The sequence below is a fragment of the Pseudomonas sp. EA_105y_Pfl2_R69 genome (assembly GCF_963970915.1).
GTDB lineage: Bacteria > Pseudomonadota > Gammaproteobacteria > Pseudomonadales > Pseudomonadaceae > Aquipseudomonas.
Window position 1 is genome coordinate 56,661 of sequence record NZ_CAXAOO010000007.1, and the last position, 115,343, is coordinate 172,003.

At 63.2% G+C, this 115,343-nt stretch carries 98 protein-coding genes and 3 tRNA genes (2 of these 101 cut by a window edge); 47 read left to right on the top strand and 54 right to left on the bottom strand.

Annotation, left to right across the window (positions count from 1 at the left end; genetic code table 11):
- From AACY13_RS18480 to AACY13_RS18490, 3 genes are all read right to left on the bottom strand, one after another.
- Positions 1-2,540: the 5' portion of a translocation/assembly module TamB domain-containing protein gene (locus AACY13_RS18480; RefSeq protein WP_339463044.1), read on the bottom strand. Its footprint begins 1,141 nt before the window's first position; 2,540 of the gene's 3,681 nt are visible here — the first part of the coding sequence; its start codon is at positions 2,538-2,540; its stop codon lies off the left edge, out of view.
- Positions 2,537-4,264 (bottom strand): autotransporter assembly complex protein TamA, encoded by a 1,728-nt coding sequence (locus tag AACY13_RS18485; RefSeq protein WP_339463045.1) that lies wholly within the window; start codon positions 4,262-4,264, stop codon positions 2,537-2,539. Before AACY13_RS18485 ends, AACY13_RS18480 begins: the two co-directional genes overlap by 4 nt.
- Positions 4,265-4,381: 117 nt before the next feature.
- Positions 4,382-5,023, bottom strand: coding sequence for a GNAT family N-acetyltransferase (locus tag AACY13_RS18490; protein ID WP_339463046.1), 642 nt, complete (start codon positions 5,021-5,023; stop codon positions 4,382-4,384).
- 143 nt (positions 5,024-5,166) lie between these two features.
- On the opposite strand from AACY13_RS18490, the gene xthA reads away from it, so the two are divergent.
- A complete protein-coding gene (xthA, locus tag AACY13_RS18495) occupies positions 5,167-5,979 on the top strand; it encodes an exodeoxyribonuclease III (RefSeq protein ID WP_339463047.1) in 813 nt (270 codons plus the stop codon).
- A 139-nt stretch (positions 5,980-6,118) separates the two neighbouring features.
- Complete coding sequence (locus AACY13_RS18500) at positions 6,119-7,501, top strand: phosphate ABC transporter substrate-binding/OmpA family protein (protein ID WP_339463048.1); 1,383 nt, start codon at positions 6,119-6,121, stop codon at positions 7,499-7,501.
- Positions 7,502-7,580: 79 nt separating this feature from the next.
- Here the strand turns inward: AACY13_RS18500 and AACY13_RS18505 are convergent, their stop codons facing one another.
- Both AACY13_RS18505 and AACY13_RS18510 read right to left on the bottom strand, forming a co-directional pair.
- Entirely contained in the window at positions 7,581-10,823 is a 3,243-nt protein-coding gene (locus tag AACY13_RS18505) for a DUF1631 family protein (RefSeq protein WP_339463049.1), read from the bottom strand.
- A 285-nt stretch (positions 10,824-11,108) separates the two neighbouring features.
- Positions 11,109-12,338, bottom strand: coding sequence for an acyl-CoA dehydrogenase (locus tag AACY13_RS18510; RefSeq protein ID WP_339463050.1), 1,230 nt, complete (start codon positions 12,336-12,338; stop codon positions 11,109-11,111).
- A 211-nt stretch (positions 12,339-12,549) separates the two neighbouring features.
- Here AACY13_RS18510 and AACY13_RS18515 point away from each other — a divergent pair, with 211 nt between their 5' ends.
- Both AACY13_RS18515 and AACY13_RS18520 read left to right on the top strand, forming a co-directional pair.
- Positions 12,550-13,482: a LysR family transcriptional regulator gene (locus AACY13_RS18515; protein WP_339463051.1), complete on the top strand. Its 933-nt coding sequence runs from the start codon at positions 12,550-12,552 to the stop codon at positions 13,480-13,482.
- A 161-nt stretch (positions 13,483-13,643) separates the two neighbouring features.
- Complete coding sequence (locus AACY13_RS18520; protein ID WP_339463052.1) at positions 13,644-14,393, top strand: substrate-binding periplasmic protein; 750 nt, start codon at positions 13,644-13,646, stop codon at positions 14,391-14,393.
- A gap of 54 nt (positions 14,394-14,447) precedes the next feature.
- Here AACY13_RS18520 and AACY13_RS18525 read toward each other — a convergent pair whose 3' ends face one another.
- From AACY13_RS18525 to AACY13_RS18570, 10 genes are all read right to left on the bottom strand, one after another.
- A complete protein-coding gene (locus AACY13_RS18525) occupies positions 14,448-15,467 on the bottom strand; it encodes a LacI family DNA-binding transcriptional regulator (protein WP_339463053.1) in 1,020 nt (339 codons plus the stop codon).
- Between the two features lie 123 nt (positions 15,468-15,590).
- Positions 15,591-16,604, bottom strand: a complete 1,014-nt coding sequence (locus tag AACY13_RS18530; RefSeq protein ID WP_339463054.1) for a TRAP transporter substrate-binding protein — start codon at positions 16,602-16,604, stop codon at positions 15,591-15,593.
- A gap of 76 nt (positions 16,605-16,680) precedes the next feature.
- The gene (locus AACY13_RS18535; protein WP_339463055.1) at positions 16,681-17,958 is read right to left on the bottom strand and encodes a TRAP transporter large permease; all 1,278 of its coding nucleotides are present in this window, start codon (positions 17,956-17,958) and stop codon (positions 16,681-16,683) included.
- Positions 17,959-18,003: 45 nt separating this feature from the next.
- Positions 18,004-19,083, bottom strand: a complete 1,080-nt coding sequence (locus tag AACY13_RS18540) for a gluconokinase, GntK/IdnK-type (RefSeq protein ID WP_445262593.1) — start codon at positions 19,081-19,083, stop codon at positions 18,004-18,006.
- A gap of 372 nt (positions 19,084-19,455) precedes the next feature.
- Positions 19,456-20,583, bottom strand: coding sequence for an acyl-CoA dehydrogenase family protein (locus AACY13_RS18545; RefSeq protein WP_339463057.1), 1,128 nt, complete (start codon positions 20,581-20,583; stop codon positions 19,456-19,458).
- 42 nt (positions 20,584-20,625) lie between these two features.
- On the bottom strand, positions 20,626-21,810 hold the full coding sequence (locus tag AACY13_RS18550) for an acetyl-CoA C-acyltransferase (protein ID WP_445262594.1): 1,185 nt from the start codon (positions 21,808-21,810) through the stop codon (positions 20,626-20,628).
- 106 nt (positions 21,811-21,916) lie between these two features.
- A complete protein-coding gene (locus AACY13_RS18555; RefSeq protein WP_339463059.1) occupies positions 21,917-22,684 on the bottom strand; it encodes a 3-hydroxyacyl-CoA dehydrogenase in 768 nt (255 codons plus the stop codon).
- A 17-nt stretch (positions 22,685-22,701) separates the two neighbouring features.
- Positions 22,702-24,336 carry an acyl-CoA synthetase gene (locus AACY13_RS18560; RefSeq protein ID WP_339463060.1) on the bottom strand — a complete coding sequence of 545 codons (1,635 nt, stop codon included), beginning with the start codon at positions 24,334-24,336 and terminating at the stop codon, positions 22,702-22,704.
- A gap of 355 nt (positions 24,337-24,691) precedes the next feature.
- On the bottom strand, positions 24,692-25,714 hold the full coding sequence (locus tag AACY13_RS18565) for an AraC family transcriptional regulator (protein WP_339463061.1): 1,023 nt from the start codon (positions 25,712-25,714) through the stop codon (positions 24,692-24,694).
- A 55-nt stretch (positions 25,715-25,769) separates the two neighbouring features.
- Entirely contained in the window at positions 25,770-26,720 is a 951-nt protein-coding gene (locus tag AACY13_RS18570; RefSeq protein WP_339463062.1) for a LysR family transcriptional regulator, read from the bottom strand.
- A 273-nt stretch (positions 26,721-26,993) separates the two neighbouring features.
- On the opposite strand from AACY13_RS18570, the gene AACY13_RS18575 reads away from it, so the two are divergent.
- From AACY13_RS18575 to AACY13_RS18605, 7 genes are all read left to right on the top strand, one after another.
- On the top strand, positions 26,994-28,697 hold the full coding sequence (locus tag AACY13_RS18575) for an AMP-binding protein (RefSeq protein WP_339463063.1): 1,704 nt from the start codon (positions 26,994-26,996) through the stop codon (positions 28,695-28,697).
- Between the two features lie 102 nt (positions 28,698-28,799).
- On the top strand, positions 28,800-30,311 hold the full coding sequence (locus tag AACY13_RS18580; RefSeq protein ID WP_339463064.1) for a CoA-acylating methylmalonate-semialdehyde dehydrogenase: 1,512 nt from the start codon (positions 28,800-28,802) through the stop codon (positions 30,309-30,311).
- 50 nt (positions 30,312-30,361) lie between these two features.
- On the top strand, positions 30,362-31,135 hold the full coding sequence (locus AACY13_RS18585; protein ID WP_339463065.1) for an enoyl-CoA hydratase: 774 nt from the start codon (positions 30,362-30,364) through the stop codon (positions 31,133-31,135).
- Positions 31,136-31,163: 28 nt separating this feature from the next.
- Positions 31,164-32,060, top strand: a complete 897-nt coding sequence (gene mmsB, locus AACY13_RS18590; protein WP_339463066.1) for a 3-hydroxyisobutyrate dehydrogenase — start codon at positions 31,164-31,166, stop codon at positions 32,058-32,060.
- Complete coding sequence (locus AACY13_RS18595) at positions 32,057-33,151, top strand: enoyl-CoA hydratase/isomerase family protein (RefSeq protein ID WP_339463067.1); 1,095 nt, start codon at positions 32,057-32,059, stop codon at positions 33,149-33,151. The genes mmsB and AACY13_RS18595 overlap by 4 nt, the downstream gene beginning before the upstream one ends.
- 26 nt (positions 33,152-33,177) lie before the next feature.
- Complete coding sequence (locus tag AACY13_RS18600) at positions 33,178-34,329, top strand: acyl-CoA dehydrogenase (protein ID WP_339463068.1); 1,152 nt, start codon at positions 33,178-33,180, stop codon at positions 34,327-34,329.
- A 106-nt stretch (positions 34,330-34,435) separates the two neighbouring features.
- Positions 34,436-35,083 carry a TetR/AcrR family transcriptional regulator gene (locus AACY13_RS18605; protein ID WP_339463069.1) on the top strand — a complete coding sequence of 216 codons (648 nt, stop codon included), beginning with the start codon at positions 34,436-34,438 and terminating at the stop codon, positions 35,081-35,083.
- Here AACY13_RS18605 and AACY13_RS18610 read toward each other — a convergent pair.
- The 9 genes from AACY13_RS18610 to AACY13_RS18650 all read right to left on the bottom strand — a co-directional run bounded on the left by AACY13_RS18610 (position 35,057) and on the right by AACY13_RS18650 (position 44,816).
- Positions 35,057-35,446, bottom strand: a complete 390-nt coding sequence (locus tag AACY13_RS18610; protein ID WP_339463070.1) for a MerR family transcriptional regulator — start codon at positions 35,444-35,446, stop codon at positions 35,057-35,059. The two genes, AACY13_RS18605 and AACY13_RS18610, sit on opposite strands and share 27 nt — an antisense overlap.
- 251 nt (positions 35,447-35,697) lie before the next feature.
- Entirely contained in the window at positions 35,698-36,936 is a 1,239-nt protein-coding gene (locus tag AACY13_RS18615) for an OprD family porin (RefSeq protein WP_339463189.1), read from the bottom strand.
- A gap of 237 nt (positions 36,937-37,173) precedes the next feature.
- Complete coding sequence (locus tag AACY13_RS18620) at positions 37,174-38,178, bottom strand: branched-chain amino acid ABC transporter permease (RefSeq protein ID WP_339463071.1); 1,005 nt, start codon at positions 38,176-38,178, stop codon at positions 37,174-37,176.
- A 3-nt stretch (positions 38,179-38,181) separates the two neighbouring features.
- Positions 38,182-39,069: a branched-chain amino acid ABC transporter permease gene (locus AACY13_RS18625; RefSeq protein ID WP_339463072.1), complete on the bottom strand. Its 888-nt coding sequence runs from the start codon at positions 39,067-39,069 to the stop codon at positions 38,182-38,184.
- A 73-nt stretch (positions 39,070-39,142) separates the two neighbouring features.
- Positions 39,143-40,357, bottom strand: a complete 1,215-nt coding sequence (locus AACY13_RS18630) for an ABC transporter substrate-binding protein (RefSeq protein WP_339463073.1) — start codon at positions 40,355-40,357, stop codon at positions 39,143-39,145.
- Between the two features lie 102 nt (positions 40,358-40,459).
- Positions 40,460-41,182 (bottom strand): ABC transporter ATP-binding protein, encoded by a 723-nt coding sequence (locus tag AACY13_RS18635; protein ID WP_339463074.1) that lies wholly within the window; start codon positions 41,180-41,182, stop codon positions 40,460-40,462.
- A complete protein-coding gene (locus tag AACY13_RS18640) occupies positions 41,179-41,955 on the bottom strand; it encodes an ABC transporter ATP-binding protein (RefSeq protein WP_339463075.1) in 777 nt (258 codons plus the stop codon). The genes AACY13_RS18635 and AACY13_RS18640 overlap by 4 nt, the downstream gene beginning before the upstream one ends.
- A gap of 422 nt (positions 41,956-42,377) precedes the next feature.
- Positions 42,378-42,968 (bottom strand): peroxidase-related enzyme, encoded by a 591-nt coding sequence (locus AACY13_RS18645; RefSeq protein WP_339463076.1) that lies wholly within the window; start codon positions 42,966-42,968, stop codon positions 42,378-42,380.
- 165 nt (positions 42,969-43,133) lie between these two features.
- A complete protein-coding gene (locus AACY13_RS18650; protein WP_339463077.1) occupies positions 43,134-44,816 on the bottom strand; it encodes an AMP-binding protein in 1,683 nt (560 codons plus the stop codon).
- A gap of 161 nt (positions 44,817-44,977) precedes the next feature.
- Between AACY13_RS18650 and AACY13_RS18655 the strand changes: the two genes are divergently transcribed.
- The 5 genes from AACY13_RS18655 (at position 44,978) to AACY13_RS18675 (ending at position 51,776) form a co-directional block, all read left to right on the top strand.
- A complete protein-coding gene (locus AACY13_RS18655; RefSeq protein WP_339463078.1) occupies positions 44,978-46,141 on the top strand; it encodes an isovaleryl-CoA dehydrogenase in 1,164 nt (387 codons plus the stop codon).
- 70 nt (positions 46,142-46,211) lie between these two features.
- Positions 46,212-47,819: a carboxyl transferase domain-containing protein gene (locus AACY13_RS18660; protein WP_339463079.1), complete on the top strand. Its 1,608-nt coding sequence runs from the start codon at positions 46,212-46,214 to the stop codon at positions 47,817-47,819.
- 110 nt (positions 47,820-47,929) lie between these two features.
- Positions 47,930-48,724: a gamma-carboxygeranoyl-CoA hydratase gene (locus AACY13_RS18665; protein ID WP_339463080.1), complete on the top strand. Its 795-nt coding sequence runs from the start codon at positions 47,930-47,932 to the stop codon at positions 48,722-48,724.
- Positions 48,725-48,803: 79 nt separating this feature from the next.
- On the top strand, positions 48,804-50,759 hold the full coding sequence (locus tag AACY13_RS18670) for an acetyl/propionyl/methylcrotonyl-CoA carboxylase subunit alpha (RefSeq protein ID WP_339463081.1): 1,956 nt from the start codon (positions 48,804-48,806) through the stop codon (positions 50,757-50,759).
- 108 nt (positions 50,760-50,867) lie between these two features.
- Positions 50,868-51,776: a hydroxymethylglutaryl-CoA lyase gene (locus AACY13_RS18675; RefSeq protein WP_339463082.1), complete on the top strand. Its 909-nt coding sequence runs from the start codon at positions 50,868-50,870 to the stop codon at positions 51,774-51,776.
- Positions 51,777-52,076: 300 nt separating this feature from the next.
- On the opposite strand, the gene AACY13_RS18680 is transcribed toward AACY13_RS18675, so the two are convergent.
- The 3 genes from AACY13_RS18680 to AACY13_RS18690 all read right to left on the bottom strand — a co-directional run bounded on the left by AACY13_RS18680 (position 52,077) and on the right by AACY13_RS18690 (position 54,793).
- Positions 52,077-53,255 (bottom strand): acetyl-CoA C-acetyltransferase, encoded by a 1,179-nt coding sequence (locus AACY13_RS18680; protein WP_339463083.1) that lies wholly within the window; start codon positions 53,253-53,255, stop codon positions 52,077-52,079.
- A 156-nt stretch (positions 53,256-53,411) separates the two neighbouring features.
- Complete coding sequence (locus AACY13_RS18685; RefSeq protein WP_339463084.1) at positions 53,412-54,068, bottom strand: CoA transferase subunit B; 657 nt, start codon at positions 54,066-54,068, stop codon at positions 53,412-53,414.
- A gap of 26 nt (positions 54,069-54,094) precedes the next feature.
- A complete protein-coding gene (locus tag AACY13_RS18690) occupies positions 54,095-54,793 on the bottom strand; it encodes a CoA transferase subunit A (RefSeq protein ID WP_339463085.1) in 699 nt (232 codons plus the stop codon).
- A gap of 122 nt (positions 54,794-54,915) precedes the next feature.
- Between AACY13_RS18690 and AACY13_RS18695 the strand changes: the two genes are divergently transcribed.
- The 3 genes from AACY13_RS18695 to AACY13_RS18705 all read left to right on the top strand — a co-directional run bounded on the left by AACY13_RS18695 (position 54,916) and on the right by AACY13_RS18705 (position 58,859).
- Positions 54,916-55,818, top strand: coding sequence for a LysR family transcriptional regulator (locus AACY13_RS18695; RefSeq protein ID WP_339463086.1), 903 nt, complete (start codon positions 54,916-54,918; stop codon positions 55,816-55,818).
- 61 nt (positions 55,819-55,879) lie between these two features.
- The gene (locus AACY13_RS18700; protein ID WP_339463087.1) at positions 55,880-57,835 is read left to right on the top strand and encodes an acetoacetate--CoA ligase; all 1,956 of its coding nucleotides are present in this window, start codon (positions 55,880-55,882) and stop codon (positions 57,833-57,835) included.
- A gap of 163 nt (positions 57,836-57,998) precedes the next feature.
- Complete coding sequence (locus AACY13_RS18705; RefSeq protein ID WP_445262592.1) at positions 57,999-58,859, top strand: GNAT family N-acetyltransferase; 861 nt, start codon at positions 57,999-58,001, stop codon at positions 58,857-58,859.
- A gap of 71 nt (positions 58,860-58,930) precedes the next feature.
- Here the strand turns inward: AACY13_RS18705 and AACY13_RS18710 are convergent, their stop codons facing one another.
- A complete protein-coding gene (locus AACY13_RS18710; RefSeq protein WP_339463089.1) occupies positions 58,931-60,136 on the bottom strand; it encodes a PilT/PilU family type 4a pilus ATPase in 1,206 nt (401 codons plus the stop codon).
- A 147-nt stretch (positions 60,137-60,283) separates the two neighbouring features.
- Between AACY13_RS18710 and AACY13_RS18715 the strand changes: the two genes are divergently transcribed.
- The 3 genes from AACY13_RS18715 (at position 60,284) to AACY13_RS18725 (ending at position 62,618) form a co-directional block, all read left to right on the top strand.
- Positions 60,284-60,562, top strand: a complete 279-nt coding sequence (locus tag AACY13_RS18715) for a peptidylprolyl isomerase (protein WP_339463090.1) — start codon at positions 60,284-60,286, stop codon at positions 60,560-60,562.
- 8 nt (positions 60,563-60,570) lie between these two features.
- Complete coding sequence (locus AACY13_RS18720) at positions 60,571-60,918, top strand: MmcQ/YjbR family DNA-binding protein (RefSeq protein ID WP_339463091.1); 348 nt, start codon at positions 60,571-60,573, stop codon at positions 60,916-60,918.
- A 113-nt stretch (positions 60,919-61,031) separates the two neighbouring features.
- Positions 61,032-62,618: an ABC-F family ATPase gene (locus AACY13_RS18725; RefSeq protein ID WP_339463092.1), complete on the top strand. Its 1,587-nt coding sequence runs from the start codon at positions 61,032-61,034 to the stop codon at positions 62,616-62,618.
- 70 nt (positions 62,619-62,688) lie between these two features.
- Here the strand turns inward: AACY13_RS18725 and AACY13_RS18730 are convergent, their stop codons facing one another.
- A complete protein-coding gene (locus tag AACY13_RS18730) occupies positions 62,689-63,297 on the bottom strand; it encodes an FMN-dependent NADH-azoreductase (protein ID WP_339463093.1) in 609 nt (202 codons plus the stop codon).
- Between the two features lie 124 nt (positions 63,298-63,421).
- On the opposite strand from AACY13_RS18730, the gene AACY13_RS18735 reads away from it, so the two are divergent.
- Positions 63,422-64,321: a LysR substrate-binding domain-containing protein gene (locus AACY13_RS18735; RefSeq protein ID WP_339463094.1), complete on the top strand. Its 900-nt coding sequence runs from the start codon at positions 63,422-63,424 to the stop codon at positions 64,319-64,321.
- A 4-nt stretch (positions 64,322-64,325) separates the two neighbouring features.
- On the opposite strand, the gene AACY13_RS18740 is transcribed toward AACY13_RS18735, so the two are convergent.
- The 3 genes from AACY13_RS18740 to AACY13_RS18750 all read right to left on the bottom strand — a co-directional run bounded on the left by AACY13_RS18740 (position 64,326) and on the right by AACY13_RS18750 (position 66,967).
- On the bottom strand, positions 64,326-65,042 hold the full coding sequence (locus AACY13_RS18740) for a DUF1294 domain-containing protein (RefSeq protein WP_339463095.1): 717 nt from the start codon (positions 65,040-65,042) through the stop codon (positions 64,326-64,328).
- A gap of 40 nt (positions 65,043-65,082) precedes the next feature.
- Positions 65,083-66,051: an alpha/beta fold hydrolase gene (locus AACY13_RS18745; RefSeq protein WP_339463096.1), complete on the bottom strand. Its 969-nt coding sequence runs from the start codon at positions 66,049-66,051 to the stop codon at positions 65,083-65,085.
- Positions 66,052-66,136: 85 nt separating this feature from the next.
- Complete coding sequence (locus AACY13_RS18750) at positions 66,137-66,967, bottom strand: undecaprenyl-diphosphate phosphatase (protein WP_339463097.1); 831 nt, start codon at positions 66,965-66,967, stop codon at positions 66,137-66,139.
- A gap of 322 nt (positions 66,968-67,289) precedes the next feature.
- Here AACY13_RS18750 and AACY13_RS18755 point away from each other — a divergent pair, with 322 nt between their 5' ends.
- From AACY13_RS18755 to AACY13_RS18770, 4 genes are all read left to right on the top strand, one after another.
- On the top strand, positions 67,290-68,924 hold the full coding sequence (locus tag AACY13_RS18755; RefSeq protein ID WP_339463098.1) for a methyl-accepting chemotaxis protein: 1,635 nt from the start codon (positions 67,290-67,292) through the stop codon (positions 68,922-68,924).
- A 7-nt stretch (positions 68,925-68,931) separates the two neighbouring features.
- Entirely contained in the window at positions 68,932-69,555 is a 624-nt protein-coding gene (locus AACY13_RS18760) for a hypothetical protein (protein WP_339463099.1), read from the top strand.
- Between the two features lie 617 nt (positions 69,556-70,172).
- Entirely contained in the window at positions 70,173-71,831 is a 1,659-nt protein-coding gene (locus tag AACY13_RS18765; protein ID WP_339463100.1) for a nitrite/sulfite reductase, read from the top strand.
- Positions 71,815-72,312, top strand: a complete 498-nt coding sequence (locus tag AACY13_RS18770; RefSeq protein ID WP_339463101.1) for a DUF934 domain-containing protein — start codon at positions 71,815-71,817, stop codon at positions 72,310-72,312. The genes AACY13_RS18765 and AACY13_RS18770 overlap by 17 nt, the downstream gene beginning before the upstream one ends.
- A 57-nt stretch (positions 72,313-72,369) precedes the next feature.
- Here the strand turns inward: AACY13_RS18770 and AACY13_RS18775 are convergent, their stop codons facing one another.
- Genes AACY13_RS18775 through sohB form a run of 3 tightly spaced genes read right to left on the bottom strand, consistent with a single transcriptional unit; the run spans position 72,370 to position 75,023 of the window.
- Positions 72,370-72,951: a TetR/AcrR family transcriptional regulator gene (locus AACY13_RS18775; protein ID WP_339463102.1), complete on the bottom strand. Its 582-nt coding sequence runs from the start codon at positions 72,949-72,951 to the stop codon at positions 72,370-72,372.
- Between the two features lie 42 nt (positions 72,952-72,993).
- On the bottom strand, positions 72,994-73,983 hold the full coding sequence (locus tag AACY13_RS18780) for a YhdH/YhfP family quinone oxidoreductase (protein WP_339463103.1): 990 nt from the start codon (positions 73,981-73,983) through the stop codon (positions 72,994-72,996).
- Between the two features lie 23 nt (positions 73,984-74,006).
- The gene (sohB, locus tag AACY13_RS18785) at positions 74,007-75,023 is read right to left on the bottom strand and encodes a protease SohB (RefSeq protein ID WP_339463104.1); all 1,017 of its coding nucleotides are present in this window, start codon (positions 75,021-75,023) and stop codon (positions 74,007-74,009) included.
- Between the two features lie 211 nt (positions 75,024-75,234).
- On the opposite strand from sohB, the gene AACY13_RS18790 reads away from it, so the two are divergent.
- The 4 genes from AACY13_RS18790 to AACY13_RS18805 all read left to right on the top strand — a co-directional run bounded on the left by AACY13_RS18790 (position 75,235) and on the right by AACY13_RS18805 (position 78,525).
- Positions 75,235-75,945 (top strand): histidine phosphatase family protein, encoded by a 711-nt coding sequence (locus AACY13_RS18790; protein WP_339463105.1) that lies wholly within the window; start codon positions 75,235-75,237, stop codon positions 75,943-75,945.
- 57 nt (positions 75,946-76,002) lie between these two features.
- The gene (locus AACY13_RS18795) at positions 76,003-76,314 is read left to right on the top strand and encodes an SCP2 sterol-binding domain-containing protein (protein WP_274086652.1); all 312 of its coding nucleotides are present in this window, start codon (positions 76,003-76,005) and stop codon (positions 76,312-76,314) included.
- A gap of 337 nt (positions 76,315-76,651) precedes the next feature.
- On the top strand, positions 76,652-77,719 hold the full coding sequence (locus tag AACY13_RS18800) for a phosphotransferase family protein (RefSeq protein WP_339463106.1): 1,068 nt from the start codon (positions 76,652-76,654) through the stop codon (positions 77,717-77,719).
- Between the two features lie 38 nt (positions 77,720-77,757).
- The gene (locus AACY13_RS18805; RefSeq protein ID WP_339463107.1) at positions 77,758-78,525 is read left to right on the top strand and encodes an SDR family oxidoreductase; all 768 of its coding nucleotides are present in this window, start codon (positions 77,758-77,760) and stop codon (positions 78,523-78,525) included.
- 125 nt (positions 78,526-78,650) lie between these two features.
- Here the strand turns inward: AACY13_RS18805 and AACY13_RS18810 are convergent, their stop codons facing one another.
- Positions 78,651-79,298: a hypothetical protein gene (locus AACY13_RS18810; protein WP_339463108.1), complete on the bottom strand. Its 648-nt coding sequence runs from the start codon at positions 79,296-79,298 to the stop codon at positions 78,651-78,653.
- Between the two features lie 101 nt (positions 79,299-79,399).
- On the opposite strand from AACY13_RS18810, the gene AACY13_RS18815 reads away from it, so the two are divergent.
- Positions 79,400-80,185, top strand: coding sequence for a TSUP family transporter (locus AACY13_RS18815; protein WP_339463109.1), 786 nt, complete (start codon positions 79,400-79,402; stop codon positions 80,183-80,185).
- 9 nt (positions 80,186-80,194) lie between these two features.
- On the opposite strand, the gene nudC is transcribed toward AACY13_RS18815, so the two are convergent.
- The 7 genes from nudC to AACY13_RS18850 form a co-directional block, all read right to left on the bottom strand.
- Positions 80,195-81,025: an NAD(+) diphosphatase gene (gene nudC, locus AACY13_RS18820; protein WP_339463110.1), complete on the bottom strand. Its 831-nt coding sequence runs from the start codon at positions 81,023-81,025 to the stop codon at positions 80,195-80,197.
- Entirely contained in the window at positions 81,026-82,705 is a 1,680-nt protein-coding gene (locus AACY13_RS18825; RefSeq protein ID WP_339463111.1) for a ferrous iron transporter B, read from the bottom strand.
- A gap of 50 nt (positions 82,706-82,755) precedes the next feature.
- Positions 82,756-83,568 (bottom strand): crotonase/enoyl-CoA hydratase family protein, encoded by an 813-nt coding sequence (locus AACY13_RS18830; protein WP_339463112.1) that lies wholly within the window; start codon positions 83,566-83,568, stop codon positions 82,756-82,758.
- Positions 83,569-83,794: 226 nt separating this feature from the next.
- Positions 83,795-86,050, bottom strand: coding sequence for an Orn/Lys/Arg decarboxylase N-terminal domain-containing protein (locus AACY13_RS18835; RefSeq protein ID WP_339463113.1), 2,256 nt, complete (start codon positions 86,048-86,050; stop codon positions 83,795-83,797).
- A 130-nt stretch (positions 86,051-86,180) separates the two neighbouring features.
- On the bottom strand, positions 86,181-86,924 hold the full coding sequence (gene dnaQ / locus AACY13_RS18840) for a DNA polymerase III subunit epsilon (protein ID WP_339463114.1): 744 nt from the start codon (positions 86,922-86,924) through the stop codon (positions 86,181-86,183).
- Complete coding sequence (gene rnhA, locus AACY13_RS18845; protein ID WP_339463115.1) at positions 86,917-87,369, bottom strand: ribonuclease HI; 453 nt, start codon at positions 87,367-87,369, stop codon at positions 86,917-86,919. Before rnhA ends, dnaQ begins: the two co-directional genes overlap by 8 nt.
- A gap of 37 nt (positions 87,370-87,406) precedes the next feature.
- Positions 87,407-88,171, bottom strand: a complete 765-nt coding sequence (locus AACY13_RS18850; RefSeq protein ID WP_339463116.1) for a class I SAM-dependent methyltransferase — start codon at positions 88,169-88,171, stop codon at positions 87,407-87,409.
- A gap of 75 nt (positions 88,172-88,246) precedes the next feature.
- Here AACY13_RS18850 and gloB point away from each other — a divergent pair, with 75 nt between their 5' ends.
- Both gloB and AACY13_RS18860 read left to right on the top strand, forming a co-directional pair.
- Positions 88,247-89,020 carry a hydroxyacylglutathione hydrolase gene (gene gloB, locus AACY13_RS18855; protein WP_339463117.1) on the top strand — a complete coding sequence of 258 codons (774 nt, stop codon included), beginning with the start codon at positions 88,247-88,249 and terminating at the stop codon, positions 89,018-89,020.
- Between the two features lie 99 nt (positions 89,021-89,119).
- A complete protein-coding gene (locus AACY13_RS18860) occupies positions 89,120-90,685 on the top strand; it encodes a lytic transglycosylase domain-containing protein (protein WP_339463118.1) in 1,566 nt (521 codons plus the stop codon).
- Positions 90,686-90,727: 42 nt separating this feature from the next.
- Here the strand turns inward: AACY13_RS18860 and AACY13_RS18865 are convergent, their stop codons facing one another.
- Positions 90,728-92,152, bottom strand: coding sequence for an HDOD domain-containing protein (locus AACY13_RS18865; protein WP_339463119.1), 1,425 nt, complete (start codon positions 92,150-92,152; stop codon positions 90,728-90,730).
- A 161-nt stretch (positions 92,153-92,313) separates the two neighbouring features.
- Between AACY13_RS18865 and AACY13_RS18870 the strand changes: the two genes are divergently transcribed.
- The 6 genes from AACY13_RS18870 to fabI are packed head-to-tail and all read left to right on the top strand — an operon-like array spanning position 92,314 to position 100,514.
- A complete protein-coding gene (locus tag AACY13_RS18870) occupies positions 92,314-94,143 on the top strand; it encodes an extracellular solute-binding protein (RefSeq protein WP_339463190.1) in 1,830 nt (609 codons plus the stop codon).
- Entirely contained in the window at positions 94,140-95,984 is a 1,845-nt protein-coding gene (locus AACY13_RS18875; protein ID WP_339463120.1) for an extracellular solute-binding protein, read from the top strand. The genes AACY13_RS18870 and AACY13_RS18875 overlap by 4 nt, the downstream gene beginning before the upstream one ends.
- Position 95,985: 1 nt before the next feature.
- Positions 95,986-97,059: a microcin C ABC transporter permease YejB gene (locus AACY13_RS18880; protein WP_339463121.1), complete on the top strand. Its 1,074-nt coding sequence runs from the start codon at positions 95,986-95,988 to the stop codon at positions 97,057-97,059.
- A gap of 1 nt (position 97,060) precedes the next feature.
- On the top strand, positions 97,061-98,080 hold the full coding sequence (locus AACY13_RS18885; RefSeq protein WP_339463122.1) for an ABC transporter permease: 1,020 nt from the start codon (positions 97,061-97,063) through the stop codon (positions 98,078-98,080).
- A 1-nt stretch (position 98,081) separates the two neighbouring features.
- Positions 98,082-99,689: an ABC transporter ATP-binding protein gene (locus tag AACY13_RS18890; protein WP_339463123.1), complete on the top strand. Its 1,608-nt coding sequence runs from the start codon at positions 98,082-98,084 to the stop codon at positions 99,687-99,689.
- 30 nt (positions 99,690-99,719) lie between these two features.
- The gene (gene fabI, locus AACY13_RS18895; protein WP_339463124.1) at positions 99,720-100,514 is read left to right on the top strand and encodes an enoyl-ACP reductase FabI; all 795 of its coding nucleotides are present in this window, start codon (positions 99,720-99,722) and stop codon (positions 100,512-100,514) included.
- Between the two features lie 226 nt (positions 100,515-100,740).
- Here fabI and AACY13_RS18900 read toward each other — a convergent pair whose 3' ends face one another.
- The 9 genes from AACY13_RS18900 to AACY13_RS18940 form a co-directional block, all read right to left on the bottom strand.
- On the bottom strand, positions 100,741-102,618 hold the full coding sequence (locus AACY13_RS18900) for a SurA N-terminal domain-containing protein (protein ID WP_339463125.1): 1,878 nt from the start codon (positions 102,616-102,618) through the stop codon (positions 100,741-100,743).
- A gap of 217 nt (positions 102,619-102,835) precedes the next feature.
- Positions 102,836-103,108: a nucleoid-associated protein HU-beta gene (gene hupB / locus AACY13_RS18905; RefSeq protein WP_010490206.1), complete on the bottom strand. Its 273-nt coding sequence runs from the start codon at positions 103,106-103,108 to the stop codon at positions 102,836-102,838.
- 137 nt (positions 103,109-103,245) lie between these two features.
- Complete coding sequence (gene lon, locus AACY13_RS18910) at positions 103,246-105,642, bottom strand: endopeptidase La (protein ID WP_339463126.1); 2,397 nt, start codon at positions 105,640-105,642, stop codon at positions 103,246-103,248.
- 149 nt (positions 105,643-105,791) lie between these two features.
- Entirely contained in the window at positions 105,792-107,072 is a 1,281-nt protein-coding gene (gene clpX / locus AACY13_RS18915) for an ATP-dependent Clp protease ATP-binding subunit ClpX (protein WP_339463127.1), read from the bottom strand.
- A 111-nt stretch (positions 107,073-107,183) separates the two neighbouring features.
- Complete coding sequence (gene clpP / locus AACY13_RS18920) at positions 107,184-107,819, bottom strand: ATP-dependent Clp endopeptidase proteolytic subunit ClpP (protein ID WP_339463128.1); 636 nt, start codon at positions 107,817-107,819, stop codon at positions 107,184-107,186.
- 91 nt (positions 107,820-107,910) lie between these two features.
- Positions 107,911-109,221: a trigger factor gene (gene tig, locus AACY13_RS18925; protein ID WP_339463129.1), complete on the bottom strand. Its 1,311-nt coding sequence runs from the start codon at positions 109,219-109,221 to the stop codon at positions 107,911-107,913.
- Between the two features lie 130 nt (positions 109,222-109,351).
- Positions 109,352-109,436: transfer RNA gene (locus tag AACY13_RS18930), tRNA-Leu, on the bottom strand.
- A 55-nt stretch (positions 109,437-109,491) separates the two neighbouring features.
- Positions 109,492-109,567 (bottom strand) — tRNA-His (locus tag AACY13_RS18935).
- A 34-nt stretch (positions 109,568-109,601) separates the two neighbouring features.
- Positions 109,602-109,678 (bottom strand) — tRNA-Arg (locus AACY13_RS18940).
- 270 nt (positions 109,679-109,948) lie between these two features.
- On the opposite strand from AACY13_RS18940, the gene folD reads away from it, so the two are divergent.
- The 7 genes from folD (at position 109,949) to AACY13_RS18975 (ending at position 114,428) form a co-directional block, all read left to right on the top strand.
- A complete protein-coding gene (gene folD, locus AACY13_RS18945) occupies positions 109,949-110,803 on the top strand; it encodes a bifunctional methylenetetrahydrofolate dehydrogenase/methenyltetrahydrofolate cyclohydrolase FolD (RefSeq protein ID WP_339463130.1) in 855 nt (284 codons plus the stop codon).
- Positions 110,804-110,976: 173 nt separating this feature from the next.
- The gene (tusD, locus tag AACY13_RS18950) at positions 110,977-111,369 is read left to right on the top strand and encodes a sulfurtransferase complex subunit TusD (protein WP_339463131.1); all 393 of its coding nucleotides are present in this window, start codon (positions 110,977-110,979) and stop codon (positions 111,367-111,369) included.
- A 1-nt stretch (position 111,370) separates the two neighbouring features.
- Entirely contained in the window at positions 111,371-111,730 is a 360-nt protein-coding gene (gene tusC, locus AACY13_RS18955) for a sulfurtransferase complex subunit TusC (protein WP_339463132.1), read from the top strand.
- Entirely contained in the window at positions 111,730-112,029 is a 300-nt protein-coding gene (gene tusB / locus AACY13_RS18960; RefSeq protein ID WP_339463133.1) for a sulfurtransferase complex subunit TusB, read from the top strand. Before tusC ends, tusB begins: the two co-directional genes overlap by 1 nt.
- Entirely contained in the window at positions 112,026-112,361 is a 336-nt protein-coding gene (locus AACY13_RS18965; protein WP_339463134.1) for a TusE/DsrC/DsvC family sulfur relay protein, read from the top strand. The genes tusB and AACY13_RS18965 overlap by 4 nt, the downstream gene beginning before the upstream one ends.
- Positions 112,358-113,341, top strand: coding sequence for a glycosyl transferase family protein (locus tag AACY13_RS18970; protein ID WP_339463135.1), 984 nt, complete (start codon positions 112,358-112,360; stop codon positions 113,339-113,341). The genes AACY13_RS18965 and AACY13_RS18970 overlap by 4 nt, the downstream gene beginning before the upstream one ends.
- An 88-nt stretch (positions 113,342-113,429) precedes the next feature.
- A complete protein-coding gene (locus AACY13_RS18975; RefSeq protein ID WP_339463136.1) occupies positions 113,430-114,428 on the top strand; it encodes a glutathione S-transferase family protein in 999 nt (332 codons plus the stop codon).
- Positions 114,429-114,448: 20 nt separating this feature from the next.
- On the opposite strand, the gene cysG is transcribed toward AACY13_RS18975, so the two are convergent.
- Positions 114,449-115,343: the 3' portion of a siroheme synthase CysG gene (cysG, locus tag AACY13_RS18980; RefSeq protein ID WP_339463137.1), read on the bottom strand. 494 nt of this gene lie beyond the right edge of the window; only the last 895 of its 1,389 coding nucleotides appear in the window; the start codon falls outside the window, past its right edge; it ends in the stop codon at positions 114,449-114,451.

Consider the following 115,343-nt stretch of genomic DNA (forward strand, 5'->3'; position numbering starts at 1 on the left):
GTCCCGTTGAGCTGACCGGCGATGCGCTCGACCATGGGTACGAAGGGCCGCGCCAGTGCCAGATCCAGGCCGCTCAGGCGGAAACTGCCGGAAATGGGTTTATCCGCCGGGCGCGGGTCGATTCGCGCCTGCAGCACCAGCTCGCCGATTTTCGGGCCGCGCAACTCCAGCTGGCTATCGATGCGCTGCGGCCCCAGCTGGGTGTTCAGGCTCAGGCTGTCGTAGGCAAAGTCCAGCCACTGCTGCTGTTCGCGCACGCGCCAGACGCCGCTGCCGGCATCCAGTTGCAAACGCCCGCTCGGGCCACTGGCCAGCAGGTCCAGCTGCAGCTGGCCGTCGAGCTGGCCCTGCCAGGCGAAGTCCTCGGGTAGCCAGGGTCCCAGGCTGTCCATGGGGAAATCGTTCAGACGCATGCGCAGCCTGGCTTCGGGTAACAGGCGCTGGGACTCGCCGCACAGGCTGGCGGGTCCCGAGCGCCAGCAGTGCGCGCCCAGATCCAGCTGGCCGCTGGCCAGGTAGTCGAGGGTCGCCGGTTGCTGCAAACGCCAGTCCTGGCCGCCACTCTGCAACTGGCCACGTTGCAGCTGGCCGCGCCAGTTGCCCTGATCCAGACGCCCGGCAAATGCCAGCTGTGTCTGCAGCTGCGGACCCTCGAGCTGTAGCTCAAGGCTCTGCCGTTGACGGTCACCCTCGGCGCTGGCCCTCAGCTGACCCAGGTTGGTTTCGCCCAACTGGATGCCGCTGGCGTCGAGACTCAGGCGGCCACGCTGGGCGCTGTCCAGGCTGGCGCTGAGGCTGAGCTGCTGCAGACGCCGATCGGTAAAGGCCAGCTGCCGGCCGTCGAGTTGCAACTGGCCTTGCGGTGCCTGCAGGCTGCCGGCCAGATCGAGCTGGCCCTGCAACTGCCCCTGCAGCTGCGGCCAGAGCTGCCCCAGGCTGGGCATGGCCAGGGTCAGTTGCCCCTGCAGTTGCTGTTGCAGCGAGGCTTGGCCGTAGATGCGGTTATCCCCCAGGCGCACTTCCAGGCGGCTCAGTTCGCCGTTATCCAGGCCGCCGGCGAAGCGAGCCTGGACAACGGCCGGCTGGCCACGCAGGCGGCCGCTGAGGTCGATATCGGCCGTCAGTTCGAGGCGTTGATCTTTCAGGCTGCCGCTGCTGCTCAGAGGACCTTGCAGGGTGCCGGGCAACTCCGCCAGCCAGAAGGCGGGGTCCAGTTCGCTGAGTTGCAGCTGCGCATCCCAGCTCAGCTGTTCGGCAAAACCCAGGCGCACCTGACCTTCGGCACGGCCCTGGCCGGCTTGCAGGCGCAGCTCCGGCAGAAACACCTGCTGCAGGTCGCCGCTAACCGGGCTGCGCAGGCTGAAGGCTCCGGCGGGGCCCTCCAGTTCGGCGGCAAAGTGGCCGAGGTAATGGCCATTGTCATAGGCCAGCTCGCCCTGCAGCGCATGCAGCACCACGGGCAGTTCCTGCTCCAGCGGATAGAGGCGCTGCCAGGGGAAGTCCTGCCAGTCAAACCGGCTGTCGAGGCTGAAACCCTCCTGCCAGTTCAGACGGCCGCTCAGTTGCACCTGCTGCTGCGGGTCGGCGATCAGGCGCAACGCCTCGATATCGGCACCGGCGGCTGTTACCAGGGCCTCCAGCACCAGCGCGACGGGTTCTTGTTGCCCCGCCAGGCTGGCACTGCCGCTGAGCCGGTAACCGCTGTGCAGGTCGCCGTCGGCGCTCAACGCCAGCTGGTCGAGGCGCAGGCTGTCCGGCAGCTCGGCGCTGGCCTTGAAACCCTCGGCCTGCAGCTGCAGACGGGCAGGAAAATGCTCGGCCAGCGGCTGCAGTTCGCCGTTCAGGCGGCCCTGCAGGTAGCCACTGCTATCGGCCTGCAACTGCAGGCGCTGACGCAGCTCTCCCGCGACCTGCAGAGCCAGCTGCCAGGGCTGTTGCTGCGGCGCGGGCAGGTGCAACTGCCCTTCGAGCTGCAGCGGCCAGTTGCCGGTGGTCTGCAGCAGGCCCATCAGCTCGAGCTGCAGCTCGCCGCTGCGCAGGTTCAGGCTGTCGATCTGCAGCCCCCGGGTGGTCCACCGCGCTGCCAGCTGCAGGCCCTGCAGGGCGTCATCGTCATTGAACAGCAGGCTGTCGATGGCGATCTCGCCCAACTGCAGGTCCAACGGCAGGGACAGTTCCGGCAGGCTGAACGCCTCGCTGTCGGCGGCCTCGCCAGGCGGGAACACCAGGCTGATCTGCGCGGCATGCAAGCGCTCGATACACAGAGTCATGCGCAACAGACAGACCGGCGACCAGGCCAAGCTCGGGCTGTCGACCCGCACGCTGTTGGCATTCTGCTGCCAGTGCAGCTGCTCGGCACGCCAGGCACCGCCCAGCGTGCCGCTGAAGCCGTCGACCCGTAACCCGGGCACCTGCTCCAGCAGCCAGCGGCTCCCCGCCTGGCTGCCCAGCACCAGGCTCAGCCCGGTGATCAGCAGGAGCAGCAAGCCGAGCAGACTCAGCAGTGCATTGCGCAGTCCCTTGCGCGGCGACAGTTTCACAGCTCCGGCCCCATGGAGAAATGCAGGCGCACGCCACCCTGATCATCCAGCGGGTGCGCCAGGTCGAAGCGCAATGGCCCCAGCGGCGAAACCCAGCGCACCCCGATCCCCACCGCGCTTTTCAGTGAAGGAAAATCCAGCGAGTTGAAGCTGTTGCCCTGGTCGACAAAGCTCGCCAGACGCCAGCGTTCGGTAATGCTGTACTGGTATTCGAGGCTGCCGGCGAACAGGTAACGACCACCGACCTTGTCGCCGTCGCGGTTCTCCGGCGACAGGCTCTGGTAGTCATAGCCACGCACGCTCTGGTCGCCGCCGGCGAAAAAGCGCAGGGACGGCGGCACATTGCTGAAGCCGGCGGACTCGGTGCCGCCGAACTGCACCCGGCCGAGGAAACGGTGCCGGCTGGCCAGGGTGGTCAGGCCCTTGAGCTGGACATTGGCATGCAGCAGGTTGGTATCGGACAGCAGGCCTTCGGCCGCCCCCTTGAGATCGAACTGCAGCCGGTAGCCATGGTTGGGATCGATCTGGTTATCGCTCCTCAGCAGCGAGTAGCTGACACCGGGCAGCAACAGGGTGCTGCTGCCGTTTTCATCACCCAGGTCGTACTGCTCATGTTGCCATTTCAGCGAGATCACCCGCTGCCAGCCGCTGTCGAGTTTGCTGTGCCACTCCGGGCCGAAGGTGAGCAGACGGCTGTCGATATCGCTATCGGCCAGGTCGTCAAACTGGTAGCCACCGGCAATCCGCAGCTTGTCGGTCAGCGGCGGGTCGAGGGGGATGTCGTACCAGAGCCCGAGGTTCTGTCGCGGTGCCGACAGCTCGGTTTCCGCGCCATAGCTGTGGCCCTGGGGGTTGGCCCAGTGGCGCGTCCAGTTGGCCCGCACCCGCGGCCCCACATCGGTGGAAAAACCCAGGCCAAGGCCCAGGCTGCGCGGCTGACGGGCCTGCAGCTGAACCACCACCGGGATGCGCAACTGCTCCGCGCCGCTCGGATTGGCATCGACCTGCACCGTCTCGAAATAACCGCTGGAACGCAACGCCTGATACAGCTCGGCGATCAGTTCGGAGTCATAGGGGCTATCGGCGGCAAAGGGCACCATACGCTGCAGCAATTGGGTCTCGAAGGGCGCGTCGCCGGTAAAGCTGATTGCGCCCAACTGATAGCGCGGGCCGCTGTCATAGACCAGTTCGATATCGGCCACCCCCGCCGCCGGGTCGATATCCAGGCGTTGTTGGGTAAAGCGCCCAGCGAAGAAGCCGTAGCGTGAGGCCTGGTTCTGGATACTGCGCTTGGCCGCCTCGTAACGCCCGTGATTGAGCGGCGCGCCACTGCGCAGCTGGGCATCGGACGGCAGGCGAAACGCCGCCAGTTGGCTAGCGGGACCTTCGATACGCAGGGTCACCTCGCGTAAACGCAGCCGCTCGCCGGGGGTGACACGCAGGGTCAGGCGCGGCGGCGTTCCATCGCCGACTTCACTGCTGATCTGCGCATGGTAATAGCCCAGGGCCTGCGCCGCCTTGTGCGCCTGTGCTTCGGCGCTGCGGGCGTAGCGCCGCAAGGCCTCGGCATCGCGCTCGCCGAGGCTGCCGATATGGCCTTGAATATTTTCCTTGAGGGCGCTGTTGGCCGGTTGCACACGCACGAGCAGGCGCGCTTCGGCCAGCACTGAAGAGCCGAGCGATAGCAGAAGAAGCGCAGCCGCAAACCTGAAGAACACACTCATGAACGGATGCTAGCACGAGCAAAGTTCCAGCCTAGAGCGTTGTGGGCGATTTTTGCCGAGCCGTTATTCAGCTGGAAAACGCCGTTTCAAGCAGCCCTGGTCAGTATCCTCGTTACCCTAGGCGCTGGCTTTGATCGCCGGTTGCGGGCTGGGGTGGAAGAACACATGCTCGATAATCGGGCCGACCGCCACCTCGCCAATTTCCTGGTAGCCATGGCGCTTGTAGAAATCCAGGTAATGGCTATTGCCGGTATCCAGGACCACGCCCTGGGAGCCGGCATCTTCGGCGCACCAGTTGTGCAGCGCTTCGAGCAGTTGTTCGCCGAGGTGCTGGCCCTGGTATTCCGGGTGCACGCCCAGCAGTGGCAGCACGTGGTAAGGACCAGGCGGCAGGCAGGCGAGTACCGCATCGTGGTACTCGAGGTAGCGCTTGGTGCAGCGAAAACCGGTGGTCAGCAGCATGCGCATGCGCCAGCTCCAGCTTTCGGTGATATCCATGCGCCGTTGTGGTGGCGCGATCAGAGCCATGCCAATCAGACGGTCGTCGATCAGCAGACCGATGGCCGGCAGGTCCTCGCTGAAATGCTGCTGCACCAGTTCGCGCACGGTGGCGCGTACGCGCTGGTCATAGCCGGGCCGTTCGGCTTCGAACAGGTAGGCGAAGGTCGGGTCGTGGCGATAGGCGTGATACAGCAGCGAGCGGGCTTCGCGGGCATAGCCGCTGTCGAGCATACGAATTTCGGCGGGACTGTTGGGCATGGTATTGACCTCAGTTCTTCTTTATTTGCAGGGCCTGGAGCCACGTTAGCACCGCACTGCGCCAGCCGCCATACGGCTGGCCCGCCTGCGGCGAATGGGCTAGCATCGCCTGCTTTCCAGAGTGCAATCCAGGACTGCCGCCCATGAAGATCGTCTCCTTCAATATCAATGGCCTGCGTGCACGCCCTCACCAATTGGCGGCGCTGATCGACAAGCATCAGCCCGATGTGATCGGCCTGCAGGAAACCAAAGTGGCCGACGAGCAATTTCCCGAGGCGGAAATTCGCCAATTGGGTTACCACGTGCATTACCACGGACAGAAGGGCCATTACGGGGTCGCCCTGCTCTCGCGCCAGGCCCCACTGGAACTGCACAAGGGCTTTCCCGGCGATGCCGAAGACGCCCAGCGGCGTTTTATCTACGGCACCTTTGCCGATGCCCAGGGCAACCCGGTCACCGTGATGAACGGCTATTTCCCCCAGGGCGAAAGCCGCGACCACCCGACCAAGTTCCCGGCCAAGCAGCGCTTCTACGCCGATCTGCAGGCGCTGTTGCTGGAGCGCTTCCAGCCCGCGCAAGCGCTGGTGGTAATGGGCGACATCAATATTTCCCCGGAGGATTGCGACATCGGCATCGGCGAGCCCAATCGCCTGCGCTGGCTGAGAACCGGCAAATGCAGCTTCCTGCCGGAAGAGCGCGAATGGTTGGCGACGCTGAAAGGCTGGGGGCTGGTCGACAGCTTCCGCCAGCTCAATCCGCAGGTAAATGACCGCTTCAGCTGGTTCGACTACCGCAGCCGTGGCTTCGAGGACGAACCCAAGCGCGGCCTGCGCATCGACGTGATCCTCGCCTCCCAGGCCCTGCAGGCCAGGATTCGCGATGCCGGCATCGATTATGAGCTGCGCGGCATGGAGAAACCCTCGGATCACGCTCCGATCTGGCTGGAACTGGGCTGAGCCCAACGCCCTACCGGGGCGACCGGCTCAGCTGGTCAGCCCCATGGCAGAGCCTCCACCCATCACCGCGCCGTCATATTGCGGTCATATTTTTGTCTTATCTTCGCGCCACCTTCATTCACCACAAGGTGTCTGCCGCATGTCGCGCGCCCTCCCCACGTCTGACCGTGAAACCTGGTTCCGCACCCTCAGCTTGCTGCTGCTCGGTTCCATCTGTTATGCCCTGCCCTGGTCGGTCCTGGCCGCCCTGCCCGTTACCGCCGAGCACGCCAGCGTGCTGCGTATCCAGGGCTCCAACACCATAGGCGCACGGCTGGGGCCGGCACTGGTCAAAGGGCTGCTGGAGGAACAGGGCCTGAGCGCGATTCGCATCGAAGCCGGTATGGCGGAAAACGAGCAGAAGATCGTCGCCACCAGCGCCGATGGCCGCAGCCTGAGCATCGAGGTGGCCGCCCACGGTTCGGGCACCGGCTTTAGCGCACTGGCCGGCGGCAACGCCGAGCTGGCGGCCTCCTCGCGCCCGATCAAGGACAGCGAGGCCAGCAGCCTGGCGGCCCTGGGCGACCTGACGAGCCGCGAGGCCGAGCAGATTATCGCCTTGGATGGCCTGGCGATCATCCTCCACCCGAGCAACCCACTGACGGCCCTGAGTACCGAGCAGCTGGCCCAGGTGTTTGCCGGTGAGCTGAGTGATTGGGCCCAGCTCGGTGCGCCGCCCGGCCCCATCAGCCTGTACGCCCGCGATGACAAGTCCGGCACCTTCGACACCTTCAAGGAGCTGGTGTTGAGCGCCAACGCCAGAGTCCTGGCCGCCCATGCCCAGCGCTTCGAGTCCAGCGAGCAGCTCTCCGATGCGGTCAGCCAGGATCGCTACGCCATCGGCTTTATCGGTCTGCCCTATATCCGCCAGGCCAAGGCCCTGGCCATCGCTGCCGGTGACTCGCAACCCATGCTGCCCACCCCGGCCTTGATCGCCACCGAGGACTATCCCTTGTCGCGGCGCCTGTTCCTCTACAACCAACCCGACATGCCCAACCCCTGGGCGCGCGCCCTGGTCCAGTTCGCCCATAGCCCGCGCGGCCAGGCCATCGTGGAAAGCAGCGGCTTTATTGCGCAGAACGTACAGGCCATGCAGGTCGCGGCAACCCCCGAGATGCCTGCCCAATACCAGACCCTGGCCAAGGAGGCGCAGCGCCTGTCGGTGAACTTTCGTTTCCAGCAAGGCAGCGCCAGCCTGGATAACAAGGCCCTGCGCGATCTGCCGCGGCTACTCGATTACCTGCAGCAGCAGAACAAACTCAAGCGCCAGGTGGTGCTGGTCGGCTTCGGCGACGCCAAGGCCGATGTCGCACGCGCCGAGTTGCTGTCTAAACTGCGCGCCATGGCGGTGCGCCGCGAACTGAGCAAAGCCGGGGTCAGCTTCCGCGACATCATCGGTCTCGGCGACGAACTGCCGGTCGCGGCGAACAACGCCGATGACGGGCGGATTCGCAACCGCCGGGTCGAGGTCTGGGTCTATTGAGTCGGCGATACCCCGCCGCTGGCCGGCCACGCCCGCTTCGTCGACACCTGGCGCTGCGCTACCAGGCCTCAAGGGGCTGCTAGCTGAGCCGGGAGAAGAACTCGTCCAGCGACAGCGGCATCTCGACCCCGTAACCCTGCACGAAATCGATGCCCATGGTGGCCAGACACTGGTGGATGCTGACCGTTTCAACGTATTCGGCGATGGTCTTGCGTCCCAGCACATGGGCAATCTCGTTGATCGACTTGACCATGGCATGGTCGCTCGGTGAGCGTTCAACTTCCTTGACGAAGCTGCCATCGATTTTCACGTAATCCACCGGCAGGCGTTTGAGGTACTCGTAGGAGGAAAAACCGGTGCCGAAATCGTCGATGGAAAAGGTGCAGCCGACACGCTGCAGGTAACGCACCAGGTCGGCGGTCTTGGTCAGGTTGGCCACTGCGGCGGTCTCGGTCAGTTCGAAGCAGATGCGCTGCGGCGGTATCGAATAATCCTCGAACAGCGACTCGATAAACCCGAGCAGCCTGTCGTCGTTCAGGCTGCTGCCGGACAGGTTGATCGACAGCCCGCTGCACTGACTCCAGATGGTTGGATGCTGGGCCAGCTCGCTGAACACCCGCTTGAGTACCCAGCGGTCGACCTTGGTCATGCGGTTATAGCGTTCGGCGGCGCTGATAAAGTCCAGCAGCATCAGCTCGTTTTCCATCACCAGCAGCACTTCGTAATGCGGCAAGTGTCCCTCGCCAGGCACGGTGGGGGCGATCTGCTGGACCCGCAGGCTGAGTTCGCCACGCTCGACTATATCGTCCACTCGCCCGGCAATGGCCATCAGCCCGGTGCGGGCACCGTCGATCTCGTCGCTGTAGACATGCACGCGGTTGCGCCCCGCCTCCTTGGCGGTATTGCAGGCCATCTGCAGGTCGCGGAACAGGTTGATGACATCGTGGCAGTCGCTCGTCAGGACGATTCCCAGGCTCATGGTCACGCTGTGCGAGTGGCCCTGCCATTCCAGCGGGTTGGCTTCGATGGCGGCGCGCAGAGCTTCGGCCTGCCGGCTGGCCTGGACGGCATCGGCCTGGGGCAGGACCACGGCAAAATCCACCCCGCCGATACGCGCCAGGGTAGCCCCCGGCGGTAGCTGGGCCGCCAGCAGGCTGGCGGTCTGCTTGAGATAGGTATCCCCGGCCAGGGGGCCGAAACTGGAGTTGAGCACGCTGAACAGATCGATATGGCCATAGATAAAGGCGCAAGGCTCTGGGCTGGCCAGGGCCTGCGCCACGCAGGCTTCGAAGCTGCGCCGATTGAGCAGGCCGGTCAATTCATCGTGGCTGCGCGCATAGGCGATATCGCGGTAGAGCGTGCCGACGATGTTCTCCAGATGGTCCTGGATCACCCCCTGGCCTTCCGGTGCCGAAGTGCCGATCCAGCCGGTGGCGAGCTGGTGCATCAGTTCATGGGAGGTGAAGCTGCCGGCTTCGCGGCCCTGGCTATCGACCAGGACATAGTGGTCGCTGTTCGGGTTGGCCCAGATCAACTGCAGGTGCTGGCCCTTCTGCGTCACCAGCCAGTCGCCTTCGCTGAGCTGCTGAACCCGCTCACGCCAGCGCTGTTGCGCCGGTTCGAGGTCGTGCAGGTCCTGGGCTTGTACTTGCGGCGGCTGCAGCTCGACCAGCTCGACCGCTTGTTCGCCCTGCAACTGCTGGTGCAGCTGCTTGAGCACCGGGGTGTGGCGATACTGCCCGGGCAGGAAGCTCTCCAGGCGTTTGCGCATCAGTTCCAGAACCGCGCCTGACTCGTAGGCACGTTCGACCGGCTCGCTGTCAGGGCCTGCACCGGCGGCCTCCACCTGTAGCCAGTGGTTCAATTGCCGGATCACCGCCAGGTCATCCAGCCACTCGGCGCTCTGTTCGCCGTGGCGGATCAGCTCGTGCACCAGCAGTTCGCGCCAGCCGCTATCCAGTAGATCGAGCAGTATCCGCGGGGCATGGCTGCCGAACAGCGCCAACAGCTCGCGGCCGACCTGCTGGCGGGCCTGCTCCAGGGCATCGCGACCGCGATTGTACTGGCGCACGCGATCGGCATTGTTGCTGTAGGCACGCTGCTGTATGGCCAGCAACTGCTCCAGCTCGTCATTGCAGCGGCTGAACACGCTGTTGTCGCCACGATAGTCCGCCACTATGTCGGCAATCAGCTGCTGTACGCGGTTTTCCAGCGCCAGGTTGGGCGGGTCGGAAAAATCACAGAGGCGGATCAGCTTGTCCAGGGTGGCCCGGACCGGGTGGGTGGTGTCGGCAAAGGCGGCGGGTTCGAGCATGGCAGCCTGGGCCACGGGCAACATCAGATGACGCAGCGCCGGTTTGATGTCCTGGGCGATCACCGACTCCTGCTCGATATGCTGGAACAGCTCGGCCACCACCCCGGCATCGTCGCTCTGCCGCGGCGACAATACGGCCCCGGCGGCATGCAGCTCCTGGACAAAGGCCTGAGCCGTCCAGCCCTGCTGAGGCGGCTCGAGGCGCTGCACCTGGCTCAACGCCTGCTGCAGCACCGCCGGTTCGACGGGCTGCACCGCGGCCGGACTCGAACCCGCGCCGGGGCCGGGGCCGGGGCCGGCATCCACCGCGCGCAACTGCTGGATCGCCTGATAGGACGCATCCGGTTTGCGCGCCGCCCGGGCGCGCTGCCGCTCCAGCGCCGGGTGCACCACCGGATCGATGCGCGGCTCGATCTGAAATTCGGCGAAAACCGTGTCCAGGTGTTTGAAATAGGCCTGCAGCACCACGCCCAGCTCTTTTGCCGCCGCGGCATAGAAGTGCTCGCGCACCACCGGCAGTTGCCCGCGCAGATTGAGCCGCGACTGCAGCACGCGGATCATGAATTCCAGCGACAGCGGGTTTTCGCGGTCTTTCGCGCTGGCACCGGTAACGGCGTTCAGGCGTGCGCAACTGCGCCACTCCATGACCCCCAGGGGTTCGCGCAGCTGGCGCACCAGGCGGCGCGCCTCGAGCATCTCCTCCACTTCCGCGTCATCGACCAACTGCCACTCGCTGCCCGTGGGCGTCACGGCCTCGGGGGTGGTGCCGCTAGGCAGTAGTTCGAGAATGGCCGCCACGGTCTGGGCGATGGTGCGTTCGCGCAGCGCGCTGCACAGGCGCAGGAAATCGTCGCAACCCTGGGCTTCGAAGTTGCTACGCGCCGACAGGCGCAGTTCATTCAGGGCCCGATTCGAGGCGTCGATCAGACCTTCCAGGCAAGGTGGTAAATGTGTACTGACAGCCTGATACAAGGCAGCGATAACGGCAGTACGCTGTTGCATCGACATCCCCCTACTTCCTGTAATGGCCCATTTCCACTCAGCAGCTGTGAAAACGTCGGCCCGTCCCGGGGTCACCTCCAAGCATTTACGTAGTGCAGCAAGCATTTGGAAGTGGCCGCAACAGGCGAGATTTTGCACAGCCTCTCAGCACTATAGACCGCCACAGGCACTTGCACAGGCCTGGAATAGCGCCGCCAAGAGATCCGCCGACGGCTGGCGTTTGCCCCAAACACAAACGCCAAGGCCCGAATCCGCGGGCCTTGGCGTTCTTTGCAGCCGGGGTTTAACCGATCAGCGGCTGGCTTTCATCATGTCGCGGGACATGTACTTACCGATCTCGAACTTGCCGATGGCCGCGCGGTGCACTTCGTCCGGGCCGTCGGCCAGGCGCAGGGTGCGCTGCATGGCGTACCAGTAGGCCAGCGGGAAGTCGTTGGAAACCCCTGCCCCACCGTGGATCTGGATCGCCCGGTCGATCACCTTGAGCGCGACGTTGGGTGCGACCACCTTGATCTGGGCGATTTCGCTGGCGGCGATCTTGTTGCCCACGGTGTCCATCATATAGGCGGCGTTCAACGTCAGCAGACGGGCCATATTGATTTCCATGCGCGAGTCGGCGATGTGGTCGATATTGCCGCCCAGGCGGGCCAGCGGCTTGCCGAACGCGGTGCGCTCGATCGAACGCTGGCACATCAGCTTCAGCGCACGCTCGGCCATGCCGATGGAGCGCATGCAGTGGTGAATGCGGCCCGGGCCGAGGCGGCCCTGGGCGATCTCGAAGCCACGACCCTCGCCCAGCAACACGTTCTCGTAGGGCACGCGCACGTTTTCGAACAGCACTTCGGCGTGGCCATGGGGCGCATCGTCGTAGCCAAATACCGGCAGCGGGCGCAGCACTTTGACGCCCGGCGCGTCCATCGGCACCAGGATCATCGAGTGCTGCTGGTGGCGCGGGCCGTCCGGGTTCGTCAGGCCCATAAAGATCATGATCTTGCAGCGCGGATCGCAGGCGCCGGAGGTCCACCACTTGCGGCCGTTGATCACCCACTCGTCGCCCTGGCGCACGGCGCTGGCCTGCATATTGGTGGCATCCGAAGAAGCCACGCCCGGCTCGGTCATGGCGAACGCGGAACGAATGGTGCCGTCCAGCAACGGTTTGAGCCACTGCTCTTTCTGCGCGTCGTTGGCGTAGCGCACCAGCACTTCCATATTGCCGGTGTCCGGCGCGGCGCAGTTGAACGGCTCCGGGCCGATCAGGGAACTGCCCATGATTTCGGCGAGCGGTGCATATTCGGTGTTGGTCAGGCCAGCACCCAGCTCGGATTCCGGCAGAAACAGATTCCATAGACCTTCGGCCTTGGCCTTGGCTTTCAGCTCTTCCATGATCGCGGTGGGCTGCCAGCGGTCGCCCTCATTGACCTGCTGCTCGAACACGGCCTCGGCTGGATAGACATGGGTCTCCATAAACGCGGTGACGCGCTCACGCAGTTGCTGAACCTTGGGGGAGTAGGCGAAATCCATGGGCGGCTACCTTCTGACGCTGAGTGTGAATGACTGATTCGGTGAGGTGAAAATGATGCTAGATCAGGGCACAGGATTTATCTAACCTATTCTCACCGTGTATAAACATTCATCACCGATATATGATCCATGCGGGTCTGTTGCCGTTTCGTCGCAAACGAACGAAGCGGTGACAGCTCCTAATACCGACAACCCTCGGAGTGAGCGCGTAATGAATCTGAACAAGGTCGACCTGAACCTCTTCGTGGTCTTCGATGCCATCTACACCGAGGCCAATCTGACCCGCGCCGGGCAGATCGTCGGCATTACCCAGCCGGCGGTGTCCAACGCCCTGGCGCGACTGCGCGAGACCTTCAACGACCCGCTGTTCGTGCGCACCGCCCAGGGCATGGTGCCAACGCCCATGGCGCAGAACATCATCGGCCCGGTGCGCAGCGCCCTGCAGCAGCTGCGCATTTCGGTGCAGGAAAGCCGCATCTTCAATCCGGCCCAGGCCAACAAGACTTACCGCATCAGCATGACCGACCTCACCGAGGCGGTGGTGCTGCCTTCGCTGTTCCAGCGCCTGCGGCGCATGGCCCCCAACGTCAGTATCGAAAGCATGCTGGCGCGCCGGCGCGAAACCACCAAGGAACTGGCCGCCGGGCGCCTGGACTTTGCCGTGGACGCGCCGCTCAACACCGACCCCCAGGTGCGCCACGTCAAGTTGATGGAAGACCGCTACGTCTGTGCCATGCGCAAGGGCCACCCGCTGGCCAAGGACAAGATCAGCCTGGACGAGTACATGGGCCTGACCCATATCCATATCTCCAGCCGCCGCAGTGGCCTGGGCCATGTCGACTTGGCCCTGGGCCGTATGGGTATTCAGCGCAAGATCGCCCTGCGCTCCCAGCACTACCTGATGGCCACCACGGTGTTGCAGAACACCGATATGGTCATGACCGTGCCCGAGCGCTTCGCCCGACGCAACGACCTGCACCATGTAGAGCTGCCGCTCAAGGACATGGCCCCGCTGGAGACCCACCTGTACTGGCACGAAAGCACCGACCAGGACCCCGCCAACCGCTGGATGCGCGAGCAGATCATCGAAATCTGCCAGCACGTGACGGCCCAGGAAAAGAAGCTCGACAAACCCGCGCCCTAGTACGCGAAGCCGGGGCAGGCCCCGGCGGATGCTCACGGAATCAGCAGATTTCGCGCTTTATTCCTCATTTCCGCGATGGCCTCCACACGGCCGGCTGGGCAAGTGCTTCGGCCTGGCTTATGGTTCGGCCATAAAAGCCATCCCGGTGTAAGGAATGCTGCATGCGCTGTCTGCTCCTGGCTTGTGTGCTGTTGTGCAACGCTGCCTTGGCCGACGAGATTCTGATTGTCGGCAACAATTACTCGATCCCCAAGATCTACGCCGAAGGCCATCAGCCCCAGGGCATGCTGGTGGATATTCTGCGCTACGTCGATGCGGCCATGCCCGGGCACCGGCTCACCCTGCACCTCTACCCCTGGGCGCGCGCTTACAGGATGGCCGAGCGCGGCCGGGCCGGCATCATCGGCCTGAGCTGGACCACGGAGCGCCAGCAACTCTTCGACTACTCCGAGCCGCTGTTCTACGACGAGGTGGTGGTCGTGGTGCGCCATGGCGACAGCCTGGTCTTCGAGCGCATCGAGGATCTCGAGGGCCGGCGCATCGGCCTGGGTGCCGGCGGCAGCTTCGGCGATGAGTTCGAGCAGGCGCGCAGGCAAGGCGTGTTCCAGGTCGATGAGGACAATGGCCCGGTCTCGCGGCTGAAGAAGCTCCTGGCCAACCGCATCGACGTGGCCCTGATCAATCCTGGCACCGCCGGCTTGCGCCGGGCCATCGCCCTGGACCCGGAACTGTCGCGGCGCGCCGCGGAATTCCAGGTGCTGGCGCAGCCGCTCAAGCGCGACGCCAACTACCTGGGCTTCCACAAGCGCCTGGAAATGGTCGGCTTTCTCGCCGAGTTCAACCAGCACATCCGCCGCGGTTACGCCAATGGCGACATTCCGCGTCTGCTGGCCCGCTACCAGCTGCCGTAGGCTGCGCCGAGCGCATCAGGCGGCCTTGAGGACAGCAGCGTCGAATGCTGGCGTTCAGGCGCTGTCGCGCAGCACCAGTTCGAAGCCCACATCGATGCAGTGCTGCGCCGGTTGCTCACCACGCATCAGGGTCAACAGCATCTCGCCCGCCAACTGGCCGATCTGCCCACGGGTGGTGCGTACCGTGGTCAGCGCCGGGTGTACCCAGGCGGCGGCCGGCAGGTCGTTGAAACCGGCGATGGCCAGGCGTTGCGGCACCGCCAGGTCGAGCTGGCGGGCGCGGAACAGCGCCCCCAGGGCCAGGTCATCGTTGTTGAAGAACACCGCATCGATCTGTGGCTGCTGAGCCAACAGCCGATCCAGCAGGCTCGCGCCCAGGCCGATGGAGGACAGTTCCGGAGTCAGCAGCTCCAGGCTCGGGTCGTAGCGGCCGTGGGCCCGCATGCATTGCCGATAGCCCTCGGCCCGTTGCAGGGTGCGCGGGTCGAGTTGGGCGGCGGCGAAGGCGATATGCCGGTAGCCACGGGCAATCAACGCCTCGGCCATGGCCGCGCCGGCCTCCAGCTGCGAGAAGCCGACGCAGTACTCGTCCTCGGCATCGCTCAGCTCCATCATGGTGACGATGGGGCCGCGGCAACCGCCGAGAATCTCCCGCGCCGTGTCGCTGCGCTCGAAACCGGTGAGCAGCAAGCCGGCGGGCTGGTGCGCCAGGTAGGAGCGCAGCAGGCGTTCGTCTTCCTCGGGACGGTAATGGCTGACCCCGATCATCATCTCGAAACCGGCGGGCATCAGCACCCGCTGGATCGCCTCGACGGTGTCGACGAACACCGAGTTGGACAGTGACGGGATCAGCACCGCCACCAGATTCGACTTCGAGCTGGCCAGGGCCCGCGCCGCCGGATTGGCCACATAGCCCAGCGCCTTGGCCGCCAGCATGACCTGCGCGCGCAAGGCATCGGAAACCCGCTCCGGTTGCGACAGGGCGCGCGAGGCGGACATCAGCGAACAGCCGGCAGCCTTGGCCACATCGGACAGGGTGACGCGTTCGGCGGAGCGACGACGACGTTGGCTCATGGGCAGTTCCCTGGAAAAGGCAGGCGATTCTAACAGCGGCTAGCCGTTGTAGGGTGTGCGGCCCCGCCTAGGCCGCGCGCACCAGGCAGAATGCCCGGCACGCGCAGCCCTGCGGACCGTCGATCAGTTGGCGACCTTGGCCAGCTCGGCCTGCACCTGGTCGAACAGCGGCTGGCCGACGGTATCGATCACCTGCTGGATCGCCGGCTGGGCCCGTTCACGCATGCGCTGCACTTCCTCGGCGCTGATCTGGTTGACCTGCATGCCGTTGGCCTCGAGCTGAGCCAGGGCCTTGGCCGCCTCGGCTCGGGTGTCCTGGCGTTCGAAGTCGCGGGCCTTCTTCGCTGCTTCCAGGATGATGCCCTGCTCGGTCGCCGACAGACCGTCCCACCAGCGCTTGGAGGCGGTGACGATCCACGGGCTGTAGACGTGGTTGGTCACGGTCAGGTACTTCTGCACCTCGTAGAACTTCGAGGAGAGAATGGTGTTGAAGGGGTTTTCCTGGCCATCCACCGCCTTGGTCTCCAGGGCGGTGAACAGCTCGGAGAATGGCAGCGGCACGGCGTTGGCCCCCATCAGCTTGAAGGTTTCGAGGAACACCGGGTTGGGCATCACCCGCAGCTTGATCCCGGAGAAGTCCTCCAGCTTGCTGATCGGCCGGGCATTGTTGGTCATGTTGCGAAAGCCGTTTTCCCAGTAGACCAGGCCGACCAGGCCCTTCTCTTCCAGCTTGTCCATCACCTGACGACCGACCGGACCGTCCAGCACCGCATCGGCCTGCTGCTCGTTGCTGAACAGGAACGGCGTGTCCCACACCGCCATCTCCTTGGTGATACCGACCAGGGTGGCGGTGGAGCCAACCATCATCTCCTGGGCACCGCCCATCAAGGCGCTCTGCATCTGGTCATCCGAGCCCAGGCTGGCGGCGGCGAAGGTGCGCATTTTCAGTTTGCCCTCGGAGGCCTTGGCCACCTCTTCGGCGAACAGCTTGGCGGCGCGCCCCTGGTTGCTGCTTTCGTTGAGGCCATAGCCGAAACGAATCATCCGCGAGCGGACTTCGTCAGCCTGGGCCGTTACGGCGGCAATCGGGCTGAACAGCATGGCCGTAGCCAGGAGGGTAAGCAGTGGACGTTTCATCGGTGAGTACCTTTTATTGTTGTCAGCAGTACGACAAGGATGCCCGGCACGCAGCACCGGGCGGTGAAAGGCCGGGTCAGCGCAGCCAGGCCAGCGGCACCGTGATAATCGCCGGGAAGGCGATCAGCAGCGCGACGATGCCCAGGTAGATCAGGAAGAACGGCATCACCCCGCGCACCAGGATTTCCATGCGCAAGCGGCCGATGCCGCCGACCACATTAAGCACGGTGCCCACCGGCGGAGTAATCAGGCCGATGGAGCCGATCAGCACGAACATCACGCCGAAATACACCGGATCGATGCCGGCCTTGATCGCGATCGGGGCCAGCACCGGGGCGAGGATCAGGATGGTCGGGGTCAGGTCGAGAACCATGCCCACCGCGATCATCAGCAACATGATCGCAATCATCAGCAGATAGGGGTGGTCGAGCAGCGGCCCGAGCATCATGCCGATCTCATCGGGCAGCTGGGCCAGGGTCACCATATAGGCCGACACCGTGGCTGCCGCGCAGAGGAACATCACCGAAGCGGTGGTGCGACTGGCGCGGGTCAGGGTCTCGTTCAGGGCCGCCCAGCTCAGCTCGCGATACAGCAGCGTGGACACCGCCAGGGCATACACGGCCGCCACCACCGCCGCTTCGGTCGGGGTGAAGATGCCGAAGCGCAGGCCACCGACGATAATCACCGGCAGCATCAGGGCGGCCACGCCGTCGACCAGCACCGCGCGGCGCTCGGCCTTGCTCGCCTTCGGCGGCGTCGGCTCGGTAAAGCCGCGGGCGATCAGGGTCCAGGCGAAGATCAGGCCCACGCCCATGATCAGACCGGGAACCAGCCCGGCCATAAACAGCTGGCTGATCGAGGTATTGGTCACCACGCCGTAGATCACGAAGGGCATCGACGGCGGAATGATCGGCGCGATGATGCCGCCGGCCGCCACCAGGCCGGCCGAGGCATGCAGCGGATAACCGCGCTGGCGCATCATCGGCAGCAACAGGGTGGCCAGCGCCGCGGTATCGGCCAGGGCCGAACCGGACATGCTCGCCAGCAGCACCGCCGCGGCGATCGCCACATAACCGAGGCCGCCGCGCAGGTGGCCGAAATAGGCCTGGGCCATGGCGATAATGCGCCGGGAAATGCCCCCGGCGTTCATCAGCTCACCGGCCAGGATAAAGAACGGCACGGCCAGCAGCGGAAAGCTGTCGGCACCGGCGAGCAGGTTCTGCGCCAGCAATTGCACATCCCAGAATTCCAGGTACCACATCAGCACCGCGCCGGTGAGAATCAGGGCGAAGGCGATGGGCATGCCGAACGACATGAAACCCAGCAGTGAAGCAAGGAAGACAGCGACGGTCATCAGCGGGTCCTCGGTGGGCGGTGCCCGATTTTTATTAGAGAAGGCTCAGTCGGCCGTGATATTGGCGTTGGCAACCGGCAGCGGCTCGGGCCGTCGCCAGACGTTGACCAGCTGCAGCAGTGCCAACAGGGCCAGAACTCCCATGCAGGCCAGCACCGGGAACATGCCCAGCACCACGGGATAGCCGACCACCGTGCTGTGGTTGCCCCAGCCGTATTGCACCTGCTGCCAGGCCCCCAGGGCCGCCAGCAGGCTGGCCCCGGCGACCAGCAACCAGCTGGCGGAATCGACCAGGCGACGGGCCGCCTGCGGGAAACGATCGCGGATCATGTTGAAGCGCATCAGCTCGCCACGGCGCATGCTCGAGGCCACGCCGACGAACACCAGCCAGACGAACGCCAGGCGCGACAGCTCTTCGGCCCCGGCCCAGCCGGTGCCGAAGGCATAGCGCAGCACCACGTTGGCGAAGACCGCAGCGACCATAAAGGCCATCAGCGCGGCCATCAGGCCATCGGTCAGGCGGTCGAACAGCCGCGCCAGCCAGCCGCCGTAGATAGGCTCGCCGCTCAGTTCCGGCGCATGGTTAGCGCTATCAAATTCAGTCACAGAAAGTGCCGTCTGCGCGCCGATAGCCGCAGCCGACAGGTCACGGCGCAGCCAGGCGCAGACCTCGGCCACCACCGCTTCACGGCTCTGCACGGCGCTGACAGTGCACACATGGGGTTCGTCGCGGGGGTCTTCGAGGGTGGCGAACTGGCTGTCGACCAGTGAGGTCGGCATAAAGTGGCCCGGCCGGGCCCCCACCCGCAGCAAGGCGGTGGCGTGATCGATCGCCAGATGGGCGAACTGCAAACCCGGCACCGCCTGGCGCAACTGGTCACGATAGCTGCGCTTGAGCGCCGAACAGGCCAGCACGAAGCCCTGCCCTGCGGCCTGCGCGGCCTGCATCTCGACAATCAGCGCATCCAGCCAGTGAACCCGGTCGTCGTCGCTCAGGGCAATGCCGGCGCGCATGCGTTCGACGTTTTCGCGGGGGTGAAACAGGTCGGCCTCGATATGCCGCCAACCGAGTTCGGCGGCGATGGCCTGGCTGATGTCGCTCTTGCCCGAACCACTGACCCCCATCACCACCAGGGTGCGGTCAGCCGGTGCAGGGCCATTGGCAGAAAGGCTTGTACTCATGAAATCTCCGAAGCACCTTCGCGGGGTGCCGTTTTTGTTTTGCCGGATGGTAGCGCTAACAAAAGTGTCCGACAAGCAGGAATTTTCTGCTGAAGATAAGAACTGACGAAGGGTTACTGTGCGGGGATTGCCGCGCGCGCCGGCCATCACATCCGGATAAACACGCTGCCCCCTCAGGCCTGCGACATTGTAGGAGCGGGCCATGCCCGCGATCCACGGCGGCCATAAGTCCTTGCAGCGCCAGGACGAGAATGACGTTTCACCGGGTGTACGCACCGGTCATACCCCGGTGCGCGCGGTGCCCCCTACTTCGCTCTAAAGATTGCGCGCGATCACCATGCGCTGCACATCGCTGGTGCCTTCGTAGATCTGGCACACACGCACATCGCGATAGATGCGTTCCAGCGGAAAGTCCTTGAGGTAGCCGTAGCCGCCCAAGGTCTGCAGCGCCGCCGAACAGACCCGCTCGGCCATCTCCGAGGCGAACAGCTTGGCCATCGAGGCCTCGCTCAGGCAGGCCATGCCGGCCTCGCGCAGGCTGGCGGCGTGATGGACCATCTGCCGTGCCACGGCGATCTGGGTGGCCATGTCGGCCAGGCGGAAGGCCACCGCCTGGTGCTCGATGATCGGCTTACCGAAGGTCACCCGCTCGTGGGCGTAGTCGCGCGCCGCCTCGAACGCGGCGCGGGCCATGCCCACCGCCTGGGCGGCGATGCCGATGCGGCCGCCCTCCAGATTGCCCAGGGCGATGCGGTAGCCCTCACCCTCCTCGCCCAGGCGCAGGCTGGCCGGGATACGCAATTCGTCGAGCTGGATCTGGCAGGTATCGGAGGCGTGCTGGCCGAGCTTGTCCTCGATGCGCACCACCGAATAGCCGGGCGTGTCGGTCGGCACGATAAAGGCACTGATGCCCTTCTTGCCGGCTTGCGGATCGGTGACGGCGAAAACGATCACCATCCCAGCGTGGCTGGCGGAGGTGATGAACTGTTTGCTGCCGTTGAGCACATAGTGCTCGCCATCGCGCCGGGCCCGGGTGCGCAGGTCGCTGGCATCGGAGCCGGCCTGCGGTTCGGTGAGGGCGAAGGCCCCGAGCATCCGCCCTTCGGCCAGGGGTTTGAGGAACTGCTGCTTCTGCGCCTCACTGCCGTACTTGAGAATCGGCATGCAGCCCACCGAGTTGTGCACGCTCATGATGGTCGAACAGGCCCCGTCGCCGGCGGCGATTTCCTCCAGGGCCATGGCATAGGCCAGGTGGCCGGTCTGCGCGCCGCCCCATTGCTCCGGTACCAGCATGCCCATAAAGCCCAGCGCGCCCATCTCGGCGATGGCATCGCTGGGGAAACGGTGCTCGCGGTCCCACTCGGCGGCGTTTGGCTTGAGCCGCTCCTGGGCGAACTGGCGGGCCATGTCGCGGATCTGCACATCTAGTTCTGAAGGGATCATCTTCGCTCTCTCGCACACAGTCTGATGGGGTCTTGCACGGCGTTACAGGCGCTCGATGGCCACGGCGGTGGCCTCGCCGCCGCCAATGCACAAGGACGCCACGCCGCGCTTGAGGTCGTACTGCTGCAAGGCGCTGAGCAGGGTCACCAGCACCCGCGCGCCGGACGCGCCGATCGGGTGGCCCAGAGCACAGGCGCCGCCGTGCACATTGAGCTTGTCGTGGGGAATATCCAGGTCGCGCATGGCCGCCATCGGCACCACGGCAAACGCCTCGTTGACCTCGAACAGCTCGACCTCGCCCAGGGTCCAGCCCGTGCGCTGCATCAGGCCCTGCAGCGCACCCACCGGCGCGGTGGCGAACAGGTTGGGCGCATGGGCGAAACTGGCGTGGCCACGGATCGCCGCCAATGGCGTCAGACCGCGCCGCTCGGCCTCGGACAGACGCATCAACAGCAACGCCGCGGCACCGTCGGAAATCGAGCTGGCATTGGCCGCGGTCACCGTCCCGCCTTCGCGGAAAGCCGGCTTGAGGGTCGGGATCTTCTCGACACGTGCCTTGGGCGGCTGTTCGTCGCTGTCGATGCTGCGCAGCTCGCGGCCAACCATGGCTTGCACCGCGGTGATTTCCGCGGCAAAACGGCCTTCGGCCATGGCGCGCTTGGCGCGGTTCAGGGAGTCGATGGCAAAGGCATCCTGCTGCTCGCGGCTAAAGCCATAGGCCTGAGCGCACTCCTCGGCGAAGCTGCCCATCAGTCGGCCCTTGTCGTAGGCATCCTCCAGGCCATCGAGAAACATATGGTCGAGCACCCGGCCATGGCCCATGCGATAGCCGCTGCGCGCCCGCTCCAGCAGGTAGGGCGCGTTGGACATGCTTTCCATGCCGCCAGCGATCACCACCTCGGCACTGCCGGCCAGCAGCAGGTCATGAGCCAGCATCGTCGCCTTCATGCCCGAACCGCACATCTTGTTGATCGTCGAACACACTGTGGCCTGGGCCAACCCCGCACCCAGGGCCGCCTGGCGTGCCGGTGCCTGGCCCTGGCCGGCCTGCAGCACGCAGCCCATCAGCACTTCATCCACGGCATCGGCAGCCAGGCCGGCGCGCGCAAGGGTCGCGCGGATCGCCGCCGCGCCCAGCTCGGCGGCCGTGGCCGCCTTGAAGTCGCCAAGGAACGCGCCCATCGGCGTACGCGCGGCGCTGACGATTACCACCGGATCTGACTTCATATTCATCTCGCTACTCCTCATAACACTGTCCATGGGCCCGGAGACAATCCGGGGAAATACGCTGCCCTGGTCTGCCGGACCTGATCCGGCTAGACATTGGACCCTTTTATTTCGCCGCCATACGCAACGCGCCATCCAGGCGGATCACCTCGCCGTTGAGCATCGGGTTCTCGACGATATGCCGCATCAGCGCGGCGTATTCCTCGGGGCGGCCCAGACGCGGCGGGAACGGCACGCCTGCCGCCAGCGAATCGCGCACCTCCTGCGGCATGCCGGCCATCATCGGCGTCTCGAAGATGCCCGGGGCGATACACATCACACGGATGCCGGAGCGCGCCAGTTCACGCGCCGCCGGCAGGGTCATGGCGGCCACCCCGCCCTTGGAGGCGGCATAGGCGGCCTGGCCGATCTGCCCGTCAAAGGCCGCCACCGAGGCAGTATTGACGATCACCCCGCGCTCGCGCTCGGCATTCGGGGCATTCAGGGCCATGGCCTCGGCGGCCAGGCGCAGCAGGTTGAAGCTGCCGATCAGATTGATTTCGATAGTGCGGCGGAAGCTGTCCAGGCCGTGCACGCCATTGCGTCCAAGTACCTTCTCGGCCGGAGCGATACCGGCGCAATTGACCAGCCCGTGCAGGCCGCCAAAGACGTCCAGGGCCATGGCCACGGCTGCGCGACCGTCGTCCTCACGGGTGATATCGGCCTGGATAAAACGGGCGTTCGCGCCCAGGGCATCGGCCGCCGCACGGCCGGCCTCGGCATTGATATCCAGCAGTACGACCCTACCGCCCTGACCGACCAGCTCGCGGGCACTGGCCAGGCCCAGGCCGGAGCCGGCACCGGTTACCAGGAAGACGCAATCGGCAATATGCATTTGTGCTTTCTCCTCGATCAGTGGGCCGCGGCCGCCTGGGCCTTGGCGATTTCCTGGTTGCGCAGCAGAAAGCGCTGGATCTTGCCGCTGGGGGTCTTGGGCAACTCGGCGACGAATTCCACTTCGCGCGGGTAGGCATGCGCCGACAGACGCTTGCGCACGTGCTGCTGCAGGGTCTCGGCCAGCTCGGCACTGGCCGCCTGGTTCGCGTGCAGCACGACGAAGGCCTTGACCAGCTCGGTGCGTTCCGGATCGGGCTTGCCGATCACCGCCGCCTCGATCACCGCCGGATGCTCGATCAGTGCGCTCTCCACGTCGAAGGGGCCGACCCGGTAGCCGCTGGTGGTGATCACGTCATCGGCACGACCGACGAAGCTGATGCTGTCGTCGTCGTTCAGCTCGACGGTATCGCCGCTCAGGTAGTAATCGCCGACGAAGGCCTTGGTGTTCATGCCCAGGTAGCCGGGAAACCAGAACAGCGGCGAGCGCCGCCGATCCACCGCCAGCACGCCGGGTTGGCCGGGCGGCAGCTCGCCACCCTGCTCGTCCAGCACCACCACGCGGTGGCCGGGCACGGCATAGCCGGCGGCCCCGAGGCGTACCGGGTGCTGCAAGGCATGGTGGTTGCACAGCACCATGCCCAGCTCGGTCTGGCCGTAGTGGTCGTGAATAGTGCAGTCCAGGTCCTCGGCAAACCAGCGGATCACCTCCGGGGTCAGCGGCTCGCCGGCGCTGCTCACCGCGCGCAGCTGGCCCTTGAGCTGGGCCTGCACCTCGTCCCTGGCGGCCAGCAGCAGGCGATAGGCGGTGGGCGAGCCGGCCAGGTTGCGGATGCCGTACTTGCGGATTACCCGGCAGGTGCTCTCGACGCTGAAAGCCCCTTCGTAGAAGGTGGTGGCATGGCCCATGGCCAGCGGCCCGGTCACCGCGTAGTAGAGGCCGTAGGCCCAGCCCGGGTCGGCCAGATTCCAGAAGGCCTCGTCCTCGCGCAGGTCCACCGCGTCGCGCAGGTAGCCGACGAAGGCGGCGATGGCCTTGAGCGGCACCGGCACCGGTTTGGCCAGGCCGGTGGTACCGGAGGTAAACATCATCAGGAAGGCATCCTCTGCACTGCGCAGCACCGGCTCGAAGCTGTCGGGCTGGGCTTCCAGCTCGGTCCAGAAATCCGCCTCGCCGCCAGTGGCGTTCAGCGTCAGCAGCGGCGGCGCGTCAACCACTTCGTCCAGCTTGGCCCGGTTGGCGGCGTCCACCACCACCAGGCGGGTGCCGGCGCTGGCCACGCGGTGTTCGATGGCCTTGGGGCCGAAGGCGGTGAACAGCGGCTGGTAGACCGCGCCCAGACGCCAGGTGCCGAGAATGGTGATCAGCAACTCGGGGGTGCGCGGCAGCATGCCGGCCACGCAGTCGCCTGGACGTACACCACGGCTGTGCAGGACGTTGGCGAAGCGCGCCGCGGCCTGCTGCAACTGGGCGAAGGTCCAGACCGCGCTGTTACCCTCGCGCCCTTCCCAGTAAAGGGCAATGCGCCCATCGGCGGCGTGGCGGTCGCAGCATTCGATGCAGGCGTTAAGGGCATCGGCTCGCCCGCACAGGGTGCCGGCCAACGCCTGATCGAGGTCGAAGCTCTGGGCAGCGGTGAGGTAATCGCGCATATCGGTCTCCCGGCTTGTTCTTGTGTGGAGTGCCGGGAATAGTCGCGCCGGCTAGCGCAGCCGGCAATGTCGAAAGCCGTCGATCGATCCGAGCGTTTTGGACAGCGCCGCTCAGAACCTGTTAACGATCTCGCGAGCTAGAGCGCTACAAGGCGCTACGTGAGTAACAGCCTCCGGCTGGTCAAAACAGGCGAGGAACGGTCGGAGTCGCGTACGACTTTACGGAGCTGTAAATGAGCAGTACTCGCTTTGCTCGCCCCTCAGGGGCCGCACTAAAGTGCGTTAGCCGCAAGCGGCTTTCCGAGCCTGTTTCTAACGCAGTAGGGCCGACGCGCAGCAGATCGTAAGCAGGTTTTCAGTCCGGGCTATGCAGGGCGCGGTATTGCCCCGGCGTGGTGCCGGTCCACTTCTTGAACGCCTTGTAGAAGGCGCTGGTATCTGCGAAACCGAGGTCGAAGGCCAGTTCGCTGAAGTTGCTCGCACCGCTGTCCAGCCGGGCGATGGCCAGGTCGCTGCGCACCTGGTCCTTGAGCCCCTGATAGGACTGCCCCTCCCCGGCCAGCTTGCGCCGCAGGGTCGAGGGGGCCATATAGAAATGCCCGGACAGGGCGTCGAGATCGGGCCAGCGTTCCGGTTTGAGGCTGCGCAGATAGACCTTGATCCGCGCGCCCAGACTCTGCGGGTCGCGGTAGCGCACCAGGATATTGCCCGGCGCGCCGGCCAGAAAGCGCTTGAGCTCGCGCTCGCTGCGCCGCACCGGCAGGGCCAGGCAGTCGGCGTTGAATAGCAGGCGGTTCTGCGGACGCTCGAAGCGCAGGTTGTCACTGAACATCACCCGGTAGTCGCCGCAATAATCCGGGGCGGCGCAGCGCAACTCGACGCCGAGGATGGCGATGCGCCGCCCGGCCAGCCAGCAGGCCAGGCCGTGCAACATCAGCCACAGGGTGAAGCAGGCGAAGGCCCGGCACGCTGGCCCGCCCTTCTCGTCGAGCACGATCTGCGCCAGGCTGCCCTGGCGCTCCAGGCGCGGCTGCAGGCCGTCGAAGATCAGGCCGAGAAAGCTCAGCATGCTCTCCAGCGCGCGGCCCACGTCCGCCTCCTGCAGCGCGGCATGGGCCATATAGGCGAAGCTGCCGGACTTCATGCGTCGCCCGTCCATGCCGAAGAACTCGTCGTCGGCCGCTGCGGCGATAGCCCGCCACAACCGTGCATAGGCCTGCGCCGACACCCGCGCGTAGGGCCGCTGCAGCTGTGCCGGGGCGATGCCGGCCTGCTCCAGCAACGGTGCATCGGCCAGGCCCTGGCGGCGGCGCTCGAACAGCGCTTCGCCCACCAGCTGCACGGAAATGGTGCCTTTTTCGTTGCTGCCACTGGTCATGGCATGGCCTGCCGAGCGTTTGCCGGTCCGGCTTGCAACGCCAAGCTCGGCTCGATCATGCGCATGGCAGATAGCTCATCTCACGGGACTCGCCCATCAACAATGGCTGGTTAAGGTCGGCGCAGGCGCGCAGGTACTCGGCCGCCAGGGTGACCCGCTTGAGCCTGCGCAAATCCTCGCTGTAGGACATCCAGAACTGGCGAATCACGTCCACCTCGCCCGGCAACACCTCGCACAGGCGCGGGTCCGGACCGGCCAGAAAACTCGGCAGGATGGCCATCGCCCGGCCCTGCAGCGCGGCGTGATACTGGGCGATCACGCTGGTGCTGCGCAGGTGGCTGATAGCCCCCGGCAGCAGGTCGTTGAGGTAGAGCAGTTTGGAGCTGAACGCCAGGTCATCGACGTAGGTAACGAAGGGGTGGCCGGCCAGATCGTCGCGTGTATGGATCGGCGCATGACTGGCCAGGTACTCGGGGGTGGCGTACAGGCGCAGGCGGTAATCGCACAGTTTGAAGCAGACATAGGGGCCGCGCTCCGGGCGCTCCAGGGTGATGGCGATATCCGCCTCGCGTCGCGACAGGCTAACGAAGTGCGGCACCGGCAGGATGTCGAGGGAAATATGCGGGTAGCGTTCGAGGAAGCCGCTCATCTGCGCACTGACGAAGCAGCAGCCGAAGGCTTCGGTACTGGCGATACGCAGATGCCCGGAGAGTCCCAGGCTGGTGCCGGAGACCTGCTCGCAGGCGGCCTGCAGGGTGCTTTCCAGCGTTTCGGCATAACCCAGCAGGCGCTGGCCTTCGACGGTGAGGGCGAAGCCGGCGGCGCGCGATTTCTCGAACAACAGCGCCCCCAGACTTTGCTCCAGGGCACGGATGCGCCGCGACACCGTGGTGTAGTCCACCCCCAGGCGACGCGCGGCGGCGCTGGCCGTGCGGGTACGCGCCACCTCGAGAAAAAAGCGCAGGTCGTCCCAGTTGAGTTTGTCGCCCATCGTGCCTTTTTGCATATCACACCGTGCTTTTGTAGTTATGCCTGAGCAATGTTGCACAGATATACGCCATGACTCGTGCCCTGACCAGCCTCCCGGAGCGGGCTTCGTGCTGACGCTAGCGAGCGCGTTGCTGCGCACCTCGCGCCGCCGGAAGCCTGCGCGCAATAAGGAGTTTTTTGCATATCGATCCGGATTTTTTGCACCTTCTTGTTGCGCAAACGCCTATCTATACTCGAACCACAGCTTGATTGCGCCGTACCCCCACAACAACAAGACAGGGCCGGAACCATGAACAGCAACTGCCTTACCTTCCTCGCCGCCCGCGACTTCCTGCTGGCCCACCGCAACGACTACGCCACCGCGGTGCGCGACTTCCGCTGGCCGCAGTTCGAGGAGTTCAACTGGGCACTGGATTATTTCGACACCATGGCCGCGGGCAACCAGGCCCCGGCGCTGTGGATAGTCGAAGAAGACGGCAGCGAGCAGCGTTACAGCTTCGCCGAGCTGGCCGAGCGCTCCAACCGGGTGGCCAACCACCTGCGCGAACGTGGCGTGCGCCGCGGCGAGCGCATCCTGCTGATGCTGGGCAACCACATCGCCCTGTGGGAAACCATGCTCGCGGCTTTCAAGCTGGGTGCCGTGGTGATCCCGGCCACCGCCCTGCTCACCGCCGACGACCTGCGCGATCGCCTCGAGCGCGGCGGCGTACGCCACCTGGTGGTGGGCAGCGAGCATGCCGGCAAATTCGCCGGCCTGGCCGAGGACTGCACGCGTATCTGCGTCGGTGCGCCGGTCGCGGGCTGGATCGGCCATGACCGCGCCGTCGACTACCCCGCCATATTCCAGGCCGATGGCCCGACCCGCGCCAGCGATCCGCTGCTGCTGTACTTCACCTCCGGCACCACCAGCAAACCGAAGATGGTCCTGCACAGCCACCAGAGCTACCCGGTCGGTCACCTGTCCACCCTGTATTGGATCGGCCTGCAGCCGGGCGACATGCACCTGAACATCTCCTCGCCGGGCTGGGCCAAGCATGCCTGGAGCTGCTTCTTCGCTCCATGGAATGCCGGTGCCTGCGTGTTTATCCATAACACCGCGCGCTTCAGTGCCAAGGCCTTGCTCGGGGTGCTGGAGCAATACGGGATCACCAGCCTGTGCGCGCCGCCCACGGTGTGGCGCATGCTGATTCAGGAAGACCTGGCTGGCTATCGCGAGCGCCTGCGCCTGCGCGAACTGGTGGGTGCCGGCGAGCCGCTCAATCCGGAGATCATCGAGCAGATCCAGGACGCCTGGGGCCTGCCGCTGCGCGACGGCTTCGGTCAGTCGGAAACCACCGCCCTGGTCGGCAACACTCCCGGCCAGCCGCTCAAGCCCGGTTCCATGGGCCGCCCGCTGCCCGGCTATCAGGTGTGCATGCTCGACCCCGACGGCCTGCCGGCCAGCGAGGGCGAGGTGGCCCTGCCCCTGGATCCGCAGCCACTGGGGCTGATGCTCGGCTATGAGGACAGCCCGGAGAAGACCGCCGAGGTGATGCGTGGCGGTTACTACCGTACCGGCGACACCGCGGCCATCGACGCCGACGGCTATATCACCTTCGTTGGCCGCGCCGACGACGTGTTCAAGGCCTCCGACTACCGCATCAGCCCCTTCGAGCTGGAGAGCGCGCTGATCGAGCACACGGCGGTGATGGAAGTGGCCGTGGTACCCAGCCCTGACCCCGTGCGCCTGGCGGTGCCCAAGGCCTTCGTCATCCTCACTCAGGAACAGACCGGCGACGCCGTCCTCGCCGAGCAGATCTTCGCCTTCGCCCGCGAGCACCTGGCCCCTTACAAGCGGGTACGGCGCATCGAGTTCGTCCTGGAGCTGCCCAAGACCATCTCCGGCAAGATCCGCCGCGTCGAGCTGCGCCAGCTCGAAGTGCAGCGCCGTCAGGGCGACGGCCGCGCCGCACTGGAGTTCTTCGAGGAAGACTTCCCCCAGCTCAAGGGCTGACCCGCAGGCGCGGCAGACGCCGCGCCCTCCCCCGACAAATCCCACGCGGCCATGCTGCCGCGGGGCCCCGTTCAACTCACTAAAACCAGGCAGGAACCCCAGATGACCGCTCATTCCTCCATTGCCAACGTGAAACTGCTGATCGATGGCGAACTCGTCGAATCCAAAACCACTCAATGGCGCGACGTGGTCAACCCGGCCACCCAGCAAGTGCTGGCCCGCGTGCCCTTCGCCACCGCCGAGGAAATGAACGCCGCGGTGGCCAGCGCCGCCGAGGCCTTCAAGACCTGGCGCAAGACCCCGATCGGGGCCCGCGCGCGGATCTTCCTCAAGTACCAGCAGCTGATCCGCGAGAACATGAAAGAGCTGGCCGCGCTGCTCACCGCCGAACAGGGCAAGACCCTGCCGGACGCCGAGGGCGACATCTTCCGCGGCCTGGAGGTGGTCGAGCACGCCGCCAATATCGGCAACCTGCAGATGGGCGAGCTGGCCAATAACGTCGCCGGTGGCGTCGACACCTTCACCCTGCATCAGCCGCTGGGCGTGTGCGCCGGTATCACCCCGTTCAACTTCCCGGCGATGATTCCGCTGTGGATGTTCCCGATGGCCATCGCCACCGGCAACACCTTCGTCCTCAAGCCGTCCGAGCAGGACCCGCTGGTGACCATGCGCCTGGCCGAGCTGGCCATGCAGGCCGGCGTGCCCAAGGGTGTGCTCAACGTCATCCACGGCGGTGCCGAGGCGGTCAACCTGCTCTGCGATCACCCGGACATCAAGGCCGTGTCCTTCGTCGGCTCGACCAAGGTCGGCACCCATGTCTACAACCGCGCCACCGCCAACGGCAAACGTGCGCAGTGCATGATGGGGGCGAAGAACCACGCCATCGTGCTGCCCGACGCCAACCGCCAGCAGACCCTCAACAACCTGCTCGGAGCGGCCTTCGGTGCCGCCGGTCAGCGCTGCATGGCGCTCTCGGTGGTGATCCTGGTCGGCGAGGCGCAACAGTGGTTGCCCGAGCTGATCGAGAAGACCAAGACCCTGAAGATCAATGCCGGTGCTGAGCCGGGTACCGATATCGGCCCGGTGGTTTCCTGCGCCGCCCTGGACCGCGTCAGCGGCCTGATCGCCCGCGGCGTCGAAGAAGGTGCCGAACTGCTGCTGGATGGGCGCAACCCGCAGGTGCCGGGCTACCAGGACGGTAACTTCGTCGGCCCGACCATCTTCGCCGGCGTTACCCCCGCCATGAGCATCTACCGCGAAGAGATCTTCGGCCCGGTGCTGTGCGTGATGCAGGCCAAGACCCTGGACGAGGCCATCGCCCTGATCAACGCCAACCCCAACGGCAACGGCACCGCCCTGTTCACCCGCTCCGGTGCCGCCGCCCGCCGCTTCCAGGAAGACATCGACGTCGGCCAGGTGGGCATCAACGTACCGATCCCGGTGCCGGTACCGCTGTTCTCCTTCACCGGTTCGCGCGCCTCCAAGCTCGGCGACCTGGGCCCTTACGGCAAGCAGGTGGTGCAGTTCTACACCCAGACCAAGACCGTCACCCAGCGCTGGTTCGACGAAGACGAAGTCGGTGGCCCGGTCAACACCACCATCACCCTGAAATAAACCGCCAGGGCCGGGGCCTGTGCTCCCGGCCCGCTTCAGGAGAGCGCGACATGCAATTTGAAACCCTGCTGATCGAGGTGCGCGAGCGCGTCGGCCTGATCACCCTCAACCGCCCGCAGGCGCTCAATGCGCTGAACAGCCAGTTGATCGCTGAGCTGAACCAGGCGCTCGACCGCCTGGAGGCCGATGCGGGCATCGGCTGCATTGTCATCACCGGTTCGGCCAAGGCCTTCGCCGCCGGTGCCGACATCAAGGAAATGCTCGAGCTGGGCTACCCGCAGATCTACCTGGACGATTTCTTCGCCGCCGCCGACCGCATCGGCACTCGGCGCAAGCCGCTGATCGCCGCGGTGGCCGGCTACGCCCTGGGCGGCGGCTGCGAGCTGGCGCTGATGTGCGACTTTATCTACGCCGCCGACAACGCCCGCTTCGGCCTGCCGGAACTGGCCCTGGGGGTGACCCCCGGCATCGGCGGCACCCAGCGCCTGACCCATGCCCTGGGCAAGGCCAAGGCCATGGAGCTGTGCCTCACCGGCCGCCAGTTGGACGCGGCAGAAGCCGAGCGCGCCGGCCTGGTGGCCCGCGTGTTCCCCGCCGCCGAGCTGCTGGAGCAGACCCTGCAGGCGGCCCAGGGTATCGCCGCCAAATCCCTGCCGGCCAGCATGCTGGTCAAGGAGTGCGTGGGCCGCGCCTTCGAGCTCGGCCTCAGCGAGGGGGTGCGCTTCGAACGCCGGGTGTTCCACTCGCTGTTCGCCAGTCACGACCAGAAGGAAGGCATGAGCGCCTTCGTGGAAAAACGCCAAGCGCAGTTTCAACATCGCTGAGCCCCCCAAAATCACAGAGGTATTCACCATGCATATAGGTTTTCTAGGACTCGGCAACATGGGCGGCCCGATGGCCCTTAACCTGCTCAAGGCCGGCCACAGTCTGACCGTGTACGACCTGTCGTCGGCCTCCCTGGCGCGCCTGGTCGAGGCTGGTGCCACGGCCGCCGCTTCGCCGGCCGCCATCGCCCAGGGCGACGCCGAACTGATCATCACCATGCTGCCCGCCGCCGCCCATGTGAAGTCCGTGTACCTGGGCGACAACGGCCTGCTGGCCCATGTCCGGCCCGGCGTCCTGCTGATCGACTGCTCGACCATCGACCCGCTCAGCGCCCGCGAAGTGGCCAAGGCCGCCGCCGCACACGGCAACCCCATGCTCGACGCCCCGGTTTCCGGTGGCACCGGCGGCGCGACGGCCGGCACCCTGACCTTTATGGTCGGTGGCTCGCTCGCCGACTTCGACCGTGCCCAGCCGATTCTCGCGGCCATGGGCAAGAACATCGTGCACTGCGGCGACGCCGGCAACGGCCAGGTGGCCAAGGTCGCCAACAACATGCTGCTCGGTATCTCCATGATCGGGGTTTCCGAAGCCATGGCCCTCGGCGTGTCCCTGGGTATGGATGCCAGCGTGCTGGCCGGCATCATCAATACCTCGAGCGGACGCTGCTGGAGCTCGGACACCTACAATCCCTTCCCCGGCGTGCTGGAAAGCGCACCGGCCGCCCGTGGTTACAGCGGCGGTTTCGGTACCGACCTGATGCTCAAGGATCTCGGCCTGGCCAGCGAAGCGGCCAAACAGATCGGTCAACCGGTGATCCTCGGCGCCCTCGCCCAGCAGCTCTATCAGAGCTTCAGTGCCCAGGGCAATGGTGGCCTGGACTTCTCCGCGATCATCAACCTGTACCGCAAGGACGCCTGCGCATGAGCGAAATCGAGGCACCGGTTCTGGCGGCCGTGCGCAACCGCATCGGCCACCTGACGCTGAATCGTCCGGTCGGGCTGAATGCCCTGACCCTGCCCATGGTGCGTTTGCTTCTGCAGCAGTTGCATGCCTGGGAACAGGATCCGCAGATCCTCGCCGTGGTGTTGCGCGCCAGCGGCGAGAAAGCCTTCTGCGCCGGCGGCGATATCCGCATGCTCTACGACAGCCACCAGTCGGGAAGCAACCAGCACGAGATCTTCCTCGAAGAGGAATATGCCCTCGACGAATACATCCACACCTACCCCAAGCCGATCATGGCGCTGATGGACGGCTTCGTCCTCGGCGGCGGCATGGGTCTGGTACAGGGTGCCGCGCTGCGGGTGATCACCGAACGCACACGCATGGGCATGCCGGAAGTGGCCATCGGCTTCTACCCGGATGTTGCCGGCAGCTATTTCCTGCCGCGTCTGCCGGGCGAGCTGGGCATCTACCTCGGCGTCAGCGGCCTGCAGGTACGCGCCGCCGATGCGCTGTATGCGCGCCTGGCCGACTGGTGCCTGCCGAGCGAGCAGATCGCCGAACTGGATCGCGGCCTCGACAGCTTAAGCTGGACCGCTCCCCCGCGGGACGCCTTGCGCAGCCTGCTCGCCACCCTGGCCGTGAGCACGCTGCCATGCTCGGAGCTGAAGGCGCTGCGCCCGGCCATCGATGCCTACTTCGCCCTGCCCGACCTGGCGTCGATACGCGCGGCGCTGCTGGCAGAAAACCGCCCCGAGTTTCAGGACTGGGCCGAGGAAACCCTCAAGGTGCTCGACAGCCGCTCGCCGCTGGCCATGGCCGTGACCCTGGAACTGCTGCGCCGCGGGCGCGATCTGCCGCTGGTCGACTGCTTCGCCCAGGAACTGCACCTGGACTACCAGTGGTTCGCCAAGGGTGACCTGATGGAAGGCGTGCGCGCCCTGCTTATCGACAAGGACAAGAACCCACGCTGGAATCCGGCCACCCTGGCAGAGCTTGATCCTGCACGGGTGCAGGCCTTCTTCGCCGGTTTCAAGCCTGCCGCCGGCCAAGCCCGGCGCACCGTCAGCGCCTGAGCCCCACAGCACAAGAGAGAGACCCGATGCACGACCTCGAACTGAGTGAAGAGCAACGCATGATCCGCGACATGGCCCGTGACTTCGCCCGTCGCGAGATCGCGCCCAAGGCCCAGGCCATGGAGAAGGCCGGCTGGATCGACGACGCCCTGGTGGCGCAGATGGGCGAGCTGGGCCTGCTCGGTATGGTGGTGCCCGAAGAATGGGGCGGCAGCTATATCGATTACGTCGCCTATGCCCTGGCCGTGGAGGAAATCTCCGCCGGCGACGGTGCCGTCGGCGCGCTGATGAGCATTCATAACTCGGTCGGTTGCGGCCCGCTGCTGAAGTTCGGCAGCCAGGCGCAGAAGGATGTCTGGCTCGCGGACCTGGCCAGCGGCCAGGCGATTGGCTGCTTCTGTCTGACCGAGCCGCAGGCCGGCTCAGAAGCCCACAATCTGCGCACCCGCGCCGAGCTGCGCGACGGCCACTGGGTGCTCAACGGGGCCAAGCAGTTCGTCAGCAACGGCAAACGCGCCAAGCTGGCCATCGTCTTCGCCGTCACCGACCCGCAGTTGGGCAAGAAGGGCCTGTCGGCCTTCCTGGTGCCGACCGACACCCCAGGTTTCACCGTCGACCGCAGCGAACACAAGATGGGCATCCGGGCCTCCGATACCTGCGCGGTGACCTTGAACGATTGCCGCATCCCCGCCGAGAACCTGCTCGGCGAGCGTGGCAAGGGACTGGCCATCGCCCTGTCCAACCTGGAAGGCGGGCGCATCGGCATCGCCGCCCAGGCCCTCGGCATCGCCCGCGCCGCCTTCGAGGCGGCCCTGGGGTATGCCCGCGAGCGGATCCAGTTCGGCAAACCGATTGGCGAACACCAGAGCATCGCCAATATGCTCGCCGACATGCACACCCAGCTGAATGCCGCGCGCCTGTTGATCCTGCATGCCGCGCGGCTGAAGAGCGCTGGGCAGCCCTGCCTGTCGCAGGCCTCGCAGGCCAAGCTGTTCGCCTCGGAGATGGCCGAACGGGTGTGTTCCAAGGCGCTGCAGATCCACGGCGGCTACGGCTATCTGGAGGACTACCCGGTGGAGCGTTACTACCGCGACGCGCGCATCACCCAGATCTACGAAGGCTCCAGCGAAATCCAGCGCCTGTTGATCGCCCGCGAGCTGGCCCACTACCCGCTGTAAACGGCCACTGGCCAAATCGCTCAGGCAAACCGAGCGCTGGCGACCTGGGTTTTTATCACCCGGGCCGCCATGCTCGGTGCTCGCCCACCACGTGCCGAACACCGCCATGCCAGTCACCCAGCCCTGCTCCGATCCATCACGCTATCAGTCCACCCGCAACCAGGCTCTGCGCCTGTTCGCCGAACGCGGCTTCAGCCGGGTCAGCATGCGTGAACTGGCGGACTACCTGGGCATCAGGCCCGGATCGATCTACAACCACATAGAGAGCAAGGAAGCGCTGCTGTTCGAATTGATCGAAGAGCTCTACGAGGAGTTGTTGCATGCTGCCAGCCAAGTCTGTCGGCAGGCTGCGACCCCAGCCGAGCGCCTGCACGGGCTGCTCGAGGCGCACCTGCGCTTGCACACGAGCATGGCCGCGCATTTCCGTCTTGCCGAGTACGACAGCCACTGCCTGGACAGCGAGCAGCAGGCGAAGATACGCAGGCTTCGCGCGTGCTACGCGCAGCAGCTGGTGGAAAGCGTGGAGCGGTTTACCGGGCAGCCGGTCGGCAGCAACCGCCGCGCCGCGCTGAACGGTATCGTGACCCTGCTCAACCAGTTGCCCGCCTGGATCGAGGCCCCGCAGATGAACAGGCCGGCACGCCAGGAGCTGCTGCGCGACATGGCGCTGAGCGCACTGCACGGTGCCTTGCGGGCCACCCAGGAGCAAACCGCACAGGTCGATGCTTCAGTCGGTTTCGGCGATGCCCTGTAACGCGGCGCGACAGCGCTCTTCGGCCGTATCCAGCTCCAGTTGCATCTGCTGAATGTCCAGCTGCTGTTGTTCCAGCTGCAGACGCCGCTCGGCGATCTTGCCCAGCATGATATCGAGCTGGTTACGGTTGTCGCCCTGCGGGTCGTACAGCTCGATCAGAGTCTTGCATTCGGCCAGCGAGAAGCCGATGCGTTTGCCGCGCAGGATCAACTTGAGCGCGACCCTGTCCTTGGGCGTGTAGATCCGTTCCTGACCGCGGCGGGTCGGTAATAGCATGCCCTGCTCTTCATAGAAACGAATGGTGCGGGTGGTTACATCCAGCTCGCGCGCCAGCTCGGAAATGCTGTAGGTCTTGGCGGTCATGCTTGATCCTTGGGAATTGTCCATGAGCACTGCCGCGCAGTGACCTCGCGACATGTTCATGACTATGGGTTCTGGAACGCTAACAACTCATTACGTTAACGTCAACGCAGACTCCTCGGCCCTCAGGCAACTAGGATGCTTGGCCTGAACTCGTCCGGTACACCTTATATAGGCGGTGATAAAAAAACCGGGCCACAAGGGCCCGGTAAATTCACACAGGGGAGCAATCGGATCGAGCGAGTAATTCGGTCTTACCAGAGCGGCAGGCTGTAGCTGACAATAAAGCGGTTCTCGTCCAGGTCGCTGCCGAAGTTGCTACGGGTGGTGGCATTGCGCAGACGCAGGCCGAGGTTCTTCAGCGGGCCAGCTTGCACCACATAGGCGATGTCGGTGTTGCGTTCCCAGGTCTTGCCCTCGCTCTGGCCCACGCCGCGATCGACGTTGTCGCCGGACAGGTAGCGGGTCATCAGGCTCAGACCCGGGACCCCCAGGGCGGTGAAGTCATAGTCATAGCGCAGTTGCCAGGAGTGTTCGTCCTGATTGCCGAAGTCGTTGATCTGCACCAGGTTGACCAGCGCGTTGTCGGCACCGGCGACGTAGGCGAAGCCGGTGTCGCCGCTGAGCTGCTGGTAGGCGGCGGTGAAACCGTGCGCACCGAGGCGATAGTTGAACAGCGCGCCGAAGGCATCGTTGTCGACGTTGCTACCACCGTCGTCGCTGGAGCGGGCGTAGCGGATATCTGTTTTGAAGCTCTGCCCTTCGCCCAACGGCAGCTGGTGTACCAGGTTGACCAGATGCTGCTTATAGATACCGTCCAGGCCGCCGTAGTAGTAGCTGGTGGCCAATTCGGGGGTCCACTGATAGCGGCCGCCGGCGAAGAGGAATTCGTCGCTGGTCTTGCTGCTGCCCAGCACGATATTACGCTTGCCGCCGTTGAACACGCTCAGTTCCTGGTTATCCGAGGAATCGCGCTGGTTGACCCGGTCTACTCGGCCGAGGTCCAGGCTCAGGCCTTCCACCTCGCTGCTGTTCAGCCAGGCACCGCGAAAGGTCTGCGGCAACAGACGACTGTCGTTGCGCATCAGCGCCGGCAGTACCGGCTGCAGAGTGCCGAGTTTGAGCGTGCTGTTCGACATGCGCAGCTTGGCGGTCAGGCCCGCCTCGCCGTATTCATCCTGAGCACGCTTGGGGGCCTCGCGGTCGCTCTTGAGGATGCCGGTGCCGACCCGATCGGGGCTGGAATCGAGCTTGATGCCAAGCAGGCCGATGGCGTCGAAACCAACCCCGACAGGCCCCTCGGTGTAACCGGACTCGAAGCGCAACATAAAGCCCTGGGCCCATTCTTCGGCCTTGCTCTGCGCCGCGCCGTCCTGGCGAAAGTCGCGGTTCATATAGAAGTTGCGCATATCCAGCGCAGCCTTGCTGTCATCCAAAAACGCGGCCGAGGCCGGGGCGCTAACACCGATGGCCGCGGCCAAGGCGGACAGCATCAATACCTGGGTAGGTCTAAGTACGTACATAGCTCTCTCTTCTTGTAGGTGGGTAATGCACCAACCCCAAACAGCCCACAGCGGCGCAATACCCGGCTAAAGCCGGCACAACCGGCCAGTTCCCACAGGGTTTCCCCTGGGTGCTAGACACCCCTGCCGAAGGCTCGGCTGGGCGAATTTGGCAAACAGCATCCCGCGCCGCGGACCGAGGTCCGCGCCGTGAGCGACTAAGGGGGGTTAGAAGTTGCGCCGCGCCAGCTTGAGCACCCAGCCGACGATGCCAACCCGGAACAGCAGCACACAGAGGACGAAGATCACGCCGAGAATCACGTGCACCCACTCGCCCAACGGACCGTTGGACAGATAGCTCTGCAGGGTGACCACCACGGCGGCACCAACGAATGGACCGAGCACGGTGCCGACACCGCCGAGCAGGGTCATCAGGATCACCTCGCCGGACATATGCCAATGGGCGTCGGTCAACGAGGCCAGCTGGAACACCACTGTCTTGGTCGAGCCAGCCAGGCCGGTCAGTGCCGCGGAGATGACGAAGGCCAGCAACTTGTGCGCATCGACGTTGTAACCGAGGGAGATGGCCCGCGGCTCGTTCTCGCGAATCGCCTTGAGCACCTGCCCGTAGGGCGAGTGGATGGTGCGCTGGATGATGGCGAAGCCGAGCACGAACACCGCGAGGACGAAGTAGTACAGGGTCAGATTGTCGTTCAGATCGAACAGGCCGATCAGCTGACCACGGGGCACACCGTGCAGCCCATCCTCGCCACCGGTGAACGGTGCCTGCATATAGATGAAGAACACCAGCTGGGCCAACGCCAGGGTAATCATGGCGAAGTAGATGCCCTGACGCCGGATCGCCAGCAGGCCGAAGCCCAGCCCCAGCAGGGTCGAGGCCAGGGTTCCGGCGAGAATCCCCAGTTCGGTGCCCAGGCCGCTGTACTCGCTGAGCAAGAAGCCGGTGATATAGCCGCCGGTGGCGAAAAATGCGGCATGGCCGAACGACAGCAAACCGGCATAACCGAGCAACAGGTTGAAAGCACAGGCGAACAGGGCGAAGCACAGCAGCTTCATCAGAAATACCGGATACACCGCCAGCGGCGCGACCAGCGCTACACCGAACAGGGCCAGGTAGAACCAGCGCTTGCGCCGTACGGCGGCTTGCTCGCGCTGCTGGACCACCTGCGTTTGCAGGACCCGGGCCCCGGCTTTGATTTCCAGACTCGTCATCTTTTATGCCTCCTTACCGAAGAGTCCCGCGGGACGGACCAGCAGTACGATCACCATGACCAGAAACACCACGGTGTTGGCCGCCTCGGGGTAGAACACCTTGGTCAGCCCCTCGATCAGGCCCATGGCCAGACCGGTGACGATGGCCCCCATGATCGAGCCCATGCCGCCGATGACCACCACGGCAAACACCACGATCAGCAGGTTGGCCCCCATGGTCGGGGTGACCGAGTAGATCGGCGCGGCCAGCACCCCGGCGAAAGCCGCCAGAGCCGCGCCGTAGCCATAGGTCAGGGTGATCAGCAGCGGCACGTTGATGCCGAAGGCCTGCATCAGCTTGGGATTTTCGGTGCCGGCACGCAGGTAGGAGCCCAGGCGCGTGCGCTCGATCATGAACCAGGTGGCCAGGCACACCACCAAGGCGGCTACCACCACCCAGGCGCGGTAGGTGGGCAGGAACATAAAGCCGAGGTTGTAGCCGCCCTTGAGCTGCTCCGGCATCGGGTAGGACAAGCCCGAAACACCGAACAGCTTGACGAAGCTGCCCTCGACGATCAGCGCCAGGCCGAAGGTCAGTAGCAGACCGTAGAGGTGATCCTCGCCGGCTATGCGCCGCAGCAGCCCCCGCTCGATCAGCATGCCGAGGGCCCCCACCAGCAACGGAGCCAGCACCAGCGCGGCCCAGTAGTTGACGCCCAGGTAGTTGAGGCCGAGCACCGCGGCGAAGGCCCCGAGCATGTACTGCGCGCCATGGGCGAAGTTGATGATCCGCAGCAGCCCGAAGATGATCGCCAGGCCCAGGCTGAGCAAGGCATAGAACGCCCCGTTGATCAGGCCCAGGAGCATCTGACCGAACAGCACGCTCAGGGGAATGCCGAATAGCATAGTCATGGTTTACCACCCGCTGAAAGTCCGTGACACCCGGCCATGCGCGGCCGGGTGAATAGCTGGGGTTAAATGCCGATCAGTTCTGCGACAGCAGCGAGCACTGGCTCGCGGCCAACGGGCGGAAGGCCTCGCTCCCGGGGATGGTGCGCACGATCTTGTACAGGTCCCACTCCCCCTTCGACTCGGCCGGTGTCTTGACCTGGGCCAGGTACATGTCGTGGACCATTCGCCCGTCGGCGCGGATGCTGCCATTCTTGGCGAACATGTCGTTGATCGGAGTGGCCATCATCTGCGCCCGCACCGTCTGCGCGTCATCGCTGCCGCTGGCCTTGATCGCGTTGAGGTAGTGCAGCGTGGCGGAGTAGATGCCCGCCGGCACCATGCCCGGCATCTTGCCGAAGCGCGCGTGATAGCGCTTGGCCCAGGCACGGGAGTCTTCATCCATGTCCCAGTACCAGCCGGTGGTGAGCATCAGCCCCTGGGTCACGTCCAGGCCCATGGCGTGGATATCGTTGAGGAACACCACCATGCCGGCCAGCTTCTGCCCGGACTGAGCGACGCCGAACTGGCTGGCGGTCATCAGTGAGTTGACCGTATCGGCACCGGCGTTAGCCAGGGCGATCACATCGGCACCGGAACCCTGGGCCTGCAAGATGTAAGAGGAGAAGTCGCTGCTGGGGAACGGATGACGAACCTTGCTGACGACGCTGCCACCATCGGCCTCGACGACCTTGGTGATGTCCGCCTCCATCGCGTGGCCAAAGGCGTAATCGGCGGTGAGGATAAACCAGCTCTTGCCGCCATTGGCCAGCACCGCCTTGGCCGTGCCGTTGGCCAGGGCGTAGGAGTCGTAGGTCCAGTGGATATGATTGGGCGAGCAGTATTCGTTGGTCAGGCTGGAGGCCGCCGCGCCGGAAATCAGCGCCAGCTTGCCGGCCTGCTCCACCACCTTGCTCGCCGCCAGTACCACCGAGGAGGCAACCATGCCGGTAACCATGTCGACGTTGCGCTCATCGACCCACTGACGCACGGTATTGGCCCCGACATCCGGCTTATTCAGGTCGTCGGCGCTGAAGATGACGATCTTCTTGCCATCGACCTGGCCACCGAAGTCCTCGACCGCCATTTTCAGCGCTTCCAGGCCACCCGGCCCGGAAAGGTCGCGGTAGGTGCCGGACATGTCGGCCAGGTAGCCAATACGGATTTCATCGTCGCTGAACTGCGCCTGGGCGGCGCTGGCAATCAGGCTGGTGGCAAAGATGGTGCTTGCAGTCTTCTGGAACAGATTCATCTCGTTACCTTCCACAGTTATTGTTGTTGTACCGGGCAAAGCAACCCCGACACGGCGGGCTGGGCCACGCCGTACTGCATGTTTCGAGGGGTGAAACCGGGTTTAGACGCCTAGACAGCGGTGCAGCAGGTCCTGCTTGGAATCCAGCTCGGCAGCGCCGATTTCCTCGACAATCTGGCCGTGGTCCATCAGGTAGTGCCGATCGGCCAAGGGGGCGGCGAAGCGGAAGTTCTGCTCCACCAACACAATGGTCAGGCCCTTGTTCTTGAGCTTGATCAGCACCTCGGCGAGCTTCTGCACGATCACCGGGGCCAGGCCCTCGGTGATCTCGTCGAGCAGCAACAGGTTGGCACCGGTGCGCAGAATGCGCGCCATGGCCAGCATCTGCTGTTCGCCGCCGGACAACCGGGTGCCCTGGCTGAAACGCCGCTCATAGAGGTTGGGGAACATCTCGTAGATTTCATCAAGGCTCATGCCACCGCTGCGCACCATCGGCGGCAGCAGCAGGTTCTCCTCGACATTGAGGCTGGCGAAGATGCCGCGCTCTTCGGGGCAGAAGCCGACGCCCAGACGCGGAATCAAATGTGCGGCGATACCCAGGGTCTCGTTGCCATTGATCACGATCGAGCCGGTACGCCGGCCGACCATATTCATGATGGCGCGCAGGGTGGTGGAGCGTCCCGAGCCGTTGCGCCCGAGCAGGGTCACCAGTTCGCCGCGCCTAACCAGCAGGTCGATGCCGTGCAGAATGTGCGATTCACCGTAGAAGGCGTGCAGGTCGTTGACCCGCAGCTGTTCGTAATCCGGGGTGTGCAGACTGGTCATGCGTGGCCCTCCTCGAGAACGGCCGCTTCGCTGCCCAGGTAGGCCTCGCGCACCAGGGGGTTGGCTGACACGCTGGCGTAGTCGCCCTCGGCGAGAATCGCGCCACGGGCCAGCACGGTGATGCGATCGCACAGCTGGCTGACCACCCCGAGGTTGTGTTCGACCATCAGCACGGTGCGCCCCACCGCAGCGCGGCGTACCAGGCCGATGACCATCTCCACGTCCTCGCCGCCCATGCCCTGGGTCGGCTCGTCGAGCAGCAAGACGGCTGGATCCAGCGCCAGGGTGGTGGCCAGTTCCAGAGCGCGCTTGCGCCCGTAGGGCAGTTCGATGGTCAGGGTGTCGGCGAAATCGAGTAGCCCCACCTCGTCGAGCATCTGCAGGGCGCGCTCGTTGAGGGCGTCGAGGCTGCGCTCGGACTTCCAGAAGTGAAAGGAGTTGCCCAGCTTGCGCTGCAGGGCCACGCGCACGTTCTCCATCACGCTCATGTGACCGAATACCGCGGAAATCTGGAAGGAACGCACCAGGCCGAGTCGGGCGATCTGGTTCGGCTGCAGGCCGGTGATCACCTGGCCCTGATAGAGAATCTCGCCGCTGCTGGGCGCGAGGAACTTGCTGAGCAGGTTGAATACCGTAGTCTTGCCCGCCCCATTGGGTCCGATCAAGGCATGGATATGGCCCTTCTGCACGCGAAGATCGACCGAATCCACCGCGGTAAAGCCGCGAAATTCCTTGGTCAGGCCGCGTGTTTCCAACACGAACTCTGGTGACATGTGAAGCCCTCTAACCTTGATTGTTGTTATCGGTTATGGCGCTACTGACACTATTACCTTTACGTAAACGAAAACATTATACGAAAGTCTAATACAGACTCATTGGTCTATATCTGACCAAGCGAAGCGGACCACGGATAGCGATTGAAGGCAGAGACTGCGCTGTTCATCCGCCCTGCCCTTGTCTTGCATGCCTGGCCCAGGGCATCAATCGCCCTCGGTAAACCGGGTGAAATCGAGTATACGCAGGCGCAAATGAAATAATACCCTGTAAAAAATCAGGTACGTTGTGCAAAAAAATCATATCTACATGGGCGAAACCAGCACCTGCCAGCCGCCTCCGAGGCTGCCCTCGGCTCGGCCAGCTACTGCCGCGGCGGTGTCGCGGCGAGGCCCAAGCGCAGCGCCTTTATCCAGCGCTGTCAGCGCGCGGCTCTGGGTACCCGCCCCATCAGGTAGAACTCGGGATTTGGCGGCGTGCCTGCCAGCGATACCAGGCGATTGGACAGGCTGAAGAACGCGCTGATGGCACCTATATCCCAGATATCGTCGAGACTGAAGCCGACTGCCTGCAGACGCGCCTGCCAGTCACCATCCAGCCCGCCACGCTCCAGCCCGACGTGGAAGGCGAAGTCGAGCATCAAGCGCTGACGCTCCTCGAGCGGGGCCGTGCGATGGTTGATCGCCACCTGATCTGCCAACAACGGGTCCTTGCTGTAGATACGCAAGACTGCGCCATGGGCAATCACGCAGTACAGACAGCCATGGCGGGCGCTGGTGGCGACCACGATCATCTCTTTTTCCGACGGCGTCAGGCTGTCTGACTCACGCTCCATCAGGGCATCGTGATAGGCGAAGAAGGCGCGGAACTCGTCCGGGCGGTGGGCCAGCATAAGGAACACGTTGGGCACGAAGCCGGCCTTCTCCTGCACCGCGAGTATCCGCTCGCGCAGGTCGTCCGGCAGTTGTTCGAGTGTGTCGGGCAACGGAAAGTGGCTAATGGCGGAGCACATGGCAAAGTCCTTGTTTGAACGTCCGTAGAAAAGTCCCGAATGATTGTCTGGTGCACAGGGGCTGTCGGGAATGTCTGGCCCCAGGGTCGCCGCCTACAGCGGGCGGCAGACTGACCGCTATAGGCTGTGCTTTCGCCCCTAGGCCTGCTCGCCTCGGGGCGCGTGCTATTGCTTCGGAGCGATCCCCAGGCGCGCAATCGTGAGCTCGCGCATGCGAAACTTCTGCACCTTGCCGGTTACCGTCATCGGGAACTCGTCGACGAAGAGGAAGTGACGCGGCACCTTGAAGTGGGCGATGCGCCCGCTGCAGAACGCCGCCAGGCTCGCCGCATCGAGCTCATGTCCCGGATGCAGCTTGACCCAGGCGGCGATTTCCTCGCCGTACTTGTCGTCGGGAATACCCACCACCTGCACATCGGCCACCGCCGAATGGCCGAACAGGAACTCCTCGATCTCCCGCGGATAAACGTTCTCGCCGCCGCGAATGATCATGTCCTTGTTGCGCCCGACGATGCTCAGATAGCCCGCCTCGTCCATCACCGCCAGGTCGCCGGTATGCATCCAGCGTGCGCTGTCCAGCGCCTCTCGGGTCGCTTCGGGGTTGTTCCAGTAGCCCAGCATCACGCTGTAGCCCCGCGTGCACAGCTCGCCGATCTGCCCACGCGGGACGATACGGCCCTGCTCGTCGACCACCTTGCTCTCCAGATGCGGCTGGGTGCGCCCCACGCTGCTGACCCGCTTTTCCAGGTCATCGTCCGCCGCGGTCTGGGTCGACACCGGGCTGGTCTCGGTCATGCCGTAGGCGATCTGCACCTCGGCCATGTGCATTTCCTTGATCACCCGCTTCATCACCTCGATCGGGCAGGTCGCACCGGCCATGATCCCGGTACGCAGGCTGGACAGGTCGAATTCGCCGCGCCGCGGGTGATCCAGCTCGGCGATAAACATGGTCGGCACGCCGTACAGCGCGGTGGCCTTCTCCTCGGCCACGGCCGCCAGGGTCGCCAGCGGGTCAAAAGAGGCATCTGGATAGATCATGGTTGAGCCGTGAGTCAGGCAGCCCAGGTTACCCATGACCATGCCGAAGCAGTGATACAGCGGCACCGGGATCACCAAGCGGTCAAATTCGGTCAACCCCTGGCTCTCACCGACCATATAGCCGTTGTTGAGAATGTTGTAATGACTGAGCGTGGCCCCCTTGGGGAAGCCTGTGGTGCCGGAGGTGTACTGGATATTGATCGGATCGTCGAACTGCAGCTGGGCGCTGCAGGCGCGCAACTGCTCCGCGCCAACTGCCTCGGCGTGCTCGAGCAGCGCGTTCCAGCCGAGCATACCGGTGGCCGGCGTACGGCCCAGGCTGATCACCCCGCGCAGCTCCGGCAGCATGCGGCTGTGCAGGTCGCCTAGGGCACTGCCAGCCAGTTCCGGCAGCAACTCGCCGAGCATCGCATGATAGTCGGACGTCTTGAACGCATCGGCGCAGATCAGCCAGCGGCAGCCGGAATGCTTGAGTGCATATTCCAGTTCGCTGAGGCGGTAGGCCGGGTTGATATTGACCAGAATCACCCCGGCCTTGGCACTGGCGAACTGGGCGATGCACCACTCGGCGCAATTCGGTGCCCAGATGCCCAAGCGCTCGCCCGGCTGCATGCCGATGGCCAGCAGTGCACGGGCGCAACGCTCCACCTGCTCGGCCAACTGCGCCCAGCTATAACGTAGCTGTTGATGGCGCACCACCAGCGCCTCGCGCTCGGCAAAACGCGCAACGGTCTGATCGAACGCAGCGCCAATAGTCATAGCCAACAAGGGCTTGTCCTGTGGGCCGCGGGTATAGCTGAGTGAAGTCATACAGTCCTCGATTTTGTGCTTGTTCTGAGGCGAGCGTTCGAGCTTCAACTTAAATACAGGAGTTGACAGCTTACGCAGTCATCTTTACGTTAACGTAAAGGTCGGCAACCTGACAACCTATACCAAATGCCGAGCCAGATAACGACAATCAAGGTGAGACCATGAGCTACCCGTCCCTCAACTTCGCCCTCGGCGAAACCATCGACATGCTGCGCGAGCAGGTGCAGTCCTTCGTTGCCGCCGAGCTGGCCCCGCGCGCCGCCGCCATCGACAGCGACAATCTGTTCCCCGCCGATATGTGGAAGAAGTTCGGCGATATGGGCCTGCTCGGCATCACCGTCGAGGAAGAGTCCGGCGGCTCCGGCCTGGGCTACCTGGCCCATGTGATCGCCATGGAAGAGATCAGCCGCGGTTCGGCCTCGGTCGCCCTGTCCTACGGCGCGCACTCCAACCTCTGCGTCAACCAGATCAAGCGCAACGGCAGCGCCGCGCAGAAGGCCAAGTACCTGCCCAAGCTGGTCTCCGGCGAGCACGTCGGTGCCCTGGCGATGAGCGAGCCGAACGCCGGCTCCGATGTGGTCAGCATGAAGCTGCGCGCCGACAAGCAAGGCGACCGCTATGTGCTCAACGGCAGCAAGACCTGGATCACCAACGGTCCGGACGCCAACACCTACGTGATCTACGCCAAGACCGACCTGGACAAGGGCGCGCACGGCATCAGCGCCTTTATCGTCGAGCGCGACTGGAAGGGTTTTTCCCGCGGCAGCAAGTTCGACAAGCTCGGCATGCGCGGCTCGAACACCTGCGAGCTGTTCTTCGATGACGTCGAGGTGCCGGAAGAAAACGTACTCGGCCAGCTTAACGGTGGTGTACGGGTGCTGATGAGCGGCCTCGACTACGAGCGCGTGGTGCTCTCCGGTGGACCGACCGGGATCATGCAGGCCTGCATGGATGTGATCGTGCCCTATATCCACGACCGCAAGCAGTTCGGCCAGAGCATCGGCGAGTTCCAGCTGATCCAGGGCAAGGTCGCCGATATGTACACCCAGCTCAACGCCAGCCGCGCCTACCTGTACGCCGTGGCCCAGGCCTGCGACCGTGGCGAAACCACCCGTAAGGACGCCGCCGGGGTGATCCTCTACAGCGCAGAACGCGCCACCCAGATGGCCCTGGATGCGATCCAGATTCTCGGCGGCAACGGCTATATCAACGAATACCCCACCGGCCGTTTGCTGCGCGACGCCAAGCTGTACGAGATCGGCGCCGGCACCAGCGAGATCCGCCGCATGCTGATCGGCCGCGAGCTGTTCAACGAAACCAAGTGACCCGTAGGGTGCGCCGCGCGCACCGCAAATATCGCCATGGTGCGCACGGCGCACCCTACAGGAAGCAACCATGACCACCTTGCACACCCAGATCAACAGCCGTTCACCGGAGTTCGCCGCCAATAGCGCGGCGATGCTCGCCCAGGTGGACGACCTGCGCGCCCTGCTCGCCCGCGTCCATGAAGGCGGTGGCGAGAAGGCCCAGCACCGCCATACCTCGCGCGGCAAGTTGCTGCCACGCGAACGGATCAACCGCCTGCTGGACAGCGGCTCGCCGTTTCTCGAGATCGGCCAGTTGGCCGCCCATGAGGTGTACGGCGAAGAGGTGCCGGCGGCTGGCGTGGTGGCCGGTATCGGCCGGGTCGAAGGCGTCGAATGCATGATCGTGGCCAACGACGCCACGGTCAAAGGCGGCAGCTACTACCCGTTGACGGTGAAAAAGCACCTGCGTGCGCAAACCATTGCCCAACAGAATCGCCTGCCGTGCATCTACCTGGTGGACTCCGGCGGGGCCAACCTGCCGCGCCAGGACGAGGTGTTCCCGGATCGCGAGCACTTCGGGCGGATCTTCTTCAACCAGGCCAATATGTCGGCCATGGGCATCCCGCAGATCGCCGTGGTCATGGGTTCCTGCACCGCCGGTGGGGCCTATGTGCCGGCCATGGCGGATGAGGCGATCATGGTGCGCAACCAGGCCACCATCTTCCTCGCCGGCCCGCCGCTGGTAAAAGCCGCCACCGGTGAGGTGGTCAGCGCCGAAGACCTCGGCGGTGCCGATGTGCACTGCAAGACCTCGGGGGTTGCCGACCACTATGCCGACAACGACGAACACGCCCTGGCCCTGGCGCGGCGCTGCATCAGCAACCTGAACTGGCGCAAGCTCGGCGTGCTCAACAATCGCGAACCAATCAACCCGCTGTACAGCGGCGAAGAGCTGTACGGGGTAATTCCGGCGGACGCCAAACAACCCTTCGATGTGCGCGAAGTGATCGCCCGCACCGTCGATGGCAGCGTATTCGATGAATTCAAGGCGCTGTTCGGCGCGACCCTGGTCTGCGGCTTTGCGCATATCCATGGCTACCCGGTGGCGATCCTCGCCAATAATGGGATCTTGTTCGCCGAATCTGCGCAGAAAGGCGCGCATTTTATCGAGCTGGCCTGCCAGCGCGGCATTCCGCTGCTGTTCCTGCAGAACATCACCGGCTTTATGGTCGGGCAGAAGTACGAGGCCGGCGGCATCGCCAAGCACGGGGCCAAGCTGGTCAACGCGGTAGCCTGCGCCAAGGTGCCGAAATTTACCGTGATCATCGGCGGCAGCTTCGGTGCCGGTAACTACGGCATGTGCGGCCGCGCCTACGACCCGCGCTTCTTGTGGATGTGGCCGAACGCGCGGATCGGCGTGATGGGTGCCGAGCAGGCCGCCGGCGTGCTGGTGCAGGTCAAGCACGAACAGGCGGCGCGCGCCGGCCACGACTTCTCCGCCGAGGATGAAGCCAAGCTCAAGCAGCCGATCCTCGAACAGTACGAGCGCCAGGGCCACCCCTACTACTCCAGCGCCAGGCTGTGGGACGACGGTGTGATCGACCCGGCGCAGACCCGCGACGTGCTCGGTCTGGCGCTGTCCGCCAGCCTTAACGCGCCAATCGAGCCGAGCAGCTTTGGCGTATTCCGCATGTAACCACGACAACCTGTAGGAGCCAGTTTGCTGTGGTTCGGCACTCCGACGATTCGCAACAACGCAAAAGCATCGCCAGCAAGCTGGCTCCTACACCCGGCAGGTTCCTGAACATGACCGATTTCCAAACCGTAGAACTTGTAAAAGACCCACGCGGCTTTGCCACCCTCTGGCTCAATCGCGCGGACAAGAACAACGCCTTCAACGCCGAGATGATCCGCGAGCTGATTCTCGCCCTCGACGCGGTGATGGCTGATAAAACCCTGCATTTCCTGCTGCTGCGCGGCCGTGGCAAGCACTTCAGCGCCGGTGCAGACTTGGCCTGGATGCAGCACGCGGCAACCCTGGACTACAACGCCAACCTGGCCGACTCGCGCGAGCTGGCCGAGCTGATGCACAACCTCTACCAGCTGAAGATCCCGACTCTGGCCGTGGTCCAGGGCGCGGCCTTCGGCGGTGCCCTGGGCCTGATCAGCTGCTGCGATATGGCCATCGGTGCCAGCGACGCGCAACTGTGCCTGTCCGAGGTCCGCATCGGTCTGGCTCCGGCGGTGATCAGCCCCTTTGTCGTCCAGGCCATCGGCGAACGCGCGGCACGGCGTTATGCCCTCACCGCCGAACGCTTTAGCGGCCAGCGCGCCCAGGAGCTCGGGCTGTTTGCCGAATGCTATGCCTTGGACGCCCTGGAGCAGGCCGTGAGCGACTGGACCAGCAATCTGCTGCTCAATAGCCCGCAGGCCATGCAGGCCAGCAAGGACCTGCTGCGCGAAGTGGGCAGCGGCGTGCTGACCCCGGCCCTGCGCCGCTATACCGAGAACGCCATCGCGCGTATCCGCGTCAGCCCCGAGGGCCAGGAAGGCCTGCGCGCCTTTCTAGATAAACGCAAACCCGCCTGGCAGGAGCAATAAGCATGATGAGTCCCCGCAATTCAGTGCTCCGTAGCGTCCGGCTGGATAAACGTCCATACCTCCGGCAGGAGCAACAAGTATGAGCATCACGCATATCGACACCCTGCTGGTGGCCAACCGTGGCGAGATCGCCTGCCGGGTGATGAGCACGGCCAAGGCCATGGGCATCAAGACCGTGGCGGTGCACAGCGCCATTGACCGTAACGCCCGCCATGTGCGCGAAGCCGACCTGGCGATCGACCTGGGCGGTGCCAAGCCGGCGGACAGCTACCTGCGTATCGACGCACTGATCGCTGCGGCCAAGGCTAGCGGTGCCCAGGCCATTCACCCCGGCTATGGCTTTCTTTCGGAAAACGCCGGCTTTGCCCGCGCCATCGAAGCCGCTGGTTTGCTGTTTCTCGGCCCGCCCGCCTCGGCGATCGACGCCATGGGCAGCAAGTCGGCCGCCAAGGCGCTGATGGAAGCCGCCGGCGTGCCGCTGGTGCCGGGCTATCACGGCGAGGCGCAGGATGTGGAAACCTTCCGCGCCGCCGCCGAGGTGATCGGCTACCCGGTGCTGCTCAAGGCCGCAGCCGGCGGCGGTGGCAAGGGCATGAAGGTGGTCGAGCGTGAAAGCGAGCTGGCCGAGGCCCTGGCCAGCGCCCAGCGCGAGGCGCAGTCGTCGTTCGGCGACTCGCGCATGCTGGTGGAGAAATACGTGCTCAAGCCACGCCATGTGGAGATTCAGGTATTTGCCGACCAGCACGGCCACTGCCTGTACCTGAACGAGCGCGACTGCTCGATTCAACGCCGTCACCAGAAGGTCGTCGAAGAAGCACCCGCCCCTGGCCTGTCCGCCGAACTGCGCCGCGCCATGGGCGAGGCCGCAGTCAAGGCCGCCCAGGCCATCGGCTATGTCGGAGCCGGCACCGTGGAGTTTCTCCTGGATGAGCGCGGCGACTTCTTCTTTATGGAGATGAACACCCGCCTGCAGGTCGAACACCCGGTCACCGAGCTGATCACTGGGCTGGATCTGGTCGCCTGGCAGATTCGCGTGGCCCGTGGCGAGGCGCTGCCGATCACTCAGGAGCAGGTGCCGCTGATTGGTCACGCCATCGAAGTACGCCTGTATGCCGAAGATCCGGACAACGACTTCCTACCTGCCACCGGCACCTTGGCGCTGTACCGCGAAGCCAATGCCGGCCCTGGTCGCAGGGTGGATAGCGGGGTCAGCGAAGACGATGAAGTCTCGCCCTTCTACGACCCGATGCTCGGCAAGCTGATCGCCTGGGGTGAAAACCGCGAAGAAGCACGCCTGCGCCTGCTGGCCATGCTCAAGGAAACCTGTGTCGGTGGAGTCAGAACCAACCTGGCCTTTCTCTCCCGCGTGCTGGCCCACCCGGCCTTCGCCAATGCCGAACTGGATACCGGCTTTATTCCGCGCCATGAAGCGCAGCTATTGCCGCCCGTTGCCGAGCTGCCAGCCGAGTTCTGGCAACTGGCCGCCGAGGCCTTTGTGCAGAGCGAAACGCCGCGCCAACGCCACGATGACCCGCATTCCCCCTGGAGCAACCATAACGGTCTGCGCCTGGGTTTGCCGGCGCAAACCGATCTGCACCTGAGCTGCCAAAACGAGCGCCAGGTGGTACGTCTGCGCCACGCCTCGGCATCTACAGTACGATTGCAGGGCGAGGTGCTACAGGTGGAGCGCGACGGTCTGCGTCAACAGCACTTGGCGATCCGTCGCGGTGATAGCCTCTATCTGCAGTTCGGCGGCGAGCTGCACAGCATTCAGCGCGTCGACCCTATTGCCGAAGTGGAAGCCAGCCATCAACATCACGGCGGCCTCACCGCGCCCATGAACGGCAGTATCGTGCGACTGCTGGTGGAGGCCGGTCAGCAGGTCGAAGCCGGTACCGCCCTGGTGGTACTGGAAGCGATGAAGATGGAGCACAGCATCCGCGCGCCGCATGCCGGCACCGTCAAGGCGCTGTATTGCAGCGAAGGCGAACTGGTCAGCGAGGGGACGGTGCTGGTGGAGTTGGAAGAAGCATAAGCTTGGTATTCGGTGCGCACAGCGCACCCTACAACCCCATGAGATTGTGCGCATCACCGCAAATCGTAGGGTGCGCCGTGCGCACCATTGGCCCAAAGGAGACGCCAAATGAATTTGCCCAAACAGGTACGCCTGGTCGAAGTCGGCCCCCGCGACGGTTTGCAGAACGAGAAGCAGCCGATCAGCGTCGCCGACAAGGTCCGCCTGGTCGATGACCTGTCCGCCGCCGGCCTCGGTTATATCGAGGTGGGCAGCTTCGTCTCGCCCAAGTGGGTGCCGCAGATGGCCGGCTCCGCCGAGGTATTCGCGCAGATCCAGCAGCTACCGGGCATTACCTATGCCGCCCTGGCACCCAACCTGAAAGGTTTCGAGGCCGCACTGGAAGCCGGAGTCAAGGAAGTTGCGGTCTTCGCCGCAGCAAGCGAGGCCTTCTCACAGAAAAATATCAACTGCTCGATCGGCGAGAGCCTTGAGCGCTTTGTGCCGTTGATGGACGCCGCCCAACAACAGGGTATTCGTGTTCGCGGCTATGTGTCCTGCGTGCTCGGCTGCCCCTATGAAGGCGAGGTGGCACCGGCGCAAGTGGCCAGCGTGGCCAAGGCGCTCTATGCCATGGGCTGCTATGAAATATCCCTGGGCGACACCATCGGCACTGGCACCCCAGGCAAGACCCGCCATCTGCTCAACGTGGTCGGTCGCGAAATCCCGCGCCACCTGTTGGCTGGGCACTTCCACGACACCTACGGCCAGGCTCTGGCCAATATCTACGCCAGCCTGTTGGAAGGCATCAGCGTATTCGACAGCTCGGTCTCAGGCTTAGGTGGCTGCCCCTATGCCAAGGGCGCCAGCGGCAATGTCGCCACTGAGGATGTGCTCTATCTGCTCAATGGCCTGGGCATCGAAACCGGTATCGATATGGACAAGCTGATCGCTGCCGGCCAGCGCATCTGCACGGTGCTCGGCAAGGGCAATGGCTCGCGGGTAGCACGGGCCTTGCTCCAGGCAACGACCGACTGAATAGGAACGAGCGTTTCCCCTCCTTGGCTGCGCGGCACAGCAGCGTGGCCTTTCTTATGGCTCCGCCCCAATCAGCTGGTGCGTGAGTCGCACCAGCCTGCTGGATCAGGCGGCAGCCCGCGTATGGGTGAGGTGCGCCGCGCGCGCCCTACCGAGTTGTCGCAACACGCAATTGCGACATAGCCTTTTATCCTGCACCAACCTACGAGTGCCGCCCCTAGGCGTACTCGGCCGGGGCATGACCAAGAAAAACGCCGGCACCTGCAATCGTTGCGGGGCCGGCGTGCGCGCACCGCAGGCTTAGCGCTCGATAGCCAATGCCACGCCCTGACCGCCGCCGATACACAGCGTGGCCAGGCCTTTGTGGGCGTCGCGCTTGATCATCTCATGCAGCAGGGTCACCAGAATCCGGCAGCCGGAGCCACCGATCGGGTGGCCGATGGCGATGGCACCACCGTTGACGTTGACCTTGCTCGCATCCCATTGCAGTTCCTTGCCGACGGCCAGGGCCTGGGCGGCGAAGGCTTCGTTGGCTTCGATCAGGTCCAGTTGCTCGATGCTCCAGCCGGCCTTGGCCAGGCAGCGCTGGGTGGCGGAGACCGGACCGATGCCCATGATCGCCGGATCGACCCCTGCATTGGCGTAGCTGGCGATCCTGGCCAGCACCGGCAGGCCGAGGGCCTCGGCCTTGGCCGCGCTCATCAGCAATACGGCGGCGGCACCGTCGTTGAGGCTGGAGGCGTTGCCGGCGGTGACGCTGCCGTCTTTCTTGAACGCCGGTTTGAGCTTGCCCAGGGCCTCGGCGCTGGTGCCGGCGCGCGGTTGTTCGTCGGTGGCGAAGGCCAGGGGCTCGCCCTTGCGCTGGGGAATAAGGATAGGGGTGATTTCATCAACGAAGCGCCCGGCCTCGATGGCGGCGCAGGCCTTGCGCTGCGAGTCGGCGGCGAAGGCATCCTGCTCCTCGCGGGTGATGGCGTACTTCTCGACCAGGTTCTCGGCGGTGATGCCCATATGGTAGTCGTTGAAGGCGTCCCACAGGCCATCGCTGATCATTGTGTCGATCAGCTTGCCGTGGCCCATGCGCAGGCCGGTACGGGCACCGGGCATGACGTAGGGTGCCAGGCTCATGTTCTCCATGCCGCCGGCGATGATCACCTCAGCATCGCCGCAGCGGATCGCCTGGGTGCCCAGGTGCAGGGCTTTCAAGCCCGAGCCGCAGACCTTGTTCAGGGTCAGCGCGGGCACCGCGTGGGGCAGGCCGGCGAGGATCGCCGCCTGGCGTGCGGGGTTCTGCCCGGAGCCTGCGGTGAGCACCTGGCCGAGGATCACTTCATCGACCTCGGTGCCGTTCAGGCCGGTCTGCTCCAGCAGGCGGCGGATCACCGCGGCACCCAGTTCCGGGGCCGCAATATTGGCCAGAGAACCCTGAAAGCTGCCGACTGCGGTGCGGGTGGCGGCGACTATGACGACTTCTTGCATAATGAGACTCCTGCGAGTTGCGGCGCTGCCGCTCGGGGCATCGACGAGGGATGGGCATCGCTGCGCTCGCGGAACGCCGCCCGACCCATCCTACAAATGAAAAAACCGCCCCGCAGGCGGCCATGCGTGGTGGCGACCTACGGGGCGGGGAGGTACTCAGAAGGTCATTTCGGTGACATCGTCTGGCACGATCAACGGGCCTGCAGTCTTGGCGACGATCTCCTCGATGCTCACCCCCGGCGCGCGCTCACGCAGGATAAAGCTGCCGTCCTCGATCTCCAGATAGGCCAGGTCGGTCAGCACCTTGCGGATACAGCCGCAGCCGGTGAGTGGCAGGCTGCAGTGCTTGAGCAACTTGGACTCGCCGTCCTTGGAGGCATGGGTCATGGTGACGATGATGTTGTCGGCACCGGCGACCAGGTCCATGGCACCGCCCATGCCCTTGATCAACTTGCCGGGGATCATCCAGGAGGCGATGTTGCCATTGACATCCACCTCGAAGGCACCAAGCACGGTGAGGTCGACGTGGCCACCGCGGATCATGGCGAAGGACTCGGCCGAGGAAAAAATCGACGCACCTTTACGCGCGGTGACCGTCTGCTTGCCAGCGTTGATCATGTCGGCGTCCAGCTCATCCTCGGTCGGGAACGCACCCATGCCGAGCAGGCCGTTTTCCGATTGCAGCATCACGTCGATGCCTTCCGGCACGTAGTTGGCCACCAGGGTCGGGATGCCGATGCCCAGGTTCACGTAGTAACCATCTTTCAATTCGCGCGCCACACGCTGAGCCATCTGTTCGCGGGTAAGTGCCATGGGGAAATCCTCTTGTTGTAGTCTGATCAGGCGCGCAGGGTGCGCTTCTCGATGCGCTTCTCGAAACTGCCCTGGATGATCCGATCGACGTAGATGCCCGGGGTGTGAATGTGGGCCGGATCGAGCTCGCCGGGTTCAACGATTTCCTCCACCTCGACCACAGTGATGCGCCCGGCGGTGGCCACCAACGGGTTGAAATTCTGCGCGGTGTGGCGATAGATCACGTTGCCGAAATGGTCGGCCTTCCAGCCTCTGACGATGGCGAAGTCGCCGGTGATGGCCGGTTCCAGAATGTAATGGCGGCCATTGATTTCGCGCGCTTCCTTGCCTTCGGCGACCGGGGTGCCGTAGCCGGTGGCGGTGAAGAAGGCCGGGATACCGGCACCACCGGCACGCAGCTTCTCGGCCAGGGTGCCTTGCGGAGTGAGTTCGACCTCCAGTTCGCCATTGAGCAACTGCCGCTCGAACAGAGCGTTCTCGCCTACATAGGAGGCAATCATCTTGCGGATCTGGCGGTCTTCCAGCAGCACACCGAGGCCGAAACCATCGACCCCGCAGTTGTTCGACACCACGGTCAGGCCGCGCACGCCGAGGCGGCGTATTTCGGCAATCAAGTTCTCCGGTATGCCACACAGGCCGAAGCCGCCGGCCAGCACGGTCATGTTGTCGGTCAGGCCGGCCAGGGCCTCTGCGTAACTGCCTACCCGCTTGTCGAGTCCACTCATGCTGTCGCCTCTTGTCGTTGTCGATTCGGCAACCCGGTTGCCGATAGCGATAGAGAGCTTCTCCCGTGCAGACTAATTTGTTAAGTTTGTTTTTCTTCTCAATTGATCACTAAAACAAATCAATGACTGTCAAGCAATTGCGTGCCTTCCTCGCGGTGGCCCAGAGCCTGAGCTTCGCCCAGGCCTGCGAGCGCCTGCACCTGTCCCAGCCGGCCCTGAGCCTGGCGATCAAGAGCCTGGAGGAATCCCTCGGCGGCCAATTGCTGACCCGCACCACCCGCAGCGTCAGACTGACCCCAGAGGGCGAAACCCTGCTGCCCATGGCCCGACGCCTGCTGGCTGACTGGGACAACGCTGAGGAGCTGCTGCGCCAGCACTTCACCCTGCAACTGGGCAAGATCACCATCGCCGCCATGCCGTCGTTTGCCGGCAACCTGCTGCCGGCGGTGCTCAAGGCCTTCCGCACTCGCTATCCGAAGGTCAACGTGGCGGTGCATGACGTGATCAACGAACAGGTGCTGGAAATGCTGCGCAACCGCCGGGTCGAACTGGGCATCGCCTTCGAGCCGGAGGCCCTGGATGGTCTGGTCTTCACGCCCTTCTACAACGATCGTTTCGTCGCGGTAGTGCCAGCCGATTGCGCACTCGCCAGCCGCCAGGAGGTGAGCTGGGCGGAGCTGTTGCAGGAGAATTTCATCGCCCTGCAACGGCCCTCCGCGGTGCGCCTGCTACTGGAGGAAAGCATCGCCGCGCCGCACGGCAAGCTGGCAGTGGCCTTCGAGAGCCACCAACTGGCAACCGTCGGCCGCATGGTCGCTCAGGGGCTCGGCGTCAGCGCCGTGCCGCGCCTGTGCCTGCAGCAGATGGAGGAGCTGGGTGCCCGCTGCATCGCCCTGCATGGGCCGCACGTGGAGCGGCAGATCGGCTTGCTGCGGCTGCGCGAGCACAAGCTCTCGAGCGCGGCTCAGGCCCTGTGCGATGTGCTGCTCAACGCGACCGACTGGGCCCACCTGGAGCTGGTCTGACGGCAAGGCCGGCCGGCCCGTGCCATTATAAAAGTATCTGCCCGAGCCAATGGACGCACAGATGAACCAGCCCCTCTGGACACCCAGCCCGGCGCGCATCGCCGCCACCCGGATGGACGCCTTCCGCCGCTTCGTCAATCAGCGCCACAGCCTGCAACTGTCCGACTACCCGAGCCTGCATGCCTGGAGCGTGGCGCAACGCGAGGCGTTCTGGCGGGCCATCGTCGAGTTCTTCGAGGTGCGCTTTAGCCAACACCCCGAGCGGGCCCTGGATGAGGCCTCGGCGATGCCCAGCGCCCATTGGTTCCCTGGTGCTCGGCTTAATTTTGCCGAACACCTGCTACGCCGCCGCGATAACCGCCCTGCCCTGGTTGCCATCGGCGAAGACGGTTCGCGCGAGCAACTGAGCTATGCCGAGCTGGCCGCCCATGTCGCCGGCCTGCAAAACAGCCTGCGCGGTGCCGGCGTCGGTACCGGCGACCGGGTCGCGGCCTTTATGCCCAATACCTGGCAAACCCTGGTCGGCATGCTCGCCGCCAGTAGCCTGGGGGCGACCTGGTCGAGCTGCTCGCCGGACTTCGGCACCCAGGGGGTGATCGACCGTTTCGGCCAGATCGAACCCAAGGTACTGATCGCCGCCGCCGGCTTCCGCTATGCCGGTAAAAACCTCGACCTGAGCAGCAAGCTCAATGAAATCCTCGAACGCCTGCCATCCCTTGAGCAGCTGATCGTGGTGCCCTACGCCAACCCACAGGCCAAAGCTGCCGACTTCCATTCGGCGGCCAAGATCGCGCTATGGCAAGACTTCTACCAGGCCGGTGGCGAGCCGGAATTCACCCAGGTGCCCTTCGATCACCCGCTGTATATCCTCTACTCCAGCGGCACCACCGGGATACCCAAGTGCATCGTTCACGGTACCGGCGGCGTGCTGCTGCAGCACGTCAAGGAACTGGGCCTGCACACCGACCTGACTGCCGAGGACTGCCTGTTCTACTACAGCACCTGCGGCTGGATGATGTGGAACTGGCTGGTCTCGGGCCTGGCGCTGGGCGCGACTCTGGTGCTGTTCGACGGCTCGCCTTTCCATCCCGATGCCGAGCGCCTGATCGACCTGATCGACGCCGAGAACATCAGCATCTTCGGCACCAGCGCCAAGTACCTGGCCGCCCTGGAGAAGGCCGGAGCCAGGCCGGGCAGCACCCACGAACTGGCAAAGTTGAAGGCCATTCTCTCCACCGGCTCGCCACTGGCCCACGAGAGCTTCGACTACGTCTACCGCGAGTTCAAAGCCGATATCTGCCTGTCGTCGATCTCCGGCGGCACCGACATCGTCTCCTGCTTCGCCCTCGGCAACCCGCTGCTGCCGGTCTGGCGCGGCGAGCTGCAATGCAAGGGCCTGGGCATGGACGTGCAGGTATGGAACGACGCCGGCCAGCCGGTCATCGGCGAGAAAGGCGAGCTGGTCTGCACCAAGCATTTCCCCTCGATGCCGGTGGGCTTCTGGAACGACCCGCAAGGCGAGAAGTTCAAGGCTGCCTACTTCGAGACCTTCCCCGGCGTCTGGGCCCACGGCGACTACGCCGAGGAAACCGCGCACGGCGGCCTGGTGATCCACGGCCGTTCCGACGCCGTGCTCAATCCAGGGGGCGTGCGCATCGGCACCGCGGAGATCTACCGCCAGGTAGAAAAGGTCGAGGGGGTGCTGGAGTCCATCGCCATCGCCCAGGAGTGGAACAACGACGTGCGCGTGGTGCTGTTCGTCCGTCTGCGCGAGGGCGTCAGCCTCACCGATGAGCTGCAAGAGCGCATCCGCCAGGTGATCGAGAGCAACACCAGCACGCGCCATGTGCCGGCCAAGATCATCGCGGTGGCCGACATCCCGCGCACCATCAGCGGCAAGATCGTCGAACTGGCGGTGCGCAACGTGGTGCACGGCCAACCGGTGAAAAACACCGACGCCCTGGCCAACCCCCAGGCCCTGGAGCTCTACCGGGATCTGCCGGAGTTGCAGCGCTGAGCTGTCCGGGCCCAGCCAGACGCTATCAGGCCGCCGGCGCTGGTGCGCTCTGGAGCTCGATCATCCGCTCACGGATGGACAGCGTCGGCAAGATCGCATAGCGTCGAACCGAAGATGGCCGGCGAGGATAGGCCCGCGCCTGGCCCAGAACCCACTACGACGGATGGCTTGCGTGGACACCCCCGACTATCAGATCAGAACCATGACCCGCGGCGAAGTCGATATCGCCATTGACTGGGCCGCGGCGGAAGGCTGGAACCCCGGCCTGCATGATGCGGACTGCTTCTACGCCGCCGACCCGGATGGCTTCCTTATCGGCCTGCTGAACGGCGAACCCATAGCCGTGATTTCCGTGGTGAAGTATGGCGAGCACTTTGGTTTTCTCGGCTTCTATATCGTCAAGCCCGAGTACCGCGGCCAGGGCTACGGTCTGCAGATCTGGAATGCCGGCCTGGCTTACCTGGACGGCCAGACCATCGGCCTGGACGGCGTGGTGGCGCAGCAGGGCAACTACAGGAAATCCGGCTTCAGCCTGGCCAACGGCAACCTCCGCTATCAGGGCGTCGGTGGCGCAGCGCCAGTAGCCGATTCCGCCCTGGTACCCCTGTCCGCCCTGCCCTTCGCCGACCTCTGCGCCTATGACCAGGCGCTGTTTCCGGAGCGCCGTAGCACCTTCCTACGCCACTGGATCGACCAGCCCGAGAGCACGGCCCTGGGCATCCTCCAGGAGCATCGACTGGCCGGCTATGCCGTGCTACGCAAATGCCGCGACGGCTACAAGATAGGCCCGCTGTTCGCCGACAGTCCTGAGCTGGCCGAGCGGCTGTTTCTCGCCTTGCGGGCGCGCGTCCCGGCCGGGCGCGCGCTGTTCCTCGATACCCCGGCCAATAACGCCGCGGCCGTGGCGCTGGCGCAACGCCACGGCATGAGCATGGTGTTCGAGACCGCGCGCATGTATCGCGGGCCAGTGCCGCAGATCGACGGCCAACGCATCTTCGGGGTGACCAGCTTCGAACTCGGTTGACCTGGCAGCGGCCATCGCGCCGGGCCCGATGGCCGCAGCCCAGCCATCACCTGGCGCTAGCCCCGCAGGGCTCAAGCGCCCATGCGGCCCGGGTCTTCCGCCTCTTCGTCGCCGGCGATATCTTCCAGAGTGAGCTCCATGCCCCAGCTCGGCGCGGGGGCCGGTTCGGTCGCCTTGACCGATGAGTCGGCAGCCGGGGCCGCCTGGTTCGCCGGATTCTCCCGATACAGCTTGAGCTTGAGGCGCACGTTGTTGGCCGAATCGGCATTCTTCACCGCCTCGTCCTCATCGATAACCCCGCTATGCACCAGGTCGATCAGCGCCTGATCGAAGGTCTGCATACCGATGTTCTTCGACTTCTCCATGATTTCCTTGATATCGCCGAAATCGCTGCGTTTGATCAGGTCGCGGATAGTCGGCGTGCCCAACAATACTTCCACCGCGGCGCGGCGCTTGCCGTCCACGGTCTTGACCAGGCGCTGGGAGACGAAGGCCTTGAGGTTGTTGCCCAGGTCGTTGAGCAGCTGCGGGCGGCGCTCTTCGGGAAAGAAGTTGATGATGCGGTCCAGCGCCTGGTTGGCGTTGTTGGCATGCAGGGTGGAGATAGCCAGGTGGCCGGTGTCGGCGAAGGCCAGGGCGTGCTCCATGGTCTCGCGGTCACGGATCTCGCCGATCAGGATCACGTCCGGGGCCTGGCGCAGGGTGTTCTTCAGTGCGGCGTGGAAGCTGCGGGTGTCCACCCCCACCTCGCGCTGGTTGATGATCGACTTCTTGTGCCGGTGCACATATTCCACCGGGTCTTCGATGGTGATGATATGGCCGCCGCTATTACGGTTGCGGTAGTCGATCAGTGCCGCCAGGGAAGTCGACTTGCCCGAGCCGGTACCGCCGACGAACAGCACCAGACCGCGTTTCTCCATGATGGTCTTGAGCAGCACCTCGGGCAGTTTCAGGTCCTCGAATTTGGGGATTTCCATCTTGATATTGCGCGCGACAATGGACACCTCGTTGCGCTGCTTGAAGATATTGATGCGGAAACGCCCTACGCTGGGGATGGAAATGGCCAGATTCATCTCCAGCTCGCGCTCGAACTCCTCGCGCTGCGCGCTATCCATCACCGCATCGGCGATCGCGGCTACCTCGCCGGCCTTCAGCGGCTCGGCGCTCAGGGCCTTGAGCACGCCGTTGAACTTGGCGCAAGGTGGCGCACCGGTGGACAGATAAAGGTCGGAACCGTCCTGGCTGGACAGTATTTTCAGCATTGCGGAGAGGTCCATGGCGAGCAGATCCGTCGAAGTGAAGTTAATACGTTAGGCCAAGATCGACCCCGGAGCCGCGTCATCGCGCAGCAGCTAAGTGGCGTCATTCTGATGGCGCAACAAATGCTGGCACAATAGCAGCCCGGCAAATCTGAGGAACCCATCATGGCAAAAGCAATGTGCCGCCATATTCTGGTCAAGACCGAGGCCGAAGCCACGGCCTTGAAAAAACGTATCGCCGCCGGCGAAGCCTTCGATGTGCTGGCGCGCAAATACTCCACCTGCCCCTCCGGCAAAAAAGGCGGCGACCTCGGCGAGGTGCGCCCTGGGCAGATGGTCCGCGCCATCGATCAGGTGATTTTCAAGAAGCCGGTGCGCGAAGTCCACGGCCCGGTGAAAAGCCAGTTTGGCTATCATCTGGTGCAAGTTTTCTACCGCGAGTGAACACCGCCATGACCCCGCAGCAAGTTGCCGAGCTTTGTCTGAACCTGCCGGGTGCCCGCGAGGACATCAAATGGGGCGGCGTGCGGGTGTTTTCGGTGGCCGAGAGCAAGATGTTCGCCCTCTTCCACCTGGGTGGCCACGATGGCCTGGCGTTCAAGGTCGATGCCGACCTGTTCCTCGGCTATTGCGACCGTCCCGGCATCCGCCCCGCGCCTTACCTGGCGCGCGCCCGCTGGATCAGCATGGCCTATCCCTACCCCCTGAGCGACGCCGAACTCAAAGAGCTGCTGATCCGCTCCCATCAATTGGTGGTCGGCAAGCTGCCCAAGCGCCTGAAATTGGGCCTATTGCTGTAATTAGCCCCAGAGCGGAGCACCCCGCCCGTCTCAGCCGCTGCCCTTCGCGGCCGGAAACCGCTACAATCGCGCCCCTTTCGCGCCCGTGCGCCCGCTTAACTGGACCAAGATTCGTGATTTCCACCGCCAACATCACCATGCAATTCGGGGCCAAACCCCTGTTCGAGAACGTTTCCGTCAAGTTTGGCGGCGGCAACCGCTACGGCCTGATCGGGGCCAACGGTTGCGGCAAGTCGACCTTTATGAAAATTCTCGGCGACGATCTGGAACCTAGTGGTGGCCAGGTAATGCTGGAGCCGAACGTGCGTCTGGGTAAGTTGCGCCAGGATCAGTTCGCTTACGAAGAATTCAGCGTGATTGACACCGTGATCATGGGTCACGAAGAGCTGTGGAAGGTTAAGGCCGAACGCGATCGCATCTACTCGCTGGCGGAAATGAGCGAAGAAGACGGCATGAAGGTCGGCGAGCTCGAAGGTGAATTCGCCGAGATGGACGGCTATACCGCCGAGTCCCGCGCCGGCGAGTTGTTGCTCGGCCTGGGTATTCCGTTGGAGCAGCATTTCGGCCCGATGAGCGAAGTCGCTCCGGGCTGGAAACTGCGCGTGTTGCTGGCGCAGGCACTGTTCTCCGATCCGGAAGTATTGCTGCTGGACGAACCGACCAACCACCTGGACATCAACACCATCCGCTGGCTGGAAAACATCCTCACCCAGCGCAACAGCACCATGATCATCATTTCTCACGACCGTCACTTCCTCAACTCGGTCTGCACCCATATGGCCGACCTGGACTACGGTGAGCTGCGCCTGTTCCCAGGCAACTACGACGAGTACATGACCGCGGCCACCCAATCGCGCGAACAGCTGCTGTCCGATAACGCCAAGAAGAAAGCGCAAATCAACGAGCTGCAAAGCTTCGTCAGCCGCTTCTCGGCCAACGCCTCGAAATCCAAGCAGGCATCGTCGCGCGCCAAGCAGATCGACAAGATTCAGCTGGCTGAGGTCAAACCCTCCAGCCGCGTCAGTCCGTTTATTCGTTTCGAGCAGAACAAGAAGCTGCACCGCCAGGCCGTGATGATCGACAAAGTGGCCAAGGGTTTCGACGGCAAAGCGCTGTTCAAGAACTTCAGCTTCCAGGTTGAAGCCGGCGAACGCGTGGCCATCATCGGTCCCAACGGTATCGGTAAGACCACTCTGCTGCGCACCTTGATCGGTGAACTCACCCCGGATGCCGGTACGGTGAAATGGACCGACAGCGCGGAGCTTGGCTACTACGCCCAGGACCACGCCTACGACTTCGAAGACGACATCAGCCTGTTCGACTGGATGGGCCGGTGGACCACCGGCGAGCAGATGATTCGTGGCACGCTGGGGCGCATGCTGTTCAGCAACGACGAAATTCTCAAATCGGTGAAGGTTATCTCCGGTGGTGAGCAAGGTCGCATGCTGTTCGGCAAGCTGATTTTGCAAAAGCCCAACGTGCTGATCATGGACGAACCAACCAACCACTTGGACATGGAGTCCATCGAAGCGTTGAACCTGGCGCTGGAAAACTACCCGGGCACGCTGATCTTCGTCAGCCATGACCGTGAGTTTGTAGGCTCCCTGGCCACCCGCATCATCGAACTGTCGGCCAACGGCATCACCGACTTCAGCGGCACCTACGACGACTACCTGCGCAGCCAGGGCGTGATCGTCTAATTTCGCAGTAACGCGCCGCCAAGAAAAAGCCCGCTCAATTGAGCGGGCTTTTTTGTTTTATGCCGTGCCATCAGGCAGTGGCAAACAGCTCCGCGACTTTCGCCTGTGCCGCCTTGAAGGCATTGGCGCGCGGCTCGTCACCGTAGGCCAGGCCTTCGGCGCGAACGATTTCGATATCGCTGATACCGAGGAAGCGCAGCACCAGCGACAGATACTCTTCGTGGGCCTGACCGCTTGGCTGGCCGGCGTGGATACCGCCAGCGGTGGAAACGATGACCACCTTCTTGCCGCCTGCCAGGCCCTTGGGGCCGTTTTCGTCGTAGGCGAAGGTCTTGCCGGCGACCGCCACGCGGTCGATCCAGGCCTTGAGCTGGGTCGGCACGGTGAAGTTGTACATCGGCGCGCCAATCACGATGGCATCGGCGGCGAGAAACTCATTGAGGGTGCTCTCAGCCAGCTCGACTTCATGCTGCTGCGCCGCATCACGCAGCTCGGCCGGGGTACCGCCGGCCACCAGGCTGGCAGCGGACAGATGGCTCAGCGCATCGCTGGCCAGGTCGCGATAGCTCACCTGCGCTTCAGGTTCGGTGGCCAGCCAGGCGTCGACCACGGCGCGGCTGAGTTGGCGGGAGGCCGACGAGTCGCCGAGAATGCTGGAATCGAGGTGCAGTAATTTCATGACAGTCTCCATATTGAAGATCGCCCCGCGGCGATCAAGATGCTGGAGATACTACCGATGAAAGCAATGGCGGATTAGTCAGCACAAATGCGATAGTTCGTCCCACTGATAGGACGATAAACCCATGCACGATCTCAATGACCTGTTCTACTTCGCCAAAGTGGTGGAAGCCGGCGGTTTCGCCGCAGCCGGGCGTACCCTCGGCATCCCCAAATCGCGCCTGTCGCGGCGCATTGCCGAGCTGGAAAACCGCCTCGGCGCGCGCCTGCTGCAACGCACTACGCGCAAGCTGGCGCTGACCGATATCGGCGAACGCTACCTGCGTCACTGCCAGGCCATGCTGCAGGAGGCCGAACAGGCCGAGGAAACCGTGGCCAGCCTGACCAGCGAGCCGCGCGGCCGTCTGCGGGTCAGCGCGCCGGGCGGCATCGCCCTACTCGCGGAGCTGGTGGTGAGTTTTCTCGCGGCCTACCCCAAGGTGCAGCTGGAGCTGATTCAGACCAATCGACGCATCGACCTGCTCAATGAAGGCGTGGACGTCGCCTTGCGCGTGCGCAGCGCCGAGGATGAAGACCCGACGCTGATCGCCCGTCGCCTGCGTCCGGCCCAGGCCTTTATGGTAGCCGCCCCCGCCTTGCTGCAGCACGCCAACATCGACACGCCTGACGACCTTTCAGCGCTGCCTGCCCTGGGTGCCCTGGAGGCGGATCGCAGAATTCACCTGCGTTTGCAGCATGACAGCGGACGCGTGCAGGAAGTCGTACTGGCGGCGCGCCTGGCCATCGAGGACTTCAGCGTACGCAAACGCGCAGCCCTGGCCGGCCTGGGCTTTACCATGCTGCCCGCGCCCCTGTGCCAGGAGGAACTGGCCGACGGTCGGCTGATCCGCCTGCTGCCTGACTGGGCGCTGCCCCCCGGCAACCTGCAGGCGGTGTACACCCACAGGCGCGGCATGCTGCCGGCGGTGCGCGCCTGGATCGAACATATCAGTGAAGCCTTCAGCCGCTGGGATCAGCCGGTTTAGGGTATTACAGCGCCAGGTAACGACGCAGCAGCTCGCCGAACAGCTGGCCATCGAGCAGCAACCCGTCAATCCATACCAACTGATGCGCGGCGATGATCAGCCAGACCACCAGCTGATAGGACAGCTTGCGCGTCTTATGCCGAAAGCACTGCTGCGCAACCAGTGCGCCAGGCCAGCCGCCCAGCAGTTCGACCAGGTGCAGGACATTTTCCGGGGTACGCCAGCGACCAGCCTGTGCGCTGGATTTATCCTGCCAGTACTGGACAAAACTGATCAGGCTGGCCAACGGATAAGCCGCCAACACCCAGACAAACCCCGACTGCCAGAAAAGCTGCAAAGCGCCCATCACGGGTAGCACACAGAGTGCCGCCAGCAGCACCAGCTTAAGCCCCAGATGCTGAATGGCCCCGCCGGCCCGCGCAGGCGTTTCCTGGCGGGCCCTGGCTTTGCTGGCGGGAGCAGCGGGCTTGCCCGGACGGGGTTTGCGCCGAATCGCCGGACGGTCAAGCGCAAGCTCGCCCGCTACGCGGATATGTTCTGCGCGAGCACGGCCCTGGGCATCCTGGCCGGCGATATACATGACCCGATCCCCCGCAACTGGCCGGCGATCGCCGCGCATGGCCGAGATATGCGCAAAGAGTTCTGCGCCGCCCTGCTCCGGCTGGATAAAGCCAAACCCCTTGTCATCATTCCAGCTGCGTAATAAGCCGCGCTGCTCCATGGCTACCCGCCTCATAAAACAAAGCGCGCACTCTAGCGCTTCAAGCCAGGTAGTGGCGACTCAGAAATGCCAGCAGCAACTGATTGACCTGCTCGGCCCGCTCGTTCTGAATCCAGTGTCCGCAATCTTTCAGCACATGCTGTTCAAGCCTGGCGATGCGCTTGGGCATCTGTTTGAGGGTGTAGGCCTCCAGGGTGCCGACCGGGTCCATATCGCCAAGCAGAAACAGCGCAGGCTGTTCGATCTGCCGGTCGGCCAGGGCCGCGGTGCGCTGCCAGTTTCGCTCGAAATTGCGATACCAGTTCAGCGCGCCGTAGAAGCCACGGCCCTCGAAGGTTTTCAGGTAATGATCGAAGGCTGCGTGGTCACACCAGGTCGGCAACGTGCCAGGGTCCTGCATGCCCTCGAACAACCCTGCACCGGCCGGTTTGTCCTGCAGGAAGTGATCCCTGGGCACGGCCGCCGAGCTGTTATGCATCATCATGCGCAGGGTGCGCGGGATATCGGCATCCATCTCCGCCTCGGCTAGGCCAGGCTCCTGGAAATACACAATGTAATGAAAGCGTTCGGCATACAGCTGACGCATCGCCTCGATAGCCGGCTGCCTGGGCCGGCCGCCAAACGGCACCGCCATGCCGACTACTGCCTGTACCCGCTCAGGCTCAAGCAGGGCCAGATGCCAGGCAATCGGCGCGCCCCAGTCGTGGCCGACCACACACACCTGCTGCTGGCCAAGCTGATCCATGGCCGCCTGGATATCGGCGCAGATGGTCAGCAGGTCATAGGCTGCAGGATCGCGTGGCGCGCTGCTCTGGCCATAGCCGCGCATTTCCGGGATCAGCACCCGGTAACCGGCAGCCACCAGAGGTGCGATCTGCTGTCGCCAGGAATGCCAGCACTCGGGAAAACCGTGCAGCAACCACACCGGCCGCCCCGCCACGGGACCGGCACTGTACAGACTCAGGTCAATGCCGTTGACCTGGAGAATTTGATGCTCGAGCTGATGCATATGCGCCTCCATTACCCGAGGCCACTATGACAAAGGCGCACCCTGAGGTGCGCCTTTATTTATCCGCCGAATACAGCGCCAGCAATCACGGCTGCGCCGTGCTCCAGTCGATCCACTGCAACTGCCAGGTCGCCAGGATCAGCAAGCCGAAGCCGATGCGGTACCATGCAAACGCAGCGTAGCTGTGCTTGCCGATAAAGCTGAGCAACGCCCGTACCGCAATCATGGCGAAGATAAAGGAGGTGACAAAGCCTATGGCAAACACCGGCAGGTCACCGGCCTGAAACAGATCGCGGTACTTGTAGCCGGAGTACACTGCCGCCCCCACCATGGTCGGCATGGCCAGGAAGAAGGAAAACTCGGTCGCGGCCTTGCGCGACAAACCGAATAGCAGGCCGCCGATAATCGTCGCCCCGGAGCGTGAAGTCCCCGGAATCATCGCCAGGCACTGGGCGAAACCGATCTTCAGCGCATCCTTCCAGGTCATGTCGTCCACGCTCTCGGCATGCACCCGGTGCTTGCGCCGCTCGGCCCAGAGCATGATAACCCCGCCCACCACCAGCGCCAGCGCCACGGTGATCGGGTTGAACAGGTAATGATGGATCAGGTCGGCAAACAATACGCCCAGCGCCACCGCCGGGAGAAAAGCGATCAGCAGATTGCTGGTAAAGCGCTGCGCCAGCGGCTCTCTGGGCAGGCCCACGACGATATCGAGAATCTTGCGCCGGTACTCCCACACCACCGCGAGAATCGCCCCAAGCTGGATGATGATATTGAAAGCCATCGCCCGCTCACCGCCGAACCCGATCAGGTCGGCGACGATGATCTGATGTCCCGTGCTGGAGATCGGCAGAAACTCGGTAACCCCCTCAACTATCCCAAGAACAAGCGCCTGAAAGGCCACCCACAGATCCATCCGAACTCCCTAAAGCGCACACCATCGCGCGCGAACAACCGAGCCACAACAATCGGGCAATTAAAGACAAGCCAAGTCAGACACCGGCAAGACAAAAAGTTCAGTACATCCGTAACCAACGGCAATCCTGCGCGCAGATGATGCCACAGCTCGCACGCGACAGCCGCCCGTGCATAAAGCCAATGTGTGGAGATACATAGCGGCGCTGCAGCTAATAATCGACTGCCCGAGCGCAATTAGCCTAAGGTCTAACGTATTCCGCGATGTCATTACCCTATAAGAAGCGCCCGCCCCGCGCCCAAAAAGTCGAGAGAGAGAAACCATGAACAGCCTACGTAGCCTGCCCATCAGCCGTCGCCTCTGGTTGATCCTGTTGGTAGCCATTGTGATGCTGGTATTTCAGGGCGCGTTGCTGTTGCGGCAGATACATGCCGACCTCTATGCCGCCAAGGGCGAGAAAACCCAGCATGTGGTGCAAAGCGCCGCGGGCATTCTCAAGCATTACCACGGCCTGGAAAGCAGTGGCGGCCTGACCCGCGAAGAGGCCCAGGCCCAGGCCATGGAAGTCATAAGAGGGTTGCGCTACGACGACCAGGAGTATTTCTGGATCAATGACCAGACCCCGGTCATGGTCATGCACCCCACCAATCCCAAGCTGGAGGGGCAAGATCTCTCCGGTTTCAAGGACCCGGACGGCAAGGCCCTGTTCAATGAAATGGTCGCCATCAGCAAGAGCCAAGGCGCGGGCCAGGTCAACTACCGCTGGCCAAAACCCGGCTCCAGCGAGCCGGTGCCCAAGGTTTCCTATGTCGAACTGTTCCAGCCCTGGGGCTGGATTATCGGCTCGGGCGTATACGTGGATAACGTCCAGGCCGAGTTCCAGGCCCAGGCGCTGAAGGCCATCGCCATTGGTGCGGCCATCGCGATACTGATGGTTGTGCTCCTGCTGCTGATCGTGCGCAGCATCACCCAACCGCTGCAGCAGGCGGTCAGCGCCATGGCCAATATCGCCAGCGGCGACGGCGACCTGACGCGCAACCTGGACACCAGCGGTGGCGACGAACTGACGGCCCTGGCCAAACACTTCAATGCCTTTACCGACAAGTTGCGTCAGGTCATCAGGCAATCGCTCGACTCCGCCAGCGAACTGGACAAGGCCGCCAATGCCCTTGGCCAGGTTTCCGGCACTGCGCAGCAACACAGTCAGCAACAATCGCAACAGATGGAACTGGTGGCCACCGCGATCAATGAAGTGACCTATGCCGTGCAGGATGTGGCAAAGAACGCCGAACACGCCTCATCCGAGGTGCATGCCGCCGAAGAGCAGGCCCAGCAGGGGCTGCAGAATATCGATGCGAGCCTGCGGCAGATCAACCAGCTGTCCGGCACCATCAATCAGGCGGTCGAGGTTATCCAGACCCTCGCCGAGGAAAGCACCCAGATTGGCAGCGTACTGGAAGTCATCCGCTCGATTGCCGAACAGACCAACCTGCTGGCCCTCAACGCCGCGATCGAAGCCGCCCGTGCCGGCGAACAAGGCCGCGGCTTCGCCGTGGTCGCCGACGAGGTGCGCCTGCTGGCACAACGCACTCAGAAGTCCACCGCCGAAATCCAGGGCATGATCGAGCGCCTGCAGGGCAACTCGGAAGCGGCGGTCAAAGTCATCAACGAGAGCAGTCGCGCCTCGCAGCAGACCGTCGAGCAGGCCAGCCAGGCCGGCGCAAGCCTGACCCTGATCGCCAGCGGCCTGCGCAACCTGACCGGCTTGAATGCTTCCATCGCCAGCGCTACGCTGCAACAATCCCACGTGGTCGAAGATATCAACCAGAACGTCACCCAGGCCGCCAGCCTGGCCCATAACAATGCATTGGCCGCCGAACAATCCAGCGACGCGGGCCGCCATCTTGGGCAGTTGGCTGAGCAGCTGAATGGATTGCTCGGACAGTTTCGCGTATGAGGACTTAATGAGCGGCATGGAACATCAGGAAGTCGACCTGAATCGCGCGCAGAATCAGGATCTGGTCTGGGATCTGAACAGCATCGCTCGCCGCGAACTGGCTGAGCGTTTTATCAAGCTGTTCGAAAACCGCCTGTGCGTGTTCTCCGAGTCGGTGCACCAGTTGTACACCAACTACAACCTGCACTTCCCCAGCGATCAGGGGCGCAAGATGGTGGTGCTGCCCAACCCCTACGCCTTTCACGACACGTTGCACGGCATCGAGTCCCAGGCCGTGCGCACAACCGGGCTCTGCGTGCTGCCGGGCGTGGTGCTGGGCAAACCCGGCCTGCTACTCACCACCATGTTCAAGGAAGGCGGGCCGGCCCCCAAGACCATGCCGTTCAAGCAGGCCTTGGCACAGATCATCAGCAATCAGAAAAAGGCCGGCGACGTATTTCTGCCGATCATGATGAAAGGCGATTTGCGCGAGTTCAACCAGCAGATGCCCTACATCCACCTGCATCGCCTGCAAGTCAGCCGCCTGACCCGCCTCTCCACCTTCGAGCGCGACGATATCCAGCAGACCATCACCCGCAAGCTCCTCGCGCTCTATCGCCAGGCCGACAGCCTGAGCTGCCAGGAACCCTGAGGACTGCACATCGGCTGTCCGGCACATAGAAAAGCCGGCAGCAGTGACACCGCTACCGGCTTCTTGTCTCGCACTGCCGCAATGGCACCCTCGGCACTTGTGCCTCCGAGCCCGGGGACGACGTGGCTTATTGTTGGCTGACCCAGAACACCGCAGTGGCGACAAAGATCAGGATCAGGGCAAAGATCGCCTTGGCATCTACAGCACTGTCGCCGTTATCAGGTTCGGTATGTTCGCTCATGGCTACCCCTCTTGTTGTGATTATGGGTGAATCGCTCCTGCAGTTAAGACCAGCAGAGACGCTTACTCAAGCTCCGAGGTTATGTTCCACTCCTCACTTATCCCTTTAAGTTCTTTCCATATACTCAAACATCACTTTTGCGCATAACCCTGAGCTGGTATCTTCCTTCGGCTCCGTAGGGAGTGCGCGGCCGTGCGCGCTGATTAGCTGTGAGAACCTGTTTACGATATAGCGAGCTAGAGCCATGCAAGGCATAAACAGGCGAGGAAGCGCAGTGTACGAGCTGTACATGAGCATCCGAGCCTGTTTTAACGCAGCAGGGCCGACGCGCAGCAGATCGTAAACGGGTTCTAAAAGCCTGATAACAGGACACCCCATGTACGTATACGACCAGTACGATCAACAAATCGTCGAGGACCGCGTCAAGCAGTTCCGCGATCAAACCCGCCGTTACCTGGCTGGCGAGCTGAGTGGCGAAGAATTCCGCCCTCTGCGCCTGCAGAATGGCCTGTATATCCAGCGCTTTGCGCCGATGCTGCGCATTGCCGTGCCCTACGGCCTGATGTCGTCCGCGCAGGTGCGCATGATGGCCAAGATCGCCCGCGACTACGACAAGGGCTACGCCCATATCAGTACCCGGCAGAACGTGCAGTTCAACTGGCCGGACCTGGAAGATGTGCCGGATATTCTCGCCGAGCTGGCCACCGTGCAGATGCACGCGATTCAGACCAGCGGCAACTGCATCCGTAACACCACCACCGATCAGTTCGCCGGTGTGGCCAAGGATGAAATCGTCGACCCGCGTCCGTGGTGCGAAATCATCCGCCAGTGGTCGACCTTCCACCCCGAGTTCACCCACCTGCCGCGCAAGTTCAAGATTGCGGTCAACGGTGCGGCCAGCGACCGTGCGGCGATCGAAGTGCACGACATCGGCCTGGAAGCGGTACGTAACGCCGCCGGCGAACTGGGCTTCCGCGTCTCAGTCGGTGGCGGCCTCGGCCGCACCCCGATCGTCGGCAGCTTTATCAACGAATTCCTGCCGTGGCAGCACCTGATCAGCTATCTCGACGCCATCCTGCGGGTGTACAACCGCTATGGCCGTCGCGATAACAAGTACAAGGCGCGGATCAAGATTCTGGTCAAGGCGCTGACACCTGCGGTGTTCGCCGAGCGGGTCAATGCCGAGTGGGCTCATCTGAAAGACGGCCCCACCACCCTGACCGAAGCCGAAGTGGCCCGTGTGGCCGCGCACTTTATCGACCCAAGCTACAAAGCCCTCGACGACCAGGACGCCGCGCTTGCTGCCCTGGATGCCGAACACCCGGGCTTTGCCCGCTGGCGTCAGCGCAACACCTTCGCTCACAAAAAATCGGGCTATGTCGCCGTCACCCTGTCGCTCAAGCCGACCGGCGTGGCCCCGGGCGATGTCACCGACAAGCAGCTCGATGTGATCGCCGAACTGGCGGACCGCTACAGCTTTGGCGAAGTGCGCAACAGCCACAACCAGAACATCATCCTGGCTGACGTCGAGCAGGCGCAACTGTTCACCCTCTGGGGCGAGCTGCGCGAGAATGGTTTCGCCACGCCGAACGTCGGCCTGCTGACCGACATCATCTGCTGCCCAGGTGGCGACTTCTGCTCGCTGGCCAACGCCAAGTCGATCCCGATTGCCGAAGCCATCCAGCGCCGTTTCGATGATCTGGATTACCTGTTCGATATCGGCAATATCGATCTGAACATCTCCGGCTGCATGAACGCCTGCGGCCACCACCACGTCGGCCATATCGGCATTCTCGGGGTGGACAAGAAGGGTCAGGAGTTCTATCAGGTGTCCCTCGGCGGCAGCGCCGGCCGCGACGCCAGCCTGGCACAGATCCTCGGTCCCTCCTTCGCCGAAGCGGACATGGCCGATGTGATCGACAAGATCGTCAAAGTCTATGTCGAGCGCCGCGATGAAGAAGAGAGTTTCCTCGACACCTTCCGCCGTATCGGTGTCGACCCGTTCAAGGAGCGCGTATATGCAGCGAATCATTAAGAATGGCCAGCTGATCGATGAAAGCTGGCATCTGCTGCCCAAGGACGCCACGCTGGACGGCATCTCCAACTGCGACGACCTGATCGTGCCGCTGGCCCTGTGGGTCGAGCACAGCACGGCGCTCAAGGCCCGCGATGGCGGCCTGGGCGTGTGGCTGGACGCTGGCGAGGAAATCGAGGAAATCGCCGATCAGCTGGACAACTTCCAGGTTATCGCGCTGAATTTCCCAGCCTTCACCGACGGCCGCCACTGCTCCACCGCCTACCTGCTGCGCACCCGCTACGGTTACAAGGGCGAAGTGCGCGCCATCGGCGACGTGCTACGCGATCAGCTGTTCTCCTACCTGCGCGTGGGCTTCGATGCCTTCGCCCTGCGCGAAGACAAGGACCCGCAGGATGCCTTGAAGGCCTTCGAGGAGTTCGCCGAGGTCTATCAGGCCTCCAGCGATCAACCGCTGCCGCTGTTCCGCCGCCGCGCCTGATAAAAGGTCATGAAAAGCCCCGCCTATCCTCGGATAGGCGGGGCTTTTTTATGGATATCAAAGGGCCCGCACACTGTCCCAGGCGATTTGTGCAAAGAGTTCACGGCATTGCGCCAGGTCGCTGCGCACCCGCCCGGCCAGCCAGTTGCGGGAAAAATCATGGGTCGGGCCAATGATCACCGAGGCAAAACAATCGCTCGGCATGGCTTTGAAACAGCCCTGCTCCCGATAGGCCGCCAGGGCCTGAAGGATCCGCGCGTAGTGCTGCTGATTGGCTTCGCGCAGTTGCTCGCCCATTTCACTGGCCTCGACCCGCCCCCGGCTGTGCAGGACAAAGCGCGCCCAATCCGGGTTGGCCACCACCCAGTCGATATAGCTGGTGACCAGCAGCTTGACGCTGGCCTCGGCGCTATCGGCCCCGGCAAAGCCCTGCTCCAGCAGCTCGGCATACTGCGCGGTGCCGGCCATATAGAGCGCCGCCAGAATGCGCTCCTTGTTGCCGAAATGGTGATACAGGCTGCCGATGCTGGCACCTGAACGATCGCGGATCATCTCGATGGTGGTGGCGTCCACCCCCACCTCGGTCACGCACGCCAAGGCGGCCTGAAGAATCTCGTCTTTACGGGTACTGCGAGCCATAACACTCCCTGGCGCTGGACCATGCGTCGAAGCCGAAGCGGCTCAGTCGAGGTTGACCAGCACGCGGCCAACCTGCTGGCCCGCCAGTATCCGGCCAATGGCCTGAGGCAGCTCGGCCAGGCCAAGCTCGGTAACCAGAGGCTGCAGATCGAGCTTCCACTGCAGCGACAGCCTGTCCCACATCGAGGCCTTGACCACCAGCGGCAGCTCGACCGAATCGACTCCCAGCAGGTTCACCCCGCGCAGGATAAACGGCAACACGCTGCCGTTGAGAGCGACGCCTGCGGTCAAACCGCAGCAGGCGGCACTGCCGCCATAACGCAACGACTTGAGCACATTGACCAGGATATCGCCGCCCACTGTATCCACCGCACCGCCCCAGCGCTCCTTGAGCATCGGCCGCTCGACACCCGCCAGCAACTCGGCGCGCGAGACGATCTCCTGCGCCCCCAGGCCCTTGAGATAAGCCGCCTGCTCGGCCTTGCCGGTCGCGGCCGCCACGCTGTAGCCCAGGGTATTGAGTAACACCACGGCGATGCTGCCGACACCGCCCGTGGCTCCGGTCACCAGCACGGGCCCGGCATCCGGGGTCAGCCCCGCCTGCTCGAGCTTGTCGACGCACAGCGCCGCGGTAAGCCCCGCAGTCCCCAGCAGCATGGCTTCGCGCAGGGACAGGCCCTTGGGCCTCTTCAGTGCCCAGGCCGCCGGAATGCGGATGTACTGGGCAAAGCCCCCTGCGGTGTTCATGCCCAGGTCGTAGCCGGTGACTATGACCTCATCGCCGACACCGAACTCGGTAACGCTGGACGCCTCCACCACGCCCGCCGCATCGATGCCCGGGGTATGCGGGAAGCTTCTGGTCACGCCGCGGTTGCCACTGGCCGACAGGGCATCCTTGTAATTGAGCGAAGAATATTTGACCCGCACCAGCAACTCGCCGGCGGGCAACTGATCGATCTCGCGCCGAACTACCACCTGCTCGAATTGCCCGGCGGTATTCTCGACAGCCTGCAATGCGTTGAACCCACTCATCGTCTTCCCCTGTAGCAAACGGATTACCAGAAACGCTGCTGCAAACGGCTCAGCCAGGTCAAGGCAAAGCGATCCAGCGCCACGCTGGCCGCCAGACCAACACGCTCCTGCAAGGACTTCTTCTCGGCATAGTGCAAATGAAACAGCTCGGCGCTCTTCGCCCGTTCTGCCAGGTACTCGTCACTGGTCTTGATCTCATCGACCAGCTGTTTTTCCAAGGCGCTGAGGCCCAGCCAGACCTCGCCCGTGGCGATGTCATCGATGTCCAGCTGCGGGCGATAGCGCGCCACGAAATTCTTGAACAGCACGTGAGTGGTTTCCAGATCTTCCTGGAATTTTTCCCGGCCCTTCTCGGTGTTCTCACCGAATACCGTCAGGGTGCGTTTGTATTCGCCGGCGGTGAGCACCTCGAAGTCGATGTCATGCTTTTTCAGCAGGCGATGCACGTTGGGCAGCTGCGCCACCACGCCGATGGAGCCAAGAATGGCGAACGGCGCGGAAATGATCTTCTCGCCGATGCAGGCCATCATGTAGCCGCCGCTGGCGGCAACCTTGTCGATGCAGATGGTCAAAGGCACGCCGGCCTGGCGAATACGCGCCAGCTGCGAGGACGCCAGGCCGTAGCTGTGGACCATGCCACCGCCGCTTTCCAGACGCAGCACCACTTCATCCTCGGGCCTGGCCATACTCAGCAAGGCCGTGATCTCGTGGCGCAGGTTGTCGGTGGCCGACGCCCTGATATCACCATCGAAGTCCAGCACATAGACCCGAGGCTTGTGGCTGCCGACTTTTTTCGCCAGCTTGGCCACCTTGGCTTCGGCCTTGTGCGCGGCTTTCAGCTGGTCCTTGTCCAGCACCGCCTGCTCCAGACGCTGGTGCAGCTGCTTGTAGAAGTCGTTGAGTTTATTGACCTGCAACTGGCCGACAGCGCGCCGCCCGCGCCCGCGCAATGCGACTATCGCCACCAACACGATCAGGATGGCCACCACCAGGGTCACCGTCTTGGCCAGAAAGCCCACATACTCAGCAATAAACTCCACGCATTCCCCCTCGTCCGATAACAGCGCCTGCTCGCCAGCGCGCCGATAATGTCGGCCAAGCATACCGAGGCCACCGGCCCGCGACCAGCGAGCCAGGAGCAGACATTGATTGCAATGATGCAATTCAAACAAGCGTATGTTTTTACGTTGACAGCTCCCCGGCTTCCCCATAACCTCGCGAAAACTTCAACGTACCGGGATATTAGCGGACGTGGGCAGCATCTACCTGATTCGACATGGCCAGGCCTCATTCGGTGCCGACGATTACGATGTGCTTTCGCCCATCGGCATTCGCCAGGCCGAAGTCGTCGGCGCACACCTCGCCCAACTCGGCACGCGCCTCGATCGCAGCCTGAGCGGCGACCTGCGCCGCCAGCAACACACGGCCAATACCGCCCTGGAGCAACTGCGCGCAGCGGCCATCGAGGTGCCCGCCCTGGAAATCGATGCGGCCTTCAACGAGTTCGATGCCGACGCCGTGGTCCGCGCACTGATCCCGGGCATGCTTGGCGAAGAACCCGAAGCCCTGCATATCCTGCGCAATGGCCCGAACAATCGTGCCGAATTTCAGCGCCTGTTCGCCAAGCTGATCGGCCGCTGGCTCGCCGGCGAGCATGACCAGCCCGGCCTGCAGAGCTGGCAAGGTTTCGTCGAGCAGGTACGCGGCGGCCTCGAGCGCTTGCTCGAGCAGGCCGACAGCAAGCAGAACATTGCCGTATTCACCTCCGGCGGCACCATCACCGCCCTGCTCCACCTGATTACCGGGATTACGCCCGCGCAGGCTTTCGAGCTGAACTGGCAAATCGTCAACACCTCACTGAGCTGCCTGAAGTTTCGCGGCAGCCAGGTGAGCCTGGCTTCCTTCAACAGCCATGTGCATTTACAGCTGCTGAAGACGCCGGAACTCATCACCTACCGTTGAGTGCCGGCCCACTGCGCCCATACCGGCGCTAGAAAAACCTGAGAAAAGGAAAACAACATGAGCGTTGCAGACATCGTCAATACCATGCAGTCCAAGTTCAACGCCGGTGCCGCTGCAGGCCTGGACCTGGTCTTCCAGTTCAACATCGAAGACGGCGAGAACTACGCCCTGATCGTCAAGGATGGCACCTGCGCCGTTGAGCAAGGCGACAACCCCAACGCCAGCGTGACCCTGATCATGGACACCGAAACCCTGAAAGGCATCACCAGCGGTGAGACCGATGGCATGCAGGCCTTTATGTCCGGCAAACTGCGCGCCGAAGGCGACATGATGCTGGCCATGAAACTGGGCGAACTGTTCCCGGTTTAAGCGACAAGGCAACACCCATAACAGATAAAACCGGAGTCCCGTACTCCGGTTTTTTTATGTTCAACACATCCATGTGCGTCATCCCTTCGGAGCTTACGCGCAAAAAGGCTCCTGACGTCTTCGTGCCCTGCCATCCCTGGCCGTCACCATACGACGTTATAAAGATTTCTCCCGGCAACTTTTAGCGCCTGAAAACTGAGCTTCAATGGTCAATCAGGCAGCCTGATTGTGTGGCAACACGCCAGCCTATAACGGCGCGTATTGCTTGTGAGCAACAGGCCGCAGCATTAGATTAGCCAATAATCTTGGGCACCCATCATAAGCAGAAGGGATAAACATGGCGCTTACCGACCAGTCCACCCGCATCCGCGAAGGCGAAGAACTCGACGCCGCGGTTATCGACCAGTACCTCAAGGCACATATTCCCGGCCTGACTGGCGAACCGCGCATCAGCCAGTTTCCCGGTGGTGCCTCGAACCTGACCTACCTGCTCGAATACCCGCACCAGGAATTTGTCCTGCGTCGCCCGCCCTTTGGCCACAAGGCCAAATCCGCCCATGACATGGGCCGCGAGTACCGCATCCTCAACCAACTCAACGCCGGCTTCCCCTACTGCCCCAAGGCTTATGTGCACTGCACCGACGAGTCGGTGATCGGAGCCGAGTTCTATGTGATGGAACGGGTCAACGGCATTATCCTGCGCTCGGACATGCCCGCCGAACTGAACTTCAGCCCCGAGCAGACCCGCGCCTTGTGCGAGAGCTTTATCGACAAGCTTGTCGAGCTGCACAACGTCGACTATCAGGCCTGCGGCCTCGGCGATCTGGGCAAGCCGGAAGGCTATGTGCAGCGGCAGATCGGTGGCTGGAGCGATCGCTACGAAAAAGCCCTGACCCCCGACGCGCCGCTGTGGGAGCCGGTCAAGGCCTGGCTCAGGGACAAGATGCCCGCCGATCACGCCAAGCCGGCCATCGTGCATAACGACTACCGTTTCGACAACGTGATCCTCGACCCGCAGAACCCGAGCCAGATCATCGGCGTGCTGGACTGGGAGCTGACCACCATCGGCGACCCGCTGATGGACCTGGGCAACACCCTGGCCTACTGGATCGAGGCCGCTGATCCTGCCCCGGTGCAGCTGATGCGCCGCCAGCCCAGCAACGCACCGGGCATGCTCACCCGCCAGCAGTTCGCCGACTATTACGCAGAACGTTCGGGCATCGAGATCAAGAGCATCGATTTCTACTACACCTACGGCCTGTTCCGCCTGGCCGGCATCGTGCAGCAGATCTACTACCGCTACTACCACGGCCAGACCCAGGACAAACGCTTCGCCCAGTTCATTCATATGAACAAGCTGCTGGAGCAGATGAGCCTGCAGGTCATCCATAAATCGCAGCTGTAAACGGCCGAACAGGCCTCTCAATAAGAAAGGAAAACCCCATGTCCAAAACCCAACTGTTCGACCTCGACGGCAAGATCGCTTTCGTTTCCGGTGCCAGCCGCGGCATCGGTGAGGCCATCGCCAAACTGCTGGCCCAACAAGGCGCTCACGTGATCGTCTCGAGTCGCAAGATCGACGACTGCCAGAAAGTCGCCGACGCCATTATCGCCGCTGGCGGCAAGGCCACCGCCGTGGCCTGCCATATCGGCGAGATGGAGCAAATCAGCAACGTCTTCGCGCAGATCAAGGAGCAATTCGGTCGGCTGGATATCCTGGTCAACAACGCCGCCACCAACCCGCAGTTCTGCAACGTGCTGGACACCGACCTCGGCGCGTTCCAGAAGACTGTCGATGTGAATATCCGCGGCTACTACTTCATGTCCATCGAAGGTGGCAAGCTGATGAAGGCCAACGGTGGCGGCAGCATCATCAACGTCGCCTCGATTAACGGCGTCTCCCCGGGCGAGTTCCAGGGCATCTACTCGGTGACCAAGGCCGCCGTGATCAGCATGACCAAGGTCTTCGCCAAGGAGTGCGCGCAGTTCGGTATCCGCTGCAACGCCCTGCTGCCAGGCCTGACCGATACCAAGTTCGCCTCGGCCCTGACCAAGAACGATGCCATCCTCAACCTGGCCCTGCAGCGCATCCCGCTCAAGCGCGTGGCCGACCCGAGCGAAATGGCCGGCGCAGTGCTCTATCTGGCCAGCGAAGCGTCCAGCTACACCACCGGCGTATCGCTGAATGTCGACGGCGGCTTCCTCTCCTGAGCGAGTTGCGGATAAGAGCAAGGGACCTGCGGGTCCCTTTTTATGGCCTGCCCTCCATGGCAGCCACCCTACGGGCCGTCGCTACGCGACGTTAAAAATGGCTCCCGACCATTTTTTTGTGCCGGCTATTGCCAGTCCTGCAGGGCCTGCTTGGCGGCCTGATTCATCGGCCGGGCAAGCAGGCCGGCCGGCGTCAGGCTGATGCTGTAGACGGCATCGTCGGCAATCGGCAGATAGGTCACCCGGTGCGCCTGCGGGTCGAAGACAAACAGGTCGCGCTGGCCCAGGCGCAGCCAGCGCCACAGATCTACGCCATAGGGACTGTGTGCCAGGGCGACCCGTGCATGCTGGGCCAGAGACTGCTGCTCGATGGAAAGAAAACGCCCCGAGAGCTTTTCCAGACGATAGCCCGGCTCCAGGCCGATCAGGGCCGCCAGGCCCTTCCATTGCAGCACACGCGCATCCAGCTGCCAGAGATCGCCCTCCAGGGTCAGGCTGCGCTCGCGATTGCCCTCCAGCAGGCCGACCCGATAGTAGGGCCCGTCGGCCTTGAAACTCAGGGTGGCCAGGGGCTTGTCCTCGGGGATTGGCCGGTAACTGCTGAGGTCGTAGGTCAGAACCCCGATAAGTACTGCCAGGCCGAGAAATGCCAACCCACAGCTGCCGCGCAGCCACCCCATAAACCACTGCCGGTTAAACAGGATCCGGGCCGCCACCAAGGCCGCCAGCACTGCCAGCAATGCCGTAGCCCACGCCAGTCCGCCATATTGCATCGAGGTGCATTCCTTATGCTGGAAAATGCCGGCATTATGCGCAGCTGCCTGGCTTGCGAACAGCAAGAGAACCACACAATCAGACACAGGACGTGTTTTTCATGCCTTTCCCCTTCGAGTTCAGCGTCGACCTATCGACCTTGGCGATTCTGGCCCTGGTCGCCTTTATGGCCGGTTTTATCGATGCCATTGCCGGCGGCGGCGGCCTGCTGACCATTCCCGCGCTGCTTACCGCCGGTTTACCGCCGCATCTGGCCCTGGGTACCAACAAACTCTGCGCCACCTTTGGCTCGGCCACCGCCAGCTACACCTTTTACCGGCGCAAGCTGTTTGCCCCGCGGCAATGGCGCAATGCGCTGATCGGCACGGCCGTGGGCGCGGTACTGGGAGCGATGCTGGCGCAGTGGGTGCCGTCGGCCTGGCTCAACCAGATGCTCCCTGTGGTGGTCTTCGCCTGCGGCCTGTATCTATTGTTCGGCAAGACACCCGCCGCACCGCTGCTAGCTGACGCGCCCATCGCCCAGGGCCGGCAATGGCCGCAAAGTCTGGGCCTGGGCTTCTACGATGGGGTGGCTGGGCCTGGTACCGGCGCGTTCTGGACGGTCAGTAGCCTGCTGCTCTACCCGCTGGATCTGGTGCGGGCCAGCGGCGTGGCGCGCAGCATGAACTTCGTCAGCAACGCCTGCGCCCTCAGCGTGTTTATCTTCAGCGGTCAGGTGGCCTGGCTACTCGGCATCAGTATGGGCCTGGCGCTGATGGTCGGTGCCTTTCTCGGGGCGCGCACGGCGATCAAGGGCGGCTCGAAGTTTATCCGCCCGGTATTTATCCTGGTGGTGCTGGGCCTGACCGTGCGCCTGGCCTGGCAGCACTGGTTCGGGCTGGCGTAGCCTACGTTACTAGCCCGGCAGCAACGGCTCGGGCAACCCCAACTGGCGTGCGACATAGACATCGATCAGGTAACGGGCGATGGAACGGGCCGCCGGTAGCGGCGGCAGGTCGTGCACGCTGAACCACTGCGCATCCTCGATTTCATCGGCCTGCATGACGATATCGCCGCTGACATACTCGGCGTGAAAACCGAGCATCAGGGAGTGGGGGAACGGCCAGCCCTGGCTGCCCAGGTAACGCAGATTGCCGACCTCGACCCCTACCTCTTCACGCACTTCGCGTACCACGCACTGCTCGACCGACTCGCCGGCCTCGACGAACCCGGCCAGCGTGCTGTAGACCCCGGCGACAAAGCGCGGCGAGCGGGCCAGAAGCACTTCATCGCCACGGGTCACCAGCACGATCATGCTCGGCGACAGGCGCGGGTAATGCTGCAGCTCGCAGCGCGGACAATGCATCGCGCGTTCGCCGGCGATGTGCTGCATGGCCCCGCCACAGCTGCCACAGAAACGATGCTGGCGCGCCCAGATGCCGATCTGCGTGGCATAGCTGAGCAACCTGAAGGTGTCGTCGTCGCCCTGCAGCATGAACTGGCGCAGGCTCTGCCAGGAACAACCAGGCATATCGGCCGGCTGCTCCAGCTCGAGCAGGTAGATGGCGTCGTCGTCGAAATACCCAACGCCATGTTCAGCCAGAACCGGCAAGTCCTGCTTTTTCAGCCATTCGCGGGGGAACAGCACGCCATTGCTGTCCGCCAGGAAATGCTGCTTGCAGTGCGCCAGCACCCAACCACCCGGTTGCTGGCTATCGAGATGGGCGGGCTGCCAACGTTGTTTCATTCAAGCCACCAGAGGCATACCGAGAGCCCGGACACTCTCGGCCGCCAGATCGAGGACGCTGGGCTTGGTTTCCGGACGCATCACCGCGCCGGCTTCCAGGTAATATTCGAGGCTGCTCAGGGCATCGGCAAGGGTTTCCAGCATCTGCTCGGAAGGCATCTGCGGCGCTTCGAACATCTGCGTCTGGATGTACTCCGCGCACGCCCCCACCAGCAGCGCGGCACGTTCCTGCTCGAGAAACCACAAGCCGCCACGCACCGCCTGCAGACTGAAGGGCACATTGGACAGGTGCATGCGCTCGCCACCCGACTCCAGGTAGGCGGTGATCGCACGCTTGGCCAGTGCCAGACCGGCCTGGGCCTCATCGACCACCACGATGCGCGCCTCATTGAGCTGGTGCAGGGCGAAGGACTCTGCCTCGCTGGCAGGCTGCGCCTGGGCAGGCCGCGGCTCACGTCGCTCGCCACTCTCCAGGCTGGCGACCATGCCCTCGACATAAAGCACCGCATCCGCCAACTTGTTCAGCTGCACGGAGTCCGGGACCTGCCCCTCGCTCCAGCTGGCAACGGCCTGCAGTTGCGCCCCCAGGGCATTGCCGGCCGAACTCAAGCCAACCATGCCCAAGGTCTTGCTCAGTTTGCCGAGCAAAGCATGCAGGCTGCCCAGACTCTCCGCTTGCACGGTGCCACGCTCGATCAGGTCGAGCATATCCTTGACGCTGGCCAGCTCTTCGCGAATAGCCGCGCTTAGCGAGCGCATGACCGCCTGCCCCGGCCCCGCCAGGCGCTGGTATTCGGCCTCCAGCAGATGATCGGTAAACGGCAGCGGTGCCAGGGCGAAGACTTCGCTCAGGGCCCGGGCCTGCGGCCCGCGACTGGCGGCCAGTGCCACCAGGTAGAGCAGTTCCTTGAGCAGGCTGCGCGGAGCCTCGTACTGGCTGTTGCCAAGCATCTGCTTGATCTCGCGGTCCAGCCGCGAGAACAGTTGCTTACGCGATTTACGCGGTAGTAGCTGGCCATCCACCTGAGCTTCCAGCGCGGCCGAGCCAATCCAGCACAAGCGTCCCCGCGGCTCGTTGGCAAGCAGGCTGTCGAGGCGACTCAAGGCCCGCCCCATCAGCTTCAGGCTGGCCTGGGCATTCTGTTCGCGGATAAAACCGAGCAGACCGACTTGATACATATGGCGCAAGCGTCGCCCTTCCACCGCCTTGGCGGCCGCGTCGAGGGTCGCAGGTGCGCTGCGCGGGCGCTCGTGATCCAGGCGCACGCTGAAAAAGAAACTTTCCGGCAAGGCCTGCTGGCCGCCGGCCTGGCGCAGATCGTTGATCGCCGGCAGTAACAGCTCGGGCATTTCCTGGCGATTGGCTTCAACGTTTTCCAGGTAACGGCGTAGCACGTGCAGGGCATTGCTTAAGGCCGACAGCTGCGCATCGCGCTCTTCGCCAGCGCCCGCCGGAATATCGGTGGCCTGATCGAGCACTTCCTGCGCCAGCAACTCGGCACCGGCAAGCTCGATCAGGTTGAGCGTGCCGCGTACCTGCTGAAGGTTTTCCACCGCCTGCTGCAGTAGGCTGCCGTTATGCCGGTCGGCGATGAAGTGCTCGAGACTCGACTCGGCCTCCTCCATGGTGGTGAACAGTTCATCGCGCACCAGATTGAGTGACGTGGCTCCAGATACCATGAACTATTGCGCCTCCCGCGTCGGTGATAAAAACAGGTGGAAGGACGGCATCAGTCGGCGAACTCCGGCTTCTGCTTGCTCATATGGGCGGCCATGGCCACGCGCAGATCGACCGACTGCAGCATGGCGGCATTCCAGGTGGCGATATATTCCAGGCCGTCGTCGACCCGATGGTCGCGCATATAACGAATCATTTCCTTGGTACCGCGCACCGCCACCGGCGATTTGCTGGCGATTTCACGGGCAATGGCCATCACCCCGTCGAGCAGGGCGTCGGTGTCGGCAAAGGTGCGGTTGACCAGGCCGATACTGCGCGCCTCCTCGCCATCGATGGTACGGCCGGTAAAGGCCAGTTCGCGCATCATGCCGTCGCCGATGATCCGTGGCAGACGCTGCAGGGTGCCGACATCGGCGGCCATGCCGATGTCGATTTCCTTGATCGAGAACTGCGCATCGACCGTCGAGTAACGCATGTCGCAGGCCGAAATCAGGTCGATGGCACCGCCCAGGCAGTAACCCTGGATAGCCGCCAGCACCGGCTTGCGACAATTGTCCACGGCATTGAAGGAGGCCTGCAGCTCGAGGATCTTGCGCCGCAGTTTTTCCGCATTGCGGCCGACATCGGGGCCCATCTGGCTGCCCAGTTGCGCCAGCATCATCAGGTCGATGCCCGAAGAGAAATGCTTGCCCGCCCCGGAGAGCACCACCACCCGCACCTCATCGGTGTTGTCCACCCAGCGGAAGATATCGATGATTTCGCGCCAGAACTCGGCGTTCATGGCGTTGATCTTCTCCGGGCGATTGATCACCACATGGGCGATCTTATCTGCCAACACGACATTAAAGGCTTTGTAGTCGGACATGGCAGTCATCCTCGGCAGGGGCGCAAGCGCGCATGGCATTCTTCTTATGCTAAAAATCGAGCAACTATAACAACCACGACATAAATGTCGATGCCGTCCTCTGTGACGCAGAACACGTCGCCAAAGTTAAGCTCAATTTTCAGCTATCCACGATAACCGCTTGATCTGCTGAGTTTCATCCAAGTCGAGCCTGGCCCAGCAGGCAAACCTGCGGGCCAGAGCACGATCAGGCCCTGATGCAATCGACCGTGTAGAGCCCCTCCTCGCGCTGCAAACCGTGCACGTCGGCATCGAAGCCCGGAAAGCTCAGGTCGAAGGTGCGGGCGAATATCAGGTAGTCGATGATCGAGCGGGTCTGCGCGGTAAAGCGCTCGCCCGGCATGATCAGCGGAATACCTGGCGGATAAGGCACCAGCATCACTGCGGCGATACGCCCTTCGAGCTGCTCGATCGGCACCGCCTCGATATCGCCGCGCACCAGTTGGTTGTAGGCATCGGCGGGCTTGATCGCCACTTCCGGCAGTACCGTGTACATACGCTTGAGCGCCTTGGCCGTGGCGTTTTCGCGGTAACAGGCATGCAAGGCATCGCACAGATCGCGCAGCCCCATGCCCTGATAGAACACCTTGCCGGCTTGGGCAATCGAGGGCAACACATCGCTCAACGGCAGGTTGGCGTCGTAGCTGCGCTTGAACTCCAGCAGTTCGGTCAGCAGGGTGCTCCACTTGCCCTTGGTGATGCCCATGGAAAACAGCACCAGAAAGGAATACAGACCGGTCTTCTCCACCACCAGGCCGCGCTCCCAGAGGAACTTGCTGACCACGGCCGCGGGGATGCCCTGGGCGTCCAGGGTGCCGTCCACGGTCAAGCCGGGGGTGACCAGGGTGACCTTGATCGGGTCGAGCAGCACATAGTCTTCGGCCACCTCGCCGAAGCCATGCCAGTCGGCCTGCGGCTGCAGCAGCCAGTCGCCGGTGCTGACATTGTCGCCGCCGGCCTGAGGCGGCTGCCAGATGCTGAACCACCAGTCATCGGCACTCAGGTTCTGCCGCAGGTTGGCCAGGGCGCGGCGAAAGCTCAGGGCCTCGTCGAAGGTTTCCTGGATCAGTGAGCGCCCCGCCGGCCCTTCCATCATGGCCGAGGCCACGTCCAGCGAGGCGATGATGCCGTACTGCGGCGAGGTGGAGATGTGCATCATAAAGGCTTCGTTGAAGCGGTCCCGATCCAGTTGACGTTGGCCGCCGTCCTGCACATGGATCATCGAGGCCTGGCTAAAGGCCGCCAGCAGCTTGTGGGTGGAGTGGGTGGTGAACACCAGCGGTGCCTTGTCGGTGCGCGCGGTGCCCATACCGTAACGGCCGGCGTAGAACTCATGGAAGGCCGCGTAGGCGTACCAGGCCTCGTCGAAATGCAGCACTTCGACGCTATTGCCCAGGGTCTGCTTGATCAGCTCGGCGTTGTAGCACAGGCCGTCATAGGTGGAGTTGGTCACCACCACCAGTTTGACCATCGCCCCACTGCTGTTCGGCACGTGGCCGCGAGCCAGGGGGCTGGCGTCGATCTTGGCCTGGATCGATTCGCGGCTGAACTCACTCAGCGGAATCGGCCCGATGATGCCCAGCTCGTTGCGCTCCGGGCACAGGTACAGCGGGATCGCGCCAGTCATGATGATCGAATGCAGGATCGACTTGTGGCAGTTGCGATCCACCAGCACCAGGTCGTCGCGGCCGACCATGGAGTGCCAGACGATCTTGTTCGCCGTCGAGGTGCCGTTGATCACGAAATAGGTGTGGTCCGCGCCGAAGTTGCGCGCGGCGCGGGCTTCAGCCTCGGCCAAGGGACCGGTGTGGTCGAGCAGCGAGCCCAGCTCCGGCACCGACACCGAGAGGTCGGAGCGCAGGGTGTTCTCGCCGAAGAACTGGTGGAAGGCCTGTCCCACCGGGCTCTTGCGGTAGGCCACGCCACCGCCGTGGCCCGGCGTATGCCAGGAATAGTTGGACTGCGCGGTGTGCTGCACCAGGGCCTTGAAAAACGGCGGCAACAGGCCATCCAGGTAGTTGCGCGCGGCGCGGGCGACCTGGCGGGCGAGAAAGGGCACGGTGTCTTCGAACAGATAGAGGATGCCGCGCAGCTGATTGAGGTCGGCCATGGCTTCGGCCGGGGCGTTCTCGATGGTCACCTGCTCGCCGAGGGCGAAAATCGGCAACTGCGGTGCGCGCACCCGGGAAATTCGGATCAGCTCGACCATGTCCTGCAGCAGGCGCTTGTCTTCACCCGCCCCCTCGGCGGCGACCAGGATGCAGGCCAGACCGTGGTGGGTGGAGGCGACGATGCGCCCCTCGGCGGAGCTGGCAGTGGAAAGAATGCTGAAGCCGTCCTGCTCCAGTTCCTGGGCGATGGCGCGTACCCGGTCACCGGCCACGGTATCGGCCTTGATGTCGCGGTGCACGATCAGGACGGGGAATTTTAGGTCTTTATACATTGTGGCGTCCCTGAGATTGGCAAGTACTGACTTGCCTATCGCCTCAGGGTAGAGGCTCGCCTCGTCAGGCGGAACCCCCTCAGCGTCAGGCTATACGAAAAGGTCGCGAGTCGATAACTCGCGACCCTTCTCAACCTTCGCCGCCAGCCTGTTCCAGCTGCTGCCAGAGCGCGGGAGCGCCGGCAGATTTCTCGATGGCGGCCAGGCGCGCCTGGTGCAGCGCCAGCTCATCCGTGCTGGCGCGGATCACCCGGGTAAGCGCACGCTCGGCCGACAGACGACGAATCGCGCTGGGCTGCTGGCGACCGTTGCTGTCGCCCTCGGAACCGTCGCCGGCCAGAGACAGATTGGTCTGCCCGCCGGTCATGGTCAGGTAGACGTCGGCGAGAATCTCGGCATCGAGCAAAGCGCCGTGCAGATCGCGCCCGGAGTTGTCGACGCCATAACGCTTGCAGAGGGCGTCGAGGTTGTTGCGCTGCCCCGGATGACGCTCGCGGGCCATCAGCAGGGTGTCGAGAATCGAGCAGTGCTCGCTGATATCGGCGCGCTCGTCCTGCTTGATCAGGGCGAATTCATTATTGATAAAGCCAACGTCGAACGCGGCGTTATGAATGATCAGCTGCGCGCCCTTGATAAACTCGAAGAACTCGTCGGCGACTTCCCTGAAGCGCGGCTTGTCCTGCACGAAGTCGTTGGTGATGCCGTGGACCGCGATGGCCCCTTCGTCGATCTCACGATCCGGCTGCAGGTAGACATGGTAGTGCCGCCCGGTCAGACGCCGGCCGATCAGTTCGACGCAACCGATTTCAATGATCCGGTGGCCATCGCCCACCGGCATACCGGTGGTTTCGGTATCGAGAACAACACTACGCACGCTTCGCACTCCTCACATCGTCTACACCGCGGTTGGCCAGCTGATCGGCCCGCTCGTTGCCCGGGTGGCCGGTATGGCCGCGCACCCACTGCCAGGTGACCTTGTGCCGCCCCACCTGCTCGTCCAACTGCTGCCACAGGTCGGCATTCTTCACCGGCTGCTTGGCCGCGGTTTTCCAGCCACGTTTCTTCCAGTTGGGCATCCAGTCCTGAATACCCTGCATAACGTACTGGGAGTCGGTAACCAGGCGCACCTCGCACTCGCGCTTCAATTCGGCCAGGGCACGAATGGCTGCAGTCAGCTCCATCCGATTGTTGGTGGTATCGGCCTCGCCGCCCCACAACTCCTTCTCGACACCCTTGAAGATCAGCAATGCCCCCCAGCCACCCACGCCAGGATTGCCCTTGCAGGCACCGTCGGTATAGATCTCGACCTGTTCACTCATGTAGCTGCAATCTCTCACTCAATATATTCGGTCGGTTCTACTTCTGCGGCGGCTCGCCCCGGCAACTGCCCCTAGCTACCGGCATCGGCACTAACTTGCCCATGGGCTGGCGGCTCGGCTGGCGCAATGGGCGCAAGCCCACCACCAACTTACGCGCCACCAGCACATAAAAGCCGCCGCCGGGCGGCTGCCAGGCCGCGCCCCAGGTCTCCAGCGGAGCCAGGCGCGCCTGCCAGGCGCTCGAAGAAAGCGGCGGACGATAGCACCCGAAGCGGCGTTTCTCCAGCGCGAAACCCAGCAGGTGCAACCAGTCACTGACCCTGCTGGGTGCAATGCAGCGCGCCTGATGCAAGGCATCCCGGGTAAAGAAGTGGCGCAGCCCCCAGGCACTGCGTGGGTTGACCCCGACGATCAGCAAATGACCGCCGGGCCTGACGCTGCGCGCGGCTTCGCGCAGCAGGCCATGGGGCGACAGACTGAAGTCCAGGCCGTGCTGCAGCACCACGACATCGGCGGCGTACTCGGTCAGGGGCCAGGATTGCTCCTCGCAGACGATTTCAACGCCACTGAAGGGCGCACCCAGGCGCACGCTGCGCTGGATCTGCGCGGCATCGGGAATGGGCTGGGCCGAGGGCCCGTAGTGCACCAGGTAGCCGCCAAAGAAACGTGCCAGTTCATCTTCTAGCAGGCGGCGTTCCTGCTCCAGAAGCAATTGACCGTAGGGGCCGTTGAACCAGCTGCGCGCCTTGCCGATCAGGCTGAGCCAATCGCTGTCGGCCAGGGCAAAAGGATGGTCGGACATAAGGATTACCTGCATAGCCAGCACCGCCAATGAGACCTAAGATGCACCTTTATGGCCCGCTTAGCGACCCGCATCATGATAAAAATCGACGCCCTGCCCGCTTTCTCCGACAACTACATCTGGCTGCTGCAAGACCCCGAGCAGCGCCGCTGCGCCGTGGTCGACCCCGGCGATGCCGCCCCCGTCGAAGCCTGGCTCGCGGCCCATCCCGGCTGGCAGTTGAGCGATATCCTGATCACCCATCACCACTTCGACCATGTCGGCGGCGTCGAACGTTTGAAGGCCCTGAGCGGGGCCCGGGTGCTGGGGCCGGCCAGGGAGCAGATTCCCGGCCGCGACCAGCCGCTCGGCGAAGGCGACCAGGTCGAGGTGCTGGGTCAGGTGTTCAGCGTGCTCGAGGTGCCCGGCCATACCCTCGGGCATATTGCCTACCATCAGGCGCAACAGCACTGGTTGTTCTGTGGAGACACCCTGTTTGCCGCAGGCTGCGGCCGCCTGTTCGAAGGCAGCCCCGAACAGATGCACAACTCCCTCGCCCGCCTGGCCGCCCTGGCAGACCAGACCCAGGTGTTCTGCACCCACGAATACACCCTGAGCAACCTGCGCTTTGCCGTCGCAGTGGAGCCGCATAACCGGCAGATCCGGCAGCGCCTCGAGCAGGTCACGGCCTGGCGTGAAGCCGGGCGCATCAGCCTGCCCTCGACCCTGGCTCTGGAGCGCGCCACCAACCCCTTTCTGCGCAGCGCCGAGCTCGAGGTGCAGCGCAAGATCGACGAACGCGACGGCCCCATGGCACGCACAACCGAGCAGGTCTTTGCCGCCTTGCGCGCCTGGAAAGATAAGTTCTAAAAGCACGATAAGCCCACAAAAGACTGGTTAAAACTTGACCAGCAGCGGCCTCGTTCCTAGAATCCCCCGATCTTTCAGCCCGGACGCCCCCCTCAGCCAATGCCTTTATCACCACGCAAGACCTTGAATTTAAAGGCATTGACCCAAGGCTCCCGGGCGCTTGCGGTGGTGTTCTGCATAACCCTCGCCGGCTGTCAGAGCCTGGGCGAGAAGGCCGCCGATGACCGTAGCCGCGATACCGATCGCGCCGTCGGCCTGGAGCAGGAACCGGAGTGGCTGACCGACAGCATCCAGGCGCCGGCCGCGGAAGAACCCAAAGACATCTGGGAGCGGGTACGCGCAGGCTATCAGCTGCAAGACAGCATCACCCTCAACCCGCGCATCGAACAGCAGCGCCTGTGGTTCGTCAGCAATCCGTCCTTTGTGGAAAAAGTCGGCGAGCGCAGCAGCCCCTATATCCACTTTATCGTCGAGCGCCTGGAGCAGCGCAATATGCCGATGGAGCTGGCCCTGCTACCGATGATCGAAAGCGCCTACAACCCCTTGGCCTATTCCCACGCCCATGCCGTCGGCCTGTGGCAGTTCATCCCCTCCACCGGGCGTAACTTCAACCTGCGCCAGACCAACTGGTACGACGGCCGGCGCGATGTGCTGGCCTCGACCGATGCGGCCATCAGTTACCTGACCCGCCTCAAGGAAATGTTCAACGGCGACTGGCTCCTCGCCCTCGCCGCCTACAATGCCGGCGAAGGCCGGGTCAGCCGGGCGATCGAGCGCAACCAGAAACTCGGCCTGCCGACCGATTACTGGAACCTCAACCTGCCCAGCGAAACCCAGAATTACGTGCCCAAGCTGCTGGCCCTGTCGCAAGTGGTGATGACCCCGCAGGCCTATGGTGTCAGCCTCAACCCGATTGCCAATGAGCCCTACTTCGAGAAGGTCGAATTCAAGCAGCGCATGGACCTGTCCCGGGTCGCCGCCATGACGGGCCTCGATGAGGATGAGCTCTATCTGCTCAACCCCGCCTTCAAGAAAGGCATCACCCTCGACGGCCCGCAGCACCTGCTGGTACCAACCGACAAAGCCGAACTGCTGACCGCCAACCTCCTGCTGATGAAGCCCCAGGAACTGGTGGACTGGCAGCAATACCGCGTACGCTCGGGCGACAGCCTGCACAGCATCGCCAACCGCCATCAGCTGACCGTCAATACGCTCAAGGACATCAACAAGCTCACTAGCAACACGCTGCAGATCGGCCAGGTGCTGAGCATTCCCGCCCAACCCGGTGCGCAGCGTGCCGAGCCAGGGCTACAGCGCAGCGCCAGCAGCGGGCAACAGCCGCGCACCTACCGGGTGAAGAGCGGCGATAACCTCTGGCAGATCGCCAAGAACCACCAGCTCTCCGTCAAGGACGTGCAGCGCTGGAACAAGCTCTCGGGCAACACCCTGCGCGTGGGCCAGACCCTTACCCTGTACGGCGCAAGCAGTGCAGCGACCGGTTCGAACCGCAGCAGCGCGACCTACTACCGGGTACGCCAAGGCGACTCCCTGTACCTGATCGCCAAACGCTTTAAGGTGCCGATGAAGAACCTGCAGACCTGGAATCCGCGAGCTGGCAAGGCCCTAAAACCCGGGCAGACCCTGACCCTCTACGTACCACGCTGAGCAGACATCCATGACGGCCTTGCAAGGCCGTCATGGACCGACTTAGCCCTTCTTTGTCAGCGCTTCCAGGCAGCGCCCGGTCAGCTGAGTGAAGCGCTGGAAGGCAACGAACTGCTCATGCTTCAGGGCCCGCCCGGAAACCCGGCCATCGGCATATATCACCCCGATTTCGCGCTTGCCGGCTAGCAGGGGGGCAATAAAGAACATGCCCTGACCCAATCGCTGGCGAATCGGCTGAGTCACCAGCTCCGCCAGGTTATAGCTGGCCGGCACGCCCATCCACAGTGCCTCTCTGTTGCGCAGCACATAGCTGAAGATATGCTGTTGCTCGGGCTGCTCGACCGGCAGGACAAAATCACCAAGCGCGTTTTCCGTCGTCTCGCCCACCACCCGCTTGGCCCGAAAGCAACTCTGCCCGTCGGCCAGCACCACCAGCATCACCCGCTCCAGCCCAGCCCCCTGATGCAGGCCCCTGAGCAGGGTGTCGAGAATGTTGCCCACCTCGCCGCGCTGCACCGCCATCTGCCCCAGGTCCTGCAGGGCCTGCTGCAACACCAGCAGGTTGGGCTGCAGTAGGCTGGCCTTGCGCTGCTCCTGTTGCAGACGAATCTGTTCCGGGTCGGTATTGGGAATCAGCTTGCCGAGTTCGCTGGCCCCGAAGGTGGCGGCGACCTTGACCGCCTCGTCGGCGCTGGCCAGCACTTGCTGCATGGCCTCTTCGGGGCTGACCCCGGTCAGTGCCGCCATCTCGCCGAGCAGCTTTTCCATGGCCGCCGAGTCCCAGCCCTGCAAGGCCGCCTCACTGATCCGTGCACCGAGGCTGACCGCACGCACGGCAGGGTCGTTCTGGCTGGCGCTGTTTTGCGCCAAACCGACAATTCCGCCCAGGTTCCAGCTTTTCACCAGGCCCTGGGTCAGCTGGCGAAAGCTAGTGCCGAGCACCGCCATTACCGCCTCGTCGGCATCCACGCCGGGCTGGGCCAGGGCACAGGCCAACTCGTCGGCCTGCTCGCCGGCGCAGCCCCAGAACGCCAGCTCGCCGATGTTATGCAGCAGGGCCGCGACAAAGACCTCCTCCTCATGCTTGGCAAGCACATAACCGGCGATGTTGCGGGCCTGCACGGCGGCATGAAAGGAGCGCGCCAGCAATTCCTCCAACTGATCGCGCGAGGCGCTGCCCAGCAGCCCGTCGATCAGGCTCACCGACAGGCCGATCTGGCGCACGTTATCGAAGCCGATCAGGACAATCGCCCGGGAAATGGTACGAATGGTTTCCTGGGAAGGGTTGTAATAGACACTGTTGCCGATGCGCAGCACCTTGGAGGTCAAGGAGGCATCGCGTAACAGCACATCGGCCAGTTGCTGGACCGATGACTTGCCGTTCTGAGTCAATCGGTGCAAGTCCTGCACCACCGCCGCGAGGGCGGGCAATTCAGCTTGGTTAAATCTTTCGATCCATGAATGCATGCCATGGCTACGTATACCCAAGATCATCGCCTCGCAGTGGTTGGAGATAGTGTAGTCAAACTGTTACTCGCTGGCTGACCTGCTCTTTTTCCAGCGGATACAAGCTGTTACTGTACCTGACCAGCAGCCCATAAGACGCCACGGATCGGATATTTCACTTGATACGTCCCCTCCTCTCGCTGTTCCTCTGCCTGGCCATCAGCGTCCCGGCCTGGGCGACTCTTCGCGAAAGTCATGGCTATGCCCAATTCGGGGTGCTCAAGTACCCCGCCAGCTTTACCCACTTCGACTGGGTAAACCCCGAAGCCCCCAAGGGCGGCACCCTGCGAATGATGGCCGCGGGCAGCTTCGACACCCTGAACCCCTATACCTTCAAGGGCAGCCCCCCCGTCGCCACCGCCAATTTTCTGCAATACGGGGTCAATGAATTCAATGCCCCGCTGATGGTGGGCACCGGCTCGTACGACCCCTCGGGCGATGAACCCACCTCCAGCTACGGCTTGATTGCCCGCTCGATTGAGTACAGCGAGGACCGCAGCTGGGTGGTGTTCAACCTGCGCCCGGAGGCCCGTTTTCACGATGGCAAAGCCATTACCGCCTATGACGTGGCCTTCTCCTACAGGCTGCTGCTCAAGGATGGGCACCCGCAGTACCGCACCAGCCTGCAGGAAGTCCAGCGTGTCGATATTCTCAATCGGCACAGCGTGCGCTTCGTCTTCAAGCGTGCCGGCAACCCCCTGCTGATCCTGCGCCTGGGCGAGCTACCGGTGCTGCCGCAGCACTACTGGCAGGATCGCGACTTCAAGGCCACCACCTACGAGCCGCCGCTGGGCAGCGGCCCCTACCGCATCACCAGGGTCAGCCCCGGGCGCAGCCTGACCTTCGAGCGGGTCAAGGACTGGTGGGGGACGACGCTGCCGGTTAACCGCGGCAAATACAACTTCGACCGGGTTGAGGTGGAGTTCTATCGAGACAGCCATGTCGCCTTCGAAGCCTTCAAGGCCGGCGAATTCGACATCTATATAGAGCAGCAGGCGAAGAACTGGGCCAGCGGCTATCGCTTCCCCGCCCTGGCTCGCGGCGAAGTGATCAAGGCGGAAATCCCGCACCAGATTCCCACCCAGACCCAGGCACTGTTTATGAACACCCGGCGCGCCGTGTTCAGCGACGTCAGGGTGCGCGAGGCCATGGGCTTGATGTTCGATTTCGAATGGGCCAACCGCGCACTGTTCAACAGCTCCTACACCCGCGCCAAGAGCTACTACCCCAACAGCGAGTTCTCCGCCAGCGGCAAACCGGAAGGGGCCGAATGGCTACTGCTTTCGCCGCACCGCAAGCAATTACCACCGCGCCTGTTTACCGAACCCTTCACGATGCCGCAGACCGATGGCCGTGGTATCCCGAGGGAAACCTTGCGCCGCGCCCTGGGTCTATTGGCCGACGCCGGCTGGAAACCCTCCGGGCAACGCCTGCTCAATAGCCAGGGCGAGCCCCTGCGCCTCGAAATACTGTTGGTCAATCCCAATCTCGAGCGCATTCTCCAGCCTTTTACTGAAAACCTCGCCAGCATCGGTATCCAGGCCAGTTTGCGCACCGTTGACCGCGCCCAGTACAAACAGCGCCTCGATCAATTCGACTTTGACATGATCCTCCTGACCTTGCCGCAGACCCTCAGCCCCGGCCTGGAACAGTCGCTGTACTTTCACTCCAGCCAGGCCAACCTCAAGGGCGGCAAGAATTATGCTGGCGTCAGCCACCCGGTGGTGGACAGCCTGATCGACCGCCTGCTTTCGGCGCAGACCCGCGACGAGCAGGTCGCCGCGACCCGCGCGCTCGACCGCGTGCTGCTCTGGCAGCATTACAGCATTCCGAACTGGTATATCGATTATCACCGCCTGGCATATCGCAACCGATTTGCCTTTGTCGCCACACCGCCCTACACCCTGGGGCTACGAACCTGGTGGCTGAAGTCCATGGAGAACGCTGAATGACCCATGTGTTGCGCGCCTTACTCGTCCACGGCAGCGGCATTGCCCTGCTCAGCCTGGCCGGCCTGACCCTGGCCGGCCCCAAACACGCCCAGACCCTGTACGACGAGCCGCCCAAGTACCCGGCGAATTTCCAGCACTTCGATTACGTAAATCCCGACGCACCCAAGGGCGGCAGTTTGCGTCAGGCCGGTTTCGGCGGTTTCGACAGCCTCAACCCCTTTATCAACAAGGGGGTGGCCGCCGATGATCTCGGCCTGATCTACGACACCCTGACCCATCACAGCCTGGATGAACCCTTTACCGAGTACGGCCTGCTCGCCGAAAAGATCGAGAAAGCCCCGGACAACGCCTGGGTGCGCTTTTACCTGCGCCCCGAAGCACGCTTCCACGATGGCCAGCCGGTCACCGCCGAAGACGTCAAGTTCACCTTCGAAACCCTGATGAGCAAGGGTGCCCCCACCTACCGCGGCTACTATGCCGATGTCGATCGAGTCGAAATCGAAGGGCCGCTCAAGGTTCGCTTTGTGTTCAAGCACGCCGGCAACCGCGAACTGCCATTGATTATCGGCCAGCTACCAGTGCTGCCGCAGCACTGGTGGGCCGAGCGCGACTTCAGCAAGAGCAATCTGGAAATCCCCCTGGGCAGCGGCCCCTACCGGATCGCCAAAGTGCAGGCCGGCCGCTCGATCCGCTACGAGCGGGTCAAGGACTGGTGGGCCAAGGACCTGCCGGTCAGCCGCGGTTTCTACAACTTCGACACCCGCCGGATCGACTACTACCGCGACAACACCGTGGCTCTGGAAGCCCTGAAAGCCGGTCAGTTCGACTATTGGCTGGAAACCAGTGCAAAGAACTGGGCCACCGCCTACGGCATCGCCGCGGTCGCCAACGGCCAGCTGATCAAGGAAGAAATCGCCAACCACAACCCCACGGGCATGCAGGGCTTTATCTTCAATACCCGCCGCCCGTTGTTCCAGGACCGCCGCGTACGCGAAGCCCTGGGCCTGCTGTTCGATTTCGAATGGGCCAACCGCCAGCTGTTCAACGGTGCCTACACCCGCACCCGCAGCTATTTCGACAACTCCGAACTGGCCTCCGTCGGCCTGCCCAGCCCGGGCGAGCTGAAACTGCTTGAGCCGTTGCGTGAACAGATCCCGCCGCAGGTGTTCACAGACGAATACCAGCCGCCGGTCACCGATGGCAGCGGCATCATTCGCGAACAGCAGCGCCGCGCCTATCAACTGCTGCAGGAAGCCGGCTGGCGCATCGAAGGCGACCAGATGCTCGACGCCGAGGGCACAGCCGTCAGCTTCGAGTTCCTCCTCGCCCAGACCGAGTTCGAGCGTGTATTGCTGCCCTTCAAGCGCAACCTGGCGGACCTGGGCATCGAGCTGGTCATCCGCCGGGTCGATGTCTCCCAGTACATCAACCGCCTGCGCTCGCGCGACTTCGATCTGATTGTCAGCGGCTTCGGCCAGTCCAACTCCCCCGGCAACGAGCAGCGCGAGTACTGGCATTCCAGCAGCGCCGACAACCCCGGCAGCCGCAACTTTATCGGTCTGAAGGACCCGGCCGTGGATCAGCTGGTCGAAGGCCTGATCAATGCCGACTCGCGGCAGAGCCTGATCGAGCATACCCGCGCCCTGGATCGCGTCCTGCTCTGGGGCCACTACGTGATCCCCAACTGGCATATCAAGACCTGGCGCGTGGCCTACTGGAATCGCTTCGCGCATCCGAAAGTCACCCCACAGTACGATATCGGCCTGAACACCTGGTGGGTCCGCCCGCAGGCACCCGAGGCGCAGCCACAACCGGCCGCCTCGCCGACGACGGAGCAATAAGATGCTGGCGTATATCTTCCGTCGCCTGCTGCTGATCATCCCCACCCTGTTCGGCATTCTGCTGATCAATTTCATCATCATCCAGGCCGCTCCCGGCGGCCCGGTCGAACAGATGATCGCCAAGCTGGAAGGCTTCGAGGGTGCCACCAGCCGCATCGCCGGCGGTGGTGCCGAGGTTTCGGTGGCCGGCTCCAACTACCGCGGAGCCCAGGGCCTGGACCCCGAACTGGTGGCGGAAATCGAGCGCATGTACGGCTTCGACAAACCGGCACCGGAGCGCTTCTGGCTAATGCTGAAAAGCTATGCCCAGCTCGATTTCGGCTCGAGCTTCTTCCGCGATGCCGAGGTCATCGACCTGATCATCGAGAAGATGCCGGTGTCGATCTCGCTCGGGCTGTGGAGCACCTTGATCATGTACCTGGTATCGATCCCCCTGGGGATCGCCAAGGCCACCCGCCATGGCAGCGCCTTCGACGTCTGGACCAGCTCGGCGATCATCGTAGGCTATGCCATTCCGGCCTTCCTGTTCGCCATTCTGCTGATCGTGCTGTTCGCCGGCGGCAGCTATTTCGACTGGTTCCCCCTGCGCGGGCTGACCTCGAACAACTTCGACGAACTGAGCTTTGGCGGCAAGCTGCTCGACTACTTCTGGCACCTGGCGATGCCTGTCACCGCCCTGGTGATCGGCAACTTCGCCACCCTGACCCTGCTGACCAAGAACAGCTTCCTCGACGAGATCAACAAACAGTACGTAACCACCGCCAGGGCCAAGGGCCTGACCAACAATGGCGTGCTCTACGGCCACGTATTCCGCAACGCCATGCTGATCATCATCGCCGGCTTCCCCTCGGCCTTTATCGGTATTTTCTTCACCGGTTCCCTGCTGATCGAAGTGATCTTCTCCCTCGACGGCCTGGGCCTGATGAGCTTCGAGGCGGCCATCAACCGCGATTATCCGGTGGTGTTCGGCACCCTGTTTATCTTCACCCTACTCGGGCTGGTGGTGAAATTGATCGGCGACATTACCTACACCCTGGTCGATCCGCGTATCGACTTCGAAAGCCGGGAGAGTTGAGATGAAACTGTCCCCTATCAATCAGCGACGCTTCCAATTGTTCAAGGCCCACAAGCGCGGCTGGTGGTCGCTGTGGATCTTTCTCGCGCTGTTTTTCGTCACCCTGGGTGCCGAACTGATCGCCAACGACAAACCGCTTGTTGTGCAGTACGACGGCGAGCTGTATTTCCCGGTGCTCAAGCGTTATCCGGAAACCACATTTGGCGGCGAATTCCCCCTGCAGGCCAACTACAAGAGCCCCTATATCCAGGACCTGATCGAACAGAAAGACGGCTGGATGGTCTGGCCGCCGATCCCCTACAGCTACTCCAGCATCAATTACGATCTGCAGGTGCCGGCCCCCGCGCCGCCCTCCGCGGAAAACTGGCTGGGTACCGACGACCAGGGGCGCGATGTGCTGGCCCGAGTGATCTACGGCTTTCGTATCTCGGTGCTGTTCGCCCTGATCCTGACCCTGGCGAGCTCGCTGATCGGCGTGTTCGCCGGGGCCCTGCAGGGCTTCTACGGCGGCTGGGTCGACCTGGCCGGACAACGCTTCCTGGAAGTCTGGTCCGGCCTGCCGGTGCTCTACCTGCTGATCATCCTGGCCAGCTTCGTGCAGCCGAACTTCTGGTGGCTACTGGGCATCATGCTGCTGTTCTCCTGGATGAGCCTGGTGGATGTGGTGCGCGCCGAGTTCCTGCGTGGACGCAACCTGGAATACGTGCGCGCCGCCCGCGCCCTGGGCATGGAAAACGGCGCGATCATGTTCCGTCATATCCTGCCCAACGCCATGGTCTCGACCATGACCTTTATGCCTTTTATCCTCACCGGCGCGATCGGCACCCTGACCGCCCTGGATTTCCTCGGCTTTGGCCTGCCACCGGGCGCACCGTCCCTCGGCGAGCTGGTAGCCCAGGGCAAATCCAACCTGCAGGCCCCATGGCTGGGGATCAGCGCCTTTGCGGTGCTCGCCCTGATGCTGAGTTTGCTGGTGTTTATCGGCGAAGCGGCGCGCGACGCCTTCGACCCGAGGAAATAAGATGACCGAATCGAACAACCTCCTCGAAGTGCGCGACCTGGCCGTCGAGTTCGTCACCGGCAACAGCAGACAACGCGTGGTGGAGGCGGTCAGCTTCGATATCAAGCGCGGCGAGACCCTGGCCCTGGTCGGCGAAAGCGGCTCGGGCAAGTCGGTCACCGCCCACTCGATACTGCGCCTGCTGCCCTACCCCCTGGCCCAGCACCCGAGTGGCAGCATTCACTACGCCGGGCAAGACCTGCTCAAGCTGGGCGAGAACAAGTTGCGCGGAATCCGCGGCAACCGCATCGCCATGGTGTTCCAGGAACCCATGACCTCGCTCAACCCGCTGCACAGCATCGAGAAGCAAATCAACGAGGTGCTGGCCCTGCACAAGGGCCTGAGCGGCAAGGCCGCCACCGCGCGCACCCTGGAGCTGCTCGACCTGGTCGGCATTCCCGAGCCGCACAAGCGTCTCAAGGCCTACCCCCACGAGCTCTCCGGCGGTCAACGGCAGCGCGTGGTGATTGCCATGGCCCTGGCCAACGAACCGGAACTGCTGATCGCCGACGAGCCCACCACGGCTCTGGACGTGACCGTCCAGCTGAAGATCCTCGAACTGCTCAAGGAACTGCAGAGCAAACTGGGGATGGCCATCCTGCTGATCAGCCATGACCTCAACCTGGTCAGGCGCATTGCCCATCGCGTCTGCGTGATGCAGCGCGGCCATATCGTCGAGCAGGCCAGCTGCCAGACCCTGTTCCATGCCCCGCAACACCCCTACACCCGCGAACTGCTGGGCGCGGAGCCCAGCGGCGGCCCCGTTGACCTGCCCCCGGGCAAGACCATGCTCGAAGTCGAGAACCTGCGCGTCTGGTTTCCGATCAAGAAAGGCTTGCTGCGCCGCACGGTCGACCACGTCAAGGCCGTGGACGGCATCAACTTCAGCCTGCCTCAGGGCCAGACCCTGGGCATAGTCGGCGAAAGCGGCTCGGGGAAGTCCACCCTGGGCCTGGCGATCCTGCGCCTACTGGGCAGCCAGGGCGGCATTCGCTTTCAGGGCCAGGCTCTGGACGGTCTGTCGCAGCATGATGTGCGCCCGCTACGTAGGCAGATGCAGGTCGTGTTTCAGGATCCCTTCGGCAGCCTGAGCCCGCGCATGTCGGTGGGCCAGATAGTCGGCGAGGGGCTGCAGATTCATCGCATGGGCAATGCGGCGGAGCAGGAGCAGGCGATCATTGCCGCGCTGGTGGAAGTGGGCCTGGACCCGGAAACCCGCCACCGCTACCCTCACGAGTTCTCCGGCGGCCAGCGCCAGCGGATTGCCATTGCCCGGGCCCTGGTGCTGAAGCCGGCGCTGATCCTGCTGGACGAGCCGACCTCGGCGCTCGACCGCACCGTACAGCGCCAGGTGGTCGAACTGCTACGCTCGCTGCAGGCCAAGTACAACCTGACCTATCTGTTTATCAGCCACGACCTGGCCGTGGTCAGGGCCCTGAGCCATCAGGTGATGGTGGTCAAACAGGGCAAGGTGGTGGAACAAGGCCCGGCGACACGTGTCTTTGCCGCGCCACAGGACATCTATACACAGCAGTTGCTGGAAGCGGCCTTTATGGCCCCAGCCGATTAATTCTTGTAGACAGGAAGAGGAATAACGCCCATGGGTTTTCTAAGCGGCAAGCGCGTACTGATCGTTGGCGTCGCCAGCAAGCTGTCCATCGCCTCCGGCATCGCGGCAGCCATGCACCGTGAAGGGGCCGAACTGGCCTTCACCTATCAGAATGAAAAGCTCAAAGGCCGCGTTGAGGGCTTTGCTGCTGATTGGGGCTCGAACCCCGAGCTGTGCTTCCCTTGCGATGTGGCCAACGATGAAGAAATCGCCTCGGTATTCGAAGCCCTGAGCAAGAAGTGGGACGGCCTGGACTGCATCGTCCACTCCGTCGGTTTCGCTCCGGGCGACCAGCTGGATGGCGACTTCACCGACGTCACCACCCGCGAAGGCTTCCGCATCGCTCACGACATCAGCGCCTACAGCTTCGTCGCCCTGGCCAAGGCCGGCCGCGAGATGATGAAGGGCCGTAATGGCAGCCTGCTCACCCTCTCCTACCTGGGTGCCGAGCGCACCATGCCCAACTACAACGTGATGGGCATGGCCAAGGCCAGCCTGGAGGCCGGTGTGCGCTACCTGGCTGGCAGCCTTGGCCCAGAAGGTACTCGGGTCAACGCCATCTCCGCCGGCCCGATCCGTACCCTGGCTGCCTCCGGCATCAAGAGCTTCCGCAAGATGCTTGCCGCCAACGAGAAGCAGACCCCATTGCGCCGTAACGTCACTATCGACGAAGTCGGCAACGCCGGTGCCTTCCTCTGCTCGGACCTGGCCTCGGGCGTCAGCGGCGAGATCATGTACGTCGATGGCGGCTTCAACACCACCGCCATGGGTGCCATGGAGGAGTAAATCTTCCAGCCAAGAAAATCTAAGCAATAAAAAAGGCCGCTTGATTAAGCGGCCTTTTTTATGCGTTGCCATCCATGGCACTCACCCATCGGGCCGTCGCTACGCGACGTTAAAAATGGCTCCCGGCCATTTTTTATGCGTTGCCATCCGTGGCAATCACCCTTCGCGCCGTCGCGGCGCGACGTTAGATATGGCTCCCTGCCATTTCTGCATGCAGCAGCCTTGATCAGAAGCGTTCGATATCGGCCTTGGCTTCCAACTGCTTACGGAAGGCAGCGAAATCCTGCTGACCAACGCGTGAGGCAAGGAAGCGGCTGTACATCGCCTTGTCCTCATCGGACAGAGCCTGCTCGGGCTGGCTGACGCCATTCAGGCGCACCACCACCAGGTCGCCGTTGTTCAGGCTGACAGTGGCAAAGCTCGGCTTGCCCGCATCGGCCGGTTTGGGCATGCGGAACAGTGTCTGCAACACCGCAGGCTCGACCCCTTCATGGCTGCGGGTAGCCGCTTCGACCACTTCCCAGGACTGCGCGGCGTCCGCCTGCTCTATCGGCGTCTGACCACTGCGCAGCGCTGTCAGTAGCGCCTCGCCCTTGGCCTTGACCGCTTCGCTGGCACGCACCTTGGTCAGCTGGGTACGGATACTGTCCTGCACCTGTTCAAGCGGTAACTGCTCAGGCTTGCTGTGCTCCTTGACCCGCACCACCACCACAGTATTCGGGTCGAGCTCGATCACGCTGCTATTGCTGCCGTCTTCCAACACCTCGTCGCTGAACGCGGCCTGGATCACCTGTCGATTGGCGCTTAGGCCTTCACTGCCGCCCTGCCGCCCGAAGGCTTCAGTCAACTTGACCTCGAGGCCGAGCTCCTGGGCCGGCTGGACCAGGTCGGAAGCCTCGAAAGCCGAATCCTCGAGATCCTTGGCAACTTCGACAAAGCGCTGCTCGACCTGCCGCGCCTTGAGTTCGCGCTGCAGTTTTTCTTCGAGGCTGGCAAAGCTCGGCACTTCGGGTGCCTGTACTCCAAGCAGCTTGATCAGGTGCCAGCCGAACTCGCTGCGCACCGGCGCGGACACGGCATTCTCGTCCAGCGCATAGAGCGCCTCTTCGAAAGCCGGGTCATATACGCCCGGGCCGGCAAAGCCCAGATCACCACCATCGGTTGCCGAACCAGAGTCATCGGAGACCTCCTTGGCCAGCGCCGCAAAGTCTTCGCCCTGCTCCAGGCGCTTCTGCACCTCGACCAGTTTGGCTTGGGCCTGTTCATCATTCAGCGCGTCATTCACTTCAAGCAGAATATGCGCGGCACGACGCTGCTCAGCCAGGTTGGCGATTTCATTTTCGTAAGCGGTCTGCAACGCCTCGGCGCTGACCTCAACCTGATCGAAGAATGCCTCCTTGTTCAGCTCGACATACTCCAGGACCACCTGCTCCGGCGTCATGAACTCGCTGGCTTGCGCGTCGTAATAAGCCTTGATGTCATCGTCGCTGAGCACCACGGCATCGAGATCCGCCTGCAGCGTCAGGGTGGCGAAATCACGGGTCTGTTTCTCCAGACTGGCAAACGCCTGCACCTGCTCATCGGTGACAAAACCGCTATTGGCCAGGCCGGCACGCAACTGACCAATCAGCATTTCCTGCTCAAGCATCTGGCGGAACTGCAAACGGTTGTAGCCCAGCTGACGGATCACCTGATCGAATCGCTCGGGGCTGAACTGGCCATCCACGAGGAACTCGGGGGTTTGCAGAATCAGCTGGTCGAGGGCCTGCTGGGAAAACCCGAACTTGGCGTCCTTGGCCCCCTGCAGCAATACGGCGCGCTCAATCAGACCATTCAGGGCCGACTCACGCAGCAGCTTTTCATCCAGCAGGGATGCATCGAAATCACGCCCCAACTGTTGCAGCAACTGACGGCGCTGCATCTCGACGGCCTGATTCAACTCCACGGTAGTGATTTTCTCACCGTTGACGACAGCGGCATTCTGACTGTTGCTGGTGCTGGTGAAAATGGCATCGACACCCGTCAGCGCCAGCAGCGCGACAATGACGCCGATAATGGTTTTGGCAATCCAACCCTGTGAATTGTCCCTGATGTTCTGCAGCATGCGTCCCCCAGAACGACTGTACAAAATTAGCAGTCGCGCAGTGTGGGTAAAATCCGGATAGAAGAAAGGCGCATCAGAGGATGCGCCTTCTCGTAACTAACGAAGCGGAACGAAATGACAGTATCGATTCGTGATGGCCTGGACATGCTGTCCGTCCGGGCTACCGCTCCGCTGCCAGGTCAGGCGTACTGACCTGGTGGGCAAGATCGAAAGCGGCTTAGTTAACAGCGTCTTTCAGAGCTTTGCCGGCTTTGAAGCCTGGAATCTTGGCAGCAGCGATGCTGATCGGGTTACCAGTTTGCGGGTTGCGGCCGGTACGAGCAGCGCGCTCTTTGACAGCGAAGGTACCGAAACCAACCAGTACTACGGAATCACCCGCTTTCAGAGCACCAGTTACGGATTCAATTACTGCGTCCAGCGCACGGCCGGCGACAGCTTTTGGGATATCAGCAGATGCAGCGATGGCATCGATCAGTTCCGACTTGTTCACTCTTAAGTCCCCTTAATTTCTATTGAGTTTGTTTCTTGCTTTTAAGTGTAAGCAAAGCGGGTGCTGGATGGCCTGCCGACACGATAAGAGCCGCTTTATAACAAGGGCTTCAAAATTATGTCAAGGAAGCCCTCCGGCTAATGCGTGCTGATTCGCTCCTTGGAATCAGACTCGCGCTTGTCATCCTTTGCAACTATCTCGGGAGCCGCATCAGGCAAGGGCTCCGGGGCGTATTGCAGCGCAATTTGCAGGACTTCGTCAATCCATTTAACCGGTTTAATCTGCAAGTCCTGCTTAATATTCTCGGGAATTTCCTTCAAATCGCGCACATTCTCTTCGGGAATGATCACGGTTTTGATTCCACCACGATGTGCCGCCAGGAGTTTTTCTTTGAGGCCACCAATTGCCAGAACCTGTCCACGCAAGGTGATTTCACCGGTCATCGCCACATCGGCGCGCACGGGAATCTGGGTCAAGGCCGAAACCAGCGCCGTACACATGCCAACGCCGGCGCTGGGGCCGTCTTTGGGGGTAGCCCCCTCCGGCATATGGATATGGATGTCCTGCTTCTCGTAGAAGTCCACAGGCACGCCCAGGCTCTTGGCACGGCTTCTGACCACGGTTTGCGCCGCAGTGATCGACTCGAGCATCACATCACCCAGTGAACCGGTCTTGATCAGCTGCCCCTTGCCGGGCACTACCGCTGCCTCGATGGTCAACAGTTCACCACCGACCTGGGTCCAGGCCAGCCCGGTCACCTGGCCGATCTGATCCTGCTGCTCGGCCAGGCCATAACGATGCTTGCGCACCCCGAGGAAATGTTCCAGCGAATCGGCCGTAACGCTGACCTGGAAGCGCTTCTCGGTGGAATGCTCCTTGACCACCTTGCGGCACACCTTGGCAATCTGCCGCTCGAGACCACGCACCCCGGCTTCGCGAGTGTAGTAGCGAATGATGTCGCGGATCGCCGCCTCTTCAAAAACCAATTCGGTTTTCTTCAGGCCGTTGGCCTGAACCTGCTTGGATGCCAGGTACTTGATGGCGATATTGATTTTTTCGGCTTCGGTATAACCCGGTAGGCGAATGACCTCCATGCGGTCCAGCAAAGGCCCGGGAATATTCATGGAGTTGGCCGTGCAGAGGAACATCACGTCCGACAGGTCGTAATCGACCTCCAGATAGTGGTCGTTGAAGTTGTGATTCTGCTCCGGATCGAGCACCTCGAGCAGCGCAGAAGCGGGATCGCCGCGCATGTCCTGGCCGATCTTGTCGATCTCGTCGAGCAGGAACAGCGGGTTGCGCACCCCGACCTTGGTCATTTTCTGAATCAGGCGACCCGGCATGGAACCGATATAGGTACGCCGGTGACCGCGAATTTCCGCTTCGTCGCGCACCCCCCCCAGGGCCATGCGTACGAACTTGCGGTTCGTCGCGCTGGCAATCGACTCCGCCAGGGAGGTCTTGCCCACCCCGGGCGGACCTACCAGGCAAAGTACCGGCCCCTTGATCTTCTTCACCCGCTTTTGCACGGCGAGGTATTCGAGAATGCGCTCCTTGACCTCGTCCAGACCGTAATGGTCGGCATCGAGGATCGCTTCGGCGCGCACCAGATCGAGGCGCACCTTGCTTTGCGCCTTCCACGGCACATTGACCAGCCAGTCGATATAGGAGCGCACCACGGTGGCTTCGGCCGACATTGGCGACATCTGCTTGAGCTTGTTCAGCTCGGCAGTGGCCTTGGCGTGGGCTTCGGCAGTCAGGCCGGCGTTCTCGATGCGCTTTTTCAGATCATCGAGTTCGTTATGGCCTTCCTCGCCGTCGCCGAGCTCTTTCTGAATGGCCTTCATCTGCTCATTCAGGTAGTACTCGCGCTGGCTGCGCTCCATCTGCTTCTTGACCCGACCACGGATGCGTTTTTCCACCTGCAGCAGGTCGATCTCGGCATCCAGCAGGGCCAGTACATGCTCGACCCGCGCCTGCAGATCGGTGATTTCCAGGATTTCCTGCTTCTGCTCGATCTTCAGCACCATGTGCGCAGCCATGGTATCGACCAGACGCCCCGGCTCATCGATGCCGTTGAGCGAGGCCAGCACCTCGGCCGGGACTTTCTTGCCCAGCTGTACGTACTGTTCGAACTGGCTGAGCAGGCTACGGGTAAAGACCTCGGACTCGCGCTCGGCAACCTCGACCTCATCGATCAGCTGCACTTCGGCGCGACAATGGCCTTCGGCCGCGATAAAACGCTCGACCTCGCCGCGCTGCTCGCCCTCGACCAGCACCTTGACCGTGCCATCCGGCAGTTTCAGCAACTGCAGCACGGTGGCCACGGTGCCGACGCGATAGAGACCGGCTTCATCCGGATCATCGTCGGCGGGATTCTTCTGCGCGAGCAGCAAAATCTGCTTCTCGCCCGTCATGGCCGCCTCGAGGGCTTCGATGGATTTCTCGCGCCCGACGAACAATGGGATGACCATGTGCGGATAGACCACAACATCGCGCAACGGCAGGAGAGGCAATTCGATGGTTGTCTTCATGATTTCGGCTCTACGTCGGCCTTGCGGCCGTAAACAGATGGGATGACCCTTAGCGTTAAGATGGGGGCAGCCCAAACAAAAAACAAGCGTTGCCACTGCAAAAGCAAAGGGGCCCGCAGGCCCCTTGCTTTCAACATGTTGCAAGCCTGTTACGCGTCAGGCGCAGCCTTGGCTGGCAGCTCGCTGTTTTCATAAATCAACAGCGGCTTGGAAGTGCCATCGATCACGCTCTCATCGATAACCACCTTGCTGACGTCGGACTGCGAAGGAATCTCGTACATGGTATCAAGCAGGATACCCTCGAGAATCGAGCGCAGGCCACGGGCACCGGTCTTACGCTCCAGCGCCTTGTGTGCCACCGACTTAAGGGCGTCCGGGCGGAACTCCAGCTCGACCCCTTCCATCTCGAACAGCTTGCCATACTGCTTGGTCAGCGCATTCTTCGGCTCGGTCAGAATCTGCACCAGCGCCGCCTCGTCTAGCTCATCCAGGGTTGCGATAACCGGCAGCCGACCCACGAACTCGGGAATCAGACCGAACTTGACCAGATCGTCAGGCTCGACGGCGCGCAACGACTCGCCAACCTTCTTACCCAGGTCCTTGCTGCGGACTTCGGCGTTGAAACCGATGCCACCCTTGGTCGAGCGACCCTGGATGACCTTCTCCAGCCCGGAAAATGCACCGCCGCAGATAAACAGGATATTGCGCGTGTCCACCTGCAGGAATTCCTGCTGCGGATGCTTGCGGCCGCCCTGGGGCGGCACCGAGGCCACAGTACCCTCGATCAGCTTGAGCAATGCCTGCTGTACGCCCTCGCCCGATACGTCACGGGTGATCGACGGGTTGTCAGACTTGCGCGAAATCTTGTCGATTTCATCGATATAGACAATGCCCATCTGGGCTTTTTCCACATCGTAATCGCATTTCTGCAGCAGCTTCTGAATGATGTTCTCGACGTCTTCACCGACATAACCGGCTTCGGTCAGGGTGGTGGCATCGGCGATAGTGAACGGCACATTGAGCAAACGCGCCAGGGTTTCGGCCAGCAGGGTCTTGCCCGAGCCGGTCGGCCCGATCAGCAGGATATTGCTCTTACCCAGTTCGACATCGTCTTTCTTGTCGCGTTGATTAAGGCGCTTGTAGTGGTTGTACACCGCTACCGCCAGAACCTTCTTCGCACGCTCCTGACCAATCACATACTGATCGAGGATGGTGCTGATTTCCTTGGGCGCGGGCAGTTTGTGCGCGCTGCTCTCGGCCTGGGCTTCCTGCACCTCCTCTCGGATGATGTCATTACACAGGTCGACGCACTCGTCGCAGATAAAGACCGAGGGACCGGCAATCAATTTGCGCACTTCATGCTGGCTTTTGCCACAGAAGGAGCAATAAAGCAGCTTGCCGTTGTCCTCGCCGTTGCGGGTGTCAGTCATTCGTTCAATCCAATCCGGTAGGCTTGAAACACAAGATGAGGGCAAATGCGGGCATTTTCAAGCCCGCCGGCGGCCGGACACGCCGACCTGCCCTATTTCGAGCGGCTTATATTAAGCGGGGCGGCTTTCAATCACTGCGTCGATCAACCCATATTCACGAGCGGCTTCGGCGCTCATGAAGTTATCACGATTGGTATCGCGCTCGATTTCTTCCAAGGTGCGCCCACTGTGCTTGGCCATCAGTATGTTGAGACGTTCACGGATGAAGAGGATTTCCTTCGCGTGAATTTCAATGTCCGACGCCTGGCCTTGGAAACCACCCAGTGGCTGGTGAATCATCACCCGCGAGTTCGGCAGGCAGTAACGTTTGCCCTCGGCACCGGCGGTCAGCAGGAATGCGCCCATGCTACACGCCTGACCAATGCAGGTGGTGGACACGTTAGGCTTGATGAACTGCATGGTGTCGTAGATCGACATACCCGCCGTCACCGAACCACCTGGGGAGTTGATGTAAAGATGAATGTCCTTGTCCGGATTTTCCGCTTCAAGGAATAACAGTTGCGCACAGATCAGGTTAGCCATGTAGTCCTCTACAGGACCGACAAGAAAGATCACTCGCTCCTTGAGCAGGCGCGAATAGATGTCGTAAGCGCGCTCACCGCGAGCCGTCTGTTCGACAACCATGGGTACCAGGCCGCCAGCAGCTTGGATATCGGGCATTTGTTGCATAAAAGGATTGCGGGACATGCGTGCACTCGCTCCCTAAATAGTCATGTCACAAATACGCATAAGCCAGCACGGAGGCTGGCTTATGGCGTGTTCGAACGAGGTAAAGAAATCAGGCGGCTTGCGGAGCTTCCACCGGCTTGACAGCTTCTTCGTAAGAGACCGCTTTATCGGTCACGTTGGCCTTCTGCAAAACAGTATCTACAACTTGCTCTTCCAGCACAACAGAACGAACCTCGTTCATTTGCTGGTCGTTTTTGTAGTACCAGGCCACAACCTGCTCAGGTTCCTGATAAGCCGACGCCATTTCTTCGATCATTGCACGGATGCGTGCTTCGTCCGGCTTCAGCTCGGTCTGCTTGACCACTTCCGCCACGACCAAGCCCAGCACGACGCGGCGCTTGGCTTGCTCATCGAACAGCTCGGCCGGCAGTTGCTCAGGCTTGAGATTGCCACCGAACTGCTGGACGGCCTGCACGCGCAGACGATCCACTTCGTTGCTGATCAGCGCCTTCGGCACCTCGATCGGGTTGGCAGCCAGCAGGCCGTCCATCACCTGATTCTTGACCTTGGACTTGATAGCCTGACGCAGCTCACGCTCCATGTTCTTCCGCACTTCGGCGCGGAAGCCTTCCATACCGCCTTCTTTCACGCCGAACAGGGCAAAGAAGTCGTCATTCAGCTCGGGCAGCTGCGGAGCACTAATGCTGTTGACGGTCACGGTGAACTCGGCGGCCTTGCCGGCCAGATCGAGGTTCTGGTAGTCCTCGGGGAACGTCGGGGTGATGACCCGCTCTTCGCCTGCCTTGGCACCGACCAGAGCATCCTCGAAGCCCGGGATCATGCGGCCGGAGCCGAGAACCAGCTGAGTGCCCTTGGCCGAGCCGCCCGCAAAAGCTTCGCCATCGACCTTGCCGACGAAATCGATATTCAGCTGATCGCCATTTTCGGCGGCGCGCTCAACGGTTTCGAAACGAGTGTTCTGCTTGCGCAGGATTTCCAGCATGTTGTCGACATCGCTATCCGCGACGTCGGCCTGCAGGCGCTCGATGGCAATGGACTCGAAACCGCCAACGGTGAATTCCGGGAATACTTCGAAGGTGGCGACGTACTCCAGATCCTTGCCCTTCTCGAAGGACTTCGGCTCAACAGCCGGAGCGCCGGCGGGATTGAGCTTCTGCTCGACCACGGCCTCATAGAAGGTGGACTGGATCAGGTCGCCCAGAGCTTCCTGGCGCGCAGCATCTTCGTAACGCTGGCGGATTACGCTCATCGGCACTTTGCCGGGACGGAAACCGGGAACCTTGGCGCGACGGGCAGTCTGCTGCAGACGCTTGTTGACTTCAGTCTCGATGCGCTCAACGGGAACGCCAACGGTCATACGGCGCTCAAGAGCAGAAGTGCTTTCAACAGAAACTTGCATGGATATTCCTCGTTGCACAGACATAAGCCGGCCGTTTACCGGCCCCGAATCAAGGGCATGCATTCTAGAGGCTGAATTTGCAGAAGTCACCCTAGATGCAAGCGGCAAACGGGAGGGAGCTAAAGAAAGATGGTGCGGACGGAGAGACTCGAACTCTCACGCCTTGCGGCGCTGGAACCTAAATCCAGTGTGTCTACCAATTCCACCACGTCCGCAGAGGTAAAACCTCGTATACAAAAACGCCAGGCTTTCACCTGGCGCTTTGGAATATGGGGTGGACGATGGGGATCGAACCCACGACAACAGGAGTCACAATCCTGCGCTCTACCAACTGAGCTACGCCCACCATATTGCATGTTGCTTGCGCCAAGACTGCCAAATGGCACGCCCGGCAGGACTCGAACCTGCGACCATCCGCTTAGAAGGCGGATGCTCTATCCAGCTGAGCTACGGGCGCCTATCCATCTGCAGCGCAGACTTAAAGCTTTCGGCTTCGGGAAAAACCTTGCAGCTCTTACCCTTGCCGTCTTACCCAGCGACTGGCTGTGCTCGACAAGCGGGGCGAATGTTATAGAGGTGATTAACGGTCGTCAACAGGGAAGATCAAAAAAATTCAGCTATATAAAGGAGTTACGCGAAAACCGTGGCATGCGCCTTTGCCCCACCGCATGGTCATGCGAGAATGCGCGTCCTTTTTCCATCCTTTCTTTATGGTTAACCAAGCGCAATGACCGCACAACTGATCGACGGCAAAGCGATTGCCGCCAGCCTCCGCCAGCAGATCGCGCAACGCGTCGCCGAACGACGCCAGCAGGGCCTGCGCGCGCCGGGGCTGGCTGTAATTCTGGTTGGCAGCGACCCGGCTTCCCAGGTCTATGTCTCGCACAAGCGCAAGGACTGTGAGGAGGTCGGCTTTGTTTCCCAGGCCTACGATCTGCCAGCCAGCACCAGCCAGGACGAGTTGACGGCTCTGATCGACCGCCTCAACGACGAGCCGGGCATCGACGGCATTCTGGTTCAGCTACCACTGCCCGAGCACCTCGACTCATCCCTGCTGCTGGAGCGCATTCGCCCGGACAAGGATGTCGACGGCTTCCACCCCTACAATATCGGCCGCCTGGCCCAGCGCATGCCGCTACTGCGCCCCTGCACCCCCAAGGGCATCATGACCCTGCTCGAAAGCACCGGTGCCGACCTTTATGGCATGCATGCCGTGGTGGTGGGCGCATCCAATATCGTCGGCCGCCCCATGGCCATGGAGCTGCTGCTGGCGGGCTGCACCGTCACGATCACGCACCGTTTCACCAAGGACCTGCCGACCCACGTTGGCCAGGCCGATATCGTCGTGGTGGCCGCCGGCAAACCGGGCCTGGTCAAGGGCGAGTGGATCAAGGAAGGGGCCATCGTCATCGACGTGGGGATCAACCGTCAGGCCGATGGCAAGCTGATCGGCGACGTGGTGTACGAAACCGCCCTGCCCCGTGCTGGCTGGATCACCCCGGTACCAGGCGGAGTTGGCCCCATGACGCGCGCCGGCCTGCTGGAAAACACCCTGCACGCGGCGGAACACCTACACAAGTAACCCTGCCGGGGGCGCAACACGCACCATGCAACACAATCAGCCAACGCCCCGACCCGCTCGGGGCGTTTGGTTTCCACCCTGTACACCTAAAACAGGCGTGTTTTAAGCTGTCGCTGCCCATCTTGCCCACTCAGGCCTTATCATTTCGCCAGACGCTCCCCACCGGGTTATCCATGAAATTTGCCATCGCCCTGTTCGCCCCACCCCACGCCCCCTCCTCGCGCCGCGCCCTGCGCTTCGCTCAGGCGGCGCTGGCGAGCGGGCACGAGATCGTCAGACTGTTCTTCTATCAGGATGGCGTACACAGCGCCTCGAGCAACGTGATCAGCCCCCAGGATGAGCTGGATTTGACCGGCGAATGGCGCGACTTCGTCCACGCTCAGCAACTCGACGCCGTGGTGTGCATTGCCGCCGCCCTGCGCCGTGGCGTTCTGGATACCCAGGAAGCCCAGCGTTATGCCTCCGGCAGCGCCAACCTGCAGGCTCCCTGGGAGCTGTCGGGACTTGGCCAACTGCATGAAGCGACGCAACTGGCCGACCGCCTGGTGTGTTTTGGAGGGTCTTGAAATGAGCAAATCCCTGCTGATTATCAGTCGCCAGCCGCCCTGGTCCGGCCCCACGGCCCGTGAAGCCCTGGACATCGCCCTGGCCGGCGGAGCCTTCGACCTGCCCATCGGCATGCTGTTTCTCGATGACGGGGTGTTTCAGCTGAGCACGGCCCAGCAGCCCGCGACCCTGCAACAGAAGGATCTCGGAGCCAATCTGCAGGCGCTGCCGATGTTCGGCGTGGAAGCGCTCTACGCCTCGACCCGCAACCTGCAGGAACGCGGCCTTGATCAACAGAAGCTGCACCTGGCCGTCGAACTGCTGGATGACGCCGACCTGACAACGCTTGTCGCACGCTACGATCAGGTGATAACCCTCTGATGACGACCCTGCATATGCTTTCCCATTCGCCATTCAGCGACAGCCGCCTGAGCAGCTGCCTGCGCCTGCTTGGCCCCGGCGACGGCCTGCTGCTGTGTGGCGATGCCGTCTACGCCCTGCAACCCGGCAGCGCCCAGTGCCAGGCCCTGGAGCTGATGCCCGAGAGCATCGGCCTATTCGCCCTCGACGAAGACCTCAGCGCCCGCGCCATCGCAGGCCCGCACCGCCTGCAGACTGTCGACTACCCAGGCCTGGTCGAACTCAGCTGCCGCTTCGACAAGGTCAATAGCTGGCTATGAGCACCCTGCATATCGACAACCGCTGCATCGCCCTGGACAAGGACGGCTACCTGCTCGACCTGGCCGACTGGTCGCCGGCGGTGGCCGAAGCTCTGGCCCGCCAAGAGCAGATCAGCCTGAGCGACGCACACTGGGAAATACTGCTCCTGCTACGCGGCTTCTACGACGAATTCCAGCTGGCCCCAGCCAATCGCCCACTGATCAAATACGCCGCCCTCAAGCTCGGCCCGAGCAAGGGCAACAGCCTGCACCTCAACCAGTTATTCAAAGGCACTCCCGCCAAACTTGCCGCCAAGCTGGCGGGCCTGCCCAAGCCGACAAATTGCCTATGAACCTCAGTACCCCAGCAGAACACCCTTTCGCCCAGTTCGTGCGCATCCTCGGCAAGGGCAAGCGCGGCGCGCGCAACCTGACCCGCGAGGAGGCCCGCGAAGCCATGGGCATGCTGCTCGACGGCAAAGCCGAAGACACCCAACTGGGGGCCTTTCTGATGTTGTTGCGGCACAAGGAGGAAAGCGCAGAGGAGATGGCCGGCTTCGCCGAAGCAGTGCGCGAGCGCCTGCAGGTGCCGCGCCTGCAGATCGACCTGGACTGGCCCAGCTATGCCGGCAAGAAGCGTCATCTACCCTGGTTTCTGCTCGCTGCCAAAGCCCTGGCCAATGGCGGAGTCAAGATCCTCCTGCATGGTGGCGGTGCCCATACCGCCGGGCGCATGTACAGCGAGCAGCTGCTCGAACCATTGCAGATCCCACTCTGCCACAACTGGCTCGACGTGGAGCAGGCGATAGACACCCAGCACCTGGCCTTTATCCCCTTGGGCGACTGGATGCCACAGCTACAGAAGATGATCGACCTGCGCAACATCCTTGGCCTGCGCTCACCGATTCACTCACTGACGCGCATCCTCAACCCGCTGAGTGCGCGCTGCGGCCTGCAGAGTATCTTCCACCCTGGTTATCAGGCGGTGCATCGCGAGGCCAGCCAATTACTCGGCGATTGCGCCGTGGTGATCAAGGGCGAAGGCGGCGAGATCGAAATCAATCCGGATGCCACCAGCCACCTGTACGGCACGGCCAATGGCGAAAACTGGGATGAAGACTGGCCGGCACTGTCCGCCCAGCGCCACGTCAAACCGCAGTCACTGGAGCCCGCCCATCTGGCGGCCTTCTGGCGCGGCGAAATCGCCGATGATTACGGCCAGCTGGCCGTGATCAGCACCATGGCCCTGGCCTTGCGGGCCCTGGGGCAGCCCCGCGAGGATGCCCTGCAGCAGGCGCAGCAGCACTGGGATGCGCGCCTCATATCGAATTAGTGAATCTACCAGGGCAACTTTTTCCGTATTTCTATCGATTCAAGCCGGTTAAACTGATTGCCTCAGTACAACGCCAGAGGAGCCAGATATGGGTTTGTTAATCGAAGGGCGCTGGCATGACCAGTGGTATGGTACCGCCGCAGACGGCCGCTTCAAGCGCGAAAACGCTCAGCGCCGTCACTGGATTACCGCCGACGGCAGCCCCGGCCCCAGCGGTGAAGGCAACTTCAAGGCAGAGGCCGGCCGCTACCACCTGTATGTCTCCCTCGCCTGCCCCTGGGCCCACCGCACCCTGATTCTGCGCCAACTCAAGGGCCTGAATAAGCTGATCGATGTATCGGTCGTCAGCTGGCTGATGGCTGACCACGGCTGGACATTCGACCCAAGCCACGGCTCCACCGGCGATCTCCTGGATGGCTTCGAGTACCTGTATCAGCGCTACACCGCCGACGACGCCCACTACAGCGGACGGGTAACCGTCCCCCTGCTCTGGGACAAACAGCAGCAACGCATCGTCAGCAATGAGTCCGCGGAAATCATCCGCATGTTCAACTCGGCCTTCGACGACCTGACCGGCAATAGCCTGGACTTCTACCCGCCTACCCTGCGCGGCGAGATCGACGCGCTCAACCAGCGCATCTATCCCGCCATCAACAATGGGGTGTACCGCGCCGGCTTCGCCACCACCCAGGCGGCCTACGAGGAAGCCTTTATCGAGCTGTTCGCCGAACTGGACACACTGGAAACACGACTCGGCAAACAACGCTACCTGGCCGGCGAATACCTGACCGAAGCCGACTGGCGGCTGTTTACCAGCCTGATCCGCTTCGACGCCGTGTATTACGGCCACTTCAAGTGCAACCTGCGGCGCATCGAGGATTACCCGCAGCTCTGCAACTGGCTACGCGAACTGTACCAGTGGCCTGGCGTGGCGCAGACGGTGAACCTGGAGCAGATCAAGCAGCACTACTATGGCAGCCACCGCAACCTCAACCCGAGCGGCATAGTGCCAAGCGGCCCGGCCCTGGACTTCGGCCGCCAGCATGATCGCACCCGCCTACCCGGCCAAGGGGTCGCGCGACGCTAAACAGCGCCCGGCAGGCAGAATCAGACGCCGGCTTGAGCGCCTTCGAACCAGGCCAGTTTTTCCCGCAACTGCACCACCTCGCCGACTATTACCAGGGTCGGCGCGTGCACCTCATGCTCGGCCACCAGCTGCGGCAGATTCGCCAGAGTGCCGGTAAACACCCGCTGATTCTGCGTGGTGCCCTGCTGAATCAGCGCGGCCGGGGTCTCGGCGGCGCGACCGTGGGCAATCAGCTGCTGGCAAATCATCGGCAAACCGACCAGGCCCATGTAGAACACCAGGGTCTGGCTGGCGGCGGTGAGTTCCGCCCAGGGTAAATCGCAGCTACCATCCTTGAGGTGGCCGGTGACGAAGCGCACCGACTGAGCATGGTCGCGGTGGGTCAGGGGAATCCCGGCATAGGCAGCGCAGCCGCTGGCCGCGGTGATGCCCGGCACCACCTGGAAGGGAATCCCGTGGGCCGCCAGCTCTTCGATTTCCTCGCCGCCGCGGCCGAAGATAAAGGGATCGCCGCCCTTCAGGCGCAGCACGCGCTTGCCCTCTTTGGCCAGGCTGACCAGGCGCTGATTGATCTGCTCCTGGGGCAGCGCATGCGCCGAACGCTGCTTGCCGACATAGATGCGCTCGGCATCGCGCCGACACAGCTCGATGATGGCCGGAGCCACCAGGCGATCGTAGAGCACCACATCGGCCTGCTGCATCAGGCGCAGGGCGCGAAAGGTCAGCAGATCCGGATCGCCCGGGCCGGCCCCCACCAGATACACCTCGCCCAGGGTCCGCGGCGCAATGCCGGCGATCTTTTCCTCAAGCAGACGCTCACCTTCCTGCTGCTTGCCGGCGAACACGCTTTCGGCAATCTGGCCCTGAAACACGTCCTCCCAGAACACCCGGCGCTGCTGCACATCGGGAAACAGG

What these genes read in the sequence shown, in the direction of transcription:
- AACY13_RS18510 (WP_339463050.1), bottom strand. Translation starts at nt 12,338, where the DNA reads ATGGATTTCGCCTACTCCCCCAAGGTTCAGCAACTGCGTGAGCGCGTC.
- AACY13_RS18770 (WP_339463101.1), top strand. Translation starts at nt 71,815, where the DNA reads ATGCAGCGAATCATTAAGAATGGCCAGCTGATCGATGAAAGCTGGCAT.
- AACY13_RS18715 (WP_339463090.1), top strand. Translation starts at nt 60,284, where the DNA reads ATGGCAAAAGCAATGTGCCGCCATATTCTGGTCAAGACCGAGGCCGAA.
- fabI (WP_339463124.1), top strand. Translation starts at nt 99,720, where the DNA reads ATGGGTTTTCTAAGCGGCAAGCGCGTACTGATCGTTGGCGTCGCCAGC.
- AACY13_RS18705 (WP_445262592.1), top strand. Translation starts at nt 57,999, where the DNA reads ATGGCTTGCGTGGACACCCCCGACTATCAGATCAGAACCATGACCCGC.
- AACY13_RS18585 (WP_339463065.1), top strand. Translation starts at nt 30,362, where the DNA reads ATGCAATTTGAAACCCTGCTGATCGAGGTGCGCGAGCGCGTCGGCCTG.
- AACY13_RS18730 (WP_339463093.1), bottom strand. Translation starts at nt 63,297, where the DNA reads ATGAAATTACTGCACCTCGATTCCAGCATTCTCGGCGACTCGTCGGCC.
- xthA (WP_339463047.1), top strand. Translation starts at nt 5,167, where the DNA reads ATGAAGATCGTCTCCTTCAATATCAATGGCCTGCGTGCACGCCCTCAC.
- AACY13_RS18485 (WP_339463045.1), bottom strand. Translation starts at nt 4,264, where the DNA reads ATGAGTGTGTTCTTCAGGTTTGCGGCTGCGCTTCTTCTGCTATCGCTC.
- AACY13_RS18800 (WP_339463106.1), top strand. Translation starts at nt 76,652, where the DNA reads ATGGCGCTTACCGACCAGTCCACCCGCATCCGCGAAGGCGAAGAACTC.
- tig (WP_339463129.1), bottom strand. Translation starts at nt 109,221, where the DNA reads ATGCAAGTTTCTGTTGAAAGCACTTCTGCTCTTGAGCGCCGTATGACC.
- AACY13_RS18860 (WP_339463118.1), top strand. Translation starts at nt 89,120, where the DNA reads ATGCCTTTATCACCACGCAAGACCTTGAATTTAAAGGCATTGACCCAA.
- nudC (WP_339463110.1), bottom strand. Translation starts at nt 81,025, where the DNA reads ATGAAACAACGTTGGCAGCCCGCCCATCTCGATAGCCAGCAACCGGGT.
- AACY13_RS18665 (WP_339463080.1), top strand. Translation starts at nt 47,930, where the DNA reads ATGACCGATTTCCAAACCGTAGAACTTGTAAAAGACCCACGCGGCTTT.
- AACY13_RS18835 (WP_339463113.1), bottom strand. Translation starts at nt 86,050, where the DNA reads ATGTATAAAGACCTAAAATTCCCCGTCCTGATCGTGCACCGCGACATC.
- AACY13_RS18775 (WP_339463102.1), bottom strand. Translation starts at nt 72,951, where the DNA reads ATGGCTCGCAGTACCCGTAAAGACGAGATTCTTCAGGCCGCCTTGGCG.
- AACY13_RS18720 (WP_339463091.1), top strand. Translation starts at nt 60,571, where the DNA reads ATGACCCCGCAGCAAGTTGCCGAGCTTTGTCTGAACCTGCCGGGTGCC.
- AACY13_RS18690 (WP_339463085.1), bottom strand. Translation starts at nt 54,793, where the DNA reads ATGAGTGGACTCGACAAGCGGGTAGGCAGTTACGCAGAGGCCCTGGCC.
- AACY13_RS18640 (WP_339463075.1), bottom strand. Translation starts at nt 41,955, where the DNA reads ATGTCACCAGAGTTCGTGTTGGAAACACGCGGCCTGACCAAGGAATTT.
- AACY13_RS18575 (WP_339463063.1), top strand. Translation starts at nt 26,994, where the DNA reads ATGAACAGCAACTGCCTTACCTTCCTCGCCGCCCGCGACTTCCTGCTG.
- AACY13_RS18970 (WP_339463135.1), top strand. Translation starts at nt 112,358, where the DNA reads ATGAACCTCAGTACCCCAGCAGAACACCCTTTCGCCCAGTTCGTGCGC.
- AACY13_RS18745 (WP_339463096.1), bottom strand. Translation starts at nt 66,051, where the DNA reads ATGCATCAGCTCGAGCATCAAATTCTCCAGGTCAACGGCATTGACCTG.
- AACY13_RS18685 (WP_339463084.1), bottom strand. Translation starts at nt 54,068, where the DNA reads ATGGCACTTACCCGCGAACAGATGGCTCAGCGTGTGGCGCGCGAATTG.
- tusB (WP_339463133.1), top strand. Translation starts at nt 111,730, where the DNA reads ATGACGACCCTGCATATGCTTTCCCATTCGCCATTCAGCGACAGCCGC.
- lon (WP_339463126.1), bottom strand. Translation starts at nt 105,642, where the DNA reads ATGAAGACAACCATCGAATTGCCTCTCCTGCCGTTGCGCGATGTTGTG.
- AACY13_RS18670 (WP_339463081.1), top strand. Translation starts at nt 48,804, where the DNA reads ATGAGCATCACGCATATCGACACCCTGCTGGTGGCCAACCGTGGCGAG.
- AACY13_RS18620 (WP_339463071.1), bottom strand. Translation starts at nt 38,178, where the DNA reads ATGACGAGTCTGGAAATCAAAGCCGGGGCCCGGGTCCTGCAAACGCAG.
- tusD (WP_339463131.1), top strand. Translation starts at nt 110,977, where the DNA reads ATGAAATTTGCCATCGCCCTGTTCGCCCCACCCCACGCCCCCTCCTCG.
- AACY13_RS18550 (WP_445262594.1), bottom strand. Translation starts at nt 21,810, where the DNA reads ATGAAGTCAGATCCGGTGGTAATCGTCAGCGCCGCGCGTACGCCGATG.
- AACY13_RS18655 (WP_339463078.1), top strand. Translation starts at nt 44,978, where the DNA reads ATGAGCTACCCGTCCCTCAACTTCGCCCTCGGCGAAACCATCGACATG.
- AACY13_RS18570 (WP_339463062.1), bottom strand. Translation starts at nt 26,720, where the DNA reads ATGCAAAAAGGCACGATGGGCGACAAACTCAACTGGGACGACCTGCGC.
- AACY13_RS18680 (WP_339463083.1), bottom strand. Translation starts at nt 53,255, where the DNA reads ATGCAAGAAGTCGTCATAGTCGCCGCCACCCGCACCGCAGTCGGCAGC.
- AACY13_RS18805 (WP_339463107.1), top strand. Translation starts at nt 77,758, where the DNA reads ATGTCCAAAACCCAACTGTTCGACCTCGACGGCAAGATCGCTTTCGTT.
- AACY13_RS18540 (WP_445262593.1), bottom strand. Translation starts at nt 19,083, where the DNA reads ATGGGGGTCAGTGGTTCGGGCAAGAGCGACATCAGCCAGGCCATCGCC.
- AACY13_RS18780 (WP_339463103.1), bottom strand. Translation starts at nt 73,983, where the DNA reads ATGAGTGGGTTCAACGCATTGCAGGCTGTCGAGAATACCGCCGGGCAA.
- AACY13_RS18645 (WP_339463076.1), bottom strand. Translation starts at nt 42,968, where the DNA reads ATGTGCTCCGCCATTAGCCACTTTCCGTTGCCCGACACACTCGAACAA.
- AACY13_RS18710 (WP_339463089.1), bottom strand. Translation starts at nt 60,136, where the DNA reads ATGGACCTCTCCGCAATGCTGAAAATACTGTCCAGCCAGGACGGTTCC.
- rnhA (WP_339463115.1), bottom strand. Translation starts at nt 87,369, where the DNA reads ATGAGTGAACAGGTCGAGATCTATACCGACGGTGCCTGCAAGGGCAAT.
- mmsB (WP_339463066.1), top strand. Translation starts at nt 31,164, where the DNA reads ATGCATATAGGTTTTCTAGGACTCGGCAACATGGGCGGCCCGATGGCC.
- AACY13_RS18740 (WP_339463095.1), bottom strand. Translation starts at nt 65,042, where the DNA reads ATGGAGCAGCGCGGCTTATTACGCAGCTGGAATGATGACAAGGGGTTT.
- AACY13_RS18735 (WP_339463094.1), top strand. Translation starts at nt 63,422, where the DNA reads ATGCACGATCTCAATGACCTGTTCTACTTCGCCAAAGTGGTGGAAGCC.
- AACY13_RS18625 (WP_339463072.1), bottom strand. Translation starts at nt 39,069, where the DNA reads ATGACTATGCTATTCGGCATTCCCCTGAGCGTGCTGTTCGGTCAGATG.
- AACY13_RS18605 (WP_339463069.1), top strand. Translation starts at nt 34,436, where the DNA reads ATGCCAGTCACCCAGCCCTGCTCCGATCCATCACGCTATCAGTCCACC.
- AACY13_RS18555 (WP_339463059.1), bottom strand. Translation starts at nt 22,684, where the DNA reads ATGCATATTGCCGATTGCGTCTTCCTGGTAACCGGTGCCGGCTCCGGC.
- AACY13_RS18515 (WP_339463051.1), top strand. Translation starts at nt 12,550, where the DNA reads ATGAATCTGAACAAGGTCGACCTGAACCTCTTCGTGGTCTTCGATGCC.
- tusC (WP_339463132.1), top strand. Translation starts at nt 111,371, where the DNA reads ATGAGCAAATCCCTGCTGATTATCAGTCGCCAGCCGCCCTGGTCCGGC.
- AACY13_RS18795 (WP_274086652.1), top strand. Translation starts at nt 76,003, where the DNA reads ATGAGCGTTGCAGACATCGTCAATACCATGCAGTCCAAGTTCAACGCC.
- AACY13_RS18530 (WP_339463054.1), bottom strand. Translation starts at nt 16,604, where the DNA reads ATGAAACGTCCACTGCTTACCCTCCTGGCTACGGCCATGCTGTTCAGC.
- AACY13_RS18535 (WP_339463055.1), bottom strand. Translation starts at nt 17,958, where the DNA reads ATGACCGTCGCTGTCTTCCTTGCTTCACTGCTGGGTTTCATGTCGTTC.
- AACY13_RS18760 (WP_339463099.1), top strand. Translation starts at nt 68,932, where the DNA reads ATGAGCGGCATGGAACATCAGGAAGTCGACCTGAATCGCGCGCAGAAT.
- AACY13_RS18600 (WP_339463068.1), top strand. Translation starts at nt 33,178, where the DNA reads ATGCACGACCTCGAACTGAGTGAAGAGCAACGCATGATCCGCGACATG.
- AACY13_RS18630 (WP_339463073.1), bottom strand. Translation starts at nt 40,357, where the DNA reads ATGAATCTGTTCCAGAAGACTGCAAGCACCATCTTTGCCACCAGCCTG.
- clpP (WP_339463128.1), bottom strand. Translation starts at nt 107,819, where the DNA reads ATGTCCCGCAATCCTTTTATGCAACAAATGCCCGATATCCAAGCTGCT.
- AACY13_RS18650 (WP_339463077.1), bottom strand. Translation starts at nt 44,816, where the DNA reads ATGACTTCACTCAGCTATACCCGCGGCCCACAGGACAAGCCCTTGTTG.
- AACY13_RS18595 (WP_339463067.1), top strand. Translation starts at nt 32,057, where the DNA reads ATGAGCGAAATCGAGGCACCGGTTCTGGCGGCCGTGCGCAACCGCATC.
- AACY13_RS18610 (WP_339463070.1), bottom strand. Translation starts at nt 35,446, where the DNA reads ATGACCGCCAAGACCTACAGCATTTCCGAGCTGGCGCGCGAGCTGGAT.
- AACY13_RS18560 (WP_339463060.1), bottom strand. Translation starts at nt 24,336, where the DNA reads ATGCGCGATTACCTCACCGCTGCCCAGAGCTTCGACCTCGATCAGGCG.
- AACY13_RS18700 (WP_339463087.1), top strand. Translation starts at nt 55,880, where the DNA reads ATGAACCAGCCCCTCTGGACACCCAGCCCGGCGCGCATCGCCGCCACC.
- AACY13_RS18885 (WP_339463122.1), top strand. Translation starts at nt 97,061, where the DNA reads ATGAAACTGTCCCCTATCAATCAGCGACGCTTCCAATTGTTCAAGGCC.
- AACY13_RS18525 (WP_339463053.1), bottom strand. Translation starts at nt 15,467, where the DNA reads ATGAGCCAACGTCGTCGTCGCTCCGCCGAACGCGTCACCCTGTCCGAT.
- AACY13_RS18830 (WP_339463112.1), bottom strand. Translation starts at nt 83,568, where the DNA reads ATGTCCGACTACAAAGCCTTTAATGTCGTGTTGGCAGATAAGATCGCC.
- AACY13_RS18965 (WP_339463134.1), top strand. Translation starts at nt 112,026, where the DNA reads ATGAGCACCCTGCATATCGACAACCGCTGCATCGCCCTGGACAAGGAC.
- AACY13_RS18850 (WP_339463116.1), bottom strand. Translation starts at nt 88,171, where the DNA reads ATGTCCGACCATCCTTTTGCCCTGGCCGACAGCGATTGGCTCAGCCTG.
- AACY13_RS18615 (WP_339463189.1), bottom strand. Translation starts at nt 36,936, where the DNA reads ATGCTGTCCGCCTTGGCCGCGGCCATCGGTGTTAGCGCCCCGGCCTCG.
- gloB (WP_339463117.1), top strand. Translation starts at nt 88,247, where the DNA reads ATGATAAAAATCGACGCCCTGCCCGCTTTCTCCGACAACTACATCTGG.
- AACY13_RS18635 (WP_339463074.1), bottom strand. Translation starts at nt 41,182, where the DNA reads ATGACCAGTCTGCACACCCCGGATTACGAACAGCTGCGGGTCAACGAC.
- AACY13_RS18565 (WP_339463061.1), bottom strand. Translation starts at nt 25,714, where the DNA reads ATGACCAGTGGCAGCAACGAAAAAGGCACCATTTCCGTGCAGCTGGTG.
- AACY13_RS18815 (WP_339463109.1), top strand. Translation starts at nt 79,400, where the DNA reads ATGCCTTTCCCCTTCGAGTTCAGCGTCGACCTATCGACCTTGGCGATT.
- AACY13_RS18695 (WP_339463086.1), top strand. Translation starts at nt 54,916, where the DNA reads ATGACTGTCAAGCAATTGCGTGCCTTCCTCGCGGTGGCCCAGAGCCTG.
- AACY13_RS18750 (WP_339463097.1), bottom strand. Translation starts at nt 66,967, where the DNA reads ATGGATCTGTGGGTGGCCTTTCAGGCGCTTGTTCTTGGGATAGTTGAG.
- AACY13_RS18490 (WP_339463046.1), bottom strand. Translation starts at nt 5,023, where the DNA reads ATGCCCAACAGTCCCGCCGAAATTCGTATGCTCGACAGCGGCTATGCC.
- AACY13_RS18890 (WP_339463123.1), top strand. Translation starts at nt 98,082, where the DNA reads ATGACCGAATCGAACAACCTCCTCGAAGTGCGCGACCTGGCCGTCGAG.
- AACY13_RS18500 (WP_339463048.1), top strand. Translation starts at nt 6,119, where the DNA reads ATGTCGCGCGCCCTCCCCACGTCTGACCGTGAAACCTGGTTCCGCACC.
- AACY13_RS18900 (WP_339463125.1), bottom strand. Translation starts at nt 102,618, where the DNA reads ATGCTGCAGAACATCAGGGACAATTCACAGGGTTGGATTGCCAAAACC.
- AACY13_RS18765 (WP_339463100.1), top strand. Translation starts at nt 70,173, where the DNA reads ATGTACGTATACGACCAGTACGATCAACAAATCGTCGAGGACCGCGTC.
- AACY13_RS18880 (WP_339463121.1), top strand. Translation starts at nt 95,986, where the DNA reads ATGCTGGCGTATATCTTCCGTCGCCTGCTGCTGATCATCCCCACCCTG.
- AACY13_RS18865 (WP_339463119.1), bottom strand. Translation starts at nt 92,152, where the DNA reads ATGCATTCATGGATCGAAAGATTTAACCAAGCTGAATTGCCCGCCCTC.
- AACY13_RS18660 (WP_339463079.1), top strand. Translation starts at nt 46,212, where the DNA reads ATGACCACCTTGCACACCCAGATCAACAGCCGTTCACCGGAGTTCGCC.
- AACY13_RS18580 (WP_339463064.1), top strand. Translation starts at nt 28,800, where the DNA reads ATGACCGCTCATTCCTCCATTGCCAACGTGAAACTGCTGATCGATGGC.
- AACY13_RS18505 (WP_339463049.1), bottom strand. Translation starts at nt 10,823, where the DNA reads ATGTCGATGCAACAGCGTACTGCCGTTATCGCTGCCTTGTATCAGGCT.
- AACY13_RS18810 (WP_339463108.1), bottom strand. Translation starts at nt 79,298, where the DNA reads ATGCAATATGGCGGACTGGCGTGGGCTACGGCATTGCTGGCAGTGCTG.
- AACY13_RS18825 (WP_339463111.1), bottom strand. Translation starts at nt 82,705, where the DNA reads ATGGTATCTGGAGCCACGTCACTCAATCTGGTGCGCGATGAACTGTTC.
- folD (WP_339463130.1), top strand. Translation starts at nt 109,949, where the DNA reads ATGACCGCACAACTGATCGACGGCAAAGCGATTGCCGCCAGCCTCCGC.
- AACY13_RS18545 (WP_339463057.1), bottom strand. Translation starts at nt 20,583, where the DNA reads ATGATCCCTTCAGAACTAGATGTGCAGATCCGCGACATGGCCCGCCAG.
- AACY13_RS18975 (WP_339463136.1), top strand. Translation starts at nt 113,430, where the DNA reads ATGGGTTTGTTAATCGAAGGGCGCTGGCATGACCAGTGGTATGGTACC.
- AACY13_RS18520 (WP_339463052.1), top strand. Translation starts at nt 13,644, where the DNA reads ATGCGCTGTCTGCTCCTGGCTTGTGTGCTGTTGTGCAACGCTGCCTTG.
- AACY13_RS18675 (WP_339463082.1), top strand. Translation starts at nt 50,868, where the DNA reads ATGAATTTGCCCAAACAGGTACGCCTGGTCGAAGTCGGCCCCCGCGAC.
- AACY13_RS18875 (WP_339463120.1), top strand. Translation starts at nt 94,140, where the DNA reads ATGACCCATGTGTTGCGCGCCTTACTCGTCCACGGCAGCGGCATTGCC.
- AACY13_RS18755 (WP_339463098.1), top strand. Translation starts at nt 67,290, where the DNA reads ATGAACAGCCTACGTAGCCTGCCCATCAGCCGTCGCCTCTGGTTGATC.
- clpX (WP_339463127.1), bottom strand. Translation starts at nt 107,072, where the DNA reads ATGACTGACACCCGCAACGGCGAGGACAACGGCAAGCTGCTTTATTGC.